General features: G+C 40.1%; 97 protein-coding genes, 1 tRNA gene, 1 other RNA gene and 2 pseudogenes (1 of these 101 running past the window's edge). 46 read left to right on the top strand and 55 right to left on the bottom strand.

All coding sequences use genetic code 11. The annotated features are described in order from the left end of the window. Together H6G73_RS24770 and trmB are read right to left on the bottom strand one after the other, a co-directional pair. A protein-coding gene (locus H6G73_RS24770; protein ID WP_256443815.1) for a hypothetical protein crosses the window boundary here: on the bottom strand, nt 1–97 show its 5' portion. It extends 32 nt beyond the left edge of the window; 97 of the gene's 129 nt are visible here — the first part of the coding sequence; its start codon is at nt 95–97; its stop codon lies beyond the left edge, outside the window. Between the two features lie 420 nt (nt 98–517). Then, the gene (trmB, locus tag H6G73_RS09620) at nt 518–1,159 is read right to left on the bottom strand and encodes a tRNA (guanosine(46)-N7)-methyltransferase TrmB (protein ID WP_190603714.1); all 642 of its coding nucleotides are present in this window, start codon (nt 1,157–1,159) and stop codon (nt 518–520) included. A 130-nt stretch (nt 1,160–1,289) separates the two neighbouring features. Here trmB and H6G73_RS09615 point away from each other — a divergent pair, with 130 nt between their 5' ends. Next, entirely contained in the window at nt 1,290–2,399 is a 1,110-nt protein-coding gene (locus H6G73_RS09615) for a metallophosphoesterase family protein (RefSeq protein ID WP_190603712.1), read from the top strand. A gap of 14 nt (nt 2,400–2,413) precedes the next feature. Here H6G73_RS09615 and H6G73_RS09610 read toward each other — a convergent pair whose 3' ends face one another. After that, nucleotides 2,414–3,631: an FIST signal transduction protein gene (locus tag H6G73_RS09610; protein ID WP_190603710.1), complete on the bottom strand. Its 1,218-nt coding sequence runs from the start codon at nt 3,629–3,631 to the stop codon at nt 2,414–2,416. Between the two features lie 361 nt (nt 3,632–3,992). On the opposite strand from H6G73_RS09610, the gene H6G73_RS09605 reads away from it, so the two are divergent. The 6 genes from H6G73_RS09605 (at nt 3,993) to guaA (ending at nt 8,691) form a co-directional block, all read left to right on the top strand. Beyond that, a complete protein-coding gene (locus tag H6G73_RS09605) occupies nt 3,993–4,238 on the top strand; it encodes a Calvin cycle protein CP12 (protein WP_190603708.1) in 246 nt (81 codons plus the stop codon). 77 nt (nt 4,239–4,315) lie between these two features. After that, nucleotides 4,316–4,453, top strand: a complete 138-nt coding sequence (locus H6G73_RS09600) for a hypothetical protein (protein WP_190603707.1) — start codon at nt 4,316–4,318, stop codon at nt 4,451–4,453. Nucleotides 4,454–4,670: 217 nt separating this feature from the next. Next, nucleotides 4,671–5,261: a DUF3177 family protein gene (locus H6G73_RS09595; RefSeq protein ID WP_190603704.1), complete on the top strand. Its 591-nt coding sequence runs from the start codon at nt 4,671–4,673 to the stop codon at nt 5,259–5,261. A gap of 69 nt (nt 5,262–5,330) precedes the next feature. Then, nucleotides 5,331–5,630, top strand: coding sequence for a DUF7734 family protein (locus tag H6G73_RS09590; RefSeq protein WP_190603802.1), 300 nt, complete (start codon nt 5,331–5,333; stop codon nt 5,628–5,630). A 100-nt stretch (nt 5,631–5,730) separates the two neighbouring features. After that, nucleotides 5,731–6,846, top strand: a complete 1,116-nt coding sequence (gene cbiD, locus H6G73_RS09585) for a cobalt-precorrin-5B (C(1))-methyltransferase CbiD (RefSeq protein ID WP_190603702.1) — start codon at nt 5,731–5,733, stop codon at nt 6,844–6,846. Between the two features lie 219 nt (nt 6,847–7,065). Next, the gene (gene guaA / locus H6G73_RS09580) at nt 7,066–8,691 is read left to right on the top strand and encodes a glutamine-hydrolyzing GMP synthase (RefSeq protein WP_190603700.1); all 1,626 of its coding nucleotides are present in this window, start codon (nt 7,066–7,068) and stop codon (nt 8,689–8,691) included. A gap of 297 nt (nt 8,692–8,988) precedes the next feature. On the opposite strand, the gene H6G73_RS09575 is transcribed toward guaA, so the two are convergent. From H6G73_RS09575 to H6G73_RS09565, 3 genes are all read right to left on the bottom strand, one after another. Next, nucleotides 8,989–9,891: a cation diffusion facilitator family transporter gene (locus H6G73_RS09575; RefSeq protein ID WP_190603698.1), complete on the bottom strand. Its 903-nt coding sequence runs from the start codon at nt 9,889–9,891 to the stop codon at nt 8,989–8,991. Between the two features lie 440 nt (nt 9,892–10,331). Next, nucleotides 10,332–11,711: a cytochrome c biogenesis protein gene (locus tag H6G73_RS09570; RefSeq protein ID WP_190603696.1), complete on the bottom strand. Its 1,380-nt coding sequence runs from the start codon at nt 11,709–11,711 to the stop codon at nt 10,332–10,334. A 3-nt stretch (nt 11,712–11,714) separates the two neighbouring features. Then, entirely contained in the window at nt 11,715–12,455 is a 741-nt protein-coding gene (locus tag H6G73_RS09565; RefSeq protein ID WP_190603694.1) for a cytochrome c biogenesis protein CcdA, read from the bottom strand. A 373-nt stretch (nt 12,456–12,828) separates the two neighbouring features. Between H6G73_RS09565 and H6G73_RS09560 the strand changes: the two genes are divergently transcribed. From H6G73_RS09560 to dacB, 3 genes are all read left to right on the top strand, one after another. After that, entirely contained in the window at nt 12,829–14,190 is a 1,362-nt protein-coding gene (locus tag H6G73_RS09560; protein WP_190603799.1) for a GTP-binding protein, read from the top strand. 191 nt (nt 14,191–14,381) lie between these two features. Further along, nucleotides 14,382–14,852 carry a tellurite resistance TerB family protein gene (locus H6G73_RS09555; RefSeq protein ID WP_190603692.1) on the top strand — a complete coding sequence of 157 codons (471 nt, stop codon included), beginning with the start codon at nt 14,382–14,384 and terminating at the stop codon, nt 14,850–14,852. Nucleotides 14,853–15,130: 278 nt separating this feature from the next. Then, on the top strand, nt 15,131–16,588 hold the full coding sequence (dacB, locus tag H6G73_RS09550; protein WP_190603690.1) for a D-alanyl-D-alanine carboxypeptidase/D-alanyl-D-alanine endopeptidase: 1,458 nt from the start codon (nt 15,131–15,133) through the stop codon (nt 16,586–16,588). Between the two features lie 338 nt (nt 16,589–16,926). Here the strand turns inward: dacB and H6G73_RS09545 are convergent, their stop codons facing one another. After that, complete coding sequence (locus tag H6G73_RS09545; RefSeq protein WP_190603687.1) at nt 16,927–21,471, bottom strand: beta strand repeat-containing protein; 4,545 nt, start codon at nt 21,469–21,471, stop codon at nt 16,927–16,929. 1,058 nt (nt 21,472–22,529) lie between these two features. Between H6G73_RS09545 and H6G73_RS09540 the strand changes: the two genes are divergently transcribed. The 4 genes from H6G73_RS09540 (at nt 22,530) to ychF (ending at nt 26,599) form a co-directional block, all read left to right on the top strand. Beyond that, nucleotides 22,530–24,842 carry a response regulator gene (locus H6G73_RS09540; RefSeq protein ID WP_190603685.1) on the top strand — a complete coding sequence of 771 codons (2,313 nt, stop codon included), beginning with the start codon at nt 22,530–22,532 and terminating at the stop codon, nt 24,840–24,842. Between the two features lie 59 nt (nt 24,843–24,901). After that, entirely contained in the window at nt 24,902–25,195 is a 294-nt protein-coding gene (locus H6G73_RS09535; RefSeq protein ID WP_190603683.1) for a hypothetical protein, read from the top strand. A gap of 108 nt (nt 25,196–25,303) precedes the next feature. Continuing rightward, nucleotides 25,304–25,468 carry a hypothetical protein gene (locus tag H6G73_RS09530; protein WP_190603681.1) on the top strand — a complete coding sequence of 55 codons (165 nt, stop codon included), beginning with the start codon at nt 25,304–25,306 and terminating at the stop codon, nt 25,466–25,468. A 39-nt stretch (nt 25,469–25,507) separates the two neighbouring features. Continuing rightward, the gene (gene ychF, locus H6G73_RS09525; RefSeq protein WP_190603678.1) at nt 25,508–26,599 is read left to right on the top strand and encodes a redox-regulated ATPase YchF; all 1,092 of its coding nucleotides are present in this window, start codon (nt 25,508–25,510) and stop codon (nt 26,597–26,599) included. A gap of 49 nt (nt 26,600–26,648) precedes the next feature. On the opposite strand, the gene H6G73_RS09520 is transcribed toward ychF, so the two are convergent. From H6G73_RS09520 to H6G73_RS24760, 5 genes are all read right to left on the bottom strand, one after another. Continuing rightward, entirely contained in the window at nt 26,649–27,551 is a 903-nt protein-coding gene (locus tag H6G73_RS09520) for a hypothetical protein (RefSeq protein WP_190603676.1), read from the bottom strand. Between the two features lie 12 nt (nt 27,552–27,563). Then, the gene (locus tag H6G73_RS09515) at nt 27,564–28,439 is read right to left on the bottom strand and encodes an SDR family oxidoreductase (protein ID WP_190603675.1); all 876 of its coding nucleotides are present in this window, start codon (nt 28,437–28,439) and stop codon (nt 27,564–27,566) included. 9 nt (nt 28,440–28,448) lie between these two features. Then, complete coding sequence (locus H6G73_RS09510; RefSeq protein WP_190603674.1) at nt 28,449–29,234, bottom strand: hypothetical protein; 786 nt, start codon at nt 29,232–29,234, stop codon at nt 28,449–28,451. A gap of 55 nt (nt 29,235–29,289) precedes the next feature. Continuing rightward, nucleotides 29,290–30,507, bottom strand: coding sequence for an acetate kinase (locus H6G73_RS09505; protein WP_190603673.1), 1,218 nt, complete (start codon nt 30,505–30,507; stop codon nt 29,290–29,292). 99 nt (nt 30,508–30,606) lie between these two features. Continuing rightward, nucleotides 30,607–30,732, bottom strand: coding sequence for a hypothetical protein (locus H6G73_RS24760; protein WP_256443816.1), 126 nt, complete (start codon nt 30,730–30,732; stop codon nt 30,607–30,609). Between the two features lie 294 nt (nt 30,733–31,026). Between H6G73_RS24760 and typA the strand changes: the two genes are divergently transcribed. The 3 genes from typA (at nt 31,027) to H6G73_RS24965 (ending at nt 36,141) form a co-directional block, all read left to right on the top strand. After that, nucleotides 31,027–32,817, top strand: coding sequence for a translational GTPase TypA (gene typA / locus H6G73_RS09500; protein ID WP_190603671.1), 1,791 nt, complete (start codon nt 31,027–31,029; stop codon nt 32,815–32,817). 278 nt (nt 32,818–33,095) lie between these two features. Continuing rightward, nucleotides 33,096–33,713: a hypothetical protein gene (locus tag H6G73_RS09495; protein ID WP_190603669.1), complete on the top strand. Its 618-nt coding sequence runs from the start codon at nt 33,096–33,098 to the stop codon at nt 33,711–33,713. 97 nt (nt 33,714–33,810) lie between these two features. Then, nucleotides 33,811–36,141 (top strand): OmpA family protein, encoded by a 2,331-nt coding sequence (locus H6G73_RS24965; protein ID WP_190603667.1) that lies wholly within the window; start codon nt 33,811–33,813, stop codon nt 36,139–36,141. A gap of 93 nt (nt 36,142–36,234) precedes the next feature. On the opposite strand, the gene H6G73_RS09485 is transcribed toward H6G73_RS24965, so the two are convergent. The 3 genes from H6G73_RS09485 to H6G73_RS09475 are packed head-to-tail and all read right to left on the bottom strand — an operon-like array spanning nt 36,235 to nt 38,182. Further along, complete coding sequence (locus tag H6G73_RS09485) at nt 36,235–37,365, bottom strand: AI-2E family transporter (RefSeq protein ID WP_190603664.1); 1,131 nt, start codon at nt 37,363–37,365, stop codon at nt 36,235–36,237. 48 nt (nt 37,366–37,413) lie between these two features. Further along, entirely contained in the window at nt 37,414–37,845 is a 432-nt protein-coding gene (locus H6G73_RS09480) for an NUDIX hydrolase (protein ID WP_190603662.1), read from the bottom strand. Nucleotides 37,846–37,849: 4 nt separating this feature from the next. Continuing rightward, a complete protein-coding gene (locus H6G73_RS09475) occupies nt 37,850–38,182 on the bottom strand; it encodes a hypothetical protein (RefSeq protein WP_244997491.1) in 333 nt (110 codons plus the stop codon). 290 nt (nt 38,183–38,472) lie between these two features. Between H6G73_RS09475 and folD the strand changes: the two genes are divergently transcribed. From folD to H6G73_RS09460, 3 genes are all read left to right on the top strand, one after another. Continuing rightward, nucleotides 38,473–39,351: a bifunctional methylenetetrahydrofolate dehydrogenase/methenyltetrahydrofolate cyclohydrolase FolD gene (gene folD, locus H6G73_RS09470; protein ID WP_190603659.1), complete on the top strand. Its 879-nt coding sequence runs from the start codon at nt 38,473–38,475 to the stop codon at nt 39,349–39,351. Between the two features lie 182 nt (nt 39,352–39,533). Beyond that, entirely contained in the window at nt 39,534–40,463 is a 930-nt protein-coding gene (gene crtE / locus H6G73_RS09465; RefSeq protein ID WP_190603657.1) for a geranylgeranyl diphosphate synthase CrtE, read from the top strand. Between the two features lie 91 nt (nt 40,464–40,554). After that, on the top strand, nt 40,555–41,010 hold the full coding sequence (locus H6G73_RS09460; protein ID WP_190603655.1) for a divergent PAP2 family protein: 456 nt from the start codon (nt 40,555–40,557) through the stop codon (nt 41,008–41,010). 327 nt (nt 41,011–41,337) lie between these two features. Here the strand turns inward: H6G73_RS09460 and H6G73_RS09455 are convergent, their stop codons facing one another. The 8 genes from H6G73_RS09455 to kdpA form a co-directional block, all read right to left on the bottom strand. After that, the gene (locus H6G73_RS09455; RefSeq protein ID WP_190603653.1) at nt 41,338–42,042 is read right to left on the bottom strand and encodes a hypothetical protein; all 705 of its coding nucleotides are present in this window, start codon (nt 42,040–42,042) and stop codon (nt 41,338–41,340) included. 86 nt (nt 42,043–42,128) lie between these two features. Beyond that, the gene (locus tag H6G73_RS09450; RefSeq protein WP_190603650.1) at nt 42,129–42,458 is read right to left on the bottom strand and encodes an MgPME-cyclase complex family protein; all 330 of its coding nucleotides are present in this window, start codon (nt 42,456–42,458) and stop codon (nt 42,129–42,131) included. A gap of 80 nt (nt 42,459–42,538) precedes the next feature. Further along, entirely contained in the window at nt 42,539–43,258 is a 720-nt protein-coding gene (locus tag H6G73_RS09445; protein ID WP_190603643.1) for a SnoaL-like polyketide cyclase, read from the bottom strand. 74 nt (nt 43,259–43,332) lie between these two features. Beyond that, nucleotides 43,333–44,052: a pyridoxine 5'-phosphate synthase gene (locus H6G73_RS09440; RefSeq protein ID WP_190603641.1), complete on the bottom strand. Its 720-nt coding sequence runs from the start codon at nt 44,050–44,052 to the stop codon at nt 43,333–43,335. A gap of 79 nt (nt 44,053–44,131) precedes the next feature. Then, complete coding sequence (kdpC, locus tag H6G73_RS09435) at nt 44,132–44,779, bottom strand: K(+)-transporting ATPase subunit C (protein ID WP_190603638.1); 648 nt, start codon at nt 44,777–44,779, stop codon at nt 44,132–44,134. Next, on the bottom strand, nt 44,779–45,051 hold the full coding sequence (locus H6G73_RS09430) for a potassium-transporting ATPase subunit F (RefSeq protein ID WP_190603636.1): 273 nt from the start codon (nt 45,049–45,051) through the stop codon (nt 44,779–44,781). Before H6G73_RS09430 ends, kdpC begins: the two co-directional genes overlap by 1 nt. 12 nt (nt 45,052–45,063) lie before the next feature. After that, the gene (kdpB, locus tag H6G73_RS09425) at nt 45,064–47,193 is read right to left on the bottom strand and encodes a potassium-transporting ATPase subunit KdpB (RefSeq protein WP_190603634.1); all 2,130 of its coding nucleotides are present in this window, start codon (nt 47,191–47,193) and stop codon (nt 45,064–45,066) included. A 39-nt stretch (nt 47,194–47,232) separates the two neighbouring features. Next, on the bottom strand, nt 47,233–48,978 hold the full coding sequence (gene kdpA, locus H6G73_RS09420) for a potassium-transporting ATPase subunit KdpA (RefSeq protein WP_190603632.1): 1,746 nt from the start codon (nt 48,976–48,978) through the stop codon (nt 47,233–47,235). Nucleotides 48,979–49,240: 262 nt separating this feature from the next. On the opposite strand from kdpA, the gene H6G73_RS09415 reads away from it, so the two are divergent. Together H6G73_RS09415 and H6G73_RS09410 are read left to right on the top strand one after the other, a co-directional pair. Beyond that, the gene (locus tag H6G73_RS09415) at nt 49,241–50,332 is read left to right on the top strand and encodes a sensor histidine kinase (RefSeq protein ID WP_190603630.1); all 1,092 of its coding nucleotides are present in this window, start codon (nt 49,241–49,243) and stop codon (nt 50,330–50,332) included. Next, the gene (locus H6G73_RS09410; protein ID WP_190603627.1) at nt 50,322–50,987 is read left to right on the top strand and encodes a response regulator transcription factor; all 666 of its coding nucleotides are present in this window, start codon (nt 50,322–50,324) and stop codon (nt 50,985–50,987) included. Before H6G73_RS09415 ends, H6G73_RS09410 begins: the two co-directional genes overlap by 11 nt. A 331-nt stretch (nt 50,988–51,318) precedes the next feature. Here the strand turns inward: H6G73_RS09410 and H6G73_RS09405 are convergent, their stop codons facing one another. The 3 genes from H6G73_RS09405 to gap form a co-directional block, all read right to left on the bottom strand. Next, the gene (locus tag H6G73_RS09405) at nt 51,319–52,323 is read right to left on the bottom strand and encodes a transaldolase (protein ID WP_190603625.1); all 1,005 of its coding nucleotides are present in this window, start codon (nt 52,321–52,323) and stop codon (nt 51,319–51,321) included. Between the two features lie 343 nt (nt 52,324–52,666). Next, a complete protein-coding gene (gene pyk, locus H6G73_RS09400; protein WP_190603622.1) occupies nt 52,667–54,097 on the bottom strand; it encodes a pyruvate kinase in 1,431 nt (476 codons plus the stop codon). Between the two features lie 234 nt (nt 54,098–54,331). Continuing rightward, nucleotides 54,332–55,357 carry a type I glyceraldehyde-3-phosphate dehydrogenase gene (gene gap / locus H6G73_RS09395; protein WP_190603620.1) on the bottom strand — a complete coding sequence of 342 codons (1,026 nt, stop codon included), beginning with the start codon at nt 55,355–55,357 and terminating at the stop codon, nt 54,332–54,334. Nucleotides 55,358–55,634: 277 nt separating this feature from the next. On the opposite strand from gap, the gene H6G73_RS09390 reads away from it, so the two are divergent. Beyond that, a complete protein-coding gene (locus tag H6G73_RS09390; RefSeq protein WP_190603617.1) occupies nt 55,635–56,027 on the top strand; it encodes a carboxymuconolactone decarboxylase family protein in 393 nt (130 codons plus the stop codon). A gap of 267 nt (nt 56,028–56,294) precedes the next feature. Here H6G73_RS09390 and H6G73_RS24165 read toward each other — a convergent pair whose 3' ends face one another. The 3 genes from H6G73_RS24165 to H6G73_RS25095 all read right to left on the bottom strand — a co-directional run bounded on the left by H6G73_RS24165 (nt 56,295) and on the right by H6G73_RS25095 (nt 59,317). Beyond that, nucleotides 56,295–57,107, bottom strand: a complete 813-nt coding sequence (locus tag H6G73_RS24165) for a hypothetical protein (RefSeq protein ID WP_199317677.1) — start codon at nt 57,105–57,107, stop codon at nt 56,295–56,297. An 80-nt stretch (nt 57,108–57,187) separates the two neighbouring features. Beyond that, nucleotides 57,188–58,993: a DNA methyltransferase gene (locus H6G73_RS25100; protein WP_199317676.1), complete on the bottom strand. Its 1,806-nt coding sequence runs from the start codon at nt 58,991–58,993 to the stop codon at nt 57,188–57,190. 45 nt (nt 58,994–59,038) lie between these two features. Beyond that, nucleotides 59,039–59,317: a type IIL restriction-modification enzyme MmeI gene (locus H6G73_RS25095; RefSeq protein WP_199317675.1), complete on the bottom strand. Its 279-nt coding sequence runs from the start codon at nt 59,315–59,317 to the stop codon at nt 59,039–59,041. A 295-nt stretch (nt 59,318–59,612) separates the two neighbouring features. Between H6G73_RS25095 and H6G73_RS09380 the strand changes: the two genes are divergently transcribed. Further along, nucleotides 59,613–60,350 carry a dienelactone hydrolase family protein gene (locus tag H6G73_RS09380; RefSeq protein ID WP_190603615.1) on the top strand — a complete coding sequence of 246 codons (738 nt, stop codon included), beginning with the start codon at nt 59,613–59,615 and terminating at the stop codon, nt 60,348–60,350. Between the two features lie 51 nt (nt 60,351–60,401). On the opposite strand, the gene H6G73_RS09375 is transcribed toward H6G73_RS09380, so the two are convergent. After that, nucleotides 60,402–65,648: a diguanylate cyclase domain-containing protein gene (locus H6G73_RS09375; RefSeq protein WP_190603613.1), complete on the bottom strand. Its 5,247-nt coding sequence runs from the start codon at nt 65,646–65,648 to the stop codon at nt 60,402–60,404. 985 nt (nt 65,649–66,633) lie between these two features. On the opposite strand from H6G73_RS09375, the gene H6G73_RS09370 reads away from it, so the two are divergent. Both H6G73_RS09370 and gatC read left to right on the top strand, forming a co-directional pair. Continuing rightward, nucleotides 66,634–67,155, top strand: a complete 522-nt coding sequence (locus H6G73_RS09370; protein WP_190603602.1) for a photosystem I assembly protein Ycf3 — start codon at nt 66,634–66,636, stop codon at nt 67,153–67,155. 21 nt (nt 67,156–67,176) lie between these two features. Next, entirely contained in the window at nt 67,177–67,467 is a 291-nt protein-coding gene (gene gatC / locus H6G73_RS09365) for an Asp-tRNA(Asn)/Glu-tRNA(Gln) amidotransferase subunit GatC (protein WP_190603600.1), read from the top strand. A 301-nt stretch (nt 67,468–67,768) separates the two neighbouring features. Here the strand turns inward: gatC and aroA are convergent, their stop codons facing one another. After that, nucleotides 67,769–69,118, bottom strand: coding sequence for a 3-phosphoshikimate 1-carboxyvinyltransferase (gene aroA, locus H6G73_RS09360; RefSeq protein ID WP_190603597.1), 1,350 nt, complete (start codon nt 69,116–69,118; stop codon nt 67,769–67,771). Between the two features lie 558 nt (nt 69,119–69,676). Here aroA and H6G73_RS09355 point away from each other — a divergent pair. Then, nucleotides 69,677–70,189: a hypothetical protein gene (locus tag H6G73_RS09355; RefSeq protein WP_190603595.1), complete on the top strand. Its 513-nt coding sequence runs from the start codon at nt 69,677–69,679 to the stop codon at nt 70,187–70,189. Between the two features lie 354 nt (nt 70,190–70,543). On the opposite strand, the gene H6G73_RS09350 is transcribed toward H6G73_RS09355, so the two are convergent. Both H6G73_RS09350 and H6G73_RS09345 read right to left on the bottom strand, forming a co-directional pair. Beyond that, nucleotides 70,544–70,759 carry a chlorophyll a/b-binding protein gene (locus H6G73_RS09350; protein ID WP_242034154.1) on the bottom strand — a complete coding sequence of 72 codons (216 nt, stop codon included), beginning with the start codon at nt 70,757–70,759 and terminating at the stop codon, nt 70,544–70,546. 90 nt (nt 70,760–70,849) lie between these two features. Continuing rightward, a complete protein-coding gene (locus H6G73_RS09345) occupies nt 70,850–71,398 on the bottom strand; it encodes a 2'-5' RNA ligase family protein (protein ID WP_199317674.1) in 549 nt (182 codons plus the stop codon). 143 nt (nt 71,399–71,541) lie between these two features. Between H6G73_RS09345 and H6G73_RS09340 the strand changes: the two genes are divergently transcribed. From H6G73_RS09340 to H6G73_RS09315, 6 genes are all read left to right on the top strand, one after another. After that, the gene (locus H6G73_RS09340) at nt 71,542–71,808 is read left to right on the top strand and encodes a YciI family protein (protein ID WP_190603591.1); all 267 of its coding nucleotides are present in this window, start codon (nt 71,542–71,544) and stop codon (nt 71,806–71,808) included. A gap of 84 nt (nt 71,809–71,892) precedes the next feature. Further along, an RNA gene (gene ffs / locus H6G73_RS09335) (signal recognition particle sRNA small type) lies at nt 71,893–71,989 on the top strand. A 24-nt stretch (nt 71,990–72,013) separates the two neighbouring features. Beyond that, nucleotides 72,014–72,397: a phasin family protein gene (locus H6G73_RS09330; protein WP_190603590.1), complete on the top strand. Its 384-nt coding sequence runs from the start codon at nt 72,014–72,016 to the stop codon at nt 72,395–72,397. 154 nt (nt 72,398–72,551) lie between these two features. Then, a complete protein-coding gene (locus H6G73_RS09325; protein ID WP_190603588.1) occupies nt 72,552–72,953 on the top strand; it encodes a hypothetical protein in 402 nt (133 codons plus the stop codon). 49 nt (nt 72,954–73,002) lie between these two features. Continuing rightward, on the top strand, nt 73,003–73,422 hold the full coding sequence (gene queF / locus H6G73_RS09320) for a preQ(1) synthase (protein WP_190603586.1): 420 nt from the start codon (nt 73,003–73,005) through the stop codon (nt 73,420–73,422). 178 nt (nt 73,423–73,600) lie between these two features. Beyond that, a complete protein-coding gene (locus H6G73_RS09315; protein WP_313947516.1) occupies nt 73,601–74,101 on the top strand; it encodes an SH3 domain-containing protein in 501 nt (166 codons plus the stop codon). 48 nt (nt 74,102–74,149) lie between these two features. On the opposite strand, the gene sbcC is transcribed toward H6G73_RS09315, so the two are convergent. Beyond that, entirely contained in the window at nt 74,150–77,176 is a 3,027-nt protein-coding gene (gene sbcC, locus H6G73_RS09310; RefSeq protein WP_190603584.1) for an exonuclease subunit SbcC, read from the bottom strand. A 152-nt stretch (nt 77,177–77,328) separates the two neighbouring features. Here sbcC and H6G73_RS25090 point away from each other — a divergent pair, with 152 nt between their 5' ends. Beyond that, on the top strand, nt 77,329–77,424 hold the full coding sequence (locus H6G73_RS25090) for an EAL domain-containing protein (protein ID WP_199317673.1): 96 nt from the start codon (nt 77,329–77,331) through the stop codon (nt 77,422–77,424). 60 nt (nt 77,425–77,484) lie between these two features. On the opposite strand, the gene H6G73_RS09300 is transcribed toward H6G73_RS25090, so the two are convergent. Continuing rightward, on the bottom strand, nt 77,485–78,921 hold the full coding sequence (locus H6G73_RS09300; protein ID WP_190603582.1) for a carotenoid oxygenase family protein: 1,437 nt from the start codon (nt 78,919–78,921) through the stop codon (nt 77,485–77,487). Nucleotides 78,922–79,041: 120 nt separating this feature from the next. Between H6G73_RS09300 and H6G73_RS09295 the strand changes: the two genes are divergently transcribed. After that, entirely contained in the window at nt 79,042–83,247 is a 4,206-nt protein-coding gene (locus H6G73_RS09295) for a PAS domain S-box protein (RefSeq protein WP_190603580.1), read from the top strand. On the opposite strand, the gene H6G73_RS09290 is transcribed toward H6G73_RS09295, so the two are convergent. Next, nucleotides 83,248–84,201, bottom strand: coding sequence for a diguanylate cyclase (locus tag H6G73_RS09290; RefSeq protein ID WP_190603578.1), 954 nt, complete (start codon nt 84,199–84,201; stop codon nt 83,248–83,250). It abuts the gene before it with no gap. A gap of 202 nt (nt 84,202–84,403) precedes the next feature. Here H6G73_RS09290 and H6G73_RS09285 point away from each other — a divergent pair, with 202 nt between their 5' ends. Then, on the top strand, nt 84,404–85,585 hold the full coding sequence (locus H6G73_RS09285) for an IscS subfamily cysteine desulfurase (RefSeq protein ID WP_190603576.1): 1,182 nt from the start codon (nt 84,404–84,406) through the stop codon (nt 85,583–85,585). Between the two features lie 269 nt (nt 85,586–85,854). Next, on the top strand, nt 85,855–86,586 hold the full coding sequence (locus H6G73_RS09280; RefSeq protein ID WP_190603574.1) for a hypothetical protein: 732 nt from the start codon (nt 85,855–85,857) through the stop codon (nt 86,584–86,586). A gap of 35 nt (nt 86,587–86,621) precedes the next feature. On the opposite strand, the gene H6G73_RS09275 is transcribed toward H6G73_RS09280, so the two are convergent. Beyond that, complete coding sequence (locus H6G73_RS09275; protein ID WP_190603571.1) at nt 86,622–88,082, bottom strand: aminotransferase class I/II-fold pyridoxal phosphate-dependent enzyme; 1,461 nt, start codon at nt 88,080–88,082, stop codon at nt 86,622–86,624. 320 nt (nt 88,083–88,402) lie between these two features. Here H6G73_RS09275 and H6G73_RS09270 point away from each other — a divergent pair. Then, nucleotides 88,403–88,588, top strand: a pseudogene (locus H6G73_RS09270) (type II toxin-antitoxin system HicB family antitoxin); the annotation flags it as partial. A 176-nt stretch (nt 88,589–88,764) separates the two neighbouring features. Then, nucleotides 88,765–89,010: a type II toxin-antitoxin system HicA family toxin gene (locus H6G73_RS09265; protein WP_190603569.1), complete on the top strand. Its 246-nt coding sequence runs from the start codon at nt 88,765–88,767 to the stop codon at nt 89,008–89,010. Between the two features lie 1,520 nt (nt 89,011–90,530). Here H6G73_RS09265 and H6G73_RS09260 read toward each other — a convergent pair. The 12 genes and pseudogenes from H6G73_RS09260 to H6G73_RS09195 all read right to left on the bottom strand — a co-directional run bounded on the left by H6G73_RS09260 (nt 90,531) and on the right by H6G73_RS09195 (nt 101,239). Beyond that, complete coding sequence (locus H6G73_RS09260; RefSeq protein ID WP_190603567.1) at nt 90,531–91,745, bottom strand: hypothetical protein; 1,215 nt, start codon at nt 91,743–91,745, stop codon at nt 90,531–90,533. Nucleotides 91,746–91,790: 45 nt separating this feature from the next. Further along, nucleotides 91,791–92,489, bottom strand: a complete 699-nt coding sequence (locus H6G73_RS09255) for an ATP-dependent Zn protease (protein ID WP_190603565.1) — start codon at nt 92,487–92,489, stop codon at nt 91,791–91,793. Nucleotides 92,490–92,591: 102 nt separating this feature from the next. Beyond that, nucleotides 92,592–93,406 (bottom strand): annotated as a pseudogene (locus H6G73_RS24380) (AAA-like domain-containing protein). A 204-nt stretch (nt 93,407–93,610) separates the two neighbouring features. Then, nucleotides 93,611–94,336, bottom strand: a complete 726-nt coding sequence (locus H6G73_RS09235; protein ID WP_190603562.1) for a carbonic anhydrase — start codon at nt 94,334–94,336, stop codon at nt 93,611–93,613. A 139-nt stretch (nt 94,337–94,475) separates the two neighbouring features. Further along, on the bottom strand, nt 94,476–95,102 hold the full coding sequence (locus H6G73_RS09230) for a retron system putative HNH endonuclease (protein WP_190603560.1): 627 nt from the start codon (nt 95,100–95,102) through the stop codon (nt 94,476–94,478). Next, nucleotides 95,099–96,436 carry an AAA family ATPase gene (locus H6G73_RS09225; RefSeq protein WP_190603558.1) on the bottom strand — a complete coding sequence of 446 codons (1,338 nt, stop codon included), beginning with the start codon at nt 96,434–96,436 and terminating at the stop codon, nt 95,099–95,101. Before H6G73_RS09225 ends, H6G73_RS09230 begins: the two co-directional genes overlap by 4 nt. Nucleotides 96,437–96,445: 9 nt before the next feature. Further along, the gene (locus H6G73_RS09220) at nt 96,446–97,174 is read right to left on the bottom strand and encodes an ABC transporter ATP-binding protein (protein WP_190603786.1); all 729 of its coding nucleotides are present in this window, start codon (nt 97,172–97,174) and stop codon (nt 96,446–96,448) included. Between the two features lie 111 nt (nt 97,175–97,285). Further along, a complete protein-coding gene (locus H6G73_RS09215) occupies nt 97,286–97,513 on the bottom strand; it encodes an indolepyruvate ferredoxin oxidoreductase subunit alpha (protein WP_190603556.1) in 228 nt (75 codons plus the stop codon). Between the two features lie 63 nt (nt 97,514–97,576). After that, nucleotides 97,577–98,788, bottom strand: coding sequence for an ATP phosphoribosyltransferase regulatory subunit (locus H6G73_RS09210; protein ID WP_190603554.1), 1,212 nt, complete (start codon nt 98,786–98,788; stop codon nt 97,577–97,579). Further along, on the bottom strand, nt 98,788–99,735 hold the full coding sequence (locus H6G73_RS09205) for a J domain-containing protein (RefSeq protein ID WP_190603552.1): 948 nt from the start codon (nt 99,733–99,735) through the stop codon (nt 98,788–98,790). The genes H6G73_RS09210 and H6G73_RS09205 overlap by 1 nt, the downstream gene beginning before the upstream one ends. Before the next feature lie 89 nt (nt 99,736–99,824). Next, nucleotides 99,825–100,637, bottom strand: a complete 813-nt coding sequence (locus tag H6G73_RS09200) for an inositol monophosphatase family protein (RefSeq protein WP_190603550.1) — start codon at nt 100,635–100,637, stop codon at nt 99,825–99,827. A gap of 77 nt (nt 100,638–100,714) precedes the next feature. After that, nucleotides 100,715–101,239 carry a thermonuclease family protein gene (locus H6G73_RS09195; RefSeq protein ID WP_313947572.1) on the bottom strand — a complete coding sequence of 175 codons (525 nt, stop codon included), beginning with the start codon at nt 101,237–101,239 and terminating at the stop codon, nt 100,715–100,717. Here H6G73_RS09195 and H6G73_RS24950 point away from each other — a divergent pair. Then, a complete protein-coding gene (locus tag H6G73_RS24950) occupies nt 101,169–101,324 on the top strand; it encodes a hypothetical protein (protein ID WP_244997526.1) in 156 nt (51 codons plus the stop codon). The two genes, H6G73_RS09195 and H6G73_RS24950, sit on opposite strands and share 71 nt — an antisense overlap. Here H6G73_RS24950 and H6G73_RS09190 read toward each other — a convergent pair. After that, nucleotides 101,310–101,678, bottom strand: coding sequence for a 2Fe-2S iron-sulfur cluster-binding protein (locus tag H6G73_RS09190; RefSeq protein WP_190603547.1), 369 nt, complete (start codon nt 101,676–101,678; stop codon nt 101,310–101,312). The genes H6G73_RS24950 and H6G73_RS09190 overlap by 15 nt on opposite strands. A gap of 109 nt (nt 101,679–101,787) precedes the next feature. Here H6G73_RS09190 and H6G73_RS09185 point away from each other — a divergent pair. Together H6G73_RS09185 and H6G73_RS09180 are read left to right on the top strand one after the other, a co-directional pair. Continuing rightward, nucleotides 101,788–101,874, top strand: a tRNA-Ser gene (locus H6G73_RS09185). Between the two features lie 334 nt (nt 101,875–102,208). Then, entirely contained in the window at nt 102,209–104,236 is a 2,028-nt protein-coding gene (locus H6G73_RS09180) for a glycoside hydrolase family 10 protein (protein WP_190603545.1), read from the top strand. A gap of 142 nt (nt 104,237–104,378) precedes the next feature. Here the strand turns inward: H6G73_RS09180 and H6G73_RS09175 are convergent, their stop codons facing one another. Then, a complete protein-coding gene (locus H6G73_RS09175) occupies nt 104,379–105,545 on the bottom strand; it encodes a cysteine desulfurase family protein (protein WP_190603785.1) in 1,167 nt (388 codons plus the stop codon). Nucleotides 105,546–105,738: 193 nt separating this feature from the next. Between H6G73_RS09175 and H6G73_RS09170 the strand changes: the two genes are divergently transcribed. Beyond that, nucleotides 105,739–107,370, top strand: a complete 1,632-nt coding sequence (locus H6G73_RS09170; protein ID WP_190603543.1) for a DUF655 domain-containing protein — start codon at nt 105,739–105,741, stop codon at nt 107,368–107,370. A 132-nt stretch (nt 107,371–107,502) separates the two neighbouring features. Next, entirely contained in the window at nt 107,503–107,748 is a 246-nt protein-coding gene (locus H6G73_RS09165; RefSeq protein ID WP_190603541.1) for a ChaB family protein, read from the top strand. Between the two features lie 215 nt (nt 107,749–107,963). Here the strand turns inward: H6G73_RS09165 and H6G73_RS09160 are convergent, their stop codons facing one another. Next, nucleotides 107,964–109,814, bottom strand: a complete 1,851-nt coding sequence (locus H6G73_RS09160; RefSeq protein ID WP_190603539.1) for an ArnT family glycosyltransferase — start codon at nt 109,812–109,814, stop codon at nt 107,964–107,966. Between the two features lie 131 nt (nt 109,815–109,945). After that, nucleotides 109,946–110,572, bottom strand: a complete 627-nt coding sequence (locus H6G73_RS09155) for a hypothetical protein (RefSeq protein WP_190603537.1) — start codon at nt 110,570–110,572, stop codon at nt 109,946–109,948. Nucleotides 110,573–111,166: 594 nt separating this feature from the next. On the opposite strand from H6G73_RS09155, the gene H6G73_RS09150 reads away from it, so the two are divergent. Next, nucleotides 111,167–111,499 (top strand): DUF565 domain-containing protein, encoded by a 333-nt coding sequence (locus tag H6G73_RS09150; protein ID WP_190603535.1) that lies wholly within the window; start codon nt 111,167–111,169, stop codon nt 111,497–111,499. 4 nt (nt 111,500–111,503) lie between these two features. Next, nucleotides 111,504–112,559, top strand: coding sequence for a glycerate kinase (locus H6G73_RS09145; protein ID WP_190603533.1), 1,056 nt, complete (start codon nt 111,504–111,506; stop codon nt 112,557–112,559). Between the two features lie 189 nt (nt 112,560–112,748). Here the strand turns inward: H6G73_RS09145 and H6G73_RS09140 are convergent, their stop codons facing one another. Together H6G73_RS09140 and H6G73_RS09135 are read right to left on the bottom strand one after the other, a co-directional pair. Further along, nucleotides 112,749–114,206: a protein adenylyltransferase SelO gene (locus H6G73_RS09140; protein ID WP_190603531.1), complete on the bottom strand. Its 1,458-nt coding sequence runs from the start codon at nt 114,204–114,206 to the stop codon at nt 112,749–112,751. Nucleotides 114,207–114,283: 77 nt separating this feature from the next. Further along, nucleotides 114,284–115,195, bottom strand: a complete 912-nt coding sequence (locus H6G73_RS09135; protein WP_190603529.1) for a hypothetical protein — start codon at nt 115,193–115,195, stop codon at nt 114,284–114,286. Nucleotides 115,196–115,343 lie beyond the last annotated feature (148 nt).

Below are 115,343 nucleotides of genomic sequence, written 5' to 3'. Positions count from 1 at the left end.
TATTGAAGTTAACCATGGGAGCAAACAAATAAATCCGTCCCCGATTACTATAACGGCTTCCTTGCAGCCAGTTTTTCTCGTCTGCTGCTGTTTTCATTGTTTAATACACACAGAATTTACATATTCACTAAAGGTTTTTTGTAGTGAGATAATTAGTTTACTTTCACTATCCTAAAAGAGACTTACAAAGATTTAATCAAGAAACAGTAAATTTTTGCAGAAAAATATAAAAATTCTACAAGTAACTTGGTTGAACTATCAAGTTATATCTATTGACTTGATTGGCGATTCTCATGATAAGTGATAGATTTAATACCAATACAACTCAATCAAAATAATAAGACCAACTTGATCAGATACTACAGATAATCATTTCATCCTTTGTTTGCTGTATCTTTATCTGTGGTCAATTATTCTAGTTCATCTCCATTTGGTTGGCATAAGAGATAAGTAGGGGTAAAACTATTGCTCAACCCCTAATCAAAATAGAGATACTGTAATTAGTATTAATAGTTTCCTATGCACCTTTTTTAGTAAAAATAGCCCGATACACAGGTTCACCTTTGTTTTGAGTGGCGATTTCTCTCTCTGTGGGTACGGAGAGGGGATTTTCTACTAACCATTCCTCTGTACCTAGTTTAGTAAATGCTGGATGTTCACGAAAGCGATCGCACATTTCCACTGCTACAAATTCTATATCCGATTGTAAAAACACAACTCCTCCCACAGCTAAATAATCAGCTAATTCAGTCACTAGCTGGGGTTGTACCACACGGCGTTTTGCGTGACGGGTTTTAAACCAGGGATCAGGAAATTGAATAGTGACACGCTGTAAGGTTCCAGGAGTAAGGGTAGATAACAGAAATCTGAGAGAGTTATTGGCATTGCAAAAAATATAATGTAAGTTCTTCAAATTCATCTCATCCCGTAGCTTATTGGCCTCCATAACCAAAGGTTCACGAATCTCTAAACCTAAAAAATTCCAGTTACTTTCTATTTGTGCCATTTGCAGCACAAATCTCCCCCTAGCACAACCAATATCTAAATGTAGAGGTTGATGATGTTGTGCATAGATTTCTTCCCATACTGGAGATAAAACTGGGTTTTGAAACTTACGGGCCAATGGATTAACATGCTGACGAACGCGAACAGGTGACAAAGTTAGTTCTCCTTGGATATCGAATTATGTATATAAATGTTAAGTCTATTTGTTGCTCTACAGGTAGACAGGGCAAGAGTTATACTTTGAAAAAAGAGGGTATTCTTGCTATTAACATCTTCTTAAATCAATGACTTTAAAATTTCGTTTTGGCATAGTGAGCGACTTACACATTGCTCTACCACATACCATATGGGATCACCCTAGTCGATTTCATTTAGTCGAGGTGAGTATTCCCGCTTTGGAAAGTGTACTAGAACATTTAATGCAGCTAAATCTTGATTTTTTATTAATTCCTGGGGATTTAACTCAGCATGGTGAACCACAAAATCACGAATGGTTGCAAAAAAGATTATCTCAGCTACCCTTTCCTGTTTATGTGGTGCCAGGAAATCATGATGTGCCAGTGTTAAAGGCCAATCAACAATCTATTGGTTGTGCAGATTTTCCCTATTATTATCAAAAATTTGGTTATGAACAACCAGAGCAAATATATTATTCTCAGTCAATATTGCCTGGGGTGCGGCTCATTGGTCTGAATTCTAACTCATTTGATCAGGACGAACAGCAGGTAGGAAGGATAGATCGGCAACAATTACAATGGCTAGAGGCAGAACTACAACAGGTTCAGGATGAGTTAGTTTTGGTCATGGTTCATCACAATGTGGTCGAACATTTACCGAATCAATCGCGTCATCCTATGGCTCATCGGTATATGCTGGAAAATGCTGGGGAATTATTAGCCATTCTCAAACGCTACAAAGTCAAATTAGTGTTTACTGGTCATCTCCATGTCCAAGATGTAGCCTGCTCGCAAGGCGTATATGATATTACTACAGGCTCTCTAGTCAGCTATCCCCATCCTTATCGGGTGCTGGAATATTATCGTGATGATTTTCATCGAGAATGGTTACAAATCGTCTCCCATCGGGTCGAGTCTGTGCCGGATTTTCCTAACTTACAACATCTATCACGAAAATGGATGGGCGATCGCTCCTATCCCTTTCTCGTCAAGCTATTAACTTTGCCACCTCTAAATTTACCCTTAACCCAAGCACAGGAGTTAGCCCCTGGGATGCGGGATTTTTGGGCTACAGTAGCCGATGGGGATGCAGTATTAGATTATCCAGATTTTCCTGTCCATGTCCGCAGCTATATTCAACAATATGGGGCGATCGCTCATGATAGCAGTGCTACCCTGATAGATAACCACAGCACCTTGTTAATCGGTCATGGATAAAAGGTGATAGCTATTTAGGAATGGGCTTGACGGCAAATAGCGAATACAGAAGTATAACCATGTAAAAATGTTCTCCCACCGACAGGGCCAATTTCACCCCCACAGAAGAAGCCTCCCACAGGAATATCTTCAACATATTGGTTAAATAACTGGGAATCAAAATTTGCTTGGTTGTAAAGCCCTTGGCCTCGTCCTAGACAGGTAAACATCAACGCCCCACAAGCAGAAACTTGCTCATCATCTGGGTATTGGTTTTGGTACTTCTCCAACAAAAACTCTAAATCTTCCGCAGAAGCATGGGCATCTCGTAGGTGAAATTGTAACCTTTGTCCAGGACGAATGCGATCGCCAATAGCAATGGCCCCAGCCGTTGGATCTACCCCTAAAATATTACGAATTAAAAAATCACCTTGCTGTAAGTTCAGCTTAAACTCATCCATTGCCAACCCCACAAACAGAGAATGTTGGGCTAACTTACGTTCTTCTTCACTTAAACTGCTAATCAAGTCCCGCAACAAGTTCAAAGGGACTTTTTCATCTAACTCTAAAATAATATTTCGTTCCGCTTTGGTGACTCGCAACGGTTCCCCAATGGGTCGGCATCCTTGGGCCACAATCGTATCCAACACAATATTGCCAGCCAATGCTACTCCCACTGTACCTTCTCGATGCAAGCGATCGCCACAAAACAAAGCCACACGACCATTCATAAACCCGCTACTAGCTAGACCACCTACCGTCACCGAACCTGGATAAGCAAAATCCAACCCCTGTAATAGGTCATTAATTCCCGCACCAGTAGGACTAGACAAAACAATAAATTGGGGTTTCTCAGACGGAGAAACACCAAGCAAATCAATCCAAGCATTGGGGGAACTGTCTAAATCTGGTAATTCATCTGCTAGCACATGAAAAGGTTTCACTTCTACCCCTGGCAGATGAGCTAAGGTAAGGCTAATTGCTGGTTCCGCTTCTATTTCCTGAGTTTGTCCTTCCTTTTCACCAATCACACCCCCAGCACTACAACCAATCAACACTGGGACAGACAATTTCTCTGCCAATAAAGGTAAGAGTCGAGAATACTCACTCATAAAAGCAGATGAAATGAAAACCAGTCCTAAATCCGCAGGTGCCGGTAAAGCTGAAACAGCTTTTTGTACCACCTCTGTAACAGCTGCTTCCAAGGAGGGACGGGTAGATAGGGCATTTGCCCACTGCATTTGATCTGCCATGAGTTCTGGACTGTTTCTATATTCGGGCTATTTGTTCATCTATTTGCGTCAGGGAAGTATTACATCTGACTAGACTTCACACTAGACCTTTCAACATCCCCATGATTGGGGGTGTCGCTCCCTGCTGTACAAATTTACATATATTGTATGATTAATCCCCCATAGTATTGACGCTACAGTATCGAAAAACCCAAATCTCACCACATTGAAGATGAAAATAATCCCTGCAAAGGTTAGGGATTGATGAATGAGTATATACACTCACCTATGAAATGGGTAAAATGGTAGATGATAAAGTAAAAACTGCCATTTTTGAATTTTTCTCAACCCCTATCAGCAAAAAAATAACGAGACTAAAAAGATGACCAACATCCAAGAAAAAACCGAGACCCCAATTGACGATAAAATCAGAGAAGAAGTAGAAAACGCTCGTACAGTCTGCGATATCAGTGGTAGCAACTCAGCTGAGTGTGCTGCTGCTTGGGATGCAGTGGAAGAACTACAAGCAGAAGCTTCCCATCAACGTCAAAATAAACCCAAAAATTCCCTAGAACAATATTGTGATGATAATCCAGAAGCTGCTGAGTGCCGTGTTTACGACGACTAGAAATGTAGCCTAGACCATTTTTCCTTCCAGAACTCAACAGCCATAAACTCAACTGGCAAAACACAGCAGTTTATGATTTGAATAAACATTTTCAGCTAGACGGGGAAATTATTCCCCGTTTTTCGCTCTATAATCGTTGGCTAATGTTTATGTGGCAAGAGTTAGACAAGAATCAAAACTTACCTAGCAAAATCAAACTGCCTGCATATACATAAACTAAAGTATCGATATCCTAATAAAGAAATTTTGATGTGTCTGGACGATGCTTTAAGGAGATTTTGGTCTGTAAGCTGGATTTTTCCTGAATTGTCACCTATTTTGCCCTCATTCCTGTCCCCAGACAGATTTGCTCAATTCTTAACAATTCTGGAACATTAGCAATAAATTGGAAAACAACAGTTAAATTTTGTATTGATTGATTAACAACTAGTTATGACACAAGTATGGTTCCGCCCTTACGTCTGGATAGATTATCGGCTGGCGGTATTATTTATCGTGATTATTCCCTTAATTCTGCTGATTTGGGCTTTTGTGCAAAAAGCAGAAGGAATACAACGTTTGTTAATGATTTACTGGCGAGTTGCTAGTTTGTGGATCATCACAATTTATTTGATGATGGGTGGATTTGCTGTCAGTTTTATTACCGATTGGATAGCACGCATTCTCATTCCCATATCTCTGTGGTTTTGGGTGGATCTGAATGATGAAATTGAGTATCAACCCAAGGGTCTATTGAAATTGCTGTTCAGATCGTGGCGATGGGCAACAACAGTTTATTCCATTCTCGGTGCGATCGCATTTGCGCCTTTTTTGAGTTGTGCTTTCTCTTCCACAACTTTGAAAACCAACTACTGTAGCGTGTGGTTAGAAGCACCATTACTGTTTAAAGATTATTTCCATCATAATAGCAAACCTGCTTTCCTGGGTTTCTTGGGAATAATTGCTTTAGTCATTTATGTGCTTTATCTCAGCTATTTTATCTTGTTTAAACTCGGTAAACAAGGACGTTCAGCGACTCAATAACCGCTAAACATGAAGGTGGATTCCATCTTCAATCTTGACCATGAAGTAATGTTTGACAGTTTGTTATTGATGAATAATTCCATTGCTAAAAGGCTAGAACAGTACACAATCAAGCGACCCCAAGAGGTTTTGATCGTCACCATAGAACTAGAGGAAGATCAGGACAAAATCGCCGTTTTTAAAGGGTTTTCTAGCTCATTAATGCGTGCTACAGCTTTTGATCCAGATATACCCGTCCTCCCAGATGAGGCGAAAATTATCGCCATTGACCGTATCGCTAGCCCTTACAACCCTGAATCACCTCGTTATATTCAAACCGCTATCTCTTGGGAAGCTATGCAAAATTTACTGGCAGAGGTTGGGGTTTAGAATTGGCCAGAGGTGAGAGGCGAAAAATTTGCCTGTCCTTTACCAATGAATCAACAGTGACCAACGGACAGATTTAATCACCAAACATTTGATTTTGCCCATGTCCCGTTTTGGATATACTCTCCCTGTGTTTGCTTGTGGGGCTGCGATAGCAGCTTTACATTGGCTGCGTCATCAACAGTCACTGGCAATGGTGACAGTTGATTTAATTACACCTGTAGAAATAGCAGAAATACCGATTGAGCAGGTAGCAGGATTGTCGGCAACTCAAGCCTTAGGAATTAGCCGCAGCGACCCTGGTGATAATCTGGATTTGACCAAAAATACACCAGTTTGGGCCTTGGTGGAGTGGCGGACAGATGATGGGGAAGTTGTCATGATTAAAGGGGGAGAAGGAATTGGCAAAATTCAGAATGCTAGTGATGCACCAGCAATTTATGGCTATGCTCAAACCTTATTACGAGAAAATTTACGCCGACTACTAGCACCAGGGGAAAAAATAGCGGTCACGATTATCTTACCAGCCGGGCGATCGCTCGCTGTGAGAACTTCTAACTCTGCCTTTGGTGTAGTAGAAGGACTTTCTTTATTAGGAACTACAGGTATTTCTCAACCGTTGAGTACACCTGATCAATTAGAGGCTTTCCGGGCTGATTTAGCAGCTAAAGCCAGTCGCTTTTCAACATTAGTTTTCTGTATTGGGGAAAATGGCCTAGATTTAGCGCGCAAACTAGGAATTAACCCTGAACAATTAGTGAAAACAGCTAATTGGTTAGGGCCCATGTTGGTAGCAGCCAATGTCTTAGGTGTCAAAGAAATTTTATTGTTTGGTTACCACGGCAAATTAATGAAACTGGCCGGGGGAATTTTTCACACCCATCATCATTTAGCTGACGGTCGGCGGGAAATTCTCACGGCTCATTGTGCTATGGTGGGCTTACCCGCTGCTGATATCCATCAAGTATTTAATTCACCCACCGCTGAAGCAGCACTACAACATTTGCGATCGCTTGATAGTCAAAATCACAGTAATTGGGTCATGCAAATATATAGGGCCATTGCTGAAACCATTGACCTGCGGGTAGCAGAATATATCCACAGCCATAGCGACCAGGGTCAAGGTATCACAGTTGCTGGTTCTGTGCTTTTTGATCGCGATCGAGAAATTATTATTAAAAGTCAAACAGGTTGCATGTTATTGCATAAATTGTGTTAACTTAATATGAATTATCATAAATAAACCAAATCAATAATTTTTTCAATAACTGCTCTAGAGTGATTTTGTTTTTCTAAATATCCTAGCCCAGAACATGGCTAAACGGACGCGGTGTAAGTCGCGTCTATATACTCTTTGCATACCATTAGCTGCCCATTTAGGCAAAACTTAGACCATTAATTAGCGATCTCTTATCTTTAAAGACACACTCTCGCCATCATGAATACAGCGGTGACTCTACTAACCGACCAACAAGCACCTCAAGACCAGGAGAATTTGGGGCAGCTAAATCGCCAAATGATTGTAATTCTTGACTTTGGTTCTCAATATTCAGAACTCATTGCCCGACGTATCCGCGAAACTCAAGTATATTCGGAAGTTCTTTCCTATCGCACCACAGCTGAACAATTACGTCAACTCAACCCCAAAGGAATTATTCTCTCCGGTGGGCCAAGTTCAGTATACAGCGACTATGCACCCCATTGTGACCCAGAAATCTGGAAATTAGGTATACCTGTTTTGGGTGTTTGCTATGGAATGCAGTTGATGGTCAATCAACTGGGTGGAGAAGTTACCAAAGCTGACCGGGGTGAATATGGTAAGGCATCACTCTATATAGATGATCCCACAGACCTGTTGACCAACGTGGAAGATGGCACAACCATGTGGATGAGTCACGGTGACTCTGTAACCTCCATGCCACCAGGATTTGAACTGCTAGCCCATACAGATAATACTCCCTGTGCGGCTATTGCTGACCATCACAAGAAACTCTATGGTGTGCAATTCCATCCAGAGGTAGTACATTCCATTGGTGGTATAGCTTTAATTCGCAACTTTGTTTACCATATTTGTGATTGTGAACCCACCTGGACAACCGCAGCCTTTGTCGAAGAATCTATTCGGGAGATTCGGGCGAAAGTTGGAGATAAACGGGTACTTTTAGCACTTTCTGGTGGTGTAGATTCTTCTACTTTAGCCTTCTTACTTCACAAAGCCATTGGTGACCAGTTGACTTGTGTGTTCATTGACCAAGGCTTTATGCGGAAGTACGAACCAGAAAGACTGTTAAAGCTGTTCCAAGAACAGTTTCATATTCCTGTCGAGTATGTCAATGAACGCGATCGCTTCCTGACAGCCCTAAATGAGATCACAGACCCTGAAGAAAAACGTCGTCGCATCGGTCATGAGTTTATCCGTGCTTTTGAAGAAACATCGAAACGTCTCGGACACTTTGACTATTTAGCCCAAGGAACCCTCTATCCTGACGTAATTGAATCTGCTGATACCAACGTTGACCCCCAAACAGGTGAACGAGTAGCAGTGAAAATTAAGAGTCATCACAACGTCGGTGGCTTACCTAAAGACCTGAGATTTAAACTCGTGGAACCATTACGGAAACTCTTCAAAGATGAAGTCCGTAAAGTTGGGCGTTCTTTAGGTTTACCAGAAGAAATTGTTCAACGTCAGCCCTTTCCCGGCCCTGGGTTAGCAATTCGCATCTTGGGTGAAGTCACCGCGGAAAGGTTAAATATCCTGCGTGATGCTGATTTAATCGTCCGTCAAGAGATTAATCAACGCGGTTTATATAACGAATATTGGCAAGCCTTCGCTGTTTTATTGCCCATTCGTAGCGTTGGTGTCATGGGTGATAAACGTACCTATGCTTACCCAATTGTGCTGCGGATTGTTACCAGTGAAGACGGAATGACAGCCGACTGGGCCCGTGTACCATACGATGTTCTAGAAGCTATTTCCAACCGCATCGTCAATGAAGTGAAAGGTGTCAACCGTGTGGTGTATGACATCACCTCTAAGCCACCTGGAACCATCGAATGGGAATAGAAACGAGATAGGGAAGCATTCCTGAAATGGGGAATTATACCAACTCGAAAAATTTTGCACACAGATGATTACCCCACCCGCGCTATCGCGCACCCTCCCCGCTTGCGGGGAGGGTTGGGGAGGGGTCTTCTCAATTTGTTGGTTGCTTTTGGCGAATTCGTATTAATTATATTTTTGCGTAGGGGTTTAGCATTGCTAAACCCTTACCTTTGGTACTTGTCGGTTAAATATTTTTGTAGCGATCGCTGGAAATTCAAGACAGTCACCACGTGATTTTATTTTTTGACCTGTCATCTGTCACTGTGACTCCGGTTCAAAAGTAATATGTGGAGATTGATATTTTGGTGGTTCAACGTGAATGGAAATCCTCACAGGACTGAAACGCTGTTCTAATTGACGTTCCACTTCTTCTGTAATTAAGTGAGCAGTTTCCACATCTGGTGCATCTACAATTAGGTGCATTTCCATAAACACTTGACGGCCCAGGACTCCACGGGAAGCAATTTCATGACAATTAATCACACCAGGGACAGAAACAGCGATCGCATGAATAGCTTCGGGAGCGATCGCCATTTCATCCACTAACCAAGGTAAATTTTCCTTTAAAACTGACCAACCACTCCAAAATACTAATAAAGCAACAGGAAAGGCTAACACAATATCTAACCACTGATAACCCAGCCACACACCAATTAAGCCACCAATTACAGAAATAGTTACCCACACATCACTCATGGTGTGGGTTGAATCAGCAATCAATATTTGGCTACCTACCCGTTGACCAACACCTCGTTCATAAAAAGCAACAAAAATATTCACACCCAGCACCATTAGCAATAACCATAACTCAGGAGCAGATATTCTTACTGGCTCTCCACCTTTAATTATTCTTTCTATTGCTCCTTGGATAATTTCAAAACAAGCAATTCCTAAAAAAGCTGCAATCCCTAAAGCACCTACTGCTTCAAATTTATGGTGTCCGTAGGGATGTTCACGGTCTGGTAATGGAGAAGAAAATTTACTAGCAACTAAACCCAAAACATTGTTAGCACTATCAGTTACACTGTGCAAAGCATCAGCCAGCAGACTTAAAGAACCTGTCCAAGTTCCAACCAATGCTTTTAAAACCAGTACAAACAAGTTTAACAAAAGGGTAATAACTAAAACTTTACGCACCTCAGCGCGGTTATCGTAAATCATAAATAATTACTAAAAAGCTTCATGAATTCTACTGTAAACCGCCCAGGTTAAATTCATACAAAAAAATTGTATCAAACTGTGATGTGATAGGAACTTCTATCTATAGAGAGAAAGTTTTTTGTAAGTTATTGAGATTATTTTTTAACTAACCCTCTTCCATGACTCTAGGGAACACAAAATTTAAGACCTTGATTTAACAAGGGTTTTGGCGATTTATTAATGTTTCAAAATGTTCGCCATATTTTGTTAGTAATAAAATGTTCAAACCTTTATCACATCTGGATTTCAAAATTAGGAAATTATTTTTGTGATTCCCAGTTTAATGAAAGAGGGTTAGTTAACGTCCTAACCGTTCTGTCCATTGCTATAAATAAAATAACCCGCATAGGCGGGTTTGATGTAGTTAATATTGATATTCGTAGACAAGGCAGTTAGGAAATTTAACACTTAGCTGGTGAACTCAGCTTTTCTAAAATCCCTAAAACTTCTTGTTCAAAGGCAACCTGAGCACGGTTAGTTTTGCCCCCAATGTAGAGAATATCTCCTTTCCGCAAAGCCCATATTTGTGAATGGGAAAAATAGCTCATCACTACACCCAACATCAACAAAGCAAAGCCAATATAAACAATAGGAATACCAGGATCAAATTTAATTTGTAATCCTGTACTACCAACCAAATCAATAATTTTTAAATTAATACCATTAACTTGGGTAGACATTCCTGCTCTCACGGTATTAATCAGCTTACCAGTCTGGTCATAAACCAAAACCATACCTTGTAAATCTTTAGCAATTAAAGATACACCTTCACTCATATCAGGTTTTGTAGGTACCCAAGTTCCCCAAATCCGACCTTTACCTTGAGTGTCTAACTGTCCCATAGGAATTTGAAAAATAGGACTATTGTTGTATTGAATTTTGACTCCAGCAATACCCCAATCAGTCTGATAAAAAACTACGCCATGATAACGCAGAGGTTTATTGACATAAATTTTTTCATGGTCAACTTCTTCCCCTTGTTTATTCAAGACAGACATATCTGAATAAAACTGGTCAATGCCACCTTTGGGAGTATAATCAATCCAAAATCGATTAACTTTTACAGACCAATCTTTGAGCACATCTTGAGAAGCAAACGGCCCAGCATCAATAATGTTTTTGACCTGAAATGTACTACCACTGGCAATCATTTCTTGGGCAACAAATCCCGTCATTGCTCCCCAAATTCCACCTAATAGAATAGTGACAATACCGATATGCACGATAATCGGACCAATCCGTCCCACAATTCCTTTACGGGCATAAAGAATATCATCTTGCTCGTGATGCTTATCTTGAAAGATTCGATACTGCTTTTTTTGCAAGATAGGAATCAAAGATTCTAAGGAATCTGTCTTTAATTCGGCACTTAAAGCTAACTTTTGAAATTGCCTTGGTTCTTCGTAATATTTCCACTTTTGGGCTGCTTTTAGTGCTGGTAACTGGCGAGTAAAAGTACAAGCAGTTAAACTAGTACCAAATAAAACTAATAGACTGAGAAACCACCAAGTCCGATACACATGGTCTAAACCAATGACTTGTATGACCTTCCAAGTCAAAAACCCAAATAAAGCTGGATGTTCTGGGTAGTTAGCTTGGTAAAAAGCCGGTGTTTGTCCTTGTTCAATTACAGTTCCAGTGACACTAAATACGGCAATGATTAACAGGAGAATAATTGCTAATCGTAAATCTGTGAGAACGCGCAAAAACTCCTGTCGGAAAAACTTGCGAAAACTTGACCACCAATTTGCAGTTGGGATTGTTGTATTATCTACAGTCATTGCTTAGAAACTACCAAAGGGAATGCGAGAAAGTAAGGAAAAAACACCAAATCCGACTAAAAGCGCACCGCTAACTGGGTTAATCCAGCCAGACCAACGGCGCAATTCTAATAGCTTTTTAATTGTCGCAGTAAAAGTACCTGCTAAAATTAAGGGTGTGACATAGCCAGCGGTGTAAGCAAGTAATAAAACTGCACCTAAAATCAAATCTTGAGTATTGGCAACCCAACCCAGTAAGCTAGCTAAAACGGGGGTACTGCAAGGTGAAGCCACTAACCCAAATGTCAAACCAATGGCATAGGAACGGACTCCTGGTGGTAAATCAGCAGAAATCCAATTAGTATCACCTAAAGACGGAAATTGTAGCGGTAGGGCTTCTAATAGATTTAGCCCCATAATGATAGCGAGAATACTAATAATAATTGGTAAACCAAATCCCACTTGACCGTAAACTTTACCAATTAAGGCTGCAACTACTCCCATTCCTGCTAAGGTGGTTGCTAACCCTAGGGCAAACCAAGTAGACTGTGCAGCGGCTTGGAGACGGCTTTTAGCTTCATAACCGCCAATGTAGCCGATGGTGATGGGTAGCATGGACAGCATACAGGGTGTGAGACTGGTCAGTAAACCAGCAGAAAAAATAATGCCAATGCTGAAAATTGTAAGATGGCTGAGTTGATAGCTAACTAAGTTGTTAGCGAATTGTTCGAGTTGATATATTTGCGTTTGCAGAGTTTCCAGCATGGTGTTGTTTGAGTGGGAAATGCTTACTCTGCTTGAATTCTATCGTAGATTGGATGGGAGGGTGGCTATCTGTCTGTTCATAGGAGTGGCTGGTAAAAGCACCAGGGAGAGAAAATATTTGATAATTTTGTGGGATACAGTGATTGAGGAATTTAATTTCTGCGATGCCTGAAGTTGACAAAGAACATCAACAGGTGAAAAATTCCCTCACAATAAAAAAGAGGCGTTGCTGATTTTGATTGGCATCAATTTAAAACCCTTGTAGAGAGATTTTATGGAATCTCTCTTCATAACCCATATTCAGCAAAGCCAACAAAGACAATTACTTTTCTCACTGTCCCCTACTAAACACTTGACCCCACCAGAAAATTTTGTGCGAAATCTGCAAGAAACCCATTTAAACCGCGCTCGTGCTAGTCTCAGACAAGCATTATCTTGGTATGGATATCTCCGTAAGTCAGGAAAGTTAGGATCAAATCCTGCTTTAGCGAGTGTGGTTAAACCCCAACTGGAAATATTAACTGCCACACTGAATAAATTAGATGCCAATATCATCCGTATTGCGGCCTTTGGCTTGGTGAGTCGGGGTAAGTCTGCGGTTTTAAATTCTTTGTTGGGGGAGAAAATTCTGCAAACTGGGCCGCTTCATGGTGTAACTCAATGGCCTCGTTCTGTGCGCTGGAAACCTGGTGATAAGGTGTTGGTAGAATTAATTGATACTCCTGGTTTAGATGAAATTGAGGGAGAGTCAAGGGCGCAAATGGCGCGGGATGTGGCGCGTCAAGCGGATTTAATTTTATTTATTGTTTCTGGTGATATTACTCGGACTGAGTATCAAGCTTTGTTAGAGTTACGTCAGGCACAGAAGCCGTTAATTTTGGTGTTTAATAAAATTGATTTGTATCCAGAGACGGATAGGGCAGCTATTTATCAAAATTTACAGCAATTAGGGGCGGGTCATCCCCAAGCTGAACCTTTGTTACCTGATGAGATTGTGATGGTAGCGGCAGAACCAGCACCGATGGAAGTGCGGGTAGAGTGGCCTGATGGTAGGGTGAGTTATGAGTGGGAAACACCACCACCACAGGTGGATGAATTAAAGCAGATTCTTTTAAAGATTTTAAATCGGGAGGGGCGATCGCTCTTAGCGTTAAATGCACTAGTACAAGCTAGGGAAGCAGAAGCCACCATTGCCGAAAAAACCATTGATTTTCGTCAACAAGAAGCTGAAAACATCATCTGGCAATTTACCAAATACAAGGCTTTGGTTATTGGCTTGAATCCCATTGCTTTTTTGGATATTGTCGGTGGTGTGATTACAGATTTAGCTTTAATTCGCTCCCTGGCTCGATTATATGGCTTGCCTATGACTAGCTATGAAGCCAGCAAAGTCCTGAAAACGATTTTGTTAAGTTCTGGTGGTTTACTGTTGGGTGAATTGGGCAGCAGTTTTGTGCTGGGTTTAGGGAAAAGTACAGCCGCTATTACCAGTGGTGATAATCCTCTCAATCTTACAGCTTACGCTGGTAGTGCGATCGCCCAAGCTGGAATCGCTGGTTATGGTGCTTACACTGTCGGTAAAGCCGCACAGGTCTATTTAGAAAAAGGCTGTACCTGGGGACAATTAGGCGCTAGCACTATCATTCAAGAAATTCTCTCCCAAGTTGACCAAAATACAATTTTGTATCGCTTACGCCAAGAATTAGGGGGCAATGTTGGCGAATTTAAAAGCTAGTAGCTGTTTATAAAAAAAAGTAACAGCCTCTGTAATTTTTGCGAATGATTTGCGAACCTTAAATGTGGGGAAGTTGTGGTTCAAATTTCTCCTTGATGCCTGATATGAAATTATGGGTTGTCAAGTAGAATGTACCTGGATTTATTCCACCACAGACTTTTTCAACAATTAAAACCCAGCAAAGGATAATTATGTCTCAACGCAAGTTGCCCGAAAGCAGCAGCAGTTCAGTAGCCCTAGAACCAGAAGTAGCGATCGCACTGATTGGATTATATTCGGCAGCTGCTGACGGTGAAGGCATTTCTGCACCCGAAGAAGATACTTTGAGTGAAATGCTAGAAGGCATTGGTGTATTTGACGAATACTCAGAGGCAGATTTTGAGGAGTTGACCAAAAAAGTCACCACCTTGATAGAGGAGGAAGAACCAGAGGAGTTAGTCAGCCAAGCGATCGCATCCTTACCCAATCAAGAAGCTCGTGAAACCGCATATATCACCGCTATATTGGTAGTAGGTGCTGATGAAGAAATGGGAGAAAGTGAAGAAGATTATCTCTATGAACTGCAAGAAGCATTGAATATTTCCGATGACCGGGCTGAAGAAATCATTGATGCCATATTCGGCGATTATGAAGATGATGAATATGAAGAGGAAGAAGAATAATCTTGATATTGCCTCAATGAACAATATTACAAACCGAATCGGAAAAATTGTTTTTGTCAGAATTTTACAACTAAATTAAGTATGCAATTGACAGATAAATACAGCATATTGCCAGCCAATGAGTTACAGACGTGAATGATAATACTCTTGTGGGGTGGGAATCTTAGCCGCCCTTGTGCACTTTCATCACATGAAAAATGCTGTAAATATATTTAATCGCTCATGCTTAGTATTTTTAGACTATCATGAGTTTTTATTTTTTATTAGTAAAACTAACAATGAATTTCAAAAACATAACTCTTAGCCTGATTTTTCTATCTATCAACCTGCAAATTACTACAAATCAACAAATAGCCCAATCTCAAACTCCACCACCTGTAAATACATTCCTCTGTCCTGCACAATTAAACTCATCCATTCCCGCAATAATTAATAACCCCTTATTTCGTCGCGTGCGCTGGGGTATCTTAATTCAAGATATATCATCCCAACAAACTCTTTACAGCCAAGATGCCGAAAAGTTTTTCATTCCGGCTTCTAATACCAAACTACTCACAACTGCTGCGGCATTAAAAGAATTAGGAAGTCAATTTCGTTTTCGTACTTCCATTTATCAAGAGCAAGATGGGGCTGTCAGAATTGTTGGCAGAGGTGATCCCAGTTTAACAGAAGCTAAATTAAAACTTTTAGCACAACAATTAAAACAAAAAGGCATCACAGCAATTAAAAACTTAATTCTTGATGACAGCTATATTCAAGGCGATATTGTTAACCCAACTTGGCAATGGGAAGATGTGCAATCAGATTATGGCGCACCAGTCAGTAGTTTTATTTTAAATGAAAATACATTTAGCTTCCACATCGCACCACAAAATATTGGACAACCACCAACAATAACGGGTAAGGATAATGATGAAATTCAACAATGGGATATCATTAATCAAGCCATTACCGTTCCTCGAAATCAAGAGACATCTATAGAGATTAATCGCGATTTATCTGGCAAAACTCTACGCATTCGTGGTCAAATAGCTGCTAATTCTCAACCCTATGTAGCCACTTTACCTGTCATTGAACCTAATCAATACTTTTTGCGGCGATTCTTGACAATTTTGGCTTCAGAACAAATCACTGTAGATAAAACCTCAATTTCTTCTAGTGAAAATTATCAAAACGAAATTGCCTTTATTGAATCTCCACCTTTATCAGAATTATTAAAAGAAACCAATGTTAATAGTAATAATCTTTATGCCGAATCTTTACTCAAAGCACTAGCCATCAAAAAAACTAAACAGCAAAATCTCAATAGCGCAGACGTAGGTTTAGAAGTTCTCAAAAACAGTTTAAATCAGTTAGGTATTACCCCCGATAGCTATCTTCTCGCTGACGGTTCTGGATTATCAAGACGCAATTTAATTAGTCCAGAAGCCTTAGTTAAAACTTTACAAGCCATAGCTAAAACTCCAGAAGCATCTATATATAGAGTATCCCTACCAATTAGTGGTAAAAATGGCACTCTTAAACAAAGATTTCGTAATACCTCCGCTGAGGGAATTGTCCAAGCCAAAACAGGTACATTACGAGGTGCTGTATCTTTATCTGGATATGTCAACCCACCCCAATATGAACCATTAGTTTTTAGTATTATTGTCAATCAATCTGATCAACCCTCACCAGTTCTCAGAACAGCAATTGATGAAATCGTCATTTTATTAACTCAGTTAAAAAAATGCTAATGGTCAATTCGATTACTTAATATTCATGTAGTGTTGTCGCGTAGCGCAACGCACCGTCATATCACTTAAAAAAAGTAAATTCGATAGCGCAGCGTGACGACGTAGGAGTCATTGAACCTCACCCCAACCCCTCTCCGTGTCGGAGAGGGGCATTGTAATCTGTCATTAGCATCATAAAATTAAGCTTTTAACCATCTCCCTGTTGCGGGGAGAGGTTTGGAGAGGGGTCATACTATTTTCGTCGAACTCAGGTTAAAAATATCCCACGCTAACTAATAAAAGTTAGCGTGGGATATTGTCAATCTATGCTATTTGATTACCTTGCTTTTAAATGTGACTTATGCAAAGTAGGTGCTGATATTAGTAATAGCGCCAAGACTTGGCAAGGTTCCAGAGAAACCAGTGATATTAATCACTAAGTCAGTGGTAGCGTCAAAAGCGCCTGTAGCATCATTGACTATCACATAAGCTCCAGTCAAAGCACCGCTAGTTACTTGCACTAAGGCCGCGGAACTAGCTGCTAGGACTTGATTACCTGTTACTTGACCATTCGCATCATTGAATACTGAACCAACTAAAGCTGAGAGAGTTGTTGCTGTACTATCCGCAGCACGAGTAAACTGGTTGGGAGGATTCAAGTTTGCACCTTCTCCAGAAGCTGAGAAACCTCTCAAGTCAATTCTATCTTCACCAAGAGCAAAATCAGTAATCCGGTCAGCGCCAGTCACTAATGAATGGCCAAACTGGAAGACAAAAGTATCACTACTTGCTCCACCTGTGAGTGTATCTGCACCAGACCAACCATTGATAGTATTAACACTCGCATTACCGACAATTGTGTTGGCAAGAGAGTTTCCAGTACCAATTGATGCTGTACCAGACAGAGTCAAGTTCTCAACATTAGCAATATTCACCATGCTAAAGCTAGCAGTGAATGAGGAGATTGTGTCTGTACCTTCACTAGCATTTTCAACGATACGGTCAGTACCACTATCAACTACATAGGTATCGTTGCCAAGACCACCAGTGAGGGTATCAGCAGTACCACCGCCACCATCTAAGGTGTTATTACCATCACTACCAGTAATGACGTTGTTGAGAGTGTTACCTGTACCACTGGTGTCTCCACTAGTTAATGTTAAGTTCTCAACGTTAGCAACCGTAGCCAGGCTAAAGTTGACGGTGGATTGAACTGTGTCAGTAAATCCGGAACCACTACCAGTACCTTCAACTATGACATCAACTACTGTGTTTGCATCGGAGCTATTGATGACGTAGATATCATTACCCCCACCACCATCAAGGGTATCTTTAGCAACTCCACCATTAATGGTGTTGGCAAGGCTATTACCAGTGATTCTGTTTTCTATACTGTTACCTGTACCATTGATAGCTGCACTGCCAAGAATTAGATTTTCTACGTTGGCAGCTAAGACGTAGGTAGTGATGTTAGCAGCTTCAACCGTGTCAGTTCCTTCACCAGACGCTTCAACAACTGTCTCTGAGGTATTAACTCTGTAGTAGTCATTACCTGTACCACCTACTAAGCTATCACTACCAGAAGTTGTTAAAGCATCAAGAGTGTCATTGCCCAAACCACCAACCAGGGTGTTATTGCCAGTATTACCTGTTAAGTAGTTGTTACTACTATTGCCTGTAGCAGAGAGCGCTCCTGAGCCAATGAGAGTAATATTTTCAAAGTTACTCAAACTGGAGATATCGAAGGAGATACTAGAACGGACGGTATCAGTTCCTTGACCAGTGAATTCTTCAACTAGGTCTCCAACACTATCAACTACATAAGTATCATTACCACTACCACCTCTCATGGTGTCATTACCCGCACCACCATCAAGGGTGTTGATACCTGTGTTACCTAACAACAAGTTGTCAGCAGCATTACCTGTAGCATTGATATTGGCTGTACCAGTGAGGGTAATATTCTCAACGTTAGCACTTAATGCTAGCAAGCTGAAGGTAACTCCGTTGGTGAGAGAACCTGCTTGCACAGTATCAGTTCCTTCTCCACTGGCTTCAACGATTACATCTGTAGTGGTATCAATGATATAAGTGTCATTACCAGTGCCACCTTCTAGTGTATCCGCAGTACCTGTACTACCATCAAGGATATTGTTACTAGCGTTACCTGTTATGTAGTTACTGAGACTATTGCCAGTACCAGTAACGGCTGTACCAGTTAAAGTCAAGTTTTCAACATTGGCTGCCAAAGAGGTAATAGATACGGTTGAGATAACAATATCAGTACCACCACTGCTAGCTTCAACAATTACATCACCACTACTATCAACACGATAGGTGTCATTACCAGTGCCACCAGTCAATGTATCACTGCCAGCACCACCATCGAGAGTGTTGTTATTAGCATTACCTGTAATTCGGTTAGCTACGCTGTTACCAGTAGCAGTAGTAGCACCACCAGTTAACAAGGTGAGGTTTTCAATGTTGGCGTTACTAGCGATACTATAGCTGACAAGCGACTCAACGGTATCAGCAGTTCCCAGTCCAGAGCCTTCAATCACGACATCTGAAGTGACATTAATCCGGTAAGTATCGTTACCTGCTCCACCTTCTAGAGTATCTGTGCCACCAGCACCATCTAAAGTATTATTACCACTATTACCCTTGATGTAGTTAGCATCGGCGTTACCTGTACCAGTAATAGCTCCTGTTCCAGTTAACTCTAAGTTTTCAACATTAGTTGCTAAGGTGATGGTAACACTAGATAAAACTTTATCAATGCCTTGACCAGCAACTTCTGTGATGGTATTACCTGTGTTAGAGATTACATAGGTGTCGTCACCTGCGCCACCAACCAATGTATCAGTGCCAGAACCAGCATCGAGAGTGTCATTACCACCACCACCAAGAATACTGTCGTTACCAGCTACACCAACCAAGCTGTCGTTACCAGCACCACCAAGGATGGTGTCATTGCCAGTTGTACCAGTAATTTGGAACCGCTCTATGTTGCTGAACTTAATACTGTTGGTACCGGAAGTTATATCTCCATTAAAGCCACCAAGGCCATTAGAAACAAAGTTAGTGGTACCAATACCAGCGCTCAGGCTAGCGTAGTTGACAACTAGAGTGTCAATACCCGCACCACCATCAACGGTATCTGTACCTAAACCTGCATTGATGACATCGCTACCACCACCAGTATTGATATTTTCATCATTATCAACGGTGAAGCTGATGGTATCTAAACCCGCACCAGTGGACAAGTTTTTAAAGAGTTCTACACCTGCAACAGTGGTGCCATTACCAACGGTAATTGTGGCTGTGCCTAAGTTATTGATGGTGAGGTTGCCGATGCTACTGGAGAAATCTGCATCCACTAAGAGGTCTCCTGTTCCAGCACCACCAACGATGCTGTCAGCACCACCACCAGAAGTGAATGTGTCATTCCCAGTACCACCACTAAGGATGTCATTACCATAGCCACCGTTCAACGTATCATTGCCACTGCCACCAGTAATTTGGAACCGCTCAATGTTCTTGAAGGCTACACTGTTACTAGAATTGCCGTTGATGGTTCCATCGTAGCCTCCAGTAGCAGGATTGAAAGTGCGGGTAGAAGTGACTGCGGTAGAAAGAGTGGAATAATTGACAATTAACAAGTCGTTGCCACTGCCACCATCAACGGTATCTACACCGGAGCCAGTGTTGATGGTATCACCACCACCACCTGTACTGACATTTTCATTTTGAGTGAGAGTGAAGGTAACTGTGTCTGCACCACTACCAGTTTTCAAGTTGGTAAATACTTCAACACCGCTGACAGAAAGACCACCACCAGTAATAGTGGTTGTGCCCAAACTATTAACTGTTAACCCAGTAGTAGCGCCGGAAAAATCAGCATCGACTAAGGTATCTGTACCTGCACCACCAACGATACTGTCAGCACCACCGCCAGAAGTGAAGGTGTCATCACCATTACCACCTACGAGAGTATCATTCCCAGAACCACCTTCAATGTCATCATTCCCTGTGGTACCAGTGATGCGGAACCGTTGAATCGTGTCAAAGGTAACCTTATTTGTGCCACTGGTAACGATACCACTGTAACTGCCAGTTGCGATGTCATAACTCAAGTTGGCTGGAGGAGTAGCACCGCTACCTGTGGTGGTAATACCAGTGCTGAGAGAGGAGTAGTCAATAACTAAGAGATCATCACCACTGCCACCGCTAATAACGTCATTACCAAGACCACCATTAAGAATGTCATTGCCGATGTTACCTAATAAGGTGTCGTTACCAGCACCACCAGTGATAGTATCGTTACCTGCTAAACCATCTATTTGTTCACCAGTAGCAACGGTAGCAGCGGTGTTGTCATTGCCTGTAGTAGGAGTGACTGTAGCTTGTTCAATCACAACTAAACGACCATTGAGGATAATGGTGGCGGAGTCATCTTCTTCCCGCAGGGCTTGAAGTGTCGCATCGCTTAGTAATTCACCACGGACTAAGGCAGAGAAGATGGCACCTTCGTCACCAGGAGTTTCTTCGGTATTCACTTTTGCATCAATATAGTGACCGATTTCTTCCAGGAGAACGCTGGCTAATACTTCGGGGTTTTGTTGTTCAATGTATTCTTGAGACAGATAAATAGTGTTGGTGGCTTTAGCATAAGCGCCAAGTGCACCGTTAATTTCTGCGGCAGGACGAACTTCCAGGGGAGGTAATTCTGCAAAGTTGCCTTTTGACCACTCTTGTGCCAGTGATTGAGCGATGGAAGTGTTCAAGCTCTGACCAAAGGTGGTGAGCATCACAGGCATGAAGGTTTCAGACTGTGAGAAGGAATGTAGATACTGGCGGGTAATCTCCTGGGTTTTCTCAACTATTTGGTGGCGGTTAACCATATTCTTTACTCCTGTCAGGTAAATTAATTGTCAACTTGGTAAAAACAGCTTCAGTTTGAACTGCGTAGATAAATGTCTATTTACCGTAGTTCTCTGAACCTAGTAATGATCCTGAGTATTAATGAAAAAAATGTGTACAGAGAGACTTTGCGATTTTCTTAAACAATGGCTGAGTTTAGAAAATCTCATCACTCTGTGGTTGGTTTTACCGTTTGTTTCTATAGATGTTGTCTACGCAGTAAGCCAAGTTTGAAAATCTTACTGTCAATTAAATAACAAAATAAACTATACGATGTATAGGGTAATTACACCGAATTTAACAATTCAGCTAACAGAGGTTTATCGGGAGAATAAATATAAAATTTATATCTGTTAGTTCATTTTAGTTAAGTTTAATTAATTAAAATTAGTAATCAAGAATGTAAAATATTTGGTTTTTATGGACGTAGATTGTTGACTGGCAAAGGCTTGACTGATTTATTAAAAAATTTAAAATGAAGCTAATTTATTAATTGATACTGAGACAGATCACAATTTCTTTATATTGGCGACCGTAATTCCAGGTAACTTATTTCACGCAGTTGCTGTTTTTTAGGAAAATAATTTAGGTAAGCGAAAATTTTTTTTTATGAAGGATGCTATGTTTTGGTGGAGTTTTGGGTAAGCTAGTAAACTATTAGATTCTATAAAAATAACACATATTTTTTTAAAGTAAATAGTTTCAGTTTAGTAACTGAAACATTTTCGCCTATGTAATTGATAGTTGAGTAATTATTTTCTGAGATAATTGTGTAAAAGTCATAAATTTTACGAATAAATATCGGCTTACTACTTATAAGTTGTAATTTTAGTTCTAGAGTAGTGAGTTATTTTCCTGGTTGGTAGGGATGATGACCAGGATATGGGGAAAAACTTGATTTCTCTTTGGGTAAGAATGGCAGTTAGGCTGAATGGTAGTGAAGAAATGTTGAGTGATGGCTAGATACACTCTACTATCGTTTTCAGGGTTGATATTTTAGATACTCGCAAGGTGTCAAGGGGGAAGAGGGGAATTAACGGTGAGAATCTTAATTATTGAAGATGATGAGGTATTGATAGATATCTTGATGCAGTCATTGAACAAACAGCATTATGTGGTGGATAACGCTGTAGATGGTCTGATGGGTTGGGAATATGTGCAAGGAACGACCTATGACTTGATCATTATAGATGTGGGTTTACCCAAGTTAGACGGAATTAGTTTATGTCAAAAACTACGGGCTAGTGGATGCTATACACCTATTTTACTGATGACGGCCAAGGATGGGAGTAGCGATCGCATTCGTGGACTAGATGCAGGTGCAGATGATTACGTCGTTAAACCATTAGATTTAGATGAGTTACAAGCACGAGTTAGAGCATTATTGCGGCGTGGAGAAGTTCCCCGTACACCTGTTCTTGAAATCAGTGGACTAAGATTAGACCCCACTAGTTGTCAAGTAACTTACAAAAGTCAGGAATTGGACTTAACACCAAAGGAATATAGCCTTTTAGAATTATTAATGCGAAATCCCTCACGGGTCTTCAGTCGCAGCAACATTATTGAACATCTATGGAGTTATGAAGACCCACCCCAAGAAGAAACTGTGAAATCTCACATCAAATGGTTGCGGTCTAAACTCAAAGCAGTGGGAGCAGTAGACTGGATTGAAAATGTCTATGGAGTGGGATATAGGCTTAAACCAGATCAATCTCCATTAATTCAAACAGAAGTAATCACTGATAGTAATGCTATAAATAAAGACTATGCGCTTACTGATACTGTTGTCCAACAATTCAGAAAATCAATGCGCGGATTATGGCAGAAGTATCAGGGAGTAATACATCACCGTTTAGAAGTATTGCTTTCCATTTCCAATGCTATACGCCAAAATACATTAACACCTGAGTTAATAGGCTCTGGACAACAAGCTGCTCATAAATTAGCTGGTGTGTTGGGAATGTTTGACTTAGAAACTGGTACAGCAATTTCTCAAAATATTGAAAATTTATTATCTTATCCAAGAAATATACATGAAAAATCAGAAAAATTATTAATTCAAATTCATCAACTAGAACAATTATTAAATGCTGCTTTTGACCATCTTCAAAAATCTGTTCATTCACATATTTATCATTCATCGATACACCGATTATTAATAGTTGACCCCGACCTAAAGCTACAATCTCAGTTACAGTGTTTAACTTCTCCAGATACAATTATAGAGCAGCTTGCAAGTATCAACGATGTCAATTTATATCTGCAAAATAAATTACCAGACTTAGTGATTTTCAATGTCGATGATATTGATAATAAGAAAGCATATTTAACGTGGCTAATAAATTTATCTCAACGTACACCACCAATTCCAGTCATATTTTTAGCCCATGACGATGGCATATTAGATAGGGTAACAGTGGCTCGTGCTGGAGGTCGGGGATTCTTAGTTAAACCTGTAACTGCCGAGCAAATTTGGCAGGTTGCATTGCCGATTTTACAACAAAAAATTAAAAAATTAATTAATATTCTTGTTGTTGATGATGATCCCTTAATTACCAATACATTATGTCCTATTTTGGAACCTTGGGGTATGAAAGTTACAGGATTAAATGACCCCTTACGTTTTTGGGACGTATTGCAATCCCTACAACCAGATTTGCTAATTTTAGATGTAGAAATGCCTCAATTTAGCGGTATTGAATTGTGTCAGGCTGTGCGTACTGCTCCCCAATGGCAAGGTTTACCAATTCTATTTTTAACAGCCCATCGAGATATAGAAACTGTGCAGCAAGTATTTACTGCTGGAGGAGATGATTATATTGTTAAACCCATAGTACATGCTGAATTAATTAATCGGATTTTGCACCGTTTAGAACGTAATAATCTTCTGCTAACTCTGTCTAGAAGAGACACATTAACAGGATTATTAAATCAGCTATCTTCGAGTCGTGAATTACAAAATATGCTGCAACAAGCAGAACATAAAAAAGTTTGTTTTGCCCTACTTGCTATGCCTGAATTAAGTCAAATTAATGTCCACTATAGTCATGAAGTAGGCAATCAAGTTTTACAGACATGGAGTCGAATGTTGCAAGCAGCATTTCCCAATGCTGAGGTGTTAGGCTATTGGGGAAACGGTGAATTTGTTATTGGTACATCTGGTTTAACGAAAATTGAATTCAGGGATTTATTAGCTGATATTCTCACAAATATGCGCCAAAAAATTTTTACCGCAGCAAATCAAGAAAGATTTCAGGTCATTTGTCAATGGGTAGTAGTTGAATATCCTCGTGATGGTGAAACAGTTCAGTCCTTATATCAAGCTGCTCATCAGTTATTGTCATATACATGAGCAAATTTCGGCTATCTTTCCAGATATAATTATTCACCAGCCTTGATGCCATTTAAAATATGAAGCAAAAATTATTCTTATTGGTGAAAATTTTATCTACAGGATTGATTACTAGTGCTATTGGATTAGAACTGTGGAACATACAAAGTATCATAGCCAATGCTTCCTTACCTAACAGCTTATATCCCTTATTAATCCTCTCGCATTTGGCATTGTCGGCTCATTTTGTAGAAGCAATTATCGCTGCTGTTGTCGCAACTGGAAAAAATAAGATGCCTCTTACCTTGGCGGCTTACACTTTCTTTGTAGGTACAGTGGGATTATTAGAAATGTGGGAAAATCAGGATAACTAGGTTTTGCAATTTGGCATCTGGTGACATAATTTATGTTTAGCTATTTGGGAAGATGTCAGTTAATCCAATTGTCATCTAGTTTGGGAAAGTCGAATTAGATACAAGACTATGACTTATCCCGTGGCTATCTCCATCCCTGAACCACAAATACCCACCCCAGAACCAAACCCTTTACCTCAACCAGAACCCACACCACCAGAACCAACCATTCCCCCTGCTTTTCCGGAACCTGTACCAGGGCCTATTCCCCAAACCATCCCCAAACCTGTTTGAATTATCTTTATTACTGGAAACTCACATCTCTAATCTAAAATGCTAAGAGCCGGAATTGTCGGACTTCCCAACGTCGGAAAATCTACTTTATTCAATGCTGTAGTGGCTAATGCTAAAGCCGAAGCTGCTAATTTCCCATTTTGTACGATTGAACCAAATGTCGGCGTTGTTGCAGTACCGGATGACCGGTTAAATGTTCTTGCAAAAATTGCCAGTTCTGAACAAATCATTCCTGCACGGGTGGAATTTGTTGATATTGCGGGTTTGGTCAAAGGTGCAAGCCAAGGTGAAGGACTGGGTAATCAATTTTTATCTCATATTCGAGAAGTTGATGCCATTGTGCATGTGGTGCGGTGTTTTGAAAACGATGACATCATCCACGTTGCTGGTTCTGTTGACCCAGCGCGAGATATTGAAATCATCAATTTAGAATTGGGTTTAGCTGACTTAGGCCAAATTGAACGCCGTATTGACCGTACTCGTAAACAAGCACGTACTAGCAAAGATGCACAGTTTGAAGTAGCAGTGCTGGAAAAATTAGCCGCAGCTTTAAATGAAGGTAAATCTGTGCGTCAGGTGAGTTTAAATGAGGAAGAAGCCGCAGTCATTAAAGGCTTAGGACTGCTTACCAATAAACCTATTATTTACGCTGCAAATGTTTCGGAAGATGAATTAGCCACAGGTAATGATTTTGTTGAGCAAGTCAGAAAAGTTGCTGCCCAAGAAAATGCTCAGGTTGTGATAGTTTCTGCCCAAGTCGAAGCTGAATTAGTAGAATTATCAGAAGAAGATAAAACTGATTTTCTGGCTTCTTTAGGTGTAGAAGAAGGTGGTTTAAAATCTTTAATTCGTGCCACTTATAGTCTATTAGGGTTGCGGACATATTTTACTTGTGGGCCAAAAGAAACCCGTGCTTGGACTATTCATGCTGGTATGTCTGCACCTCAAGCAGCAGGTGTTATTCACTCAGATTTTGAGCGTGGGTTTATCCGTGCAGAAACCGTGGCTTATCAAGATTTAGTCACTAATGGTTCGATGAATGCGGCAAAGGAAAAAGGTTTAGTCAGAAGTGAAGGGAAAGAGTACATTGTCCAAGAAGGGGATGTAATGTTATTCCGATTTAATGTGTAGATGAAATTGGGTGCGTTCACAGCGCACCATTCATCTTCAACTCAGATGATTATTGACCAATCATATGTACAGATGCACCCATATTTTCATCATCTGTAGCAACAATAATTCCACCTGATGCCCCTGGGATGATTTCTAACCCTTCTATTTTGTGATAATTATCGCGATATATAGGAAAAAGTTGCTGATTTTGTTGCCAAACTATTTTTTGGTTATGGAATGCTAAATACCCAGCTACATATACAGCAGATTGAAATGGCCCATCATTACCTGTATCACTGGCTGAGGTAATATAAACTATTCCCGCATCATCAATTTTTAAATCTGAAATATGACGCACATTTGTTTGTGGATATGGTACTTGAAATTTAGCTGTACCTGCTACTTTGATGTGATACGTAGTTAAATCAAATATTCCCCAGTAAAGAATTGCTGGTTGCTCATCTTCACCACGATGGGCCCACACGGCAACTAATTGATTCTTTATTGTTTGTAAGCTAAAAGATTCAATGTTATTGTCAGGAAGAACTTCTGGTAAAATAAACAATTTAATGACAGAAATAGTTTGATTTTGGGAATTGAATTTCAGATGATAGGCTGTACCTGCACTAGTTAAAGCGATAAATTCTTGGTTATTTGCTGTGGGAATAGTAGTTATCGCTTCTAAATCTAGAGGTAAATCAATATTCTTGTCCCATTTTAAAGGTAGATATTGTGGTGGTTGTTGTCCTTCAATGGTTAAGATTCCTAACCGTCCTTGGTTCTTTTTTTTGTTGTCATGGATGACGAGAAAATTTAATTTCTTATTTTGCTGTTTAATCAATGCGATACCACTAATGCCAAAGGGAATACCTCCACGTACTGGTATCCAGGTGTGAGCTAATACTTGCTGAGATAAAATTAAAGTAGTAGTTAGGATAATAGTAATAGTTAATTTGAAAAAATTTGGCATTGGTGATGATGTTTAAGATGGTGTAAGGAGCGACTTTAACTGTTCTCGAAGCGATAAAGGTTGATATCCTAACTCAAAAGCGGGAGAACTATCTAAGGAAACATCTTTGGGTCTGGGTGCTGCCATTTTCACATCTTGTTGCAGACAAGATTTAAGTTGCTCTCCAGGTAGTTGAAATATTTCAACTAATAGTTTGCCAAATTCATATCGAGAAATTCTTTCTCTCCCCCCTAAATGAATGATACCCTGGACTTTTGCTAAGGCTAATAATATTCCTTGAGCAGCAGTGATACCATTAACTGGTGTACGAATTTCATCACTAAATAAATTTAAGACTTGACCAGCTTTTAAGGTATGAATAAAGGGTTGAATAAAGCTGTGGGCAATTGGTGTGTTATTGCCAAACATCAGGGGCATTCTGCAAATAGTTGCTTGGGGGTATCTAGCTAATATTTCTTGTTCAGCTTCTACTTTTTGTTCACCATAAATATTCACAGGGGATACAGGGTCTGTGTGACGATAAGGTGGATTTAAACCATCAAATACTAAGTCAGTAGAAGTAAAAGCAAAAGGAATTGATTGATCAGCACATATATCAGCTAGATGGCAAGTGGCAGTAACATTAATGCTGCGCGATAACTGGGGATTTAGTTGGCAGTAATTTGGTTGAGACTGTGCTGCGGCATGAATAATTGATGATGGATGTATTGCTTGAATTAAATTTTTTGTGTCTTGGTAGTTGGTCAAATCAACTTTGACCATTTTGACACCAGGAATATCTAATGGATGAGAGTAGTATGTACCATAAACGTCCCAATTTGATTGAGCTAATTGACAAATATGCCAACCTAAGAAACCACTAGCACCAGTAATCAAAAGTTTTTGCATAGGGATAAGTTAATCTTGATCAGGGAATTTTAGGGTTGGTTTGCCTTGAGCATCGAAAACAATTTGACCACCCAAAGATTCAATTTCTCTAATTGCTCTTTTACGAATTTTTGCATCTACATTATTTTCTAATACCATTGCCCAGGAGGAAATTCTGGCAAATTTACTATCAGGATTATTTTGCAGAAATTCAGCAGTTTTTTGAGAAACTAAAGCCACATATTGACTTTGTGGGTCAGGATAAACCTTTGCCCATTCGGCTGCTTTGATTAGTGATGATTTGGCAGCTTCAGCATTACCTAAAAATAACAGTTCATCGGTGCCTTTATACCGCCAGATATAATAGGATTGATGAGGAACCTGTGGTGATAATGATTGTAAACCTTGATCCATTAATTTAATTGACCTTTCTGGCATTCCTGCATATAGAGAGGTACTGACGGAAAGACTTAAATAAGTATCTAAAAAACGGGGGTCTTGCTTGAGAATAATTTCAAAATATTCTGGACTTAAGTTGTAACCAATTCTATTTCTAATTTCTTCGTCACCAAAATATTGTAAAAAGTCGATATAGACCCAATTAGCAATTAAGTTGTTATAACTAAAACTGGGAATTTTTTGCAGTAAATTTAAGCGCAAACTTTCCTTAGTTTCTGCTTTTCTGAGAACTTCAATTGCAACAGATTGATTATGAGTGAGGAGTTGCTGTAATCTTGGTAATTGCATCCAGCTAATACCGAAGATACATAAACAAGCAAATAAAGGTGTAGTAATAGCTTCACGAGACAATAACATAAGCAATTTAAGAATATGCCTCAGGTAGGTGTGGCGAATAAAATTGATAATGTGATTATTGTTTCATTAATTGCCAACATTGTTGAGCGATCGCCCAATCTTCTTGAGTCTGTATTACCAATACCCTCACCTGGGAGTCAGGGGTAGCAATATCTACATCTATCGGCTGTTGTTGGTTTTTCTCTGGGTCGATTTGTAAACCTAGAAATTCCCAAGCCTTACAAGCAGATTGACGTATACTAGCAGACCTTTCGCCAACTCCGGCAGTGAAGACTAAAACATCTAAACCTCCAAGACTAGCAAGCATTGTCCCAATACCAGCCTGGATTTTGTGTACGTAAATATCCCATGCTAGCTGGGCACGATTATTACCTTTTTCTATGGCTTTCACCACTTCCCGCAAATCGCTGGATATACCCGAAATTCCTTTGAGGCCAGAAGCTTTATTTAATACTTGATCCAATTGTTGCCAAGAATAATTGAATTCTCGTAACAGATAAATTAAGATGCCTGGGTCGATAGCACCGCTACGACTCCCCATCATTAAACCATCGAGGGGAGTAAACCCCATAGTGGTATCTACGCTGCGACCGCTTTTGATTGCTGCTAAAGAACAGCCATTGCCTAAATGACAGGTAATTAAGCGCAGAGATGTTAAATCTCTCCCCAAAATTTGGGCTGCACGGTGAGCACAATATTGGTGACTAATGCCATGAAACCCATAGCGACGAATGCCTTGTTCTACCCATTCATAGGGGCCAGGATAAATAGCGGCTGCATCTGGTAAGGTGCTATGAAAGCTAGTATCAAAAACTGCGATTTGCGGTATATGTGGTAAAGCGTTGGTAATCGCTTCTATGCCTTCTAAAGCCGCAGGATTATGGGCAGGTGCAAGATGACAAAGACGAGCGATCGCTTGTTTGACATCTTCTGTAATCATGACACTATCCCGGTAATCTTGTCCTCCATGTACCACCCGATGACCGACCGCATCAATATCAGATAGTTGATTGATGACTTGACAAGCACCATTGACTAGCAAATCCAGCAGGTGGTTAAGAACCGCAGGACGAGACGTAACTGCTATTTCTTCTTGGATTTGCGCTCCTGTATTCGTTGTAACTTTAATCTCTGCCTGTCCTGGATGATGAGTCCAATCTACCTTTGCTTCCCACAGTGGTTTGGGTAATTCTGCCGGGAGAACATCATTTTCGATTTCGTATAAACAACTTTTTTGACTACTTGATCCAGCATTGAGTACGAGTATTTTCATGTTGGTAAATTTTCACCCTAGAAAATGCAGAATCATGGTAATAGAAATTCCTGCAAGGGAATTGAAGAAAAAAATCTCTTGTAAACTTTACCAATAATTTTAGATGGGAAGAGGCAACAATCCAGCAATTTCCATCATAACTTTGGTAGCGATGATTACCCAAGCATCAATATCAATTTGGTGGGATGGTGATGGATTTTCATCGGTAAACTTCTCTATTTTCATCCTCTTTAATGATGGGACTTGATGAATCTACACCAAGCCATAGACAGAAAACCATGATTAATTTACCATCTCAACTCAAAAATGGTATGACTTTGCTTATCTACCTTGATGGGAAACAAGTGCAACAAGTCAACAGACTCTTTAGCTAGTTATTCTAAAAACAACAATAATTGTGACGATTAAGCTAGAATTATTAAAGGTTCGTTACAGAATTTTCTAAACACTCCCAATTCTGTTAAAACAGCCAAACATTGTAGTTACTAATCTAAAAACCTAAAGTTCACCCAAATCTCTATGACGCTCCCAATTCGTAACGTCGCCATCATCGCTCACGTTGACCACGGCAAAACTACCCTGGTTGATGCTCTCCTCAGACAGTCCGGCATTTTTCGCGAAGGTGAAGACGTTCCGGATTGCGTCATGGACTCTAATGACTTGGAGAGGGAACGAGGGATTACCATTCTTTCCAAAAATACAGCCGTTAAATATAAAGACACGCTGATCAATATTGTTGATACCCCTGGACACGCCGACTTTGGCGGAGAAGTAGAACGGGTATTAGGTATGGTTGATGGCTGTATCCTGATTGTGGATGCGAACGAAGGCCCCATGCCCCAAACTCGCTTTGTACTGAAAAAGGCTTTAGAAAAAGGCCTGCGTCCAATTGTGGTGGTCAACAAAATCGACCGTCCCCAAGCTGATCCCTATGCAGCCATTGATAAAGTATTGGATCTGTTCTTGGAATTAGGTGCAGATGAAGACCAGTGTGATTTCCCCTATCTGTTCGCTTCTGGTTTAGCAGGTTACGCCAAGAATGACTTGGATGCTGAACCTGTAGATATGCAGCCTTTGTTTGAGGCGATTCTGCGCCATGTACCTGCACCAGTAGGCGATCCCAACAAACCCCTGCAATTGCAAGTCACCACTCTTGATTACTCTGAATATCTAGGCCGGATTGTCATTGGTAGAATCCACAACGGCACCATTCGCGCTGGACAACAAGCGGCACTAGTTACAGAAAGTGGCAATATTGTCAAGTCTAAAATCAGCAAACTGATGGGATTTGAAGGCTTGAAGCGGGTGGAATTGCCAGAAGCATCTGCTGGTTATATCGTGGCTGTGGCTGGTTTTGCTGATGCTTACATTGGAGAAACAATTACAGACCCCAACGAACCCCAAGCCTTACCACTAATTAAAGTTGATGAACCAACTTTACAAATGACCTTCTGGGTGAATGATTCACCTTTTGCAGGACAAGAAGGTAAATTGGTAACATCTCGTCAAGTGCGCGATCGCTTGTTCCGGGAATTAGAAACCAACGTAGCTTTACGGGTGGAAGAAACCGACTCCCCTGATAAATTCCTAGTTTCCGGTCGGGGTGAATTACACCTGGGTATCTTAATCGAAACCATGCGTCGGGAAGGTTACGAATTCCAAGTATCCCAGCCACAAGTAATTTACCGTGAAGTCAACGGTCAGCCATGCGAACCCTATGAATTACTAGTTTTAGACGTACCTGGTGATGCAGTTGGTAGCTGTATTGAACGTCTGGGACAACGGAAAGGGGAAATGCAAGATATGCAGCCTGGTGGAGGCGATCGCACCCAACTAGAATTTATCATTCCTGCCCGTGGTTTGATTGGTTTCCGTGGTGAATTCATGCGGATGACTCGTGGTGAAGGCATCATGAACCACAGCTTCCTCGATTACCGTTCACTATCTGGTGACATTGAAGCCCGTAACAAAGGCGTGCTTATCTCCTTTGAAGAAGGAGTTTCTACTTTCTACGCGATGAAAAACGCTGAAGATAGAGGTTCATTCTTCATCACTCCCGGTACCAGAGTCTACAAAGGGATGATTGTGGGTGAACACAACCGTCCCCAAGACTTAGAATTAAACGTTTGTAAAACCAAGCAGTTAACCAACCACCGTGCATCTGGTGGTGATGAACTCGTACAGTTACAAGCGCCCATAGAAATGAGCTTAGAAAGAGCATTGGAATACATCGGCCCCGACGAATTAGTGGAAGTTACACCCCAATCTATTCGTCTCCGTAAAATGGCGAAGAAATTAGCTAAACGCTAAATCTTCTGCATACCCACCAGGGTATAAACAACTGAAAACTTCCCTTGAGAAAACTTTTCTGTCCTCTTCCCGTCCTGGGGAGAGGATTTTTATTCCGAAACTTCCATAAAATGAATGATAAATTACTTAACTTGATAGAAATTAGAAAACTGGGAATAATAAATATAATACAACGACAGTAGGCTTGAGCCAGTGTGACTTCCCCAGCAGGAAGCAGAGATTGTTAGTTATTTACCTATTGTTGCGCTGTTAGTTAGCCCTATTGTGAGGTTTTTCGCATGAGTCAGATGAATAGAGATGATGTGCGCGAACGGCTAGGTAATATTGACCAAATCCGTGATATCATCTTTGGTACACAGATCAGGGAGTATGATAACCAGCTAAGTAAATTAGAGAAACATATCTCCTTATTGCAGCAAGAGATGCGATCGCAAAATGAGCAACTCAAACTGAGTTTTTCTACTGAACTAAAAGCAGCAGTGGAAAACTTAGAAAAAAAGCTTAAATCTATCTCCGTCACCAACCAAGAAGAAGCAGCAGATTTCCGTCAACAAATAGATCGACTCAATCGCAAATTTTCCACCAGTATTCAATCTTTAGATGAAGAGCTAGATAAACAAACAGCTTCCATTCGCGATGACTTTTTTCAAACTAAAGATAAACTCCAAGAAGATATTACAGCTTTGCGGGATCTAGTGTTAGAAGAATTAGACCGGCGATTCTCTAACCTTAAACAAGATAAAGTTTCTAAAGATGACATTGCTGAAACTTTGTTTGCATTAGGGATGAGACTCAAGGGAACAGAATTTATCCCAGAATTACAAGAAGTTGCCAGCGAAAAAGACAATTATTCTGGTGTTCCTTTGTTAGAAAGTTCCAAATTATCCATGCTTTAGAAAATCATATTTAGTAGTTGCTGGTTGTTTAATTTACCCTCAACTGCTAATTCATTTGACTACATCCAAGTTTTAAATCATTGTTGGTATAACTCAGGTGGATAAATTTAGTGATCAATTTACTGAAGACATGCCTTCAGAGGAGTTAGGGCAAATAGAAGAATTTGTGCGGCTTTTGATTGAATTGCAAATTATCGAACCACCTGAGGGATTTTTTCCGAAAAAAACTGATAATAGTGAAGAAGTAAATGATTCTTCCCCAATAAATATTCCAGAAACAAATATATTCACAGAAAATCTATTCCCACTTTTAAATCAGAGTGATACTGAAAAATTAGATGACTTTGAAGCTGTTAGTAACGAAGAATTTAACCAACGCTTAATAGCTTTACAAAATCAATATAGTGCGGAACAAATTATAGATTATCTCAATGCACAAATTTATAGTTATGAAGATAGTGATAAAAATCAATCAGATGGTAGTTATAGCGAACAATTAAACCAAAATATATCAGATGATAACTCTGATATCAAATCCAGAGAAGCTTTAGGGTCAGAGAATAACCCAGAAGATGCAATTATTGCCTTTCAAAAACTGCAAGATATATTAATTGGTTCGGAAGTAGATGAATTAAAAGATATTACTACCCAAATCAAACAAAATCTTAACCAATTAGAACATCAAATTTATGATTCTGAATCATTTATTGATTTAGTAGAACCTTGGATTACAGAAGTTTTAAAACTGAATATTGATAAATCTAGGGAAGAAATAATTGAGTTTATTTCTCCTATTTTTGATGAAATTATGCAAGGCCGATTAAAAAATAACAAAATTGGGATGGGTACGGCCTTTTCTCCCGTGGTGACAGAAGCTATTTCTCAACAAGTGAATATAGACCCAGACAAAGTTGCACAAGTGCTAGCACCAACCATGGGGAGAGCAATTAAAAAGCAAGTTGAGTTAGAAAAAGATTCAATTATTGACGCACTCTATCCCGTTATCGGTAATACCATTGCTAAATATATGGTCGAGATGGTGCGTGCTATCAATGAAAAAATAGAAAATGCCCTGAGTGCGGAAGGAATTAAACGCAAAATTCGTGCCAGACTGCAAGGAGTGTCTGAAGCAGAATTAATTGTTCAAGAATCTCTATATTTTCAAGTAGAAGCTATTTTTTTAATTCAGAAATCTTCCGGGATAGTCATTTCTGAACTGCAACGTTCTGATGGACAAAGACTAGATTCAGAAATGGTTGCAGGAATGCTGACCGCGATTCGTAACTTTGCTAACCATTGTTTTGCTCAAGCAGAGATGCCTGCTGAATTAGACGCTATTGATTATGGTTCCTATAAGATAGTTTTGGAAGTAGCTGGATATTGTTATTTAGCCATTGTTTTGCAAGGGGAACCATCGAAAGAATTTATTAAAAAAATGCGCGAAAGCCTGGTAAAAATTATCAGAAATTATGGTAATATCATCCAAGAATTTGATGGAAATTCAGAAATAGTTCCTCCACAAATCACTACAGTTTTAGAACCACTCCAATATAAAGATGCCAAACTAGAAACAGAAAAGAGAAAGACTCCTCCCTGGTTATTCATATTAGGTGCTGTTGCTTTTACTGCTGTTGCTATCCCTTGGGGTATGTGGAAACATCAGCGGAGTATTATTCAACGTGCAGAAAATAGCACTGCATTGGCTTTGGCATCTACACCAGAATTAGCTGTTTATCGACTGACGGTACAGGAACATCAAGGCAAACTCAAATTAATAGGTAAATTGCCTAATGATTTACTACGAAAAAAAGCAGCCCAAGTCGCTCAAACTGCTGTGCCAAAATGGAAAATAGATAATCAAATTCTGGCAGTAGATGTGCCACCAGATCCAGTATTAGCCGCAGCAGAAGTACAGCGCATCACTGGGTTATTAAATCGCGTAGAAAATATGGCGATTTATGCTCAATATACAGATGGAAAAGTGATTATAGAAGGAATTGTCAGCCGTAATTCAGATGGCAAAAAAATTATTCAAGCTTTTGAAAAAATTCCGGGTGTGAAGTCAATTTCTAGTGCAGTGCGAGTGCAACCTTTGAGAATAGAAGTCAGATTTTATTTTTACAAAGATTCAGCCACTTTAAACCCAGCCGATTTTGGTTACAAACTGCAACAAGTGAAATATTTCCTCAGCGAACATCCCAAGAAAGGTGTGAGAATTATCGGCTATAGTTATTCTCTCAACCCTAGCCAGGAAATTAAGGATTTAGCACTTAACCGAGCTAAGGCTGTACAATCAGCATTAATTAAAGCTGGAGTTGACCCTTCTCGCTTGGAAGTTGCAGGTAGAAATAATTTACCTCCAGGAATTGATATGAGTCACCCTGGATGGTTAAAACGTTGCGTGTTGTTAGAACCAGTTGATCGGTGACGCAGTGATGGTGATTTGGTGGCACTAATTTGGGTGGACATCAAGACTACCTGTTGTTGATTTTGTTTAGATTTTATCCTTTCTCTGCTGGGTTTACTGCTTTACCGTTGATATATCTATCATTACATTAGATGTACTCACTTCCATGTCCGAATTATTGTTAATTTCTTGATTCGGCAGATTTTTGGGATTAAATTCACCTGCCCGCCAACTATCAGCAATATCCTTAATAAAACTAGCTAAAGGAATAGCAATTAATAACCCTAAAACCCCTCCTAATTTTGCACCTAATAGTAAAGAAATAACTACCCATACAGGATTTAAACCTGTTAAATTTCCTAAAATACGTGGGGCAACAATATTTGAGTTGATTTGGTCAATGGTGACAGCAATGGCGGCGACTTCTACCCCTTCCCAAAAGTTTTCTAAAGCTACTAATAAGCTCACAATACCAATACCGATCCCTGTACCAAAGGGAAATAAGGAAAAGAAGCCAATAGCTAAACCAAATAACAATGCCAAGGGAATTTGCAGCGCAAAGAATGCTAGGGTAGCAGTTACAGCGAGGATAGCCCCTAAAGCGGCTTGTCCAATAAAATAGTTTTGAAAATCTTCTCGCAGTAATTCTCTGAATTTTTTACCAATATGTGCAGGAAACCATTGATAAATGCCATCCCACAATTTTTGTCCATTTAAAATGAGATAGATAGTTAAAACAACAGCTAAAATCACATTTACTAAGGCACCAATGGTATCAAATGCTAAACCAAGAATTCTGCCAGTAAAAGATTGAAATTGACTAGAAAATCTATCTAATAATTGTAAGACAACACCTTTCAAATTGACTGGAATTTGTTGAGTAGCTGCCCATTTTTGAAAAGTATCTAACTGCTGAAATCCAGAATCAATCCAATAAGGCAGAATATTTGCCAGTTCATTTAACTGTTGAAAAATGAGGGGGATTAATATCACACCCACAGCCCCAAGAATGACCACCGCTAATAGTAATACCGCCACAATTGCCAAATTTCTAGGTATGCCACGACTTTGTAGAAATTTGATCGGATAATCCAAAACAAAAGATAAGAGAATTGCGACAGCAACCACACTAACTAAAGGTTGAAAATATTGAACAACTTGAATTAGTAACCATCCATTTAAAATAATTACGGGAAAGGCTAATCCTAAACTTAACCAGCGTGGTAGTTTTTTAGCTGTTTGCATGAGGCTCAATCCATCACATCTATGAACATATGACCGCAATCAAGAGATTTATCCATGTTGGTTGACAAAATCCATCATGATGCGTTTGTGCATAACTCCTAAAGGTCTGATTTCACCAGCAATGGCTGAATAACATTCACCAGCCAGAATATCGGTAGGGGTTAATAAAGCCATATCCCAACCTTCATTGAGCACTAGTTGGTTTAGTTCCACTAATAATGGTGCTTGAAAAACATGACGCACAATTGTCTCATCAGAATAAACACCAAATTTGGTGAATGTAGTTAATTCATAACCAATTTCTTCTAATACTTCCCGTTGAACGGTGACTTCTGGTGTTTCACCGGGTTCGATATGTCCACCAAACAGTCCCCAGCAACCAGCAGCAGCAATATTGGGAATGTTATCACGCAGTTGCATCAGAAACTGATTATTTTGGTGGAGAATAGCGATCGCTACATGGGTTTGTTGATTATTCATCTGGTTATTCTGCTAGATAAACTTCCCCATAATCTTGGCCAGCCAAGGGGATACTCTGGTATTTTACTTTACCTTTAAACACCGCCTCCTGCCCTATTTGCAGATTTTTTTGCTGGGAAATTACCCAAATTTTGCCAGTGCCATCATTAATTTGATATGCTCGACGCTGCATCAGAGGTGCTATTTTTTCTACCTTTCCTTGGATATATACTGTCACCTCTTGACTTTGTGGTTTTTGAATTTGTTTAATCGGTGTGGCATTGGCACTGAGCCGAAATGGACTCGGATTTAAACCTGTATTAGTCCAACTACCACAACCACAAAGTAGCAAAATCACAACCAAGTTACCTCCTACTCGGTGTAGAGAAAACCTGGAACTCACTACATTTGGAAAAAATAACGTTAGCAATGAAGGGATTTTTGGCATTCATCCTCACCTTTTACCCATTTTTCGCAAGTTAGCTCAAATTCATCCTAATGCGAAGGAGCAATAAATCTCCTTTTGTTGATGCTATTCATCTGCGAAGATAGTCATTGATGGGTAATTCATTCATTGGTGTAAGCCATCAGCAGTTATTTAGCAGCTTATGCCTAATTCCCTGCCCAGCGAAACGTCAATAAAATCTCATGGAAACACACACTGCCAAAATCCTGGACGGTAAAGCCTTAGCTCAAAAAATACAGACAGAACTCGCTGCTACAATCACAGAATCCCAACCCAAAATTGGACGTGTCCCCGGTTTAGCAGTGCTGATGGTTGGTGATAACCCAGCATCTGCTGCCTATGTGAAGAATAAAGAAAAAGCTTGTGCGAAAGTAGGTATTGCTTCCTTTGGTAAACATTTTCCTACCCAAACTAGCCAAACAGAACTAGAAGCAGTAATTGCCCAGTTGAACGAAGATGAACGGGTAGATGGGATTCTTGTACAATTGCCCTTACCGAATCATCTAGACGCAGTTGGGCTATTACATACTATTGCCCCAGATAAAGACGCTGACGGACTACATCCGGTGAACTTGGGCAGATTAGTCCGAGGAGAAACAGGTTTACGGAGTTGTACACCAGCCGGCGTAATGCGACTGCTGCAAGAATATAAAATTTCCTTAGCAGGAAAACAAGCAGTAGTGCTAGGACGTAGTATTTTGGTGGGTAAGCCTATGGCGTTAATGCTATTAGAGGCTGATGCCACAGTTACTATTGCTCACTCGCGATCGCAAGATTTAAAAACCATTACCCAAAATGCTGATATTCTCATTGCCGCAGTCGGCATTCCTGGATTAATCACTGCGGATATGGTGAAACCAGGGGCAGTTGTGGTAGATGTGGGAATAAATCGGGTCACTGACAGCAGTGGAAAGAATAGCTTAGTGGGTGATGTCCAATTTGCGGCTACTGCTGATGTGGCAGAATATATTACCCCTGTCCCCGGCGGTATTGGCCCCATGACAGTGGCTATGTTGCTACAAAATACAGTTTCTAGCTATTTACAAGTCCACAACCTTTAAGTAGTGATAAATGTATGAACCACCTGTCCAGTCAGTTAACTACTAATTCCTGACCCTGCTCTTCAACAGCCTCCCCAGCTTATCCCAACAAAGAACTTTCTTGATCTAAATCGGATTGAGGCCAGAGCAACGTAAAATTGTGACGTATATCACCAGCAACCAAAAATTTTAGGAAGTTAAGAATGGTCGCAACGGATAACTTTCAAAAAACAGCAGATTCAGCTAGGTTTAACCTTGCTACCTATCTGAAAGAGCGACAACAACTTTGTGATACTGCTTTGGATCAAGCAATCCCTGTTGTCTATCCAGACAAGATTTACGAAGCGATGCGTTACTCCCTCCTAGCTGGAGGAAAGCGCGTGCGTCCCATTCTTTGCCTCGCTACCTGTGAAATGATGGGCGGCACAATTGACATGGCCATGCCTACAGCTTGTGCAGTGGAAATGATTCACACCATGTCCCTGATTCACGATGATCTACCAGCCATGGATAACGACGATTATCGTCGCGGTAAACTGACCAACCATAAAGTCTATGGTGAAGATATCGCCATTTTGGCTGGAGATGGATTATTAGCTTTAGCTTTTGAATTTGTCGCTCGTCAAACCCCGGAAACGGTCGCTAGAGAAAACGTTTTACAGGTGATTGTCCGGTTGGGAAAAGCCTTAGGGGCTGCCGGTTTGGTTGGTGGTCAAGTGGTGGATTTGGAATCAGAAGGCAAGTCAGATATTTCTCTAGAAACACTGAATTTTATTCATAACCACAAAACAGCTGCCCTTCTAGAAGCTTGTGTAGTTTGCGGCGGCATTTTAGCTGGAGCATCTGGGGAAGATATCCAAAGATTAACTCGTTATTCTCAAAACATCGGACTAGCATTCCAAATCATCGATGATATTCTCGATATTACCGCTACCCAAGAACAACTAGGGAAAACTGCCGGTAAAGACTTAAAAGCCAATAAAATCACCTATCCCAGCCTGTGGGGCATAGAAGAATCCCGTGCTAAAGCAGACCAACTAGTAGCCCAAGCTTGTGCAGAACTGGCTTCCTTTGGAGACAAAGCCATCCCTCTGCAAGCGATCGCTCATTTTATTACGAGTCGCAATCACTAGTCCTTTTGGGATTTTGGATTTTGGGTTGCATCTCAAAATTTGTCCTCCACACACAACCACTGCTCATACTTACTAACCTAGCCAAAATACCATGCAGGACATAGGCGATATTCTCAACAACCGGGTGCTGCTGGTTGCTCTGATAGCTTGCTTTGTAGCGCAAGGATTAAAACTGATTATTGAACTAGTCAGACATCGCAAATTGAATGTGCGCGTTTTAGTGACAACTGGAGGAATGCCCAGCGCCCATTCTGCTTTGGTTACAGCCCTAGCAGTTGGTGTGGGGCAAACTATCGGTTGGGCATCTGCGGAATTTGCCTTAGCTACAGTTTTTGCCATCATCGTTATGTACGATGCCGCAGGAGTGCGTCAAGCAGCCGGTAAACAAGCAAGAATCCTCAATCAAATGATTGATGAGTTATTTCACGAAAAACCAGACTTTAGTCAAGACCGACTCAAGGAATTACTTGGACATACCCCAGTCCAAGTGATTGCTGGTTCCGCTTTGGGTATAACTATTTCTTGGTTAGCTAGAGCAGCTTATTAATGACAATTAAAAATCAATACGGTTCAGTTAAGGAAAATTACCTGTTTAGGCCAGCAGTGGTATGGCCACGCTCACCAAACGGAAGCAGAGGGAAAGAAACAAGCTTATCTGAACTGTATTGAGTTAACAATGAATCAAATTTGTGCCGCTTTCACTTCTAGTACACCGCTGCGTCAATCAAGCCGCCATTGAAAATAGACAACAACAGACTGTCACCCTCCGGGTTCAGCAGTCGCTTATGGGGGGAACCCCCAAGACCGCGCTGCTTCACCTGTAACCTGTTCCCTGTTCCCTGTCACCTGTCACCTGTCACCTGTTCCCTTCTCCCTACAACCGCACCACTGAACGCAATAACATCACCTTTCGCCCATCTGCTAAAAGGGCGACAAACCCATTTTCATTTAATCTTTGTAAGGTATTGTATGCCTCTCTTTGGTTAGTGGTGTAAACAGCTAACAAGTAAGGGCGTTGTCCATAGGCCACTAGTCCCACATCACCACCTACCACCTTTTGCACACTCAGTGCCAATTCTGGACGGTTGTAGTAATCAACCAGTACAGCGTAACCCTCTCCTAACACCTTGGGATTATAGGTAATAGTGCGAGATGTCGGTGGTTTGGGAGTTTGTTCCCTGACTGGTTGGGTGGTTGCTGGTTGGGCAGCTATTGCTTGACTAGCTGGCCGGGTGGTGATGATCGCATTCAACCCAACAATATTATTGATGTACCTAGCCCAACGGTTGGCATCATCCATCTTTTTAAAGCCGCCGACCCGCGTGACAGTTTCTTGAAGATATTTGCAAGTAATAGTTTTAATATCCGAGGGTAAAGCCTTTCGTAACTGTTTTTGATTTTCCGCAGTAGGACTCACAACTAATAAAACATATTCCCCAGCACCAGGGGCTTGACAACTAGGAATAGCCGTTTGAGCCAAAACCGGAGTCATGGTACTAATGAGAGAAACTAGGGGAGCGATCGCTAAAAATAAAGCACCTGGTGAAGCCACAAACCTATGTAAAAAATTACTATTCATACACTGGATTTTTATGTTCAATATCCGGGTGTGGGGTTGAGGGTGCAGTTTTACCTCCATCCCCAAATCCCATTCCCCATTCCCTATTAACCTACAGTAGCTAGAGATGCTAAAGCATTGGGAATAGTTGCCGAAGGAGCCGCAAATTCTCCAGTAATGACATACTCCAATCGCAGTTTTAACCAAGTGATAAATTGAGCATTGGTGGAAATAATCGCCACTGGAGGTTGAGGACACTTTTCTTTAATCTCTGCCATTTCCGGTGCTTCCAGAAAAGCAGGTTGCTTAACCAACCAAAAATCTATTTCCTTTTCTTGTTCATGATAATGACGGGTGCGTTCCTTCAAAACTTCCTCTAAGGGTTCTTCTTCCAAGAGAAAGCGTTGACTGGCCAAAACGTAATAATATGTTTGCATATTCGTCCTTGTTTACCAAATCGAGAAACTCAATCATCAATAATGTTAAGGGTACAGTGTTGCACCTGTACCCCCATTAACTAACTTTTCTTGAATCCCTTCAACCAAGAACTAAAAGGACAACCACTTCCCTTAGTGCCATTCTTGTCTAATTTGCCACCAGCCGTCAGTTTTTCTAAGAACAAGCTGTTGTCAAAATAGTGTTCTACGGTAAGAATCTTTAAATCCTGAGTGACATGGGCAACACTAATTCCCACGATTTCCACCATTTCCCCAGTGGGTGCATAGTCCTTGTATGCACCACGAAAATGTCCCCAGTGTCGCCACTTAAATGTGACAACGGGAGGGCCAGAGTAGACTTCTAATACTTCCCAAGGAAAACCTTGAGGAAAGGTACTGTGAAAGATATCGTGGGATGATTCAAAGGTTTCTTCCGAAGACTTGTAATGCTCCGAGTCAGCCATAAACAGATTGTAAGTACCCTTAGCACCTAACTCGGCAGCATTGTACTCCTGACCACCATTGGTACTCACCCGAAATTGGTCATTAACCACAGACAACCATTGTTGGGGATTACTTTTGAAAGAAGCCTCCATCTCGAAGGTTCGCACCAAATTTTGCACAATGGCTTCTAGAGAACCTTCAGCATGATGACGTGTACTCTCCTTCGCCAGATTTTCCTTTGAGCGACTATAATCTGGCTGTTTTTGATAACGCCATTCAGCATCAGTGCTAGCGGCAATTACCTTGTCTCTATCTTGTACCCAAAGCGGTAAGTTATTAGGCTGTGTGGAAGTCATAGAGGTTTTAGATTACAGATTTGACTCTACGTGGTCTTGGATTTCGCAGCTAAAACCCCTAGCAATTGTTCATGTCAGCGTGGCGACATAGCCTGTTTCATCTCCCGGACTGCCCTTTCCATGCCGACTAAAGCCGCCCGGCTAATGATAGTATGCCCGATATTGAGTTCTTCCATGCCTGGCAGGGCTGCCACTGGGTAAACATTCCAATAGGTCAGTCCGTGTCCGGCATTCACCCGCAACCCAGCTTTAATTGCTTGTTCACATCCTGTGGCTAACAAAGCTAATTCATGCTGGCGGCTGGTTTCGTCTTGAGCTTCCGCATAGCGCCCAGTGTGCAGTTCAATAAACTTTGCTTGTACCTTAGCGGATGCGGCTATTTGTGCTGGTTCGGCATCGATAAACAAACTCACGGGAATGCCAGCGCCTTGGAGTTTATCTACTATCTCACCTATTCTAACAATTTGCCCCACAATATCTAAACCGCCTTCTGTTGTCACTTCTTCCCGCTTTTCTGGCACTAAAGTGACATAATCAGGTTTCACATCCAAGGCAATACCTAACATTTCCTCAGTGGCGGCCATTTCCAAATTCAAATGAGTCCGCACAGTTTGGCGCAACAAGCGAATATCTCGGTCTTGAATATGTCTTCTATCTTCCCGCAAATGGGCAGTAATGCCATCTGCACCCCCTAACTCTGCCAAAACAGCCGCCGCTACGGGATCTGGTTCTACAGTTCTTCGGGCTTGGCGGATCGTAGCAATATGGTCAATATTTACACCCAGTGTCAGCACGCCTGGTTTCTCCTGCTTCACATTCCTCAGCTGTTGATTTTACCGGATATTTTGGTTGGGGTGTGAAAGCAACTCGGTATCAGCGACCTGTGGACTGGAAATGATCTATAGCGAGATTTAATTGCAAAACATTGACTCCCGGTTCACCAAAGATACCCAGAAAGCGACTATCTGTATTTTGATTAATCAATGTTTCTAATTGTTGAGGTGAGACTCCTCGTGTTTTAGTAATGCGGGCAATTTGTGCTTTAGCTGCTTCTGGGGTAATGTGGGGATCAAGACTAGAACCAGAAGTGTAAACTAAATCTGCGGTCGGTTGTATACCTGCTGTTTTTAACCGATTAAAATCGCCTTCAAGCCGTTTGCTAGGGTCAGGATCATCTTTACCTTGGATGCGTTCTAATAAAGCTATATTACTGGGAGCTAAATTACTGGCACCTGACACCCCAGTTTTCAAAACACCAGCTTCATCTTTTTGAGGATCTGCGGTACTGTAGCTGGTGGTACTAGGACGAGAGTTAAAATAGCGATCGCTCGTAAAGGGTTGACCAATTAAAGCCGAACCTATAACTTGACCCCGACTGTCTTTAATCAAACTACCATTGGCTTGAGATGGAAACACAATCTGTCCCAAAATCATCATGGCAAAGGGATAGATAATCGCACCAATGATCCAAAGCACAAAGGTAGAACGAATTGCTCTGCTAGCTTCTGTGGCAAAACTCATTAGAATTTCTCCGGTATAAACATCACGAAAAATAGATAAATAGACAAGCTCACAGTGACTAAACCTAAAAGTCCTAAAGCCCAAGCTTGTGAATGAGAAAATTGCTCACCGGTGGCAGCATAAACAACAGGTGCAACCACCAGGTTCAAACACATGCCCAGAAATAAACAAACAGGTAATTTTTGTTTACGCCATTGGGCAGCAATGGTATTTATCTCTGTTAATCCTGATAATAAAAGCTGGTCAAAAGTATTGCTATGGTTAATTTTCATGGTATGAAAAAATTAAGATAAAGGTAAAATTACATCAATGAATTTGATGGCAATAAAAGGCGCTATAATCCCGCCTAAACCATAAATTAGAATATTTCTTCTGAGTAATTGATCCGCCTTGAGGGGACGGAACTTCAGACCTTTGAGAGCTAAAGGAATCAAAACAGGAATAATAGCCGCGTTATAAATCAATGCAGAAATAATTGCTGACTGGGCGCTTTTTAATCCCATAATGTTCAATGAACCAATACCAGCCGCCGCAAAAATAGTAGGAATAATGGCGAAATATTTGGCAATATCATTAGCAATAGAAAATGTTGTCAGCGCCCCACGAGTAATTAATAACTGTTTACCAATAGTTACCAAATCAATTAACTTGGTGGGATCAGAATCTAAATCCACCATATTGGCGGCTTCTTTGGCAGCTTGGGTACCAGAATTCATTGCCAAACCCACATTAGCTTGAGCTAAAGCAGGTGCATCATTAGTACCATCCCCAGTCATAGCCACCAGCTTACCTTGGGATTGTTCCGAGCGAATCACACTAATTTTGTCTTCCGGTGTCGCTTCGGCAATGAAATCATCAACACCAGCTTCTTGGGCAATTACACCTGCGGTGATGCGATTATCACCGGTGAGCATAATTGTCTTCACACCCATCCGTCGTAGTTGGTCAAATCGTTCCCTGAGTCCAGGTTTGACAATATCTTTGAGATAAACCACGCCGTAAATTTGCTCGTCTTGACAGACTGCTAAGGGAGTACCACCTAACCGAGACACTTTTTCATAAGCTACATCTACATCAGCAGCAGCCACACCACCACGGGAACGAACAAAACCCTTAATTGCATCTACTGCACCCTTCCGCACTTGTTGACCGTTGGTAAGGTTAGTACCACTCATCCGAGTTCTAGCGGAAAACTCCACGCCTTCTGCTTGGTGAATGTCAAAATCTAGATCAACTTTGTATTTCTCTGCTAGTTGAACAATTGACCGCCCTTCTGGGGTTTCATCAAACACGCTAGCAGCACGGGCAATCCGCGCCACATCTGCTACTGTATAACTATTCACAGGGATAAACTCATCAGCCATACGATTGCCCAAGGTAATCGTACCTGTTTTGTCTAAAACTAAAGTATTGATATCTCCACAAGCTTCCACGGCTCGTCCAGAGGTGGCAATGACGTTAAATCGAGCTACCCTATCCATGCCAGCAATACCAATAGCACTCAATAAACCGCCAATAGTTGTGGGAATTAAAGCCACCAAGAGGGAAATAAGAATCGCGATACTAGCACCAGCCCGCAAACTATTAGCCGCCTCAACCCCAAAAACAACGCTGATAAAGTTGGCAATATAACCTACAAAAGGAGGCATAGTTGCCACCACAATCAAAAATACCTGGGTCAGCACGGCTAATAACACAGTCAAGGCGATTTCGTTAGGTGTTTTCGTTCGTTCTGCCCCTTCCACTAAAGAAATCATCCGGTCGATAAAGCCTTGACCAGGGTCAGCAGTGATGCGAATTGCCAACTCGTCGGAAAGTAAGCGTGTCCCCCCAGTTACGGAACTGGCAATATCTGTACCTGGCTGCTTAAGAACAGGGGCAGATTCTCCAGTAATGGCTGATTCATCCACGGAACCGATACCCTTGACTACTTCCCCATCCGCAGGAATCATGTCATTAGCTATGACCTGAACTAAATCGCCTCGTCGCAGTTCTGTAGAATTAACTTTTTGAATAGAACCATCAGGGAGAATTTTTTTGGCAATGGTATCAGAACGGGTTGCCCTTAATGTGTCTGCCTGTGCTTTACCACGTCCTTCCGCCACAGCTTCGGCAAAGTTGGCAAACAACACTGTAAAGAAAAGAATGAGGGTAATTAAACCATTTAACAGCCGTTGCTGGTTAGAATCTGCCTGGATGTTTCCAAATAAATTTGGGTCAAGGGTAACTAAAAATGTCACCAATGTGCCTACCCAAACAATAAACATAACGGGGTTTCTGACGGCTATTGTGGGATTGAGCTTGATAAAAGACTCTTTGATGGCTCTTTGATAAAGTCCCCGCATATCTGCTTTCGGGGTGTGTTTACGGGAGTCGCGAGTCCCTTGGGGAAGATGAGGATTATTGGTTTTCATGATCAGAATTTTGTTAGGTATGAGGTATGGCAGGAAAAATTAACCAATACCTTTAGCTATCCAGAAGGCTTCACCAATGGGGCCAAATGCTAGTACAGGGAAAAAAGTGAGTGCCCCTAGAATTAAAACCACACCAGCAGTGACGGCGGTAAAAAGTCCTGTGTCGGTTCGCAATGTCCCAGTCGTCAAAGGTACTTGTTGTTTGCGAGACATACTATCTGCTAGGAGAAGTAAGCCGATGATGGGGATGTAGCGTCCTGCCAGGAGGCTAAAACTAGTGCTGAGATTCCACCACAGGGCGGTCATTGTTGGTTTTGCACCAGCTGCCAGGGCGAAGGGTGATGGTTGGGAATCTCCTAAACCTTCAAATCCTGAACCGTTGTTAGCGGCAGCAGAGGCGTATTCATAGATAACTTGAGCAAAGCCGTGAAAGCCTGGGTTACTAATTCCTGCCAGTTGGTCAGGGAAAGCTAAGGCTATGCCAGCAGGAATCATAATGGCGATGGGGTGAACTAGGAGAATCAAAAAACTGGCTAGCACTACTTCTCGTTTTTCTATCTTGCGTCCGAGAAATTCTGGTGTGCGTCCTACCATTAACCCGGTGACAAATACTGCCAAAATCAAGTAAGCAAATAAATAGGCTGTGCCTGTACCCTGTCCACCCCAAATAATTTGCAGGAACATGTTAGAGAGGGTGACAAAGCCACCATTGGGCATAAATGAATCGAGCAGGGCATTGACAGCACCGCACATGGTTCCTGTGGTGGCTACTGCAAACAAAACTGACTGGGCCCAACCAAACCGGACTTCCTTACCTTCTAGATTCGGTTGGGAACTGCCGAGTATACTATTGACTGCGGGGTTGCCATGATATTCGCCAATGGCTGTAATGATAATAAATCCTACAAAAATGATTGCCACCATGCCATAGACTAACCAAGCTTGTTTGGTGTTATTGGCAAATAGTCCGTAGGTGTAAATTAAGGCGGTGGGAATTGAGAGCATCGCCACAATTTCGATGAAGTTAGAAAACCCATTGGGATTTTCAAAAGGATGGGCTGAGTTGATGGCAAAAAATCCACCACCGTTTTCTCCCAATTCCTTGATAATTTCCAAGTGAGCGACAGGGCCAAGAGCGATCGCTTGACTCATGTTAGGGTCTTCTAAGGTGGGGAATACTGCTGGCCCTGCTAAGGTTTCGGGAACACCAGCCGCCATTAACAAAATTCCCCCGACAATACTGATGGGTAGCAAAATCCTGGTGATGGAGCGAGTTAAATCGACATAGAAATTGCCCAAGGGTCTGCCGGTCAAGCCACGAATAAAAGCAATTCCTACTGCTAAACCAGTACCAGCAGAGGTGAACATATGATAGCCTAAACCCCAGATTTGGCTACCATAGCTGAGGTAAGTTTCCCCAGAATAATGTTGTTGGTTGGTGTTAGTAATAAAGGAAATTGTGGTGTGTAATGCGGTGTCCCAAGTCAGCGCACCTACTTTGGTGGGATTAAGGGGCAACCATCCTTGATTAATTAAGATAAAAAATATCAGCAATGCCATGGCTACATTGCTGTACAAAATTGCTCTGGCATATTGCCAGCCTGTCATATTTTCTTTAGATTTGACGTTAATTAAAGCGTAAATTATTCGTTCAATCGGGTTCAAAAATCGGTCAAGTAACGTTTGCTGTTCTTGATAAACATGAGCCATGTATTTCCCTAAATAGGGAGTTATGGCTATTACTATGAGTAGTGTTAATGCTATTTGCAACCACCCTTGTAACATAATTTATACAGATTATTTGGTGATGGTTACATCATTAATTACCTGATGGATAAAAACAAGGAATAGAGAGATATAAAAAGGAGTTTATTTTCTATATATACTGTTTACTGGTGAATATATATCAGTGTTTATGGAGAGTAAACAATATCTGGAATAAATGGTTATTGATTATATACTTTTTTAGTTGAGGCAAGATGTCAGTTGAGCATGAATAAACTCCTAACCACACATTTTGATTATTAAAGTGAACTGGTATAAGCTGATGGCACAAAAATCTCATTTTGCCAGATTTACGCTTATCTTGGGGCTATTTGTCACAGTGATGGTGATGGAATATTTAACGCCCAAGGATTATGTATTTGGCTATCTTTATTGTGGAGCAATTTTGTTAACAAATCATTGGTTTGGCAGAATTGCCACTTTGCAAGCGACAATTTTGGCGGTCTTTTTAACTATTTTGAATATTTGGTTACCAGGAAGTGAAATCACAAAGGCTTCTACAGTAGCTAGTCGGGTCATTGCCTCTTTGTCCTTGATTGTCACTGGTATTTTAAGCAATCGCTTGCGTTATTCCCAAGAAGCGATCGCCCTCACTCATGCTAAACTCGAATCCCAAACGGAATTAGCTAGGCTAAGGGAAGATTTTGCTTCTACATTAACCCATGATTTAAAAACCCCATTATTGGGAGCAATTGAAACTCTCAAAGCCTTAGAACAAGAAAAATTCGGTGCTGTTTCACCAGGACAACAACAAGTCATCACCACTATGGTACGCAGCCATCAAAATTCTTTACTACTTTTAGAAACCTTATTAGATGTTTATCGCAATGATACAGAAGGTTTGAAGTTAGATGTAGTACCTGTAGATTTAACCAGTTTAGCTGAGGAAGCAGCTAGCGCCCTCACCGATTTGGCCGCCAATCGTCGAATCCACATCACATTCAATTATGGTAACTCTGATTGGCGACAAGCATTGTGGGTGAAAGGCGATCCCTTACAATTACAGCGGGTATTCAACAATTTATTAGTGAATGCCATTAATCATTCACGACGGGGCGATCGCGTGGAGGTGGTGTTAGAATCCCAGGTAGCCTATCAAGTTGTGAAAATCTTAGATAATGGCGCAGGTATTCAACCAGACCAATTTCCCCATTTATTTGCCAGATTTTATCAAGGACATAGTGAACGTCAAGCCAAAGGTTCAGGCTTAGGACTTTATTTATCCCGGCAAATTATCACTGCCCATAACGGTATAATCTGGGCAGAGAACAGAATCCCCCACGGTGCAATGTTTGCCTTTAAATTGCCTGTTCTACCAATGGAATCCTCTGCTGTTACTACCAATGACTGCTAAACCTATCAAAATTCTGTTAGTCGAGGATGATGAACTGTTTCGTCTTGGTTTACGTGTCAGGCTGCAACAAGAAACTGGTTTAGAGATTATTGCTGAAGCTGAAGATGGAGAAACAGCGATTGAGTTAGTTAATCAACACCCTGTGGATGTTGTACTCTTAGATGTGGGATTGCCGGGTGTAGGTGGTATAGAAGCTTGTCAACAAATTAAACAACGTAGTCCCCAGTTACCGATTTTGGTTTTAACTTCCCATTCTCAACAATCCTTAATTGCTAAATTAATTGCTGCTGGGGCCCAAGGCTACTGTCTCAAAGGAATTGCCGCAGAAAAACTAATTTTAGCACTGCGTTCTGTTGCCTCTGGTGCATCTTGGTGGGATGAAACTGCAACTAGAGAAATTCGTGCTTCCATAGAAGCTAATCCGGTTCAACAGTTAGCAGAAAATACGAAATCTACTCACCCTTTGACCCAAAGAGAACTAGAAATTTTATCCCTGTTAGCCAAAGGTAACACTAATCAAGAAATTGCCACCACCCTTTATATTTCACCGGGAACAGTCCGAGTTCATGTTCATACTATTTTGCATAAACTAGAAGTAAGCGATCGCCATCAAGCTGTGGCTGTTGCTGTACAAAAAAGGTTAATTCCCAGTTGATAGACAGTTGGTAGGGGCGGGTTTATTTGACTTTTGGTTATTGAATGAGATATAGCCGTAGACAAGACAGTTAGGACATTAACTAAACCTAAAACTTAGACAGTCAAAGGCTTTTAGCACTGTCACCCCGTTCGCGGAGCGTGGCGTTAGCCATAGGGGTGCGCCAGTCGCTCATGGGGGAAACCCCCAAGACCGCGCTGGCTTACCTGTCACCTGTCACCTTTCCCCTGCTATATTTGTGAACCCGCCCCTACTGGGATTCAAAATTAAAATCCCCCAATGGTAAATTGGGGGATTGAAAATATGATATTTTGACTATTTTTGTCCTAAATTAAGCAGTAACTAGGTTCTCACCTTCAAGACGAGCTAATCTTTCCGCCAACAATTGCTCTAGGGTAATTAAGGCTTTGGTGAAACCATCAATACCTTCTGCCAGCTTTTCAGATGCCATGCGGTCAGCAGCGTGCATCTTGTCAAAGGTAGCTTTATCAATGCTGATTTTTTCAATTGACAAACCTGCAACCTTGGAGGGGTCGAGTTTGCGTGGTAATTCAGCAACAGTATTTTGCAATTCTGTCAATAATCCAGGAGAAATTGTTAACAAATCACAACCGGCCAGTTCGATAATTTCGCCGATGTTACGAAAACTTGCGCCCATAACTTCGGTTTTGTAACCGAATTTTTTGTAGTAGTTATAGATTGTGGTGACAGACAATACCCCTGGGTCTTCCGCTGAAGGATAGCTATCTCTTCCAGTTTCTTTTTTGTACCAGTCGAGAATGCGACCAACGAAAGGAGAAATCAGGGTGACACCAGCTTCAGCACAGGCGATCGCTTGGTGTAAACCAAATAGTAGAGTTAAGTTACAGTGAATACCTTCTTTTTCTAGAATTTCCGCCGCTTTGATTCCTTCCCAAGTTGCAGCAATTTTAATCAAAACCCGCTCTTTAGAAATACCAGCAGCTTTATATTGAGCAATTAAATCCCGTGCTTTAGCTACGGTTGCTTCTGTATCGTAAGACAAGCGAGCATCTACTTCTGTAGAAACTCGACCAGGAATAATTTGCAGAATCTTCAAACCAAAAGAAACCGCCAAGCGGTCAAAAGCTAAAGAAACAATATCTGCTTGACTAGCTTTCGCACCTGCGTCCTTCTTGGCCTTAAGTAAAGTTTGGTCAACAATATCCTGATACTCTGGCATCTGTGCCGCAGCAGTAATCAAAGAGGGATTGGTAGTGGCATCGCGAGGTGTGAATTTTTCAATAGCTTGGATATCTCCGGTATCTGCTACTACAACAGTCACTTCCCGTAGTTGCTCTAGCAAATTCTTAGGCATAACATACTCCATGAATTTATTAGGTTTAGGATTTACCCAATCCCCTATTCTTAATCACTCATCAGTGTTCAGGAGGGAGGAGATAGGAACAAGGAGTTTCAGGACTAGTCTGTACAAAAGAGCGAAACTAACACCACTAAAATATTTCTTCCTCTTCTCTTTGTCACCTATCACCTCTGCTTGATTCATCAGTAATCATGGGCAAATACCCAAAACTAAACTGATTACCTGTTCACTGTTTTAAACCCTTTCCTGTTCCTGACAATTCCGATGCTGGCAATTTTTCTTAACTATTGGCTGATCTGGCTAAATTAGCCCACGCCTCAGCCCTATTTTAGGCGTGTCAAGATGTAATTGGCTGTCCAATAGAATGCACTTTGATTAAGCTAGTTGTTCCTGACATACCAATTGGCACTCCAGAGGTAATTACTACCTTATCCCCTTCATTAGCCAAACCCATATCCACCACGGTGTCCACCACATTGGTAAGCATTTCTTCTGTGTGATGAACCGGAGGAATTAATAAAGGTTGGACACCCCAAGATAAAGCTAACTGACGATAGGCAGTAGGGTCAGGGGTCAAGGCAATAATGGGAGTCAGGGGACGATATTTAGAAACCAAATGGGCTGTACTTCCTGATGTAGTATTACAAAGAATCGCTTTCGCCCCAGTTTCATAGGCAATGCGGCAAACAGCTTGAGCCACTGATTCTGTCACACTGAGAGTACCAGCCTTGGGAGTCCAGGAATGTCTACTCCCTGCTTGTAACACCTTTTCTGTTTGCACAGCGATATTGTGCATCGTTTGCACCGCAGCCACAGGAAAATCTCCTACCGCCGTTTCTCCAGATAACATCACCGCATCTGTACCATCCAAAATCGAGTTAGCAACATCAGTAGCCTCTGCACGGGTAGGGTCAGGGGCGCTAATCATAGACTCTAGCATTTGGGTAGCAGTAATCACAGGCTTGCCAGCTTGATTACAACGGCGGGTAATTTCCTTTTGAATTAATGGGACTTGATGAATGGGCATTTCTACCCCCAAGTCACCACGGGCAATCATAATGGCATCGGCGACATCGAGAATTTCGTCTAGCTGTTCTACAGCTTCAGCCCGTTCAATTTTGGCAATTAGGCGGATAGAAGAACCTGCACCTTCAATCATCCGTTGAGCAGGTTCTAAGTCTTGGGGCGATCGCACAAAAGAAACCGCTACCCAGTCCACACCCAACTGAATCCCAAAACGCAAATCCATCAAATCCTTTTCCGTAATTGAACTCACCGGTAAAGGCGTAGCTGGTAAATTTACCCCCTTATGACTAGAAAGCAAACCCCCAATATTCACCTGGGCACGAATTTTATCCGCATCCCGGCTAGTGACAGTCATTTTCACCCGACCATCATTAATCAAAATCGGTTCACCAGCCCGCATCATAGCGAACAAAGTTGGTAATGGTAGGGGTAACTCATCTAAACTTTCACCCTTTTCTTGCAGGACAAAAGTCACCTCCATCCCTGCTTCTACCATCAACCCTTCCGGTGGTAATTTCCCCAGGCGAATTTTCGGGCCACACAAATCTTGCATAATTGCCACAGGTTTGTGTAAATCCTTACTAATCCGCCGTAAATGGTGATAAGTTTGGGCATGAGCCTCATAAGCACCATGAGAAAAATTCAACCGCGCCACATTCATTCCCGCCTTCACCAAACCTTCGAGCTTTTCTGGTGTACAAGTAGCAGGGCCAACAGTGCAAATAATTTTGGTTCGACGCATAAGTAGTAAAGAGTAACGACCAAGAAAAGCACCCCGTTAAGCCCTGGTAGCGAGAAGTTCAGGAGTATGGCTAACGCCACGCTGCGCGAACAGAAGTATGGCTAACGCCACGCTGCGCGAACAGGAGTATGGCTGCGCCACACGAACACAAGGAAGAAAAGAATGCAATTCACTCTTTTTCTTCTGTCACCTGTCACCTGTCACCTGTCACCTGCCTTCTGTCTCCTCCCTTTCCTAAACCAAACCTTCCTTCCCTGCCATTGACAGCATCAAGTCAACCACACGATTGGAATAACCCCACTCGTTGTCATACCAAGAAACAACCTTGAAGAAATTAGAGTTGAGTTCAATTCCTGCACCAGCGTCAAAAATACTAGAGTGGGCATCTCCTTGGAAGTCAGTGGAAACTACTTCTTCATCGGTGTAGCCCAAAATACCTGCTAATTCGCCTTCAGCAGCTTTCTTCATCGCTGCACAAATTTCTTTGTAGCTAGTAGCCTTCGCAGTTTTGAAAGTCAGGTCAACCACAGAAACATCAGGTGTAGGCACCCGGAAAGCCATACCAGTTAACTTACCTTTCAACTCTGGTAAAACTAAAGCAACAGCTTTTGCTGCACCGGTGGCAGAAGGAATAATATTTTGGGCTGCACCCCGACCACCACGCCAATCTTTTTTACTGGGGCCGTCTACGGTGGGTTGAGTAGCTGTCATAGCGTGAACTGTAGTCATTAACCCTTCGGCTAAACCGAAGTTGTCATGAATAACCTTAGCAATAGGTGCTAGGCAATTTGTAGTACAGCTAGCGTTGGACACAATTAAGTCCTTAGCTGGGTCAAATAGATGATGATTCACACCTACGACCATTGTTTTTACTTTTTCTGGGTCTTTGGTGGGGGCAGAAATGACTACCCGCTTCGCACCTGCTTTCAGGTGGTTTTCTGCACCAGCATAATCGGTGAAAAGCCCTGTAGATTCAACCACATAATCTACACCCAACTTACCCCAAGGCAATTCTGCTGGATTGCGTACCGACACGCAAGGGATAAAATGACCATCAATTACCATGCCATCTTCCCTAGCTTCTACCTTGCCTTTCAATCTGCCATGGGTAGAATCGTACTTTAACAAGTAAGACAGGTTATCTGGTGGTACCAAATCGTTAATGCCGACAAATTCAATATTAGGGTTATTAATACCCGCACGCATTACAAGACGACCAATACGACCAAATCCATTGATTGCAACTCTTAACTTCGCCAAAATAAAACCTCCTATGTGTAGAAATGTAACTAAGGGCTATCACCCCACCAGATTTACTACGGTCGGGTTAGTTTTAGCCTGACTTAGCTCATCCTTACAGCCACAAGAAGCACAAAGCCGATTTACTTGGCAAATTTTAATGTTTAGTCATGAGTTTTTCCTTGCTGATTAAGAGTAGCTGGTTTTTGTTTAAATATAATGTTTTGATACTTTAACTTTCTGGATTACAGAAACAGCCTTAAAATGAATAAGCATAAAATCTTATATGTATAGATAAATGACCAACCTCATCGAATACGAAGACGCTAGCGAAGAAGTACGCACCGTATATGATGATATTCGCGCTACACGACAAACTGATTACATCAACAATTTTTGGAAAGCTTTAGCTAACCATCCACCAACCCTCAAGAGAACTTGGGAAACACTCAAGGAAGTGATGGCTAGTCCGGGAGAAATCGACCCATTAATGAGGGAATTAATTTATATTGCTGTGAGTGTTACTAATGGCTGTGAATATTGTATTGCTTCCCATACAGCAGCAGCCCGTACCAAGGGAATGAATGAGCAAATGTTTGGCGAATTAATGGCAATTACTGGTGCTGCAAATATGACAAATCGACTAGCAAATGGTTATCAAATTCCTGTAGATGAACAATTTAAACAGTAAGCAATTGGATATTAAATAATTTGATGAACATAGAATAGTGTTGTCGCGTAGCGCAACGCACCTGTAATGATTAGCAGGTATACAACGTCTCTACAAGGGTTTTAGAAAACTCATTTTTTATTTTCGGAGATGTCTAATATCAATTTTTTCTGAAGATACACATAAGAACACCCCCCTGTATTTTCCTGGGCAAGGGGGAACAGTGAAACTGAGGGATAAATATATGCAGATACAGGAAGAAACAGTATAAATTTGATTTTTCTTAATTCAATTTCCCTTGTCTACATATTGCCAACGGATGACACCATTGTTGGTTGATTTGGTGAGAATATTGAACCATTCTAAGCTTTCTAAATGGTCAGCTATGGTTTTCTTTTGTTTGGATGTAATTTTAAATTGGGCGATAATTTGTTCTAATGTCCATTGACGACCACTGGTGCTTAATAAGTCGCGTATGGCTGCAAGTTGTTCTTTGGATTTTTTCGGGAATGGTTTTTGTTCAGTGGGTGTAATTATGGTTTCCTCAGTTTCGGTGACACCAGCAATTTTCAGTTGGGTTGTCACTTCGTTAGGTGCTTGATATTCGGGACGCAACCAGCGAATTAAACCGTTACTTTCTTCTTCTGCACGTTCAGCATTGAGGGCTACTAATTTAGATAATAGTTCTTCATCGGTGAGGGTATTTTCCCATCCGTAAGCTTCAAAAACAGCCGCGTCTAGTTCATCATGAATTTGTTTGAGGATGGAAACTAAGGCTTTATCGTTATAGGCTTTATCTGCATCGGTGAATGGTTGTCCAGCGCGGAGTTTTTCTAACAGATTATACATGCCGGTGATGGTAATGTCAGGATGTTGGTTCTGCACTTGTTTCCGATGTGCGTCTAGTTTTTCTCCTAATTCTCGGATTTTTTGTTTTTGTTCTGGTGTTGGATCTGGGAAGGGGAAAGGGTCAAAGCATTTTGTTTTCGTATAAACTGGTGTTACCCCTCTTTTAGAACCACAAACTAATGCCCAATTAACATGGATTTTGCTAGAAAGAACACCTAAGATAAATGAATCATCACTTCCTATAACAACCAATTTATGTTCTGGTTTAAAACCTTCTGATAGAAAAACAAAAACACGATGCTTAGATGTTTCAGAGGTTACAATAAAACGTCTTAAACCTGAAATCGCTTGTCTAATTTGCTCCCCATTACGACATTTTTTTTCTCTGAAGCTACTTCTGCTAAAGTACCAATCTTTTTTCCTGCTTCTGCAACCGTCATTGCAATACGAATTTTAGCTGCATTCTTATCATCAATCCAAGGATGGTCGGGAATGACAAAAATTAAGCTGATAGGATTATCATTGTTCAGGGCATCACTTACTACTTGACGGTTGAAAGTTTGACAAATGCTACTTGTGGTAATGAAACCGAATCGCTTCAGTTCTCCTTTTGCTACAAGCTGTGCAGCACGATACCACCAGTACATTACAAAATCAGAACCATCAGAAACTTTTCCTTCATATACTTTTCGGAGTGCTTCAATATATCCCTCGCCAAATCTTTCTAGCATATATAGCTTTCCAATATAGGGAGGATTAGAAACTATATAATCTGCATCTGGCCATTCAGCCGCACGAGGATTTATATAATCAAAAATCGGTATTTGATCATTCGCATCTGGTACATCTTCCCCAGTTACAGGATGCTTGGTAGTTTTTCCACCCCAACGAGTGCGCGGTTTATTTGTAGTAGGGTCTATTGCTGGTTTTTTCTCATCCCAAACTAACACCGCATCGCCATATTTAATATTATTGAATTTCTGTAAAATTGGTTCTGGTGGTGAAGTATTCCCAAAGCGTTTAAAGTACCATTGCAAATAACCTATCCAGATAACTAACTCGGCAATACTAGCCGCCCTGGGGTTAACTTCAATCCCTAAAAATTGGGATGGGTTAACTTGTTTTTCAATTAAAATACTACTTTGATATTTCCCGCTAATATCGGCTATTCTTCTAATAACTTCACTTTCTAGATTTTTGAGTAAATCTAAAGTCACATACAAAAAGTTACCCGAACTACAAGCAGGATCTAAAATTTTAATTGTGCGTAATTTTTGCAGAAAATCATTAATTAAATCTACTGCTTTCTTTTTATTTGCTGCGCTAGGTTCAAGTTGATCACCTTCCACTTTCAAAAGTTGATCAACAACAATTTCTGTTTCTAACCAGTCTTGACGCAAAGGTTCTAAAACTACTGGACGTACTAACCTTTCTACATAGGCACGGGGAGTATAATGTGCGCCTAATTTACTGCGTTCTTCACTATCTAAAGCCCTTTCTAATAAAGTCCCAAAAATAGCAGGTTCAACTTGACTCCAATCTTTTTCTGCTGCTGCAAGTAAAACTTCTAATTGTTCTTTTGGTAAATTAAAAGCTGTCGCATCTGCAAATAAACTACCATTAAATTTTAAGATAGCATCAAAACCAAAATTACCCCCTGTATTCATGGTTTGCCATAAACTTTCAATTTCTGATTTAAACCTGTTAGGCTTGGGTATCCATCTTGATTTTAATGCTGTTGTAAAAACTTCACCTTTGAGTAATTGCACATCTTCTGCAAACATGGTGAAAATACAACGCATCAAAAAATTAGCTACTTGTTGGGGGTCATGTTGCTGTTTTTCTAACCAAGATGCTAATTTAGCTAATTCATCTGCAACTTCTCGCGTTACTTTGGCGCGAATTTTTTCGGGGTTGCGTTTTTGTGGGTCAGTAAATATATCAACAAATAAATCAAAAATCTCCGGTTTTAATAAATCATCAAGTTTGATTTTTTCTCCAGCACCATAACCGCCATAGTCACCACTAAAACCCATCCACATCTCAAAATGTGAACCGATATCACAGGTTAATAAAAATGGTGGTTTGATTGGTAAATGGGGTGCATAAGCTGTTGCTTGAATAAAGGCTTTTTGCATATATTTATTATATGCAGTCGTTCCTCGTTTTGGGGTGCTACTTCCTTACTTTGTACTTCCTTGTTTAGCTTCTAAAATAAAATGACCTTGTTTATAAAAGTCAATCCGCCCGTGTTTGACTTCGCCGCTGGTTTGGGGCATTTTCACATTTTTTTCTAAACAATAGGGGTCGCCGTCAATACTACCCTGTGGGGGTGGCGGTTCTACTCCTAATGCCGTACATAAATCTAAACAAAATGCGTCTTTGTTAGCAATTTCGTTGCCACTAGAGTTAAGCCATTTATTAATAAATGTTTCGATTTTTGTTTTGTCTGTTTCGTTCATTTTTGGGATGAAGTAATAAAAGTTTTTATCTGTTACAAATATAGCTTATGGTATTTGGGCGGGCAAGATTATCAACCTACATCAGTAATATTTTAAGATTTTTACATAGATAGTTTGAAGTTTTTTTCAAAAATTTACTGATTATTATTAAACCTGAAGAATTAAGCTAATAAACCTTTAATTTGCATAATCAGGGCGGGCAGGATGCCCACCCCGCAAGAGTTTTAATTTTAGATAATATGCAAGTTAAACGCCCAACAGCTTACAAATTAACACTTTACCAAAAATCAAAAAAATGCAAATCGTTAAACGCAATATTGAGTTAAGAGTAGATGATAGCTTAATGCGGGTTTATGTTGCATCTCCGAAAGCAGAAGGGAAATATCCAGGAATTGTTTTTTACAGTGATATTTATCAGTTAGGTGGGGCGATTCTGCGATTAGTTAATTATTTGGCTGGTTTTGGTTATGTAGTAGCTGCACCAGAAATTTTTCACCGCATTGAACCTGTGGGAGCGGTAATTGAACCAGATGATATCGGGAGAATGCGGGGTAATGATGATGCTCGTCGCACCTTAGTATCTGAATATGATGCAGATTGTCTTGCTGTAGTTGATTTTTTGAAAAATGATAGTGCAGTGAATGCTGAAAAACTAGGTACTGTGGGTTTTTGTATTGGTGGACATTTGGCGTTTCGCGCTGCTTTTTTAAATGAAATTAAAGCCTCTGTTTGCTGTTATCCAACTGGTGTTCCTAGTGGAAAATTGGGTCAAGGTGTGGCAGATACTATCCACAGATTTGGGGAAATTAAAGGGAAAATGCTGTTAGTTTTTGGTACTCAAGACCCGCATATTCCTGACAATGATAGACAAACTATCATTAATACTTTAAATGCAGCACAAGTTACTCATCAAGTATTTGCTTATGAAGCAGAACATACTTTTATGAGAGATGATGGTTATCGCTATGATTCTGCTGCTGCTACTGCTGCTTGGGAAAAAATTATTGCGTTTTTAGGTTTACATTTGAATTAGCAATAGTCAGCTAAAGTTTTTTCATCAAGATGATTTTGCAGGTCACACTACTTAAATCACAATGGGAATACTTGTACTACCATAAATACAGTAACGGTTCCTTCCTTCAGTTTTAGCTTGATATAAGGCTCTATCTGCCATCGCAATCAAGTTATTTAAGGACTCTCCTGTATGGGGTAAAATACTATAAATGCCGACACTGAGGGTAACTCGGTGACTCACGGTGGAGCGAGCGTGAGGGATATCTAATTGACCTACTTGTAAACAGATTTGAGTAGCAAGGATACCAGCACCCTCTAAAGAGGTGTTAGGTAAAACGATCGCAAATTCTTCTCCACCGTAACGCGCAACTAAATCTCCTGGACGTTTGACACTTTGGTTAATTGCTTGTGCTACTTGCTGTAAACACTGGTCTCCTGCTTGGTGTCCGTAATAGTCGTTATAAGCTTTAAAGCAATCGACATCACATAAAATCAAGGATAATGGCTGTTTTTCCCGTTGTAGCTGTTTCCATTGTTCTTGCAAATACTCATCTAGTCTTCTTCTATTCATCACCCTTGTGAGTCCGTCTAGGGTTGCAAGACGATGTAATTCTTCGTTGGCTTTCTCCAGGGCAGCTGTTCTTTCTGCTACCTTTTGTTCTAAAATATGGGAGTAGTCTTGCAGCTGTTGATATAGTTGGGCATTTTGCAAAGAAATCACAGCTTGGGAACAGAGCAAGTTTAACACCTGGAGGCGATCGCTTGTAAATGCCCCCACTGCTAGTTGATTCTCTAGGTAAAGAATGGCAATGAGTTGGCCTTGGTTGAGAATTGGTGTACAGAGGACACTTTTGGGTTGATGATGGAGCATGTAATCTCTAATCACCCCAGGAATATCGGTTTTATTATCATCAATGACTACTGGTTTGAGTGTACGCTTCACGTATTGAATCAAGGTCACTGGTACCCTGGAACTATGTTCGAGTGATTCTGTTTGTAAGAGAATCTGGGGACTTTTACCACTGGGGGAGACAGTAGCGATGGAGCGAATTTGCCATTGGTCGCGGTAGGGTAAGAGTAAGACGCATTTTTCAGCACCGGAGTTTTCCAGAATAATTTGTGTGAGAATACTAATTAATTCGTCTAACTGAATGCTGCTAGAAATAGCTTGAGCAGCTTTGAGGACAGATGCAAAGTCTAAAGCATTGGAAATACTGCTGCTACTGCTAGAACTGCTAGTGGATGAAGAAGTTTCTGACAGTGCAATATTGACGATACTTTCTAGGGGTTTGAGTTTTTGCCGACGTTGCTGCAAAATCGGTTGGAGCAGTTGGGGATAACGTTTTTCTAAGTCTGTGGTTTTTGCTGCACTACCCCAACGAGCATAGCAATAATAAGCTTCCTGCATATATCCTTGGGCCACTTTCTCCTTACCCCAGTCCAGGTAAAACTTGGCAGTGAGTTCATTGGCCAAGGCCTCTTCTTGAATATAACCGTTTTCTTTCGCTCCAGCGATCGCGCGATCGTAATATTCTATCGCTTCTAGTTTCTCATCCAGCACTCGATAACATTCAGCTGCAATTAAATCATATTTATGTAGATAATTCATTGGTGCATAATCTGCCCAAAATTTTATTTTTGCCTGTATCGTATTGACGTTGTGTAAAATATCTAATTTTTCTGTTTCTGAGGCATTTACATCAACTCTCAACATTAATAAAGCACTGTAAAAATAAAAGACAGGCACAATTACTGAACCTACCACACCATCTAAATAAGGTTCACCATTTTTAGCATTTTCTCTCGCTCGCTGCTCATTTCCTAATAAATAAAAGAACATTAAATTATTTAAATAGATATACAGCACTCCAGAACGGTCATTAGCAGCTTTAAAAAAAGCTATTTTCTCGGCATTTATATAACGTTCTTTGTTTACATTATTGTCGTTAGGTGCATCAGCAAGTAAGTTGAGTACACCTTGGTAAAAAATGCCAATATATTTCGCACAGGAAAACTGTTTTAATTTTGTAAAAATATTAATTTTATCTTCTATTTTTTGCACTAATTCACTCAAAAGCTGTCCGGTAAAATAGGAATTAAATATATAGTGGTTAGCAGCGAAACCTGCATATTCTAAGTCTCCAGTTTCGATGCCAATTTGGTAAACATCATCTAAAGGTATCAACATTTCTCGAATGTGATGCTTGCAGATTTTGGCATAGCTATAAACCAGAAATAATGTTCTAGCTTTAATTTGTTTGGCATTAAACCGTTCTAAGATATTTAATGCTAGTTCTCCCACCTGATAACCTAAATCAATATCATTCACCACTCCACACAACAGCAAGGCATAACAAGCATAGGAAAAGGGAGAAATATCTGTATTGCCATGTTCTAAAGATAAACTCACCTGTTTTAGGGCAATCAAAGGCATAACTTGGGGTGCAGCAATATAAGAACAAGCAGAAGAAATTAATAAAAGTCGCATTGCTGCTAACACCTGGGAATCTTCTGTCGCTGGTGAATTCATCAATTCATCTAGAGATTTAGCCAGAAATTTTGCTTTAGTTTCCGCAAAAGCAGTTTGAATATCAGATAAACTAGGTTGTTCAGGAAAAATGATTTCTAATTTTTTTAAGATATTTAAAGCTGTTTGAAAAGCTGCCAATTGTTGGTTCTGAACAGCATATGCCTGAATTCTAATTTCGTAGATTTTAATTGTATCTAACAGTGATCTGGCTTGATGTAAAACAATATTAATTATCTCGGACATCTGGGCAAATTCCCCACTAAGAAAAGCAACCTCTGCCCCAACTTCATGTAATGATAAAGTCAGACCATATTCTGTTTCCCAAGCATCTGCTGGCAATATTCCTATTGCTAAATTCAAATATTTAAAAGCCGCATTATAAGCCGTGGCATTTCTGGATTTTTCACCCGCAATTAGATTCAATTTAGCCAATTCATATTTTTCGTAATTAGATGTAATACAATCTATTCCCAAGTTGAGTTGATTGACAATATTAAAAATATTGTCTTTTCGTTCTTTCTCAGGAATATTTATCAAGAGTAAGTGACCAATTGCCAAATGAGTTCCTTGTTTATCATGTTGAGGAATCATTGCGTAAGCAGCTTGTTGAACTCGGTCATGTAAAAATTTATAGTTAGCCACTGCCTCAGATATATGCAAATTAGCTGTAGGTAATAAGCCATCACATTTTTGATAAAATTTATAAACTTCACTTTGAGGCAACACCAATCCTGCCTGTAAAGCACTCCATAAACAAGTTGCTGTTGCTATTTCCGATTGCTTAGAAATAATTGCTAAAGTATTTAAACTAAATTGATTACCAATACATGCTGCTAATTTGAGAATTTCCTGGGTTGGTTTTGGCAATTTATGTACCTGCTGAATCATCAATTCCACCACATCATCAGTCAGGGATTCTTGATTAATCTGCGATAGTTCACATTGCCAACAACCTTCTTGCCAATTAAATTGAATTAATCCCTCTTGATGTAAGGCTTTGAGAAATTGAGTCGCAAAAAAAGGATTGCCTTGAGTTTTTTGAGCAATTAAACGAGAGAGAGGAAAGGCCAAATCTTCTGCACAGCCTAAAGTATCAGCGACTAATTGATTTAATTGCCATTGGTCTAATGGTTTAAGGTTAATTAAATTAATGAAAACAGCAGATTTTTGCAATTCTTCCAAGGTGGAAAATAAAGGATGTTCAGGATAAATTTCATTATCCCGATATGCCCCAATTAATAATAAATACTGACTGTGATCATCACTCATCAGTAATTGGATTAATTTCCAAGAGGCTGAATCAGTCCATTGCAAATCATCGAGAAATATGACTAAGGGATGTTCTGGATTGGTAAATAATTGAATAAATTTCGGGAATAGTAAATTAAAGCGATTTTGAGCAGCAGTGGCTGATAATTCTAATACTGGTGGCTGTTTACCAATGATTTGTTCTAATTCGGGAATAACTTCCACAATTGCCTGGGCATTTTCACCCAAAGCAGCAAGAATTTTCGTTTTCCATTGTTGTAGTTTTTCATCACTTTCTGTAAATAATTGTCCCATTAAATCGCGGAAAGCTTGCACGAACCCAGAAAAAGGAATATTGCGATGAAATTGGTCAAATTTACCTTTAATAAAGTAGCCTCTTTGTCTGATAATGGGTTTGTGAATTTCGTTAACAACGGCAGTTTTGCCAATGCCAGAATGCCCAGTGACTAACATGATTTCACGATGGACTACTGCTTCTGAAGATGGGGAAAGTGGATTTAAGGGAGAATCATTAAAATTTGTTGCTCTGTCTTGACATCCAGCAATTCTGGTAAATACTTGGAGCAGTTGCTGGACTTCCGCTTCTCTACCATATAATTTCTCTGGAATCAGGAAGCGATCGCATATATCTCTCTCCCCAATGCGGAAAGATGGAATATGACCATGTTTTTGCAATTGCTTCATGCACTTTTCTAAGTCATATTTTAAGCCCAAAGCACTTTGATAGCGTTCCTCAGCATTTTTAGCCATTAACTTTATGACAATCTCATACAGAACAGGTGGGATTTTTGGTCTTGCTTCTCCGTTGTCAAAGTTAATCTCTGCTAATGATGGTGGTTGTTTAGCAATGTGACAATGCACCAATTCCATTGGATCATGGGAAGGAAAGGGTAAATGTCCCGTCAGCAATTGAAAAAACGTAACACCGAGGGAATAAAAATCACTACGGTAATCGATGCCCCGATTCATTCTCCCTGTTTGTTCAGGGGAAATATAAGCAAGGGTTCCTTCTAAACCATTGGGACTAATAATTGTTTGAGTATCTCTAGGAAGTAAAGTCGCAACACTAAAATCAATTAATTTAATTTGTTTACTGTCGGGGTTAATGAGAATATTTGCTGGTTTGATATCTTTATGGATGATCCGTTGCAAATACAGTTGATAGATAATATCTGCTAATTGCAAAGCTATTTCTAAAAATTCCTGTAGTAACAGATGTTGATTCTGACAGTATTCTCGTAAAGAAACACCACCAAAGTCCTCCATTACTAAAGCATAACTATTGAGATAAGGTTCGAGAGATAAAGAATGAATTATACCAGGAATATTTAAATTGCGAGTAATGGTATATTGATTACGAAATTGCAATAGTTCATTGAAAGTTGGATATTCAGAAGCTAAAAGTTTAATCACCACCGCAGCAGAATCTTGCTCACGCATGGCACGATAAACAATAGTTCTGGAACCACAATAGACTTGTTCGATAATTTGATAACCGGAGATTGCTGGAGTTGCCATTGCAGTGGTAATTAATACTTTTAGCACCGAAGTTATATTGACCTCTTGGGACTGATTTTTCTACTTCCGAGAGACAGACAAAAACAGAAAACCCGGTGATTTTTTTTACTCGATCTCTCAATAATTGAAGCTTAAGCAACACAGGAAGAGAATACAAGAGGTATTTTGAACTGATTGACTTTACATTGATATCCTATTTCAGTGTTAATGTCATTTGGTGAAATGACCCTTGCGGTAGGAATAGTAGTTCTTACAGTAGCAGAGTGAAATGACTTCAGCGTAATTAGTTACTAATCTTTTACAGATACTGAAATTGGACGTTGATGATTCAATTCTATTTCCTGCTGGTTGCAGGTTTTATAAAGTATTTTTGCTGAACTATTTAATAGTGACTAAAAAGGCTTTTCTCTTGTTAATGTCATGCTCTTTTAAATCTGAACTATCAATCTGGTTGAGAACATAACTAGATTGATCAATTTAGGTCAGAGAATAACCCAAGGTATTGGACATCTTTCCATATGTCACTCATCAATGGAAAATTGCACATAATCTACTGGAATTTTGGTTTATCTATAATCAGCAAGTTATCTGGACAATCTAGTGTCAAGAGAGAAATTTGTCTCTAAAGACAATAGAAATAGAACCAGTTAACATGGGCAGTATGAATAGTATTTGTGTAGTTTTTGTGGAAATTTTCAGAACAATTTAATTTTACATTTGATAGATAACTATAATAATTTGAATTGAATAAAATCTATTAAAATTTTTAAGATATTCAATAATTTCCGCCTAAATACTGAAGCGAAAATAAGATTAATATTATACCAAGTATTACATCCTTTGCTCAAATCATCATCAAGGGATGAGGAGAACTCACCCCAAATCAGTTAAATTAACTATGGGGTATCCTGATAGCCAGATACCAATCTACGAGAATTAATTAGTAAACAAAGTCTGCTTCCTTTGAGCCACCATAGAGGCACATATGCCAAGAACCCAGAAAAACGATAACTTTATTGACAAGTCCTTTACCGTCATGGCAGACCTTATCCTCAAACTGCTGCCAGCTAACAGAAAAGCCAAAGAAGCATTTGTTTATTACCGAGATGGGATGTCGGCACAGGCAGAAGGAGAATATGCCGAAGCACTAGATTACTACGCAGAAGCTTTATCACTGGAAGAAGACCCCAACGATAAGAGCTACATTCTCTATAATATGGGGTTAATCTATGCCAGTAACGGAGATCATAACAAGGCTCTAGAGTTGTATCACCAAGCAATTGAGCTAAATCCACGTCTACCCCAAGCATTGAATAACATCGCCGTGATTTATCATTATCAAGGGGAAAAAGCCAAGGAAGAGGGGGACACTGACGGAGGAGAGGCTTTATTAGATAAAGCTGCTGATTATTGGATTAGAGCGATTCGTCTGGCTCCTAACAACTATATTGAAGCCCAAAACTGGTTAAAAACCACCGGGCGATCGCAAATTGATGTATTCTTCTAATTCCCAATTTACTCACAACCTATGATTGACCGTGAACTAGTCCGCAAAGTTGCTAATTTGGCTCGTTTAGAATTGACATCTGACGAAGAAGAAAAATTTACCACCCAATTAGGCAGCATTCTCGATTATGTAGAACAACTGAATCAACTAGATGTCAGCAATGTTCCACCTACAACTAGAGCCATTGATGTCAAAAATATCACGCGGGAAGATGAGTTAAAACCCTATCCTGAGCGAGATGCTATCCTCAACTGTGCACCTGATCAAGAAGGTGACTTTTTTAAAGTACCAAAAATCCTCAATGGTGATTAGGTATAGCAGGTGACAGGTGACAGGTGACAGGTGACAGGTGACAGTGCTAAAAGCCTTTGGTTATCTCAGTTTTAGCCGTAGGTTGGGTTAAGCGCAGCGCAACCCAACTCAAATATTGTGGTTGGGTTTCCTTAAATCAACCCAACCTACAATTTTTCTGCAACATTTTAGTCGTGTTAGTCCAATAGGGTGCGTGATGGTCTTTCACCTAACGCACCATTATTATTTTATGGCGGTGCTATCAAGGTGCGTTAGCCTGTGGCATAACACACCCTACAGATGTTTGGTGGAATTGAGTTTCTTAACGGCAAATTTCCGCTAGGGTATGGGTGAAGTTGGGGTAAGAAATGGCTGCGGCCTCAGCACGGTGGATGGTGGTGATACCATTAGCTCTCAGAGCCGCGATCGCTAAACTCATAGCAATACGATGATCTGTATAGCTATCAACATCTGTACCCACCAAGGGTGTACCCCCGGTAATTTCCATCCCATCAGGTAACTCGGTCACCTTTGCACCCATTTTATTGAGTTGCTGGGCCATCACCGTAATGCGATCGCTTTCTTTCACCCTTAACTCTGCTGCATCGCGAATCACGGTTGTACCTTCGGCAAAAATTGCCGCTACTGCTAAAATGGGCACCTCATCAATTAATCTGGGAATGATATCTCCAGCAATGGTGCAGCTTTTTAACTGACTAGAACGTACCCGCAAATCTGCGACTGGTTCCCCTGCTACTTCCCTCTCATTCTCCCTTTGGATATCTGCTCCCATTAATTCTAAGGCTTCTAAAATCCCGGTGCGGGTGGGATTTACACCTACATTTTCAATGACTAATTCGGAATCAGGAACAATGGCCCCTGCAACTAACCAAAAGGCCGCAGAACTAATATCACCGGGAACCACCACTTTTTGCCCATATAATTTAGCTTGGCCTGTCACCGTCACACTCTTGGTTTCTGGGTCTACACTCACTTCAGCACCAAATGCTCTCAGCATTCGTTCACTATGATCCCGTGATACCGCAGGTTCAGTGACCGTGGTTTTTCCTTCCGTATTCAATCCTGCCAATAAAATACAAGACTTGACTTGTGCTGAGGCAATGGGAGAATGATAGTGAATGCCTTTGAGTGCTTGTCCTCGAATGGCTAAGGGTGCAAGGGAATTATCTTTCCGTCCCCAAATAGCTGCTCCCATTTGTTGCAAAGGCTTAACTACGCGGGACATGGGACGCGATCGCAACGAACCATCACCAGTCACAGTAAAAAATCTGCCGTCATGGGATGCCAACAACCCTAACATCAATCTGATGGTTGTGCCAGAATTACCAGCATTCAACACATCCACAGGTTCTTGGAAATTTCCTAAGCCAATTCCTTTGACCTTGACTAACTCTGTATTTAGTTCCGAAATTTCTGCACCTAAAGCTTGAAAACAGCTAGCAGTGCTGCGGGGGTCTTCTCCTAACAGCAATCCTTGGATCTGAGTTTCACCTTCAGCGATCGCACCCAACATTAAAGCTCGGTGGGAAATAGATTTGTCCCCGGGAATCTGAATCCGACCCTGTAGGGAGAGTCTGGAAGGGGGACAATGAATAATTAACTTATGAGTAGCGTCTTCTTGAGTTTCTACGGTTATAACAGCAGCCGACATTAGGATACACTGGCTTTTGAATAGATCATGAAGTTGATCAGCGACTGCATTTACTGTCACTGCTGACTTCCACCCTAGTATCCTATCGTTTTTTGTTCTCTCAAACTTACTGAAATTCCTGTCTATTTCCTACCGCTTTTTATTACCTAGTTTCTGGCTCTTGTCAAAACTTCTTCATTATTATTTACATCTGTTCCGATAGCCATATTCACCTAGCTGGTTTTTCCGACTTTTTCCTAGTTTATGACTAGGTTTTATTAAGAAAAAACTAATTATTGGCAAATCTCATTAATGCTGTATAACCTTATATTGTAACTTTTTTCATCCTGATTTGTCTAGATTAAAAAAACAAAATATTCAGTTAATATGAAGCAGGTTTGACTCATTTACTGGGGCTATAAGTTGCATCATTCCCCTAGTATCCATAAAACCTCTATGCTTCAATATGCTTGTCTAAAAGCGTCACAGCATAATGATTAACGGTAATTGAGTTGCTGAAATTTTAGTCGTCATTCCCCAGTTCCTCTTGTTTAATCGCTCCTAGTTCTAATCGCTCCCATGCTCACCCACCACCGCAAACCCGTCTGCTTATCTTTGATTTCCACAGACTTGCCAGTTTGGTCTGTGGTTGAAACTGCTGGCACATTGTATCAAAAAGATACTCACCGCTTTCATTTACTTCTGACTGCCCCACCGCTGATTACTTGTGAAGTTTCCACTTCTTTTAATTCAGAAGAGACACCAGCACCAACTCACAAACAAGTTTATCCCCCTAGTAGTCCACGAGTGTTGTGGTTAGAAATTTCCCCCAGTCGAGTCATTATGACTATGCAAGGTAACGCTCAAGTGAGTTACCGTCATTTTTGGGAACATGGTGTTTATGGTATCAGCCGTTATTGGCTACCCACCGAATCATTACAATCCTATGAACCAATTCGCTTACGCAACTTTACCAAAAGCTTACATTTAAGCGGAGAACGCTTACCAGAACATCTCCGACTAGAATACGAATTGTGGTCAGATAAGGTTCAACTGGGTGCTTACATCCTCAATTTAGAAATTCAGCATTAATTCTCTCGCATACCAGAAAATTATTTTTCCTCACATACAAGTAGAGACGTTACATGTAACGTCTCTCACAAATATTTTTTTCAATAACTTCTAATAGGGCGGCGTGGCTTTAGCTATACTTCTTAGGGCTTACGCACAAGTTGCGAAAGAATTAACCACGTATCGCTAAGGCGAAAGCTCCGCTAACGCGAAGCGTCTCGAAGAGAAGGAACGAAGGAAACGTTCGCGTAGCGTCCCGTAGAGATAGGAAAGAGAGTTTCAGAGATATTTTGCGTAAGTCCTGCTTCTGTAACTTCTGAACTCCTGAACTCCTGAACTCCTGTTCGCGCAGCGTGCCGTAGGCATACTTCTGAACTACAGATTTTTCAAAACACCAATCACACCGTGTCCGGTCATCGCTTCCAGAATGATGAGAGAGAGGAAACCAATCATGGCTAAACGGCCATTGAGGAGTTCTGCATAAGTGGTAAAGCCGGTGCGATCGCCTTGCTCATCTACATATACCTTTGGCTCAACGGCAAAGTTGTTCATTTTACCTTGATTATCAATCAAAGAACCATTGCTACTCATTATTTTTATCCCCAATACAAATACATTTGTTATGTAAAGAAGTGTAACAAATATGATTAACATTTGTAAAGGAAATGATCAAAGTCCACCCTAGACTCCCACACAAGGGAAATCTGTTTTCACATTCCAGCGTTGACCATCGTGCAGCAGTAAAGTCAGATGGCTAGCTGTAAAGGTGAACTCTACCTGACGGTTTTGAAACTCAGGCCAAGCTGCGTGAAAATTTTGTTTGCTTAAGTCACGAAAGGCCACAGTCATATGGGGAACAAAGGGTCGCTGTTGGCTAACTGGATCTACTAGTCCTAAACGAGTCTCTAAATATGCCATTAAAGCTGCTTGCATCCTCAATAGTTCTTGACTTCTCTCCACATTTAGATAAATGACACGGGGTGGAAAAGCTGCAAATCCCTTGAGGTTAATGACAAATGGCTGCTGTGTCTGAGCAAATTCCCTCAAGGTGGTTTCTAACACCGACACATCTGCATCTAACCATGCAAAGGGAGGATATAGAGTGATATGGGGCGGAGACTTTTGTGCGCCACGGCTACTATATTTATCGGCAAAATATTGCTTAATTTCGTTGGCGTAAACTTGAATAGGTGCAGGTGGCAAAATAGCGATAAAAAAGCGATTTTTCAAAGGATTAAAGGAAAAAAAAGAAAATTAGCCTGAATGATAATACAAATAGATGATATATAACTAATTCGATAATAAATCGTGATATTTTGAATTAAACACACAAGATTTTCATCCAACCCTCAAATCCTCAATCTAAAATTCCTATGGCGTGGTTTGTAAAAATAGAAGCAGGTAAAGTAGATAAACCCATTTTTGACCAATATGTGCCAGCCCACAAAGCCTATGTACAAGATTTAATAGATAAGGGTCATAAAGCCAAAACAGGCTACTGGGGACAACGGGGAGGTGGGATGATGCTATTTGAAGCAGCATCAATGGAAGAAGCAAAAGCGATCGTGGCCCAAGACCCACTAGTCCAAAATGACTGTGTTAGCTACCAGCTTTACGAATGGCGCATAGTCGTGGAATAGGCAAATTTTGGTAAGTACGTGGAGAATTAAAAATCCAAAATCACTTGCCACACATTCTTAACTTTTAATGTTATGATTCTATAAGACCTGGATCTATGCGACTTCAACGCTCAAATCTTGTCAGGACCGGAAGGTAGCAGCAATACGAGATGCTTGTGGTAGGCTTAGTCTCCGGGTCGCCCCATTTTAGGAGCGTTCAGCAGCAATGCCTGGTTTTGGAGATATTGTTCAAAAAGCTTTTTACCTCGGTGTTGGTATAGCTTCTTACGCCGGTGAGAAAGCAGGGGGGAAGTTAGCCGAACTGCGATCGCAAGTCCAAAAACTGGCAGATGAGATGGTGGCAAAAGGCGAGATGACTACAGAAGAAGCTCGTCGCTTTGTCGAAGAGATGATGAAGCAAGCCCAACAGCCCCAAACATCTGGAGAAACGCCTGAACAGACAGCCCCTTCTGAACCTCGTCGCATCGAAATTATTGGGGATGATGAAGAACCAACTGTCAAAGAACCAGCAAGTGATAATGTCAAGAATTTACGGGATCAGGTAGAAGCATTAAAAAATGAGTTAAATCGACTCAAACATGACCAGTAAATAATTCTTTTCCTTTCGCGTAGGCATTGAGTTAGCACTTGCAAAGGGCGTTACACTGTTGAGTGAATGTGCGTTGTTGACGAATTAATATAAGCACTTCCTCTGGGGTGAAATCTAGCGTCCTAATATAGAAGATATGAGGGGCGTTCAGTTTATGGAACAGTGGCAAAAAGACTTAGTGGAAATCCTCGAAACTGTGGCTGATGAAGTTGAGCGCTTCTTCTTAGGAATGAATGATATGGTAGATGCTTTTTTTGAGCTAACAGAAGAAATTTCTGAGCAAGTGCAAGCTTCCATTGTCACCGAAGTTGACCAGTTATTTCAAGACCTAGCTGAACCAATGCTAGAAGTTTACTGGGAACTAGAAGACGTGATAGCAGATGTAGACCCTGGTTTTCCCTATGCCGTGGAAGCCACACCAGAACAAAATGCTGCTTGCATGGGCTGTCAAAATTATCATGGTCAAGTTTACGGTGGTAATTTGTTAGTCTGTGCCATGCACCCCCATGGTTGGGATGATCAAAATTGCCCAGATTGGGAGGGTAGTGGAGAGTAAGAAATGTTAAGTTATTTATAGTTGAATCTCTGCATCTATTTACTAACTTATGACTAACTCCACACCAGAAACCGCATCTCCCGCTAGTCAAGAAATGAAATATGGTGAACGCATTATTGCGGAAGGGGAGTTAATTACGTTTCCTAACCCGCGTGTGGGTCGCCGTTACAATATTGATATTACGTTGCCAGAATTCACTTGTAAATGTCCTTTTTCTGGCTATCCTGACTTTGCGACTATTCACATTTCCTATGTTCCCGATGAACGGGTGGTAGAGTTAAAGGCTTTGAAGCTTTATATTAATAGTTATCGCGATCGCTATATTTCTCACGAAGAATCAGCTAATCAGATTTTAGATGACTTTGTTGCTGCCTGTAACCCCTTAGAAGTAACCATCAAAGCTGATTTTACCCCCCGTGGAAATGTGCATACAGTAGTTGAAGTTCACCATCAAAAAGCATCATCTTGAGTTGAAGATGTATAGCACTAGATCAGGTTTGGTCGTAAAACCCTTAGTTTTTTCGCGGAGGTTTGATAAATAGAACGGAAGTTTCAGTTAGACTGAATGACTAATCAATCTAGTGGTGTTTGAAGAGATGAACATGCTTTCTGGCTGCCTCAAATTTATCATAGGAGTTTTCCTAGCAATGGTTGTGTTGTTAGCTGGTGGAGTGACAGTTGCTCTTTATTTCATGAATCGAACTGCTATTCCCCCAGCAAAACCAATGTTTGCTAATGACTATCCTGCACAGCCAAAAAAACCCAAGGGAGCAGTTGCTAAAAATCCCCCTAGTCCTAAACCGGAAGCGACAGCAGCATCTTCTCCCAGCCCTAGTCCATCTCCTATTACCGAACCCAGTCCCTCACCTAGTCCTAGTCCATCACCAGATGCTTTACCACCAGGTGCTTATCGTGGACAGGTAACTTGGCCTCAAGGTTTAAGTTTACGTTCCGAACCCAAATCAGATGCTGAACGTGTGGGAGGTGTTGGTGGTAATCAAAAAATTATTGTTTTAGAAGCTAGTGCTGATCAGGCTTGGCTGAAAATTCAAGTTGAAGGTGGGACTCAAACAGGTTGGGTGAAAGCAGGTAATATTCAAAAATTGGATGAACAACCAGAACCTGCCGGAGTCACAGGTGATAGATAACACAGTGGAAAGCCTGTTTATGTCTATATTTGGGTGATTTAACAAAAATTAAATTAATAAATGTAACTGTGAACCTTGCTGAGTTTTGGTGACTTCTATTCTGGCTTGAAATGCTTCTTTGAGGTGGGGCATATGTGTGACGGTGAGGATACAGGCAAAATCAGAGGCGATCGCATTAATCGCTGCAATCAAGCGATCGCATCCTTCTGCATCCTGTGTCCCGAAACCTTCATCTACTATCAACAACTGTAAGGCTGAACCTGCTCGTTGTGCTAATAACCTGGCTAAAGCCAAGCGAATGGCAAAATTGATTCTAAAGGCTTCTCCCCCAGAGTAAGTTTCATAAGCCCTTGTCCCTTTAGCATCGGCAATTAAAATGTCTAAAGTGTCAATTAATTTGGTATTTTTCTTGCTGTTTCTGCCACTTTTACCAGATTTTTGTGTAACAAATTGTACATGCAGTTGATTGGCACTCAAGCGGGAAAGTAGCTGGTTTGTCTCGGCTTCCAGTTGAGGTAAGACATTTTCAATCATCAATGCTTGGATACCATTTTTACCAAAAGCCTGGGCTAATTCCTGATATACACGCTGTTGTCGTTTGCAAGTTTGTAATTCCTGCTGCTGTTGTTCATATTGACCTTGCAGGGTTTCTAGTTGATGGGCTAGTTGTTGCAAACGCCCCAATTGACCTATTTTTTCATCTAATTGTCGCCGTCTGATGGCTAACTTTTGCTCTAAAGCCTGTATTTGCGCGGCTGGGTTAGCAGTTGCTTCTAGCTGTTCCACAATTTGCTCAATTTGTTGGGCAAATTTTTGAGCATCTGCTAATCTGGCGGTTATCCCCTCTTGTAACTCTTGCAACTTTATTTGCAGTTGGGGATATTGCTGTTGGGCAGACAATAACTGTTGGTAGCGCATTTGCCAAGACTGTCCTTGACGCACAGCTTGACGTAATTGATTATGTTGTTCAGAACTATAACCCATTTCCGCAATTTGTTGTTCTAAATCAGCTATTTCCCTAGCTAACTGAGAATTGATTTGCAGTTGTTGAATTTGCAGTTGAAATTGGGCAATGTTTCCTTGCAGTTCTGGTTTTTTCGCTGCTAATTGGGTTTGGCGTTTGATTGCATCTTTAATTTGACCTTGTTTTATTTCTGCCCATCGCCATCTTTCTACCTCACTACGAGCGAGGGCGTGGTCTTGCTCGTTATAATTAAGCTGGTGCAGATATTGGTCTAATTGTTTTAATTCCGCTTGTTTTTCTGGTGCATAATCACCTGCTTGGAGAGAACGTTCTAAATGCTCCCTTTCGACGGCAATTTGCTGTAGCTGCTGTTGAATTTCACTGGTGGCTTGCAACTGGGCAGCTAATTGTCCCCGATGTTCCCGCAAACTGTCATAACCGGACAATAACTGAGATATTTCTCGATATTCCTGCCGCAATACCTGAATTTCTCTATCAGATACCGCCATCTGTTCCCTTACCACCCAAAATTGCCCTTGGGTATCCTGATATTCAGATTGGGTTTTTTCGACTACTCGGTTCCAATGGTGTTCATCTAAAGGTCGTTCACACAAAGGACAAATAGCGTTGGGGTTTTGCAGCATTTGTAATTTTTGCTCTAGTTCCCCTAGTATTCTTTCGTAGTCCCGTTGGTGTGCTTGCAACCTTTCAATAAAATGTCGCCGTTCCTGTCCTTTTTCCTGTACCCGTTGCAAATATACCCGCTTTTTCTCCAGTTCTTCAATTTGTACCGCCACCTCCATCACTGCTTGTTGCAATTGGGGTTGACGACGATGTTGTCCTTGGAGTTGGCCTTCTGTTGATTGTAACTGCTCAATTCTCGCCACTAAACTGGCATGGGCGCGGTCTATATGACTTTGTAAATTTATCTTTTGTTGCAACAAGGGGTTAACTTGCATTTGCAACTGGTCTAAGTGTTGCAAATGTTGTCTAGCTGCGTTTAATTGTGACAATGCTGCATCTACTTCCCCTGATTTAGTTAGGGTTTGCTGTATTTCCCGTTCTTGTTGTTCTAAGGCTGATAATTGGGCTTCTGCTTGTTGGAGTTGGCGTTCAATATCTTGAATTTGTTTAACTAACTGCTGCTGTTTTTGCTGTTTTAAAGTGGTGGCCCGACTATGTTGTTCAAATTTGGCGGAGAATTCTTCTTCTTGGGAAACTAAAAATTGATAATGGCTATATCCCTGTTTAATATCGATTTCTTGATTTAAAATTTGATCTAAATCAGCTAATTGCGATCGCACAGCTGCCGTTTCTTGTCCCAGGCGATCGCTATCTTGAGTTAAATTTTGATATTGTTGTTTAACAAAGCTTAGTTGCTGTTCCCAGTTTTGCCGTTGATGCTGCACCACCTGCAAGCTTTGTAATTGGATATTATCTAAAGCCTGCACCTGTTGTAACTGATTCAGTTCTCCCTCTAATTCTGCCCGTTGTGCTTCCGTAGTTTGGCGTTGTTGGAGTTGAACCTGAATATTTTCTAAAGAACGTTCTAACTCCTCCACTCGAAACTTAAACTGTTTAGAAGCATCCTTCGCCTTTTCTTCTAACTCATCATATAAGGTTAACTTTAATAACTCCGCTAAAATTTCCTTCCGTTCCGTTGGCCGCTTTAACATAAACTCATCCGCCCGTCCTTGTCGCAGGTAAGCGGAATTAATAAACGTATCGTAATCCAGCTTGATATGTTGTAAAATTACATCCTGGGTAGCTCTCACCCCTTTACCAGTCAGAGGACGAAAACCACTAGGAGTTTCAATTTGAAATTCCAAAACGGAAGTACCACCACGCATTCTGGTGCGAATCACACGATATTTTTGGTGATTGGTTTGAAAAGTGAAATCCACTCGAACTTCCTTAGCCCCAGAATGAATTACATCATCCTCAGCCGCAGCCCGACTTTCACCCCAAATTGCCCAAGTGATAGCTTCTAGTAAAGAAGACTTACCCGCACCATTGGAACCACAAATACACGCCGTATGCAACCCGCCAAAATCTAAAGTTGCATCGCGATAACTTAAGAAGTTTTTGAGTGTTAGTTGTACAGGGATCATTCAGGCTATAGTGCCACATCTAAAATATTTATAGCTAACAGTACAGATGCACTTTTGTTAGTTTAACTATCCAAATATCAGGTTTCTAGTCTTAAAGACATCAATTTTACAAAAATTTACATTATTAACAGGTAATTCCATTAAAAATTGAAGTGATGGCAGAAGGGGTAGAAACTGCTGATCAACTTCAATTTTTACGTCATCTTGGTTGGAAGTTTGGACAGGGTTATTTTGTTGCTAAATCTTGAGAAGGGAGATTAATTGAAAACTGCCTGTCTCAAAATCAACCATGGTGACATGGATACTGCCTATATTTGTGCTTTCCATGTACCGTGAAAACTATGGGGGATGACGCTAGGCAATGCCAGTTTACAAATAGGTTCTTCATTGATGGCATCATGGTCAAAGATCCAAACCTCACTAACCTGAGAATTGCCATCGTAAACTACAGTTAATACCCAACTTTGCTGAGAATTATATTTATCTTGAATAGGCAATGGTTCACTAGGATAGCAGTTTTCACCACAGTTAGCTTCTGTGAGCGTTCCTGTTGCCAAGTCCAACCTAGCGATACTATTTAATATTTCTCCAGCTATATCTGTACCTTGGCGAAAAATTGACATGTAGCTATAACGAGAAAACTTACCAACATTTTGGGGTGGGACGTTGGGAAATTCACAGGTTCTATCTAACAGTGTTTCTATATTAGTAACTTTGCCTGTTTGGGGATTGAGTTGTACTCTGGTGAAAGTAGTTTGAGCCACAGTATGAGTTGAACCAGTGGAAATTTCTTTTAAATATTGATTCGTTTGGAAATCTGCATATTTAGCAAAATCAATCACGACTGTACCACTATCATCAACATAGCCATTGCTAAAATGCCATTGAAACCAAGGTTCTGTAACTCCACGACTAACTAAAGATAAGTTTTCTCGGTCGATTACAAGAATTTGATTGCCTAGTTCTGGTTGCCAGCTAAATGAGTCACTGTAGGTGTTAAAACCAAATAATACAGGCCAAATATTTAAACGCACAGCCGGGGCAAAAAAGATTAAATATGGCCCTGCTAAGACAAAATCATGGATGATGGAAAAGCCGGATAAGGTGAATTTTGCTGTTTTGAGAACTTTGCCACTGCGGTCACTTTTAAAAACATTCAAAATGGCATTTGGCCCTGGAGTCATACCAAAGTTAAATATCTCTCCTGTAGCATCATCAACTTTGGGATGGGCAGAATAGGGCTGTCCGGGAGTTAAACCACTTAAGTCATCTAAGCCTTGTGTTTCTAAAGTTTGTAAATCCAGGGCATAGGGATGATTACCCTCCCACAGTGCCAGTAGTTTATCAGGTAAAGCTAGGACGGAGGTATTGGCACTATGTTTAACGGGTCTACGCCATTGATTCCAAATTGGCCCTGGTGCAGTCATGCCATAATTGCCGTATAATAGTTTACCAGCAGCATTTTCCGCTTGATACCCAGTTGTCTGGACATAACGATAGATTCCTGTTGCACCTGCATCGGTAAAATGAATAGCGAGAATTGCCCCGTCACCATCAAACCAATGTCCCACACTCATCCCACCACGTTGTAATCTAGCAGCGCCATTACGATAGAGTGTACCTCGCAAACCGTCGGGAATTTTACCAGTAATAATTGGTAAGGGTGTGAGAGGAAACTCTTTTGCTGGTTGAGATATGGCTCCTGCCCAAGCTGGTTTTGTGGATTGTTTATTAGTAGTTTGCATATTAAAGGTTACTTTTTGTTTACATTTCCTTGATATTACAGGTAAATCTATTGTGGGGAATAATAAGACTATCTCTGGTGAAAGCGATCGCTTGTAGCAATAATTGGTGAAAAATCCATTATGGAACTGACCACTGCCTCGTCACTTTCTCTGAATCAGCTTTGTATAGAGCGTTACGTTGTCAAGGTAACACCTGATGCTTCTCTATTGGAAGTAGTCCAACTGATGAGTCAAAAGACTCCAGGTGATACCGAATCTGGAGGTAAGTGGCAGCAAGTCAGTTGTGTTGTGGTTGTAGACAATGACAAACTAGTAGGTTTATTAACAGAGCGAGATGTGGTGAAATTAGCGGTTGCACAACGAGATTTAACTCAAACCAAGATTGCAGAGGTGATGACCACAAATTTAATTACCTGTCGAGAGTGGGAAGCTACACAACCGTTGCAATTAATTCACCAACTTCGTCAACATCAGATTCGCCATTTACCAGTTTTAGACCAATGTGATCAAGTAGTGGGAGTTGTAACATCTACACAAATCCAAGCGGCTTTACAACCAGCGGATGTACTCAAGTGCCGCAAGGTGAAAGAAGTCATGACTTCAAAGGTGATTTATACTGCACCGCAGACAACGGTATTAGAGTTAGCAAAATTGATGAGTTTCCATCATGTCAGTTGTGTTGTCATTGGTCAAAATATCTCTACTCATCAAATTTTACCCATGGGAATTATCACCGAAAGAGATATTGTCAAGTTTCAAAGTCAACAACTGTCATTAAGTACAACTTTAGCAGAACAGGTGATGAGTTCACCTTTATTTTTAGTACATCAAGATGACTCGCTGTGGAATACTAATCAAGAAATGCAGCGTCAACAAGTGAGACGGTTTGTAGTAGTTGATGACCAAGGATATTTAGCAGGAATTATTACCCAAACTAATATTTTGCAATCGGTGGATATTTATGAATTAAACAAAGTTATTAATGCTTTACATCAACAAGTTGAAAGCCTCCAGCATCACAATGTGAATTTGTGGCAAAGGTTAAATCATCAACTACAAGAAGAATTAACGCGCACCCAACAAGCAGAATCAGCTTTGCGAGAACGAGAAGCAACTTTAAGCAGTTTTTATGACTCTGCACCGATGATGATGGGTGTGGTGGAATTGCTAGACAATGACATTCTGCATTTATCAGATAATTCTGCGACCGCACAGTTTTTTGGCACCACACCCACAGCGATGAAGCATCGCTTGGCTAGTGATATGGGTTTGAGTCGGGAACACATTCACATCTGGTTACAACAGTATCTGAAGAGTCAGGGAACTGGCAAGCCTGTGAAGTTTGAGTATCCACACTATCACAATGGTGTGACTCAATGGCTATCTGCTACCGTTTGTTATATTGGTCAATCTGCACAACATCGGCCCCGGTTTTCATATGTAATTGATGATGTGAGCGATCGCAAAAAGGCAGAAGCCGAACGCACCTATTTAGCAAATCTCTTAGCTGCTAGTCTGAATGAAATTTACGTCTTTGATGCCAAAAGTTGGCAGTTTCAGTATGTTAACCAAGGAGCATTGCAAAATCTAGGTTATACCCTAGAAGAAATGCAAAAAATCACTCCTTTGGATGTCCAACCGGAGTTAACAGCCCAGCAATTTCGCACCTTGATTATTCCCCTGTTAACTGGTGAACAAGAACAAATCCTGTTTCAAACTGTCAATTGTCGTGCGGATGGTAGTTGTTATCCGGTGGAAGTTCACTTGCAGTTAATGGAACAGAACCATCAATTAGTGTTTTTAGCTGTAGTTCTGGATATTACTATCCGTCAACAAGCTGAACAGCAAATCAAGTTTCAAGCACAATTATTAGCTCAAGTCAGCAATGCTGTAGTGGCCATTGATTCCCAATACCATGTTATCCATTGGAATGGTGCAGCAGAAAAACAGTATGGTATCAGTGCTGAAGATGCCTTGGGTAAACCATTGCTAGCATGTTATGAATACTTTTGGCTCAAACCAGAAGATGAGGTCAATGCTGCTAAAAGTTTAGCCAACCAGGGTTGTTGGCAAGGAGAGAATATTCATCGCAAACGTAACGGTGAGGAAATTGTTGTGGAATCCTCGGTTAGTGTACTCAAGGATCAAAAACACAAACCGATGGGATTACTGGCTGTAATTCGGGATGTGAGCGATCGCATCAAAACCGAAACGGCCCGCAAACAAGCAGAACAGGCATGGCAACAGCAATTACAAAAAGTTTTACTCCTCCAACAAATTACAGACGAAATCCGCCAAAATCTCAAAACCCAAGATATTTTTGAAACTGCTGCTATTCAAATTGGTCAAGCTTTTCAAGTTCATCGTTGTTTAATTCATGCCTATGTAGCTGAACCTGAACCACGTTTACCTTTAGTAGCAGAATATTTACACGGCAACTTTTCCTCACTACAAGGAATGGAAATTCCTGTTAAAGGTAATCCCCATGCAGTGGCGATGTTAGAGCAAGACCGGGCCATTGTCACACCTGATGTTCACCTTGACCCCTTATTTGAGCCAGTTCGTGGACTTTGCCAAGCCCTACAAATCAAATCTATGTTGGCTATTCGCACCTCCTATCAAGGTAAAACCAATGGCTTGATTGGCTTACATTATTGTTTACCTCCAGAGGCAGACCAAAGGCAAATTCGTGGTTGGACAACTGATGAAATAGAACTATTGGAAGCTGTAGCAGCACAAATGGGTATTGCCTTAGCCCAGGCTAGTTTATTAGAACAGGAAACCGCTAGAAGGGAAGAACTCACCTTAAAAAATCTGGCCCTAGAAGAGGCAAAACAGCAAGCGGAAACAGCCAACCGTGCCAAGAGTGAATTTATCGCTAATATCAGTCATGAAATTCGCACCCCTATGAATGCCATTCTTGGCTTTTCTGACCTATTGCAGTCCATTACCACTGAAGAAAGGGCATGTTCTTATTTGGATGCGATCGCATCCAGTGGTAGAGCTTTACTAGGGCTAATTAATGACATCCTGGATTTGTCTAAAATTGAAGCAGGTAAACTCGAATTGCACTATGAACCTGTTGATTTACGGGCCATCATTCGCGACATCCTGCAAATTTTTAACCAAAAAGCAATTGGCAAAAACCTCACTCTTCAATCTCATATTGAAGACACCATCCCCACCGCCATTTATATAGATGAAGTCAGACTGCGCCAAATTCTCTTTAATTTAGTTGGCAATGCTTTAAAATTTACTGAACAAGGATATATCAAAATTTCTATCCGTGCTAAAACCTATTCTCAAGCCCAAACAGAAAAGATATGGCTAGAAATTGTCATTGAAGATACTGGCATTGGTATTGCTAAAGAACAACATCAAAGTATTTTTGAATCCTTTGTACAAAGTGCTGGACAAAGTAACCGCAAATATCCAGGTACAGGTTTAGGACTAGCCATCACCCGTCGATTAATGAATATGATGGGAGGAATGGTTACACTCCAAAGTGAACTAGGACGAGGCAGTATTTTCTCTTTAATTTTTCCTGAGGTTTTACCTGCCACATTTAACCAAGGCTCTGTGAAGGAATTGAGCTATGATTGGCACTTAAATCAATTTCAGCCAGCCAAAATTTTAGTGGTTGATGATGTAGCTTCCAATCGAGACTTAATTAAAGGCTACTTTGACAACACACACCATCAATTGCTATTAGTAGAAAACGGTTTAACAGCGATTCATGTTGCTCAGATCCATCAACCTGATTTAATTTTACTCGACCTACTCATGCCAGAAATGGATGGCAAAGAAACTGCTCAATATCTCAAAGAAAATGAATCTACATCCCAGATTCCCATTATTATTTTAACTGCCTCTTCTCAACCAGAATTGTCATCACAATTAGGTTTTCTTTGCCAAGGTTTATTAGGTAAACCAGTCAGTCGCAGCCAATTATTTACTGAACTCAAGCAGCATTTATCCCTCATTTCAGCAATGTCACCATCGGCAACACCATCTAGTAAAAATCAAACTCTATGGAATTATCCCATTAATTTACCAGAACTACTTACTGCCTTACAGCAAGAAGAAGAGGTGGTGTGGGTAACATTGCGTAAAACCTTGAAAATTAGACAATTAAAAAACTTTATTGAGAAATTAGATACTTGGGGCAAAAGCCATCAATGTCAACTACTGCTAGATTATAGCCAAAGTCTCAAAAATCAACTAAATATTTATGATATGGAAGCTCTATATCAAACAATTGAAAAGTTTCCTGCCGTCAGAGGAGCATTAACAGCTTGTCAGCATGAAAATACTCTTCCTCAATAATTAATCATGACCAATAGCAATAACTTGATTGCGTCCTTGTCTTTTAGCTATGTATAATGCCTTATCGGCTTGTTGGATAATAGTGTCTATTTCATCGTTGTCTGAGGAATAACTAGCCACCCCAAAACTAGCAGTGATTGATACAGAGTTTCCTCCAGCGATCATTTTCATCTTGGCTAATTCTTGTCTAATTCTCTCCGCAGTAGTCTTTGCCCCTGTTTGGTCAGTATTAGGGAGTAATATGACAAATTCCTCACCGCCAAACCTACCACAATAATCAGTATTTCGTAAATAACTCATAATAGTTTTGGTGGTAATTTTTAAAACTTCATCTCCCACATTATGTCCAAAATTGTCATTAATATTTTTAAATTTATCAATATCTATAATTATTATAGATAAAGGTGATTGATATCGTTTAGCTCGATTGATTTCCTGTTCTGCCAAATAGAAAAAATAACGCCGATTATAAAGCCCGGTTAAAGAATCAGTATTAGCTAACTCTTCTAATTGCTTGATAATTTTTTCCTGCTCTTGCAACATGTTTTTTAACTTTTGTCGTGAGTGTTTTAATTCTAAATGTGTTTTCACCCTTGCCAAAAGTTCCTGGGCATTAAAGGGTTTAGTAATATAGTCAACTGCACCCATTTCAAAGGCTTTGACTAAATGTTCTTCATTTTTACTTACCGTCACAAAAATAATGGGTAATTCAGCAAAATCTGGATTAGATTTTAATTTTTCACATACTTCTAATCCATCCATTTCTGGCATCATTAAATCTAGTAAAATCAAATCTGGGCGGATAGCTTGAACACGCTCTAATGCTGTTTTACCACTTGAAGCACAGGTAATCTCATATCCTCCTTGGTCTAATATCTCCGCCATAAATTGCATATTTAGTTGAACATCATCAACTATCAAAATTAAACAGTCTTCTGGATTAAATAGCTTCATTCAAATTTTTCCTTAAATACTGACTATTCAACCTATTTACACAAAAAATAAACTACAGTATCTAACCACAAACCCTACTGGGATGATGAATCGGAAATAGGTAATAACTAGGAAAATCTATGATAGATAATATATTAAAATAAATTATTAAAACTATAGAAATAGTGTCAAGCCAATCTTGCACTATATTTTCAAGATACCTATGTCTAGTTATCCTATATACATTGATTATCAAGCTACTACACCTGTTGATAAACGGGTGCTAGCAAAAATGCTTCCCTACTTCACAGAAAATTTTGGCAACCCAGCGAGTATTAATCATGTTTACGGATGGGAAGCTGAAGCTGCGGTCAAACAAACAAGGGAAATCTTAGCTAATGCCATTCATGCCTCTCCTGAAGAAATTATCTTTACTAGTGGTGCGACGGAAGCCAATAACTTAGCGATTAAAGGTGTAGCAGAAGCTTACTTTCAAACAGGTCAGCATATTGTAACCGTAGCCACCGAACATAGTGCTGTACTTGATCCATGCAGATATTTACAAACCCTGGGGTTTGAGATCACTATCCTGCCAGTCAATCAAGATGGATTAATTAACCTAGCTGACCTAGAAAAGGCTTTACGTCCCGATACGATTTTAGTTTCTGTAATGGCCGCAAATAATGAAATCGGCGTTTTACAACCTTTAGCTGCCATTGGGGAAATTTGTCACCAACGACAAATTATTTTTCACACAGATGCTGCCCAAGCCCTTGGTAAAATTCCCCTCGATGTACAGACGATGAATATTGATCTCATGTCCTTAACTGCCCATAAGTTATACGGGCCCAAAGGGATAGGCGCTCTCTACGTCCGCAGACGCAACCCCAGAGTTAAATTAGCTCCCCAGTTACATGGAGGTGGACATGAGCGAGGAATGCGATCAGGTACTCTTTATACGCCCCAAATTGTCGGTTTTAAAGAGGCAGTCAAAATTGCTTTAGCAGAACAAGTCACAGAATCTCAATATCTAAAACAACTCAGAGAAAGATTGTGGCAACAATTATCTAGTTTAGAAGGAATTCATCTCAACGGACATCTTGAGCAACGCCTACCAGGAAATTTAAATGTGAGCGTGGAAGGAGTTGATGGTGCAGCTTTATTATTAGGATTGCAACCAGTTATGGCAGTTTCTTCTGGTGCAGCTTGTTCTTCTACGAAAACATCTCCTTCTCATGTACTAACAGCAATTGGACATTCAGAAAAACTGGCTTATGCGTCTGTTCGGTTTGGTATTGGCAGATATAACACCCAGGAGGAAATAGATACAATTGCCCAGCACTTTATTTCTACTGTGCAAAGTCTACGTAATTTGTCAGCAAATCAAATTTTAACAAGTAAATGAATGGCTAAAAAATACCGTTTCATCTTTGCCATGTAATGACAATGGTGAGACGAAAATCTTTGTGTTATGGCTAAATAAAACACTAATCGTGAATCTGAGATATAGATGTGTCTATCATAGCTAATTCTAGTAAGAATCAGCAAGAAAATATAGACAAGTGTTATTATTTTTTACTGGAATACGTAACAATCATGGTAATATAATCAAGCGATCGCTAATTAAGATTGAAATCTTTTTGAGTTATCAACTAGCTTGCTCACAAAATTGATATGCCGCAATCATCTACTCGTGATGTAGAGTTATCAATTCATATCTCTACTAAAAAAATTACACAAATTTTAACTATCATCATGGCATGTCTGACAATCACTGGCTCTATCAGTGCTTATTTCCGGTTTTTAAACTTTCCCTTTCCAGCATCCAAATGGTTCTACGAAATATTTAGTCTTGATGAAGAGTTAAATTTCCCCGCTTGGTATTCCTCTTTATTGTTATTATTCTCTTCAGGATTGTTAGCAATTATTACTACATGTAAGCAAACAGATAAATATTGGAATTACTGGAAAAATCTATCTTTAATATTTCTAATTCTTAGCGTAGACGAAGCATTTAGTTTACACGAAATATTGATTATTCCTTCTTTAAGAGAAGAATTTGATTTCAGTCCCCTATTTTTTCAAACCTGGGTTCTATTTGGCATCCCTGCGGTACTGTTTTTTGTATTTAAATATTTCAAATTTTTACTCAATTTACCTAAAACTACCCGATATTTATTTATGCTGGCAGCAATTTTTTATCTCAGCGGAACTCTGGGAATGGAAATGGTTGGTGGACTGTTAAGAGAGTATTTTGGTCGGTTGGGTATAATTACAATAATTGGGATAGTGATTGAGGAATTTTTAGAAATGACAGGAATTTTAACTTTTATCTACAGCTTACTCCGTTACTTGAATAGTTTGCAAGATATGATTACTCTCAAAATTTATATCTCTGAAAAATAGCAATCAATATTTATACCTAAGCTGACAGCAAAATTTTACATGTGGACAACTTTTAAAGTTCTTAAATTTTTATCGGCACATCCTGTAATAAATCCCCCCATTGCCTGAATTTTTTGCAGATATTCTAAGGCAGATTTGGTAATTAACTCTCCGGGCATTAACACAGGAATTCCTGGAGGATAGGGGCAAACAATTTCACCACAAATTCTGTCTTGAGTCTTCTCTAAAGGTAACGTTTCACTATTAGCAAAAAAAGCCTCGCGGGGAGAAATAGTTATAATATGAGCAATATTAGCATAGTTATTATGTTTACATGTTGACCACTGATTTGTCAAATGAGACATCTGGGTGAGATTATTCAATCCTTGCAATAAAGCTTCAATATCTGATTTTGTGTTACCCAAGGTGAGAATAAACGTGAGATGTTGGAGAGAGGAAAATTCTGGAGTCACTCCCATTTCATTGAGAATATCTTCAGCAGCAAAGCCTGTGCAACCTAACTCAGAGACTTTCACTGTCAGTCGAGTTTGGTCTAGAGCCATAAATCCAGGGGATTGTCTAGCCAAAGACAAGGGAGTCGATAAACCAGCTATAGAGTTAATGTGACTTCTTGCTTCTGCGGCTAATTCTAAGGTGTGAGACATTAGCTCTTGCCCATGAATTGCCATTTGCTGACGTGCGGCATCTAGGGAAGCCAATAATACAAAGCTGGGGCTGGTAGATTGAACGAGTTGCAAGGCTTTATTAACTCTGTCTATATCAATTCTGTTGCCTTGGATATGTAGCATTGATGCTTGGGTCATGGCCCCAAGGGTTTTATGGGTAGATTGCACAGTTAAATCTGCACCTGCGGCTAAGGCTGACGTAGGTAAGTTGGGGTGAAAAGCTAAATGTGCACCATGGGCTTCGTCTACCAGTAAAGGAAGATTGTATTGGTGAGTTAGATGAGCGATCGCCTGTAAATCTCCACAAACACCGTAATATGTAGGGTAGACTGTCAGCACTGCCTTGGCATCAGGATGTTTTTTGAGTGCAAATTCCACCGCTTCTGGTGTGATGCTGTGAGCAATATCTAAATCTTCATCATATTCAGGTTGAATAAAAATAGGCATTGCACCAGAAAGAATTAATCCAGCAATAACCGAAGAATGGACATTACGCGGAAGAATAATCTTATCGTTCATACCGCAAGTTGCCAGAATTGCGGCTTCAATTCCACAGGTAGAACCATTAACTAAAAACCAAGTTTTTTCAGCACCAAAAGCTGCTGCTGCTAATTCTTGTGCTGCTAAAATTGCGCCTTCAGGTGCAAATAAGTTATCTAATTCTGCTAATTCTGTTAAGTCAGCTTGAAAGACTTTTTTACCTAATAAATCAATTAATGCTGGAGAAATTCCTGCACCCCGTTTATGTCCTGGGGTGTAAAACGGTGCGTGGGGACGAGAGATGGAGGTTTTTAGGGCATCTATCAGGGGTGTGTGGTTTTGATTGGGCATTTTTAAGTAATACTTATTTTTATCGGATATATACTGTTATTTAGAACTTACTTGTATAAACTTTGTAGAATAATTGTAAATGAGTCTGGCGATCTACAGTCTAAAAATTACATCCCAAACAACTGTGAATGGGTTACCAAACATGAAGCAATCAGTCGAGGTCACTTATGTAAAGAAAAAAGTATGAAACCTGATGGTCACAACATCTTAAGTTAGACTAAAATCTGCACGATACTTTGCTAGAGATAGGTTACAGCAAGTATGATATAGCGAGCAATATTCTTGGTGTACAATAATCCCAAGCTCAACAAAATATTCCCATGACTGAAATTGTATTTCGCGTTGAACATGATCCAGATGGTGGCTATACAGCCACAGCATTAGGTCAATCAATATTTACTCAAGCTGATGATATAGAAACATTGCAAATCATGATTCGTGATGCTGTTCACTGTCATTTTCCTGATGCAGAGAAACGTCCTAAAATTATTCGTTTACATATAGTGATACCAATTCTGGATGAAGACGCGCCAAATTATATAACGAACCACGTTCGCAGAGCGTTACGAAGGAAAAGGCGCGTTCCTCGAAGACGTTCCGAAGGAAAGGACACAAAGAAAGAATGAAAGAAATTAAGCGCAGCTTCATGAAGAAACGGTATGAGAGATGAGGTAATAGCTTCTTGAAACTCCCACGAGATTTATCTGGTAAAGAATTAGTAAAAGCTCTTGCTCATTTAGAGTACAAAGTAAGTCATCAAACAGGTAGTCATATTAGATTAACTACTCAACTCAATGGGGAACATCATGTTACAGTTCCAGCCCATGACCCTATTAAAATAGGTACTTTAAATGCAATTTTAAAAGATATCGCATCTCATCATAATTTTGACAAAGATGAACTAATTGTGTTACTTTTTTATAGCTGATTTAAATATGCACTATTTAGGCAGATTAAATACAAATAAACTGCCACTACTTTTAAGTATACAAATACTTTCAGTGAGTCACAAGTGTTGTGATTGCATTACCAATCTGGTGATAGGCTTTGCAAGTAAGCATGTTTAAACGCCATTATCTAAAATACCATTCTTGATTTTGCCTTTTGTAGCGACAGAGTGGAAATGTCTAAAAATATTCATCAGTTTCAGCAAACATGGGAAAATCGATAATTCTGTAAAAAACCTTAAGAAAGCTATTATATATCGCGATAATCATTCTGGAGCGATCGCTTACCCTCAAAATAGAGTCAGATAATCCCAAAAATGGCTTTGCGTTTTACGCAAAACAAGGATAGACTGGAAATCTCAGGGCAATAAAACACCTAAAAAACTGTTCAGGAAAATATTGTCATCGCTAGATTTTGATGTTAGGGTATGCAGAGTTAGTTTTTTGAGAAAAAACCCCCAGAGGATGTTAGCCAACTAGGGGGAGTTAGTTATCAGGGTGCATCTACCAAATAAGTTTTCTCAGGTGTTGCACCTGTCTCCGGACAGATTTTTTAGCTAGGATATTCCTTTTACTACTCCATAAAAAACCCCTAGAGGTGTTAGCCAGCTAGGGGGAGTTAGTTATCAGGGTGCATCTACCAAATAAATGTTCTTCGTGTAACGGACAGATTCAGGATAAATTTTTCATAATCAAGGGTAAATATTGGTGCAAAGAAAAAACCCCTAGAGGTGGTAGCCAGCTAGGGGGGGTTAGTTATCAGGGTGCATCTACTGTTTAAATGTTCTGGGCTTTTGTCTGATAACCGGAAAAATTTGGGTGTGTTATTTATGGATATTTTGAAGTTCAAAGAAAAAACCCCTAGCAGTGTTAGCCAACTAGGGGGGGTTAGTTATCAGGGTGCATCTACTGTTTAAATGTTCTGGGCTTTTGTCTGATAACCGGAAAAATTTGGGTGCATTATTTATGGATATTTTGAAGCAAAAAGAAAAAACCCCTAGCAGTGTTAGCCAACTAGGGGGGGTTAGTTATCAGGGTGCATCTACTGTTTAAATGTTCTGGGCTTTTGTCTGATAACCGGAAAAATTTGGGTGTATTATTTGTGGATATTTTGAAGCTAAAAGAAAAAACCCCTAGCAGTGTTAGCCAACTAGGGGGGGTTAGTTATCAGGGTGCATCTACTGACTAAATGTTCTTAGGTTATTTCCTCTGACCCGGAAAAATTTGGGTGTATTATTTGTGGATATTTTGAAGCTAAAAGAAAAAACCCCTAGCAGTGTTAGCCAACTAGGGGGGTTAGTTATCAGGGTGCATCTACCACTTATATGTTCTGAGTTTTGTGGCTTGGGTCAGGATAAATTTTTGTTCGGTTGATAGGTCAGGTTTTTTTGACTTTTGACAGTTGACTTTCTTGGTGCGATCGCTAGAATGATTGATGTTGAATCTAGTCACCTGGTACTGTCTCAACCCTGTATGTCTATAGTTGGGTGCAACAAAGTGATTAAGGTACTGGAGAATAAACCCCAGATTTGGCAAAGCGGATATCATTCCCTGTTAAATTAACATGGTAAGTCCAACTAGCCATTACTCCTGTAGGGTTGGTACTGGAAACGTTGCCACCAATAGCTTGAACTTGCCATCCAGCTTGTACAAATTGACGACAATGTAGCTTTTGATTATCAATATTTAAACAATTATCAAAAAACTTTGGTTCTACCTGGTGTAAGTTAATCTGGTCTAATGAAACCTGGGCACGTTTAGCAGCATCTTTTTTAATTGCCGCAGCTATGGAAGTGGGTAAACTTTGCACACCATCGGGAAGGGGAGAAAATCTCTGGTCAGGAATAGCAGTGGTAGGAATATAGTAATAGTAGCGATTAGCGCCGCTATTCACAATCATTTGCCAACCAGTTTGTTCTACATCTGGACAAATTCCCATCTCTGGTCTAGTTGGCCCTTCACCACTACTTCTACACCAATTCCATTTGGTCGATTTAATGCTTTCAACTTTGAGATTAGCTGTTAAGATATGATGGCGGCTAACAACATCTTGTAATACTTTCAAGCCCATATCCCAAGACATGGTGTTGACATTTCTGGGGAGAAAGGAAATTAAATTGCCATAATTTAAAGGTTGACCATTTAATCCTAAAAAAATCGGTTTCTCTTGATTTTTAACAAGAATGCGCCATCCTAAAATAGGTTTAACTTTACAAGCTGCGTTAATAGGACATGGGGGAAGTCCTTTGGTTAATTGAGCGGCAACAATAGTAATTTGCTTTGGTTTCAGTGATAATTGTTTTGATAAGCTAGCAAGAATAGTTTTATTTAAACTAGCAGGAGCATCAAGAGTAATAAATCCATTATTAGTAATATAATAAACCCAATTTTCACTGGGACTACTCATAGTTACACTCCAACCTTGACGTGACACAGCTTTACATGGTTGGGAACGAATTTCTCCTAAGTTATTTGGTAAACAATCTTGCCAAGTGGTGCGTTGAGATTTAGTGACTTTGATTAACCGGGGATTAATTTCTAATTGCTGGGCCATTTTCTGGCGAACAGCTGTTTCTAGGTTTGGTGGTAAAGTTTGAGGAATGGGGGAAGCGATCGCTTCTGGCAGAGAATTGGGGTTAAATTTTATCAATGGTAAAGTTAGGCAAGTTATGCCAACTAGCCCCAGTACACCAGATACAAGAATTTTAGTTTTCATGATTTTTCTGCTTTTTGTGCAGTTTTCTGGTGTCTTTGACTAAATTTACAGGATTTCTGTTTCTGCTGGTAATAATCTCTTAATAACTTGCTGACATTCTGCTACCCCAGCTTTTTGTTGCATAGCTGTCACTAAGGCTTGGTAACTGGATAAATTGCTTTGGATGAGGTTTTTAGCTTGGAGGAGATGCAGTCTTTGTTTTTGCTGACAGACTGCTTCTGAACAACCTACAGCTTGCAAAACTTCCCTTAACTTGGCTTTATCATCTCCTCCACCTTCCATAGAGTTAAAAACCAAAGTTTCTGCGGCAATTCCCGCCATCCACATAGTACAGTAGCGGTCTAACATTTGGGCGCTAATTTTATTTTCTTGCAGTTGTGCTGCCAACTCCTCATCATTGAAAGTCACACCACCTAAACCTGGTTGTCCTTGCTGCCACGCTTCCCACGCGCTGAGAGTGTAACCGGTGATGGGAATTCCCAACAGATAAGCAGCGAGAAAATGACCTGCTTCGTGATGAATGATGCGATCGCGATATGCTGGAGAAAATCTTGCTAACCAATCTAATAGAATTGTCCCTCCTTTGCCTTCAAAGCTAAAGTTATCTAAGGTGGCTATACCCAAAAACCCCACCGTTGCTAAAGCTGGTATTGTTGGAGAAAGATGTATTAACGGGCCTAACAGGCTAGAGAGGGTCATTAAAAAGACAGATATAGCAATTAAATTGATAGCTGTTTGACTCATTTTGAATATTTTGATTTTCTGATGTTAATGATTTGGATTTTCATATAATCTCAATTATACAGCTAGCATTGAACCCTTGTAGTTTGGCTCAGGTATTGTTGTTTACAAATATTTTTGAAAATACTTACTATATAAATTACAGCGTGGTAATACCCTATCTCCTTGAAATTTTACCAGTCCAACACTATGCAATTTAAATTTAGTTACTGTCGGTAGCTTGGCAGAGTTATTAATAACTAAATCTTTCATTGCATTTTTTAATTCCGGCTGCTGTCTAAGAATTAAACTTTGACGATGTAAATGGTCTGCATAGATACTCGATGAACTTGTGGGATTTTGTAGTATCTGTGTTAAAGTAACATTTCTGTTGGCTATATCATAAAGAGTAAGACGTACTAAAAATGGATGTCCACCCACTAGCATCATTAATTTTTCAACTTCTGTTTCATCCCAATCGAGTTGATACCTTTGAACTCAATCTAAAATCTGTTGATTATTAAATTCAGGTAATTCTACAGACAAATCTACATTAAATGGCGATTGATTAATATCAAGAGAAATGTAAACTTCTGTAGAATGTACAATTACTAATCGTAGTTTTTGCCAAATCTCACGCCGTTTGCCTTCTTCATGTAAAGCGCGTAGTAGTCCAAAAAATATCGGTAAATTTCTGGATATTCAAAAACCTTATCAACCTCATCTAAACCCAGGGTTAGTAGCTGATTAATTGTTGGTAGTAGATATTCTTCAAAATAGGCTTTACATGCCATGCTACTACCCACAATTTCTGCTAAATCCCAATAATCATCAATTTGATTCGGGATATTTAAAGCTAAACCAACACTGGCACAAAACCAACGCAAAAACTTATCTGAATTGACAAAAACCTGCTGTGCTGCAAGTTGGAAATCTAATATGACAGCACAATCCCCATGAGAGGATGTCTGAAATCCTGACCACGGTATCCACCCTTGATTTTCTTTCCTGAGTCATAACCAACATCCTTGGATACCATTGTTGCTGTTTCCACCGATTGGCTATCCATAATTCAAATTCTATTACGCGAACGGTGAGTAGTATCAGATAAAAATATTAAAAATCAAAAATATTCTCTTTATTATTTAATTGATAATTTGCACTTTACCTGTATCTAAATCATAAAAAGCACCAACAATCTTTAACTTATGTTCTTGAATTAACTTAGCTAAAGTTGGACTTTGTTGTAATTTTTCCACTTGATATTTAATGTTAGCAATTATGGCATTTTGATTATCATTACCTGGTACCTTGATATTGAATAAAGCTGGTTTAATACCATCGACAATCAAACCGATTTTTCCTGGTAAAGGTTCATTTTTAACAGCCTCAGCTACTGCACCACAACGTTCATGACCTAAGACTACTATTAGTTGTGAACCTAAAACTAATGTAGAATATTCAAGATTACCAATAGCCATATCACTGGCAACATTACCCGCAACCCGCACAACAAATAAATCTCCAATGCCTTGGTCAAAAATAATTTCTGCTGGTACACGAGAATCAGCACAACCTAATATAGAGGCAAAAGGTGTTTGTCCTTTCGCTACACTTTGTAGTCTTGCTTGAGACTGGTGAGGATATTTACGTTTTTGCGTGATAAATCTTTGATTCCCTGATAGTAATCTTCTTAAAGCTTCATTAGCATTAATTGGTGTAAATTTTTCTGGTTGCGTATCTGCAATAGCTGTTTTTTGTATTGGCTCTAAAATGTGACTAAACGTAGTTACACCTCCAATACCGATACTACTGATACCAAACAATCTCATTAAATGGCGACGACCAATAAAACCGTTAATTTTACTCATTCATTCACCTGACAATTTTATATAGTTGTCAGGAAGATATCAAAATAATTTACATATTTACAGTACCTAAATACACGATTTAACGGTGATTTAATTATTGTGCAAATAATATAAACATATTTTTGACAAGCTAGATTTTTTATAATCTCTTACTCAGATAATAAATAATATGTTGGCAGTATGGTTTATACTTACCTTCTAAATCCTTACAATTAAATTCATCAATTTTTTTCTTGATTTCTTCTTTAGTCCATGTTTTATTGGGAAATTTTTTGTTTAAAGCATTAATGACAGTATCTAATTCAGTTTTACGATTTTCTTTAAGAGTTTGAAAATTAAGATTTAGAACTTCATTTAGTTCATAGTCTATAGTGGAATTATCAGAGAATATTTTTCCTGTAGAACTATATTTAATATAAATTTCGCAGTTTTTAGAATCGGCTGGATTAATAGTAATTTCTATATCACCTTTTCTAGGATTACAATGCTGATTTGACTTGCTAGTACCTCGATTACCTGAACAAGAAGCAAGAAGGTTTTTATAGTTTATTTGTAATTCTGGATATTTACTTTCTGGTTGCCAATGCTCAATTTCCATATTTGCTTCTGATATTCTTCGCATACAGTAGCAACAAATATAGCCTTGTTCAGCTAATAATGCTCTTTTTAAAGGTTCTTTTGGATGATAGCCATCATAATTTGCTCCTTCTATTTGTCTATATTGCAATAAACAATGAGGTTCTGTTCCCTTAATAATGCGCTTCATTCTACCCTGTTTAAAAAATCAATAAGTGTATTAGCTCTGATTATATCTAAATCATTTTCTCCCAATAAATCAGATAATTCTTTGAGTTTGATTTTCGCTTCTTCCAACCTGCCATCATCTATTAATTCAAAGCAACTATCTATTCTTTTTTGCATTTGAGCAGGTCTTTTTTCTACACCCATTACTTCAAATAGAATTGAGTTACTGTCTCTACCAAAAGTGTGGGGTGTCAATTCTAAAACTTTTGCATCTTCTAAAATAAATACATTTTCTCTATTCACTCCACTCAAGACTTGAGGAGAATGAGTTGTAACAATGAACTGGCAATTTGGAAATGTTCTTCTAAAGCTGGGAATGACAATTCTTTGCCATTGAGGATGTAAATGTAAATCTATTTCATCAATTAATATTATTCCTGTTCCTTTTTCTAGTAATTCTGAAGCGTTAGTAATACTAGGATTTAAAATTGCTAACCTTCTTGCTATGTCAACTACTAACATTAGCAAGGTTTTTTCACCATCAGAAAGCTGATCTAGTTTAAAGTTTTCACCATTTTTTTTGATAACTAATGAAGGTTTAATTAGTTGACGAATACCAGATTCTTTATCAGAACTAACTCTTACTATATGTAAATCAGAAAATTGGGTATTGGGAAAGCCTTCCAAAAATTCTTTTAATGCTTTTCTGACAATTTCTAAATTAGGGTTTCTAAAGTTATTATCTTCTCTTAATCTAACTTCATTTTCATATTCTTCTTGTTCTTTAAACCAATACAAAAAATCTCTGAAATCATTGACATTTTTAGAAAATGCTGTTTTATAAGCATCAATTTGATTATTTATATAAGTTTGTTCCGTTTCGTCTTTAGTTATATCTTTAATAGACGCAGAATTTATTAATATTCTATTTGTTTGATAATAAACTAATATTGGTAAACTTAAATCTGGCTGATTATTAAGTTTTTCAATTATTTGTACGGCATAGCTATTAATTGTTTGCTTATACGCTGCGGTTTTTAGTCGATATTTTTTATATTTATGTGTGAAACTTTCCCATAAAATTTTTGTTTCTGAGTCAATAACCAAATTAATTTTATTATGTGTTGTTTCTGAGTTTATGTTAATATCATCTGTTGATATATCAAACTCTAATTTCTTTTTGCTTGTCTTTTGTAAGATAGATACAAATTGTGAAAGAATGACAGCAATACTATCTAAAATCGATGATTTACCTGAACCATTGATGCCAATAAAAACAGCTACATCTGAAGGAAGTTCCAATTGCAATTCTTGAAACCCTCGAAAATTTTGTAAATGTAATTCTTCAATATACATAAATTATATTTAATGCCCCTTCCCTGCACCTAAATATAATTCTCCTACCTTTGGATCATTCAACAAATCCCTACCAGGCCCAGACATCGCATCCCGTCCTGACTCTAAAACATAACCTGTATCAGCCATTTCCAAGGCTTTACGGGCATTCTGCTCTACTAAAACAATAGCAGTACCAGTTTGATTAATTTGTTTAATTTGCTCAAATACTTGCGTTACTAAAATTGGAGATAAGGCCGCAGAAGGTTCATCTAATAATAATAAACTGGGTTCTAACATTAACGCCTTACCCATTGCTAACATCTGCCTTTCCCCACCAGATAAAGTTCCTGCCCGTTGAGAACGGCGATCGCTTAATCTAGGGAACATAGTATAAATTTTATCTTTCAGCGGCTTGAGGGGTACATTACGAACAAAAGCTCCCATCTCTAAATTTTCTTCGATGGTCAAAGAGGGGAAGACATTAGCAATTTGCGGCACATAACACATTCCCCGTTGGACAATTTGGTCAGATTTTAAGCCAGCAATATTTTCGTTTTTAAAGTTAATTGTGCCTGTGTGGGGTTTTAATAATCCAAAGATGGTTTTGGCTAAGGTGGATTTACCTGCACCATTGGGGCCGATGACTGTCACTAATTCCCCTGGTAAAACACGAAAATTTATACCTTGCAGGATATCGACATCTTTAATATACCCAGCATGGACATTTTCAACTTCTAATAGGTAGTCATTGGTCATTGGTGATTGGTCATGAATGATTGTCATTGATTGTTGGTCATTGGTGATTGGGCATGAGATATGGGTGCTAACTCACCTTTTCCCTGTCCCCTATCACCTATCACCTTTTACCTAATCTGGGGTTTTTTGCAAATCAGGTCTTTCTTGGGCAACGATCGCATCCTCTACGGGGCAAACTTGCAGACAAATGCCACAGTCGATACAGGTAGCAAAGTCAATCCAGTACCAATCTGTACCTTTGACGTTTTTACCTGGCCCTTCATGAATGCAAGCAACCGGACAAGCAGATACGCAGTCAGCTACGCCTTCGCAAACGTCTGTCACAATTGTATGTGGCATATTCTCGTTCCCCTCTCTTTTGTTAATCAGCTATTTCTAGCTTAACAATTAGTAATGTTCCTGTTAACGCACAGCTTCTATAGTGGGTGTGCCATCGTCTTTAATCCAGGCAATTTGAGCAATTGAGCGATCGCTGGCGTAGTTTCGCACCACTTCGGCATCTTGATTGCCTAATTCCATTTCTACTCGTACTAACTGAGTAGAATCACGCAATTTCTGGGCATAGGCAAAAGCAGCCGCATTGGCACTTGCTGTTTCTGGCACTACTAACCAATTACTAGCAGGGGTTGTTTGCGGTAATTGCTGCCGTGATGACAGCACTTGATAGACATCCTCAATATTTAAAACAAAGCCGATACCGGGGATATTTTCGCCTTGGGGATGATATAAACCCAGTAATTGGTCATAACGTCCGCCTCGCCCTAAAACCTGGGCTTGTCCGTCAATATCGCTGACGACTTCAAAGACAATGCCTGTGTAGTAGTCAATGGTTTGAATTAAGCTCAAGTCCAGGATTAAGGAAAATTTGCCTTCAGATTCTAGTAACTCTACTAAGGATTTGAGGTTGTTAACTGCTTCTTGTTGGTCAGGGTCAAGATTCAAACTGCTGACTTTCTGCAAGACATCGGCACTGTTACCCCGCAAGTCCAACATCATTCTGGCACGTTCGTGCAGTTCTTCACTGAGTGGGAGACTATCGAGGGTCACTCGGTCTAAGTGAGCGATCGCATTTCTGACCTTACTTTGCAAATTCACCGGAAATGCTTGCAGTAAAGAGCGAGTAATTCCCGCTTCTCCCAGGATTAAATGCCATCCTGGTAAATCCAAAGCTTCTAAACAATTAGCAACTAACAGCAATACTTCCGCATTTGCTAATAAACCACCAGCACCTAATAACTCCACTCCAGCTTGATAAAACTCTTGCTGGCGATTGTGACGACTTTCCCAATTGCGACGAAATACATTTGTATTATAATACAAGCGTTGTGGATACGCACTATTTGTCATTCTTGTCACAACTGTACGCGCAATGGAGGCTGTGAGTTCGGGACGTAAACCCAATTCCTCATCCTGCCCATTTTGCAATTGAATCACCATTTGGCGTTGAATTGCTTCACCTGCCATTAAGGTATCCATGCGTTCCAAAGTTGAGGTGATAATCCGGTGATATCCCCAACTATGAAATACTTTTTGTAGCCTTTCTTCAATCCAGCGTTTTTGAGCTACATCTAAAGGTAATAAGTCTCTCGCTCCCGCTGCTGGTTGATACACCATTATTTTTTCTTCCCGCCAAACAAACCGCCAAATAAACCGCCACTTCCAGATTTTTCTGGTTGCTTTTCTCCAGATTGTGGAGAGGTTTTCACTTGATTATCACTGGGTTTAATGCCTAAAGCTTTATCAACTTTTGGTTTCCATTCCAAAGCCAGTTTGTCTTTAGGATTGAGTTTCAGTGCGTTATCAAAGTGAACTTTCGCCATTTTCAGTTGATTTTGCCGCAAATATACCACAGCCATCAAGCTATGGCTACGATGATTTTTTGGCTCTAACTTCAAGGCATCTTGCAATTCTACTTTGGCTTGGGCAAATTGGTTTTTCTCAATTAAGGTTTGGGCCCGGCGTAAGTATTGTTCTACCACAGATACTTGTATGGGAGATTGGGTTGGGGCTGGTGGAGTATTACTTGTTGGTGCTGGAGCATTAGTAAATGACTGTGGGCTTGTTTGCGGTTGAGCGATGATTTTACCTGCGTTCTTCATCAGGTAGACTAAATTTAACTCACTCACCTGAGCAATCATCTGCCTGGCTTCTGACAGTTGGTCATATTGAGTTTCGGCAATTTTGGCGATCGCACTTTTGTACAATGTCTCAACATTGCTAGCTGCCATTAAATTTTGTGCCAATTCTGTATTAATTGGCAAGTTATCTGCATCTTGAATTAAACGCCTACTAGTTTGCGACAACACTAACAAATACTCTACCCGGTTCCGTTCTCCAGATAATTTTTCATAAGCTGGATTCACCAACTTAGACAATAATTCACTCGCTACTTCCTTATCACTATCGCTTCCAGGCTGAAATTTATCTGGATGTAAGCGCCTAGCTATTTGCAGATAACGTTTACGAATTTCTTTCCCATCCGCATCAACTGGTACTCCCAAAATTGCGTAATGGTCTATCAAATCATATTTAAATAATCCAGTTTCTATTTGTAAATACATAGGAGAGGCTTACACCCTATTAGAATTTATATGTGTTTGCACTGACCGTACTGAAATCCTTCAGTGGTCAGCTTTTATATAATCGTTGCCTAGCACCACGTTGATAAAGGGGGAACGTTGATTAATTCTTGACTCAGCTTGTTGTGAATATGACCATTAGTTGCTAGGAGTCTACCAGATTCTATCTTGACTGGACTACCATCATAGGCGGAGACTTGCCCTCCTGCTTCCTTCACTAAAATTATACCAGCAGCCACATCCCAAGGGGCAATCCCTCTCTCCCAATATCCATCCACACGCCCACAGGCAACATAAGCCAAATCAAGGGATGCAGCACCACCTCTTCTTACTCCTTGAGTTTGATGGGTGAGGTGACAAAATTCTGCGTAGTTATTATCCGTAGTTTCCCGTCTATCATAGGCAAATCCCGTTACCAATAGACTTTTACTTAATTCAGCGGTTTGAGAAACTTTCATGGGGCGACGGTTGCGTGTAGCCCCTAAACCAGCCGCAGCTTGAAATAATTCGTTATGGAATGGATCATAAATCACCCCTACCTGAGGAATACCCCCAATCAATAAACCAATAGACACAGCAAAGCAGGGATATTGATGGGCGTAGTTAGTAGTGCCATCCAGGGGGTCAATAGCCCACAAATATTCATTATCTTGGTCGCCAATTTTGCCAGATTCCTCAGCCAAAATCGAGTGGTGGGGCAAGTGACGATGTAAAACTTCCAAAATCACTTTTTCCGATGCTTTATCAGCAGCCGTAACTAAATCACCAGGACGGCCTTTTTCTGTAACTGAGTCTTCTAGTTGACCCAAATAATCTTGCAATACTGTACCAGCAGCTAAAGCTGCGGCTGAAGCAATATCTAAAAAAATTTGTAAATTGGTCATTGATGATTGGTGATTAGTGACGAGTGATGAGGAAAAATAATTTCCTCTGCTTCCTTATCTCCCTGTTCTTTGTTTGACTACCGATACAGACGGCGAAACTCGGATGGAGTCAGGCGCATGGGTTTTTCTGGACTCCAAATTCCTTGACCCATTAGTCTTGCCCATTGTTGGGCACGGTCTAGACGGGTGTCATATTTGTGATTAGGCGATCGCCCTCCAAATAAAGCATAACCTTGCTTTACCATTTCTTCATTTAACAACACATTATCTTTCCATACATAGGCCAGAGTTCGACCAAATTTATCTTGATTTTCTAGATCAAACTCCAACTTCACAGCCGTCTGTTCACCACCAATCAAGGTTTCTAGAAATTTTTTTGCATCTTCTCCCCAAGGCCGTTGGTGTAAATCAGGTGCATCTACACCAATTAACCGTACTGGAGAAATTAAATTTGCTGTTTCCGTTAAACCTACAACCTCTAGAGTTTGTCCACTCACTACCCTTGCCACCTTCACTTCCGATGGATTCATCGTGGACACAGTTTTAGTTTGGCAACTGACTAGCAACAATAGACAACCTAATATCAAGATGTTTCGTATCACCGTACCAAAACATGGCAAAAAAGTTACCAACAAAGATGGTAACTTTAACCACCCTGACACCAAGGAAACTTTAGTCTTCATCTAAGGGTAAACCTGCCCTCACGCGACCCCTAGCAAAATACTGCCCAAACTGAAGCTCATACACTTCATCTTCATCTTGAGTTTCTACCTCCAAGTCAGACCTTGCATAACTCACACACAACAAAGCATAACCTTGACGACGCAAATCAGGAGACAGCCCAACAGCCTCTGGCTGATAAATTTCTCCAGACAGCACCCGAACAGCACAAGCAGTACAGGCCCCATTACGGCAGGAAAATGGTAATTCTATACCGTGATTTTCCGAAGTATGCAGAATATAGCGGTCTTCTGGCACTTCTAAGGTGTGAAATTCACCCGTCTGACGATTATGAATTTTAATTTTATGGGTCTGAACCATCTTGGTTTTTGATTGGCAATTTTAAGACGTTATACCTATTGTAAAAAAATTTCTAGAAAATCTTTGCATTTTTTAGTTTCTTGTTCTACAATCGTAAATCGTGACACCTGGAGAGGTGGCCGAGTGGTTGAAGGCGCAGCACTGGAAATGCTGTTATGCAGCAATGTATACGAGGGTTCGAATCCCTCCCTCTCCGTTAAAAAACTAAGTGGCAATAGATAGGCACTTAGCTGAAGAAAATGAATCTCAAAACCTTGTAAACCAAGGGTAAGAATCTGATTTTCGGATAAGTCTAATAGACATCTGATGGTAATTTAGGTTTCCTGAATAAACCTAAAACCTAGACGAGTGAAGACTTGCAGGGATATAAAAAGTAAATCAGCAGAAAGAAGAAGACAGAAGTTGCAGAAGTTGCAGGAGTTACAGAATAATTAAGACGATAGCTGCTCAATTCTGGCATTTTTTCACTCCTGTTGGCCCAGCGTGCCGCTAGCCATACTTCCGTATTCTGAACTCCTGTATTCTGAACTATGGTCTCTAGTCCTGTACAGTTCCCCGATATTCAAAACCATTGGGCGCGTTTATTCATTCAAGCGTTGGCGCAACGCCGCATTGTCAATGGTTATCGTGATGGGACTTTCCGTCCGAATAATTCTGTAACTCGTGCTGAGTTTGCGGCGATTATTGCAGCTATTTTTACGCCTACGAAAAAGCGGGAATATGTCCCGTTTACGGATATTCCAGATAATTACTGGGCTAAAAGTGCTATTCAAAAGGTTTGCGAAACGGGTTTTCTGATTGGCTATCCCGATCGCACTTTTCGTCCTAATGACAAAATATCTAAGGGTGATATCTTAGTGGCCACTGTAAATGGTTTGGACGTGGCTAGTAAGGTTGCACCTGATTTATTGGGTAAATTAGGGCAAATTTATCAAGATGCAGCCTCTATTCCCAATTATGGGACCAATCAAATAGCGATCGCTACTCGTATCGGTTGGGTGGCTAATTATCCAAATCTGAAGTTACTCAACTCTACAGCTTCCGCGACTCGTGCTGATGTAGCAGTGATGGTTTATCAGGCTTTAGTCTCAATTGGAAAAGCAGAAAAAATCACTTCTGAATACATAGTTGTTCCTCCTCCACTGGAGATTAAACCAACCACACCAACTACACCCAAGACAGTCAAAGTCAGCCATCGTCGAGAATTTCGGGGTGCATGGATAGCAACGGTGTGGAATAGTGACTGGCCCTCTCAAGGGAAAATGTCTGTTGAACAGCAAAAAGCCGAACTGCTGGAAATTATTAAAAAACTACAATCTCTCAATTTCAACGCCTTAATTTTGCAGGTGCGACCGGAAGGAGATGCTGTATATGCGTCTGGGTTGGAACCTTGGAGTGCTTGGATTAGTGGAACTCAGGGTAAAGCACCAGAACCATTTTATGATCCTTTAGAATATGCGATCGCTGAATGTCATAAACGCAATATTGAAGTTCATGCTTGGTTTAACCCATATCGTGCCAAAACTAGTAACCAAGGTTCACCTAACGTCCGTCCTCACATCGCTATCACCAACCCCGAAGCAGTTTATCAATGGGGGAGTCAATTGTGGATGGACCCTGGCTTAAAGGTCGTTCAAGACCGTGCATACAATGTCATTGTTGATGTTGTTCGTCGCTACGATATTGATGCTGTTCATCTAGACGACTACTTTTATCCCTATCCTATTAGTGGTAAATCTTTTCCCGATGATAAAACCTACGCTGCTTACAGAGCCAGTGGGGGTAAACTTAGCCTAGCAGATTGGCGACGGGAAAACGTCAATCAAATGGTGTTGCGTCTTTCCCAAGGCATTAAAGCTACTAAGTCAAATGTGAGATTTGGTATTAGTCCCTTTGGTATTTATCGTCCTGGGCAACCAGTAGGAATAGCGGGATTAGATGCCTATAATGTTTTGTATGCAGACTCGAAAAAATGGTTAGAGCAAGGTTGGATTGATTATATAGCACCCCAACTTTATTGGCGTACAGACCAAACTCAACAAAGTTATGAATCATTGCTGAAATGGTGGACATCCATTAATCCTCAACAACGCCATATTTACGTTGGTAATAATATCAGCAAACTTGATGGTAAAACTTGGAAAAACGAAGAAATCGAAAAGCAAATTAAAATCACTCGCAATTTAGCAGGTAAATTAGCACTAGGAAATATCTTTTTTAGTATGAGTTTCCTACAAAAAAATACCCTAGGTATTGCAGATGAATTTAGTTCCTATTATTCCCAACCTGCTTTAGTTCCTACTCAGTCATGGCAAAATAACACACCACCTTCTCCACCTAAAAATCTCAAATTTCAAGATGGTAAATTAAATTGGCAACCTGGTGATGAACGTCCTGTACGTTCTTGGACATTGTATCGCCAAAATGGTGATAATTGGACAATTCAGCGCATTTTATCCGCTGGTACTACCTTTGCTACAGTCCAACCAGGAACCTATGCAGTTTGTGCAGTCGATAGGTTAGCAAATGAAAGTGAAGGTGTAGTAATTTCTGTGTAATAGGTGATGAAATTTTGGATTTTGGATTTTTGTATGAATTTTTTCACTTCAATCTAAAATCTAAAATTTTCTCTGTCCAAGAGGATTTTTCTGCTTTTGCCTAGCATTCCCTGTCACCTGTCACCTGTCACCTCTTCCCTGATTAACTAATAGCTAATTCCACATTTGTTAACCTCTGCAAAACTTGTTTTACAACTATTGCAGTCCAATCAATATCAGCTACTGTTGTCTCTCTTCCCAAGGTTAAACGAATTCCTCCTAAGGCTGCTTTTTCAGAATAACCCATTGCTAACAAAATGGGACTAGGATTTAATTTTCCACTATTGCAAGCTGCACCAGCACTAATACCAATTCCCGCTAAATTTAGCTGACGCACTAATGTTTTACCACTAAGTTTTTCACCATCGGCATATTCTAGGGTAAAACTAACATGATGGGGTAAGCGATGAACTAAATCACCTGTGGGAATTAAACCAGGAACATCTGCTAAAAGTGAAAATAAGCGATCGCGCAACTCTATCAATCTTACCCTTTCTGCCGCCAATTCCTGTGCTGCTAACTCCGCAGCTACCCCAAAACCTGCGATAGCTGGTGTTGCTTGTGTTCCTGAACGCAGTCCTCTTTCTTGTCCTCCACCACCTAATAATGGCATTAATTCCACACCAGGACGCACATATAAAGCTCCTGCACCCAAGGGACCATATAATTTATGGCTAGATAAACTTAATAGGTCTACTGGCAAATTTTCCACGTCTAGAGGGATGCGTCCCGCAGCTTGAACTGCATCTGTATGGAACAAAGCACCATGTCTTCTGGCAATTTGACCCAATTCTGCAATTGGTTGAACTGTACCTACTTCACTTTGTCCATAAATTACCGATACCAACACAGTGTTATGTCGCAATGCTGCTGTTAAATCTTGGGGATTGACTCGACCTCGATTATTCACACCCAACCGAGTCACTTCCCAACCCCAATTTTCCAACATTCCTACAGTTTGAGAAATAGCTGAATGTTCGACATTAGAAATAATTATATGTTGGGGTACAGAATAACATCGAGCTACACCCATAATCGCTAAGTTATCTGCTTCCGTTCCCCCAGAGGTGAAAATAATCGATTCTGGATGAGTAGCATTAATCAGTCCCGCAACCTGTATCCTTGCTTGTTCTACTACTAAAGCTGCACGATTGCCCCATTCGTGTAAACTGGAGGGATTACCCCATTGTTGAGTTAACACTGCGTGCATAGCAGCGATCGCTTCTGGACGAGGGGGAGTAGTTGCACTGTAATCTAAATATACTTGCATATAACCAATAATTAAGTGAGTAAACACGCTGGTATAGAATTGGGAAAGCATCAACAGCTAGATTGAGTTTTTCCACAACCCTGAGAATCAATGATTTACTTTCTAAGTAAAGCTATTTTTCTACATACTTAGACATACATAATTTGGGGAATAATAATTACATTCACTCCCAATTCACTTGTAGCAGATTACCGTGTCTATTTTTCGCTGCTTCAGATATTTTTCTTATTTATTTTTATTACTCTTTACCCTCACAGGTTGCCAATCTGTTAAATCTGTAAATCAGCGTCCGCAACCACTGCCACAGGATGCCTTGATCAAAGTTTACTTTAACCATTCCCAATCAACGGAATATCAAGAACCATATCGTCAACAAACCCGTTTAGGTGATGATTTAGAACAGCAAATTATTGAGATTATTTCTCAAGCTAAATCTACGGTGGATGTTGCTGTACAGGAATTACGTTTACCAAAAATTGCTCAAGCATTAGCAGATAAACAAAAGGCTGGTGTTAAGGTGAGATTAATTTTAGAAAATAACTATTCTCGTCCTTGGAGTAGTTTCACTACATTGGAAGTTCAAAAGCTGGACAAGAGAGAACAGGAACGTTATCAAGAATTTCAAAAGTTTGTCGATATTAATCAGGATAATCAACTGACACCAAATGAAATCAATCAAAGGGATGCTTTAGTAATTATTCAAAATGCCAATATTCCTTGGATAGATGATACTGCTGATGGTTCTCAAGGCAGTAGTTTAATGCACCATAAGTTTGTGGTTGTAGACAATCGGTTTGTCATTGTCACTTCGGCAAATTTCACCTTAAGTGACGTATTTGGAGACTTCACCAACTCCAGTAGTTTGGGTAACGCTAATAATTTGCTGACAATAGACAGTCCTGAACTTGCTACTGCATTTACAGAAGAATTTAACATCATGTGGGGTGATGGGCCTGGTGGTCAACCAGATAGTCTATTTGGGGTGAAGAAACCGATGCGATCGCCTAAAACAATTATTCTCGGTGATCATCAAGTTACTGTCAATTTCTCCCCCATTTCTTCTAGTCAATCTTGGAATCAAAGCAGTAATGGTTTAATTGGTCAAACATTAGATTCGGCAACTCAATCTGTAGATTTGGCATTATTTGTCTTTTCTGAACAACGTCTAGCGAATATTCTGGAAAATCGTCACAACCAAGGTGTAGAAATTCGTGCTTTAATTGAACCCCAATTTGCCTATCGTAACTATAGTGAAGCCTTGGATATGATGGGTTTTGCTGTGAGTGATAAGTGTAAATATGAACTGGATAATCGTCCCTGGCAAAATCCCATTACTACGGTAGGTGTATCAACATTAGCCAAAGGAGATGTGCTACATCACAAGTTTTCTTTAGTTGATAATAGAACAGTCATTACAGGTTCACACAATTGGTCAGAAGCGGCAAATAATGGCAATGACGAAACTTTATTAGTAATCGAAAATCCCACTGTAGCTGCACATTATGCCAGAGAATTTAATCGTCTTTATCACAATGCCGTTTTAGGCATACCTGCCAAAATACAAGCAAAGGTAAATGCAGAAACACAAAAATGTTCACAAATTCAAAAACCTTCATCTGCTGATAGTTTACTTACTACCAAAATTAATCTCAACACAGCAACTCTAGAGGAATTAGAAAAACTTCCTGGTGTGGGAGAAAAATTAGCACAACGCATTATTATCGCTAGGCAAAAGAAAAAATTTACATCTCTACAAGATGTAGATAAAGTACCAGGAATTAGTCAGAAAACATTAGAAAAATGGGACGGATTGGTGACTTGGTAATTGTCCTGGAATCGCTGATCAATTACATATACTCTATCAAAAGTATGAGAATGAGAATATCTACTGAGCGAAAGAAGGAATATTCACCATAAATCTTTAACATAAACCCAAATTAACAATGGAAAAGGGTTTATGAGTTATACAAGAATCAGTGACTTACCTGAAGATATACAGGAAAGATTACCAGAACATGCTCAACAAATGTTTGTCGCTGCTTTTAATGCTGCACAAAGAGATGGGATGGATGAAGATAGCGCAGTAGAAGTGGCTTGGAGTAGTGTCCGTAATGAGTATGAATCAAATAGCGAGGGTAGATGGCAAAGAAAACCAGAAGACCCAGCTATCCATCATAAAGCTGTAGTTTCTGGGGGTAATTAATCAGATTAGACATCTCCTAACTAGAATATGCCAGGATACTAAAACTCCTCTCCCAACATCTCCTTGTAAGAGAGATGTTTTGAAACCCCTATTTCTAACAAGGGAATAGGGGTTAGATTTGAGATACTTTGATGCTAATCAAAATACTTTTCCACCAACCTCTTAAAAGCATTCCATGTAGAATTTCTCTACACAACTTATTTGCCATAACCTGTTTAAGAAATATCTAATTTTTCCTTTTTAATTGTGTTTAAAGGAATCCGCACCAGGTGATATGCACCTTTAGTAGAGATACTTTTATAATCATCTGGGGGTAAATTCATTTCTGTAAACTTTTCTTGTTCTACTAGTAAGAGAAGAGAAGGGGGTTGTGGTTTTTTAGTTGCTTGTTTTTGAATGTAATCTAGTGCGTCTTTGGAAAATTTGATGTAATTAACTGTGGTTTGAGTGTAGAAAGTGACGCTTGGTTTTTTAAAACCAACCATTACTAACTCTTCGTTGGCTTGTCTTGATTCCACTGCTATAGCTGATAATTGTCTGAGAGGTAACTGACGTTGTCCATCCATCAAGAATAAAGCAGGCATCAAAACGATCGCTAAAAAAGCAATGAAGGTGATGATATTTACGGCAATAATCTGTTGCCAACGATAACTCAAGAGTAAAGCCGCTATGATAATGGCCGCTCCTGACCAAATAATACCACCGAAGGTTGGTAAACCTGCTTTTTGAATGAGTTCATATAATTCTGGTGCTGCTGGGTCTGGTCCGACTATTTGAGATAAGTTAAATAAAGCGATCGCTAAAATAATTGCAAAGATGACGTTAATCCAGCTACTGATGCGAAAGGATTTGATTTCACTGGGTCTGGGATGGGGTGTTGTGGTAGTTTCAGGACTGGGGAAAAGGTCACTCAATAATAATGCTACCAAGATTGCTGCTGCTGGCATTAAGGGTAAGACATAGCTGGGGAGTTTAGTAACAGCAATGGTGAAAAAGATAAATACTCCCAAAAACCAAAAAGCCGCAAATAAACCTAATTGTTGAGAACGTTCTTGATTTCGCCAATGCGATCGCTGCCAAAATTTTAGCCTAATGAGGGCCGCAGGTATGTAAACAGAATAGGGCGCGAATCCTAGTAAAACTACGACAAAATAAAAATACCAAGGGGCAGAGTGGCCATTAACTACTTCTGTAAACCGTTCTAAATTGTGATAACCGAAAAAGGAGTTAATATAATTCCAGCCGTTGCGCCAAATTACTAAGGCATACCAGGGCACTGATAAGGCCAAAATAATTACTACTCCTAATATAGGGCGCATTTCTCGCCATACTTGCCAAAATTTCCCTACATACAACACAAAAGCAATGACTATTAACCCTGGTAAAACAATTCCCACTGGGCCTTTAGTTAAAATTGCTCCAGCAATCAATACATAAAAAGCTAAATACCACTTATTAGGTAGTTTACTATTAACTCTGTTGCCATGACTTTGATTTGCATATCCCAAAAAGAAGCAGAATAAAGCAGAAGCGATACAACCGGTTAACAACATATCAGACACACCGGTTCTTCCCCACACAATCATCTCAGGATTGAGCGCCATAATTGCTGCTGCAATGCCAGGGACAACATAACGACGAATGGGGTTTCTAGTACCTGCTAATTCGTCTTTTTGAGCCAAATACCACTGAATGGTGTAAAAACCTAAAGAGATGGCTGCCAATGCTGCCAAGGCTGAAGGAACGCGGGCTGCCCATTCATTTACCCCCATGATGGCATAGGCGATCGCTTGACACCAATAAATCAATGCTGGTTTATCAAACCGAGTTTCACCATTGAAAAACGGCGTAATCCAATCTCCTGTCACCAGCATTTGTCGGGACGCTTCCGCAAATAATGGTTCGGTTTCATCAATCAAACCAATATTGCCTAAATTCCAACCAAAAGCTACCCAACCAATGACTAGTAACCAGAGGACAGATACAGTCACAGCAAGGGCTGGCTTTTGTCCTAAATTGTGAAACCATTGCTCCACAGCGCGAGGCAGACTCAATTTCAAACTCATGAACAGATAATGTATAGACACAGGAAATCGTGTCTTTCCCTAAACAATAGTTAACAATCCCTTGTCACTAGTCAATAGTCGTTAGCTATTTCGATTTTGTTCTCTATTTTGATTGGATTGTTTTCCAGCAACTACGGCGTTAATACCAGCTGCCATTCTTTAGTTTGAGCATTCCAACTTGGTGCAGAAGTTTCACCCACTACATAGGGGCCCCAATAGCGACGGGAACCATCTTGAGCGAAAGCAACCAGAATGTCTCCTTTTTCCAACTTCAAATTACCTTGGGGTAAAGATAGAACCAAACCTTGACTACTACCTTCTTGAGGGGCAAAATCCCAATGGGCAGGAATATCATATTTAGTATTTTTCTCAGCTTTTTTTGTTCCGCTTTGTCGCGCCAATAAAGCCAAGCGTACAGGTTGATCAGTTTGGTTACTCATCCGCAATAGTCCTGGCACTTTGCTTTGTTGAGACTCTACCCGATAAGCTACTACTGCGGGTGTGGGGGCTGAATTTTGGGATGTTGCCTCTGTACTGGATGTAGTGGTGACATTGGATGCACTGAGAGCGATCGCTGCTTCTCCACCTCCTGGTATAGTGGTTGTTGGTTGGTGAGATGTTTCTTCTGTTGTAGTTACGGTTGAGTCCGGCTTAGTAGACTCAAAAGATACGCTCATTTCCAAACATCCAGTCATGAGTCCTAATAACCCCAAAGCACAAGCAGTGACGGCGAAGTTCCGATACACAACAAATTTCATGATGATAATTAATTAGGAATAAGATTTTCTGTACACTTAAGCTCCAAGTCATCAATGAATCATTGATGAATCAACGAAAGTAGCATTTTTTATACATCTTGAGTATTAATTTCAAGAATGTATAACTAGTATCATTTTGTCGAGCAAATATTATCAGGGGTGAAGCCCTTTCTGCTGGACAAAACAAAAGTATCTTCTACTTCATTAGTCAGTATTTCGTCATTAATAAGCATGAAAAAATACAATTAAGATACTCAGTTAATCAATAAAATTCCATAGTTATCAATGGAATTTGGTGATACTTTTATCACCATTAACAAAGTATCCTTTAAAAATAACCTCCAAGGTATATTTGATCCCGGATAATTCAAGCTTTATCTTTAAGATAACGTTGCCACCTGCCCAAACACCACCCAATGGATAGTGATTTTGTGGGAATTTTTATTTTCTCAAGACGGTTGTTTCTATCAATGTTCAGATTCACAGCCAAGCCTATCGCTATCTACAGCATTTGCCCATAAGCTTATGCTAAAACTGCCCTTCTGAATATGCCAATATTTCAACATATCTTGACTTTTCCCCACACCCTGACTAATGCAAAATACTCGGCTCAACAATTTGTTAGATACAGCTGCTAGAAGCTTAAGTCAATGGTTTGTTAACCCTTGGCGACGTTTTTCACTGCTGCTCATTAGTTTTTTGTTTGGTTTTTTTCTGGGATCAGCAGTATCGACTACGGCTGGGCAAAAAGCAGAATTGGACATTTTCGCTGCTGCTTTTTTAGTATTACTGACAGAGATTACCAGTAGACTATTCTACAGTCGCAGTTTTTTTGCTAAACAGGCACTATGGGTAGAGGCACTCAACTATTTGAAAGTAGGTTTTATCTACAGTCTATTTCTGGAAGCCTTTAAGTTAGGTTCGTGATGTTATGAGTAATGAATGGTTCACTCAAGTTTTGACAGCAGATCGGTCATGGTTAGTTCCCGCGCAAAATCGGGCATTGGTAGATCCGGCGTTAGCGAAAACTTTTAACATCACTCCTGAAAATGTGGTTGATGCTATCGAAAAGCGATCAGCTACGCTGGGCGTTTCGCCATCGCACCTCTTACAAACAGTGTGGACTGATGTCAGCCATTACTGTCAAACTCACCTCCAAATCTCACCCCAAGGGATTTTACAGGTCTTATGGGATATCTGGCTGCCTTTGGGGATGAAACTCGCATCAGTACGCCAAGATTTAGGTAGACCTATGATTCAAGGGATTTTAGGTGGACAGGGAACTGGCAAAACTACAATGTCCAGGATTCTCTGTTTAATTCTTCAGCAGTTGGGATACCGAACTTTGAGTTTATCGTTGGATGACTTGTACAAAACCTACAGCGATCGTCTGACTTTAACGCAGCAAGACCCCCGTTTAATTTGGCGTGGCCCCCCAGGAACTCATGATATCGACTTAGGCTTAAGTTTACTCGATCAGATTCGTCAAGGCAAGAGTCAGGTGATAATTCCTCGCTTTGATAAATCTGCCCATGGAGGTGCAGGCGATCGCACCACGCCAGAAATAGTTAATAATGTGGATATAGTGTTATTTGAAGGTTGGTTTGTCGGTGTACAACCAATTTCCCCAGACGCATTTACCAACCCACCTGCACCTATCCTCACCCCAGCAGACCGAAAATTTGCCCTAGACATGAATCATCATCTGCAAAATTATCTGCCACTGTGGGAACGTTTAGATAGTCTGATTGTCCTTTATCCTACAGATTATCGTTGTTCTTTAGAGTGGAGAAAACAAGCAGAACATGACATGATCAAGTCTGGTAAATTTGGCATGACAGACAAACAAATTGAGGAATTTGTGCATTATTTTTGGCGGGCTTTACACCCAGAATTATTTATTACGCCTTTAGTTAATTCATCATCTGTAGATTTAGTTATAGAAATTAATGCCGACCATAGTTTTGGCAGGATATATGGTAGGTGAAAGAAGTTCAGAAGTTCAGGAGTTACAGAAGTTCAGGAGTTGCAGAAGTTGCAGAAGTTGCAGAAGTTGCAGAATAATTAATGCCATTGCTGCTGAGTTATGGCATATTTAAACTCCTGTTCGCGCAGCGTGGCGCAGCCATACTTCTTAACTCCTATACTCCTCCTCAATTCCCCTGCTTTTAATTTGTTATTCTCCCAATTGCAACTTTTGAACTAATTCCTTAAATGGTTGCCAATTATCTGCTTCGGCAATTGGTTCCCACACGGACTCAATCACTGGTCTTAATAATGCTGTTTTAGGATTATTGTTGACTAAATTTTTGGCAATAATATCTAATTCATCAGGGTCAAGATGATTGAGAATTTGATGATAAAGCAGACACCAATTATCAAAAACTGGTGATGTTCCCGCACCAGGAACGATATCTGAACCATTCATCACCAAAGCGGGATCATCTCGCCAGGTTCTTCCAAAAGTCCCAGCCATGTCTGCAAAGAATTGATGATAGCCAACTTGACTTTCATGTAAAAAAGTAATGGTTAAACTTAACAATTCATCCAGATGAGGTAGTGACAAATTCTCAAAACCTAACTTTTTCAACATTAAATTGCGATATTCGGCGTGATAATATTCCTCAAATTTTCCTAACCCAGCTTGCAAATCTTGACTACCAATTACTGCCTGTAAAGGTGCTTGCAGCATCTCTAAATTCCAATAACAAATACTAGGCTGCTGACTGTAACAATAACGTTTATAGTAATCAAAGTATGCGGCAGTAAAATACAGGTCGTAGGTGGGGATAAAGGCATAGGGGCCATAGTCAAAGCTTTCCCCTGTAATGGACATATTGTCAGTGTTGAGGACGGCATGACAAAAACCTGCTGCCATCCATTGTGCGACTAACTCGGCAACTCGCTTGACTAATTCTGCATAGAATAAAGCATATTTATCAGTTTCACCATGTAAATGCTGGTAATAATAGGCGATTACATGGTCTAACAGCTTTTTGATTAAGTCTGGTCGCTTTAAATAATGTAAGCGTTCAAAATTACCAAATCGGATATGAGACTGGCTCATTCTAATCATGACAGATGAGCGAGTGGGTGAAGGTTCATCGCCACGCCATAGAGATAAGCCAGTTTCAATCATACTCAAGCAACGAGAAGTTCTCACCCCTAAGCGCTGTAGTGCTTCTGCGGCTAAAACTTCCCGCACTCCACCTTTGAGGGTGAGCATTCCATCACCACCGCGAGAGTAAGGTGTTCTCCCAGAACCTTTTGTACCGAAGTCATATAAGGTATCGTCAGTACCCCGCACCTGTCCAAATAAGAAACCTCTACCATCACCTAATTGGGGATTATATTGACCAAATTGATAACCGTGATAACGTAGGGCTAAAAAAGGTTTGCGTCCCTGGAATTGACCAAAGGCTGTGATAAAATCTTCATCTGTAACAGCCTGGGGATCAAGCCCTAATTTAGGTAGCAGTGTATCATTACGCCAACGCAGAATATGTTGGGGAAATTCTGCGGCTTCAACTTCATCATAGTAGTCATTACCCAGAGATTCTATAGCAGCTTCATAGGTAAGATTGAGAAGGGGATTACCGGAACGGGTGTGATTGGGAGTTTCAGCCAGAGTCATTACGAGTACAGCTTAATTCATCTTTTCTTCATCCTACATCTGGTTCCACCTAAATCAAAAATAAGCGATCGCTCTCTTCAAGAAAAGCTCAATACATGACCAGAATGGGCAAACCACCAATATACTAAACCCAATCCCACCACCGTCAAAATGCCTATCAAAATCTTCGGTAAATGATTTGGCTTTGGTGGCAAAGTTTCTGTAACTTGGATATCTTTTAAGGGAAACTTATAGAATAATTCATCAGCCCTGACTTCGTTGGTAACTACTAAATTCACACCAGGCCAGATATATTGTCGGTTATAGGCATTTGGCCCTTTTTTCACACCTCCAAAAATATCAAATAAAGCATCATCAAAATAAGTTGTATCTGTGACAGCTTGGTTATGGAAAGCAATCAAAGGAGGATTTTTATCTTTGTTGGAAAGGGAAAAGTAGATTTGTTTCTCTTTGCTAGCTATACAGTCAAAGTTAGATTGTTTTTGATACCATGACCGGTTGACCCAAGATTCAGGTTTCACCAGAGTGTCATCAGCACCGTGCATGATAGCCACAGGGACATTTAATTTGCTACCTGTATCACAAATGTTAATGGGTGTTTTTGCAAATGGAGAACCAACTAGTTTTAAAATACAGATAGCTATTTGGGGAATACCCATCTCTGTACTGGGAGCAGGATCAGCAGTGAGAATTTGTTGAGGAATAAATTTACCTTGGGTTTGGGGGTCAACGAAAGCAGGCCAACTCAGTGCTAACAAACCTCCCAGAGAATGACCGAATACATAGAAGTCAAACTCTTTTTGGACAAGACTGGGATTATCTTCGCCTAGTTTATCCCAAGCTTGAGTAGTCATAGCGATCGCATTTTCAATCCATTCCTGTGGTGGATATACCAGACTATATGCCACAGTAGAAACCAGATTGATTAAATGCTTGCCATAGTTGCGTTTAAACCAAGAATAAAAAATCGTCACCACTACAATAGACATCTCCGAAAAAGAATGAAATTATGATATAACCAGATAAAATAGCGTATCTACCCTGGTATTATGAGCAACATAGTCGAGTATATTCATAACAATCCTGAAGAATCTCAAAGATTATTAGGACTGCATTATGAACAGTTAAAACAACTTA

It is taken from the genome of Richelia sinica FACHB-800 (assembly GCF_014698825.1).
Taxonomy (GTDB): domain Bacteria; phylum Cyanobacteriota; class Cyanobacteriia; order Cyanobacteriales; family Nostocaceae; genus FACHB-800.
This window is presented reverse-complemented; position numbering and strand designations above follow the sequence as displayed.

What these genes read in the sequence shown, in the direction of transcription:
- H6G73_RS09330 (WP_190603590.1), top strand. Translation starts at nt 72,014, where the DNA reads ATGCCTGGTTTTGGAGATATTGTTCAAAAAGCTTTTTACCTCGGTGTT.
- H6G73_RS09405 (WP_190603625.1), bottom strand. Translation starts at nt 52,323, where the DNA reads ATGCCTAAGAATTTGCTAGAGCAACTACGGGAAGTGACTGTTGTAGTA.
- H6G73_RS09175 (WP_190603785.1), bottom strand. Translation starts at nt 105,545, where the DNA reads ATGCAAGTATATTTAGATTACAGTGCAACTACTCCCCCTCGTCCAGAA.
- H6G73_RS09450 (WP_190603650.1), bottom strand. Translation starts at nt 42,458, where the DNA reads ATGCAAACATATTATTACGTTTTGGCCAGTCAACGCTTTCTCTTGGAA.
- H6G73_RS09145 (WP_190603533.1), top strand. Translation starts at nt 111,504, where the DNA reads ATGAGTAATGAATGGTTCACTCAAGTTTTGACAGCAGATCGGTCATGG.
- queF (WP_190603586.1), top strand. Translation starts at nt 73,003, where the DNA reads ATGACTAACTCCACACCAGAAACCGCATCTCCCGCTAGTCAAGAAATG.
- sbcC (WP_190603584.1), bottom strand. Translation starts at nt 77,176, where the DNA reads ATGATCCCTGTACAACTAACACTCAAAAACTTCTTAAGTTATCGCGAT.
- folD (WP_190603659.1), top strand. Translation starts at nt 38,473, where the DNA reads ATGGAAACACACACTGCCAAAATCCTGGACGGTAAAGCCTTAGCTCAA.
- H6G73_RS09180 (WP_190603545.1), top strand. Translation starts at nt 102,209, where the DNA reads ATGGTCTCTAGTCCTGTACAGTTCCCCGATATTCAAAACCATTGGGCG.
- H6G73_RS09615 (WP_190603712.1), top strand. Translation starts at nt 1,290, where the DNA reads ATGACTTTAAAATTTCGTTTTGGCATAGTGAGCGACTTACACATTGCT.
- H6G73_RS09565 (WP_190603694.1), bottom strand. Translation starts at nt 12,455, where the DNA reads ATGCTGGAAACTCTGCAAACGCAAATATATCAACTCGAACAATTCGCT.
- H6G73_RS09545 (WP_190603687.1), bottom strand. Translation starts at nt 21,471, where the DNA reads ATGGTTAACCGCCACCAAATAGTTGAGAAAACCCAGGAGATTACCCGC.
- kdpA (WP_190603632.1), bottom strand. Translation starts at nt 48,978, where the DNA reads ATGTTACAAGGGTGGTTGCAAATAGCATTAACACTACTCATAGTAATA.
- H6G73_RS09150 (WP_190603535.1), top strand. Translation starts at nt 111,167, where the DNA reads ATGCAAAATACTCGGCTCAACAATTTGTTAGATACAGCTGCTAGAAGC.
- H6G73_RS09355 (WP_190603595.1), top strand. Translation starts at nt 69,677, where the DNA reads ATGCTCACCCACCACCGCAAACCCGTCTGCTTATCTTTGATTTCCACA.
- H6G73_RS09190 (WP_190603547.1), bottom strand. Translation starts at nt 101,678, where the DNA reads ATGGTTCAGACCCATAAAATTAAAATTCATAATCGTCAGACGGGTGAA.
- cbiD (WP_190603702.1), top strand. Translation starts at nt 5,731, where the DNA reads ATGTCCCGTTTTGGATATACTCTCCCTGTGTTTGCTTGTGGGGCTGCG.
- H6G73_RS09535 (WP_190603683.1), top strand. Translation starts at nt 24,902, where the DNA reads ATGAAGCAAAAATTATTCTTATTGGTGAAAATTTTATCTACAGGATTG.
- H6G73_RS09590 (WP_190603802.1), top strand. Translation starts at nt 5,331, where the DNA reads ATGAATAATTCCATTGCTAAAAGGCTAGAACAGTACACAATCAAGCGA.
- typA (WP_190603671.1), top strand. Translation starts at nt 31,027, where the DNA reads ATGACGCTCCCAATTCGTAACGTCGCCATCATCGCTCACGTTGACCAC.
- H6G73_RS09165 (WP_190603541.1), top strand. Translation starts at nt 107,503, where the DNA reads ATGAGTTATACAAGAATCAGTGACTTACCTGAAGATATACAGGAAAGA.
- H6G73_RS09135 (WP_190603529.1), bottom strand. Translation starts at nt 115,195, where the DNA reads ATGTCTATTGTAGTGGTGACGATTTTTTATTCTTGGTTTAAACGCAAC.
- H6G73_RS09375 (WP_190603613.1), bottom strand. Translation starts at nt 65,648, where the DNA reads ATGGCAACTCCAGCAATCTCCGGTTATCAAATTATCGAACAAGTCTAT.
- H6G73_RS09280 (WP_190603574.1), top strand. Translation starts at nt 85,855, where the DNA reads ATGCCGCAATCATCTACTCGTGATGTAGAGTTATCAATTCATATCTCT.
- crtE (WP_190603657.1), top strand. Translation starts at nt 39,534, where the DNA reads ATGGTCGCAACGGATAACTTTCAAAAAACAGCAGATTCAGCTAGGTTT.
- H6G73_RS09260 (WP_190603567.1), bottom strand. Translation starts at nt 91,745, where the DNA reads ATGAAAACTAAAATTCTTGTATCTGGTGTACTGGGGCTAGTTGGCATA.
- H6G73_RS09200 (WP_190603550.1), bottom strand. Translation starts at nt 100,637, where the DNA reads ATGACCAATTTACAAATTTTTTTAGATATTGCTTCAGCCGCAGCTTTA.
- kdpC (WP_190603638.1), bottom strand. Translation starts at nt 44,779, where the DNA reads ATGAGTTTTGCCACAGAAGCTAGCAGAGCAATTCGTTCTACCTTTGTG.
- H6G73_RS09255 (WP_190603565.1), bottom strand. Translation starts at nt 92,489, where the DNA reads ATGAGTCAAACAGCTATCAATTTAATTGCTATATCTGTCTTTTTAATG.
- H6G73_RS09460 (WP_190603655.1), top strand. Translation starts at nt 40,555, where the DNA reads ATGCAGGACATAGGCGATATTCTCAACAACCGGGTGCTGCTGGTTGCT.
- H6G73_RS09275 (WP_190603571.1), bottom strand. Translation starts at nt 88,082, where the DNA reads ATGCCCAATCAAAACCACACACCCCTGATAGATGCCCTAAAAACCTCC.
- H6G73_RS09325 (WP_190603588.1), top strand. Translation starts at nt 72,552, where the DNA reads ATGGAACAGTGGCAAAAAGACTTAGTGGAAATCCTCGAAACTGTGGCT.
- H6G73_RS09445 (WP_190603643.1), bottom strand. Translation starts at nt 43,258, where the DNA reads ATGACTTCCACACAGCCTAATAACTTACCGCTTTGGGTACAAGATAGA.
- H6G73_RS09225 (WP_190603558.1), bottom strand. Translation starts at nt 96,436, where the DNA reads ATGTATATTGAAGAATTACATTTACAAAATTTTCGAGGGTTTCAAGAA.
- H6G73_RS09505 (WP_190603673.1), bottom strand. Translation starts at nt 30,507, where the DNA reads ATGAAAATACTCGTACTCAATGCTGGATCAAGTAGTCAAAAAAGTTGT.
- H6G73_RS09570 (WP_190603696.1), bottom strand. Translation starts at nt 11,711, where the DNA reads ATGACTGTAGATAATACAACAATCCCAACTGCAAATTGGTGGTCAAGT.
- H6G73_RS09285 (WP_190603576.1), top strand. Translation starts at nt 84,404, where the DNA reads ATGTCTAGTTATCCTATATACATTGATTATCAAGCTACTACACCTGTT.
- H6G73_RS09530 (WP_190603681.1), top strand. Translation starts at nt 25,304, where the DNA reads ATGACTTATCCCGTGGCTATCTCCATCCCTGAACCACAAATACCCACC.
- H6G73_RS09160 (WP_190603539.1), bottom strand. Translation starts at nt 109,814, where the DNA reads ATGAGTTTGAAATTGAGTCTGCCTCGCGCTGTGGAGCAATGGTTTCAC.
- H6G73_RS09230 (WP_190603560.1), bottom strand. Translation starts at nt 95,102, where the DNA reads ATGAAGCGCATTATTAAGGGAACAGAACCTCATTGTTTATTGCAATAT.
- gatC (WP_190603600.1), top strand. Translation starts at nt 67,177, where the DNA reads ATGATTGACCGTGAACTAGTCCGCAAAGTTGCTAATTTGGCTCGTTTA.
- H6G73_RS09340 (WP_190603591.1), top strand. Translation starts at nt 71,542, where the DNA reads ATGGCGTGGTTTGTAAAAATAGAAGCAGGTAAAGTAGATAAACCCATT.
- ychF (WP_190603678.1), top strand. Translation starts at nt 25,508, where the DNA reads ATGCTAAGAGCCGGAATTGTCGGACTTCCCAACGTCGGAAAATCTACT.
- H6G73_RS09480 (WP_190603662.1), bottom strand. Translation starts at nt 37,845, where the DNA reads ATGAATAATCAACAAACCCATGTAGCGATCGCTATTCTCCACCAAAAT.
- H6G73_RS09235 (WP_190603562.1), bottom strand. Translation starts at nt 94,336, where the DNA reads ATGAGTAAAATTAACGGTTTTATTGGTCGTCGCCATTTAATGAGATTG.
- H6G73_RS09350 (WP_242034154.1), bottom strand. Translation starts at nt 70,759, where the DNA reads ATGAGTAGCAATGGTTCTTTGATTGATAATCAAGGTAAAATGAACAAC.
- H6G73_RS09555 (WP_190603692.1), top strand. Translation starts at nt 14,382, where the DNA reads ATGTCTCAACGCAAGTTGCCCGAAAGCAGCAGCAGTTCAGTAGCCCTA.
- H6G73_RS09370 (WP_190603602.1), top strand. Translation starts at nt 66,634, where the DNA reads ATGCCAAGAACCCAGAAAAACGATAACTTTATTGACAAGTCCTTTACC.
- H6G73_RS09300 (WP_190603582.1), bottom strand. Translation starts at nt 78,921, where the DNA reads ATGCAAACTACTAATAAACAATCCACAAAACCAGCTTGGGCAGGAGCC.
- H6G73_RS09155 (WP_190603537.1), bottom strand. Translation starts at nt 110,572, where the DNA reads ATGAAATTTGTTGTGTATCGGAACTTCGCCGTCACTGCTTGTGCTTTG.
- H6G73_RS09140 (WP_190603531.1), bottom strand. Translation starts at nt 114,206, where the DNA reads ATGACTCTGGCTGAAACTCCCAATCACACCCGTTCCGGTAATCCCCTT.
- H6G73_RS09455 (WP_190603653.1), bottom strand. Translation starts at nt 42,042, where the DNA reads ATGAATAGTAATTTTTTACATAGGTTTGTGGCTTCACCAGGTGCTTTA.
- H6G73_RS09575 (WP_190603698.1), bottom strand. Translation starts at nt 9,891, where the DNA reads ATGATTTACGATAACCGCGCTGAGGTGCGTAAAGTTTTAGTTATTACC.
- H6G73_RS09215 (WP_190603556.1), bottom strand. Translation starts at nt 97,513, where the DNA reads ATGCCACATACAATTGTGACAGACGTTTGCGAAGGCGTAGCTGACTGC.
- H6G73_RS09390 (WP_190603617.1), top strand. Translation starts at nt 55,635, where the DNA reads ATGACCAACCTCATCGAATACGAAGACGCTAGCGAAGAAGTACGCACC.
- aroA (WP_190603597.1), bottom strand. Translation starts at nt 69,118, where the DNA reads ATGTCGGCTGCTGTTATAACCGTAGAAACTCAAGAAGACGCTACTCAT.
- H6G73_RS09610 (WP_190603710.1), bottom strand. Translation starts at nt 3,631, where the DNA reads ATGGCAGATCAAATGCAGTGGGCAAATGCCCTATCTACCCGTCCCTCC.
- H6G73_RS09605 (WP_190603708.1), top strand. Translation starts at nt 3,993, where the DNA reads ATGACCAACATCCAAGAAAAAACCGAGACCCCAATTGACGATAAAATC.
- dacB (WP_190603690.1), top strand. Translation starts at nt 15,131, where the DNA reads ATGAATTTCAAAAACATAACTCTTAGCCTGATTTTTCTATCTATCAAC.
- H6G73_RS25100 (WP_199317676.1), bottom strand. Translation starts at nt 58,993, where the DNA reads ATGCAAAAAGCCTTTATTCAAGCAACAGCTTATGCACCCCATTTACCA.
- H6G73_RS09380 (WP_190603615.1), top strand. Translation starts at nt 59,613, where the DNA reads ATGCAAATCGTTAAACGCAATATTGAGTTAAGAGTAGATGATAGCTTA.
- H6G73_RS09410 (WP_190603627.1), top strand. Translation starts at nt 50,322, where the DNA reads ATGACTGCTAAACCTATCAAAATTCTGTTAGTCGAGGATGATGAACTG.
- H6G73_RS09510 (WP_190603674.1), bottom strand. Translation starts at nt 29,234, where the DNA reads ATGTTATTGTCTCGTGAAGCTATTACTACACCTTTATTTGCTTGTTTA.
- H6G73_RS09415 (WP_190603630.1), top strand. Translation starts at nt 49,241, where the DNA reads ATGGCACAAAAATCTCATTTTGCCAGATTTACGCTTATCTTGGGGCTA.
- H6G73_RS25095 (WP_199317675.1), bottom strand. Translation starts at nt 59,317, where the DNA reads ATGAACGAAACAGACAAAACAAAAATCGAAACATTTATTAATAAATGG.
- H6G73_RS09295 (WP_190603580.1), top strand. Translation starts at nt 79,042, where the DNA reads ATGGAACTGACCACTGCCTCGTCACTTTCTCTGAATCAGCTTTGTATA.
- H6G73_RS24760 (WP_256443816.1), bottom strand. Translation starts at nt 30,732, where the DNA reads ATGAAAATAGAGAAGTTTACCGATGAAAATCCATCACCATCCCACCAA.
- H6G73_RS09495 (WP_190603669.1), top strand. Translation starts at nt 33,096, where the DNA reads ATGAGTCAGATGAATAGAGATGATGTGCGCGAACGGCTAGGTAATATT.
- H6G73_RS09220 (WP_190603786.1), bottom strand. Translation starts at nt 97,174, where the DNA reads ATGACCAATGACTACCTATTAGAAGTTGAAAATGTCCATGCTGGGTAT.
- pyk (WP_190603622.1), bottom strand. Translation starts at nt 54,097, where the DNA reads ATGCGTCGAACCAAAATTATTTGCACTGTTGGCCCTGCTACTTGTACA.
- H6G73_RS09210 (WP_190603554.1), bottom strand. Translation starts at nt 98,788, where the DNA reads ATGGTGTATCAACCAGCAGCGGGAGCGAGAGACTTATTACCTTTAGAT.
- H6G73_RS09315 (WP_313947516.1), top strand. Translation starts at nt 73,601, where the DNA reads ATGGTTGTGTTGTTAGCTGGTGGAGTGACAGTTGCTCTTTATTTCATG.
- H6G73_RS09515 (WP_190603675.1), bottom strand. Translation starts at nt 28,439, where the DNA reads ATGCAAAAACTTTTGATTACTGGTGCTAGTGGTTTCTTAGGTTGGCAT.
- guaA (WP_190603700.1), top strand. Translation starts at nt 7,066, where the DNA reads ATGAATACAGCGGTGACTCTACTAACCGACCAACAAGCACCTCAAGAC.
- H6G73_RS09430 (WP_190603636.1), bottom strand. Translation starts at nt 45,051, where the DNA reads ATGAAAATTAACCATAGCAATACTTTTGACCAGCTTTTATTATCAGGA.
- H6G73_RS09520 (WP_190603676.1), bottom strand. Translation starts at nt 27,551, where the DNA reads ATGCCAAATTTTTTCAAATTAACTATTACTATTATCCTAACTACTACT.
- kdpB (WP_190603634.1), bottom strand. Translation starts at nt 47,193, where the DNA reads ATGAAAACCAATAATCCTCATCTTCCCCAAGGGACTCGCGACTCCCGT.
- H6G73_RS09205 (WP_190603552.1), bottom strand. Translation starts at nt 99,735, where the DNA reads ATGTATTTACAAATAGAAACTGGATTATTTAAATATGATTTGATAGAC.
- H6G73_RS09290 (WP_190603578.1), bottom strand. Translation starts at nt 84,201, where the DNA reads ATGAAGCTATTTAATCCAGAAGACTGTTTAATTTTGATAGTTGATGAT.
- H6G73_RS09485 (WP_190603664.1), bottom strand. Translation starts at nt 37,365, where the DNA reads ATGCAAACAGCTAAAAAACTACCACGCTGGTTAAGTTTAGGATTAGCC.
- H6G73_RS09595 (WP_190603704.1), top strand. Translation starts at nt 4,671, where the DNA reads ATGACACAAGTATGGTTCCGCCCTTACGTCTGGATAGATTATCGGCTG.